The organism is Sphingobacterium sp. UBA6317 (assembly GCF_002440385.1).
In the GTDB taxonomy this organism is placed as follows: Bacteria; Bacteroidota; Bacteroidia; order Sphingobacteriales; family Sphingobacteriaceae; genus Sphingobacterium; species Sphingobacterium multivorum.
This window is the reverse complement of the sequence record NZ_DJTD01000010.1, coordinates 1-82,917: the sequence shown is the minus strand read 5'-3', so window position 1 is coordinate 82,917 and position 82,917 is coordinate 1. Positions and strand designations below refer to the sequence as shown.

67 protein-coding genes and 3 pseudogenes are annotated in these 82,917 nt (G+C 42.2%); 27 read left to right on the top strand and 43 right to left on the bottom strand.

The window, feature by feature from the left end; all coding sequences use genetic code 11:
* Positions 1-104: 104 nt before the first annotated feature.
* On the bottom strand, positions 105-2,417 hold the full coding sequence (locus tag B3E92_RS02540; RefSeq protein ID WP_286895224.1) for a glycoside hydrolase family 3 protein: 2,313 nt from the start codon (positions 2,415-2,417) through the stop codon (positions 105-107).
* Between the two features lie 309 nt (positions 2,418-2,726).
* On the opposite strand from B3E92_RS02540, the gene B3E92_RS02535 reads away from it, so the two are divergent.
* The gene (locus tag B3E92_RS02535) at positions 2,727-3,476 is read left to right on the top strand and encodes an NUDIX hydrolase (protein ID WP_112374665.1); all 750 of its coding nucleotides are present in this window, start codon (positions 2,727-2,729) and stop codon (positions 3,474-3,476) included.
* A gap of 141 nt (positions 3,477-3,617) precedes the next feature.
* Here B3E92_RS02535 and B3E92_RS02530 read toward each other — a convergent pair whose 3' ends face one another.
* The 5 genes from B3E92_RS02530 to B3E92_RS02510 form a co-directional block, all read right to left on the bottom strand.
* On the bottom strand, positions 3,618-3,983 hold the full coding sequence (locus tag B3E92_RS02530) for a response regulator (protein WP_070566459.1): 366 nt from the start codon (positions 3,981-3,983) through the stop codon (positions 3,618-3,620).
* Positions 3,984-4,053: 70 nt separating this feature from the next.
* Positions 4,054-4,884 carry a CheR family methyltransferase gene (locus B3E92_RS02525; RefSeq protein WP_112374664.1) on the bottom strand — a complete coding sequence of 277 codons (831 nt, stop codon included), beginning with the start codon at positions 4,882-4,884 and terminating at the stop codon, positions 4,054-4,056.
* Positions 4,885-5,256: a response regulator gene (locus tag B3E92_RS02520; RefSeq protein ID WP_112374663.1), complete on the bottom strand. Its 372-nt coding sequence runs from the start codon at positions 5,254-5,256 to the stop codon at positions 4,885-4,887.
* Between the two features lie 13 nt (positions 5,257-5,269).
* On the bottom strand, positions 5,270-8,872 hold the full coding sequence (locus tag B3E92_RS02515) for a response regulator (protein ID WP_286895222.1): 3,603 nt from the start codon (positions 8,870-8,872) through the stop codon (positions 5,270-5,272).
* A 7-nt stretch (positions 8,873-8,879) separates the two neighbouring features.
* The gene (locus B3E92_RS02510; RefSeq protein WP_286895221.1) at positions 8,880-10,346 is read right to left on the bottom strand and encodes a response regulator; all 1,467 of its coding nucleotides are present in this window, start codon (positions 10,344-10,346) and stop codon (positions 8,880-8,882) included.
* Positions 10,347-10,490: 144 nt separating this feature from the next.
* Here B3E92_RS02510 and B3E92_RS02505 point away from each other — a divergent pair, with 144 nt between their 5' ends.
* Genes B3E92_RS02505 through pdeM form a run of 4 tightly spaced genes read left to right on the top strand, consistent with a single transcriptional unit; the run spans position 10,491 to position 16,216 of the window.
* Entirely contained in the window at positions 10,491-11,492 is a 1,002-nt protein-coding gene (locus B3E92_RS02505) for a ligase-associated DNA damage response exonuclease (protein ID WP_286895219.1), read from the top strand.
* Positions 11,493-11,495: 3 nt separating this feature from the next.
* On the top strand, positions 11,496-13,076 hold the full coding sequence (locus tag B3E92_RS02500) for an ATP-dependent DNA ligase (RefSeq protein ID WP_286895217.1): 1,581 nt from the start codon (positions 11,496-11,498) through the stop codon (positions 13,074-13,076).
* 18 nt (positions 13,077-13,094) lie between these two features.
* A complete protein-coding gene (locus B3E92_RS02495; RefSeq protein ID WP_286895215.1) occupies positions 13,095-15,557 on the top strand; it encodes a ligase-associated DNA damage response DEXH box helicase in 2,463 nt (820 codons plus the stop codon).
* Positions 15,554-16,216, top strand: coding sequence for a ligase-associated DNA damage response endonuclease PdeM (pdeM, locus tag B3E92_RS02490; protein WP_286882909.1), 663 nt, complete (start codon positions 15,554-15,556; stop codon positions 16,214-16,216). Before B3E92_RS02495 ends, pdeM begins: the two co-directional genes overlap by 4 nt.
* Before the next feature lie 18 nt (positions 16,217-16,234).
* Here pdeM and B3E92_RS02485 read toward each other — a convergent pair whose 3' ends face one another.
* A complete protein-coding gene (locus B3E92_RS02485) occupies positions 16,235-16,597 on the bottom strand; it encodes a helix-turn-helix transcriptional regulator (protein WP_070566473.1) in 363 nt (120 codons plus the stop codon).
* Positions 16,598-16,848: 251 nt separating this feature from the next.
* On the opposite strand from B3E92_RS02485, the gene B3E92_RS02480 reads away from it, so the two are divergent.
* A complete protein-coding gene (locus B3E92_RS02480) occupies positions 16,849-17,412 on the top strand; it encodes a biliverdin-producing heme oxygenase (protein WP_286769365.1) in 564 nt (187 codons plus the stop codon).
* Between the two features lie 335 nt (positions 17,413-17,747).
* On the opposite strand, the gene B3E92_RS02475 is transcribed toward B3E92_RS02480, so the two are convergent.
* Positions 17,748-17,876 (bottom strand): hypothetical protein, encoded by a 129-nt coding sequence (locus B3E92_RS02475; RefSeq protein WP_286895213.1) that lies wholly within the window; start codon positions 17,874-17,876, stop codon positions 17,748-17,750.
* Between the two features lie 285 nt (positions 17,877-18,161).
* Between B3E92_RS02475 and B3E92_RS02470 the strand changes: the two genes are divergently transcribed.
* From B3E92_RS02470 to B3E92_RS02460, 3 genes are all read left to right on the top strand, one after another.
* Positions 18,162-19,304, top strand: a complete 1,143-nt coding sequence (locus tag B3E92_RS02470) for a DUF4932 domain-containing protein (RefSeq protein ID WP_286895211.1) — start codon at positions 18,162-18,164, stop codon at positions 19,302-19,304.
* Positions 19,305-19,448: 144 nt separating this feature from the next.
* Positions 19,449-20,507, top strand: coding sequence for a 3-oxoacyl-ACP synthase III family protein (locus B3E92_RS02465; RefSeq protein ID WP_286895209.1), 1,059 nt, complete (start codon positions 19,449-19,451; stop codon positions 20,505-20,507).
* A 354-nt stretch (positions 20,508-20,861) separates the two neighbouring features.
* A complete protein-coding gene (locus B3E92_RS02460) occupies positions 20,862-21,053 on the top strand; it encodes a cold-shock protein (RefSeq protein WP_286895207.1) in 192 nt (63 codons plus the stop codon).
* 139 nt (positions 21,054-21,192) lie between these two features.
* Here B3E92_RS02460 and B3E92_RS02455 read toward each other — a convergent pair whose 3' ends face one another.
* The 9 genes from B3E92_RS02455 to B3E92_RS02415 form a co-directional block, all read right to left on the bottom strand.
* The gene (locus tag B3E92_RS02455; RefSeq protein ID WP_286895206.1) at positions 21,193-21,786 is read right to left on the bottom strand and encodes a TlpA family protein disulfide reductase; all 594 of its coding nucleotides are present in this window, start codon (positions 21,784-21,786) and stop codon (positions 21,193-21,195) included.
* Positions 21,787-22,888: 1,102 nt separating this feature from the next.
* Complete coding sequence (locus B3E92_RS02450) at positions 22,889-24,316, bottom strand: phytoene desaturase family protein (protein WP_286895205.1); 1,428 nt, start codon at positions 24,314-24,316, stop codon at positions 22,889-22,891.
* Between the two features lie 21 nt (positions 24,317-24,337).
* The gene (locus B3E92_RS02445) at positions 24,338-24,499 is read right to left on the bottom strand and encodes a hypothetical protein (RefSeq protein ID WP_156167749.1); all 162 of its coding nucleotides are present in this window, start codon (positions 24,497-24,499) and stop codon (positions 24,338-24,340) included.
* A gap of 43 nt (positions 24,500-24,542) precedes the next feature.
* Positions 24,543-25,214, bottom strand: a complete 672-nt coding sequence (locus B3E92_RS02440) for a hypothetical protein (protein ID WP_286895203.1) — start codon at positions 25,212-25,214, stop codon at positions 24,543-24,545.
* A 32-nt stretch (positions 25,215-25,246) separates the two neighbouring features.
* The gene (locus B3E92_RS02435; RefSeq protein ID WP_286895202.1) at positions 25,247-26,698 is read right to left on the bottom strand and encodes an MBL fold metallo-hydrolase; all 1,452 of its coding nucleotides are present in this window, start codon (positions 26,696-26,698) and stop codon (positions 25,247-25,249) included.
* Between the two features lie 22 nt (positions 26,699-26,720).
* Positions 26,721-28,190 (bottom strand): hypothetical protein, encoded by a 1,470-nt coding sequence (locus tag B3E92_RS02430; RefSeq protein ID WP_112374640.1) that lies wholly within the window; start codon positions 28,188-28,190, stop codon positions 26,721-26,723.
* A 23-nt stretch (positions 28,191-28,213) separates the two neighbouring features.
* Positions 28,214-29,563, bottom strand: a complete 1,350-nt coding sequence (locus B3E92_RS02425) for a beta-carotene 15,15'-monooxygenase (RefSeq protein WP_286895200.1) — start codon at positions 29,561-29,563, stop codon at positions 28,214-28,216.
* A gap of 42 nt (positions 29,564-29,605) precedes the next feature.
* Positions 29,606-30,973 carry a RagB/SusD family nutrient uptake outer membrane protein gene (locus B3E92_RS02420; protein WP_286895198.1) on the bottom strand — a complete coding sequence of 456 codons (1,368 nt, stop codon included), beginning with the start codon at positions 30,971-30,973 and terminating at the stop codon, positions 29,606-29,608.
* 25 nt (positions 30,974-30,998) lie between these two features.
* A complete protein-coding gene (locus tag B3E92_RS02415; RefSeq protein WP_286895197.1) occupies positions 30,999-34,052 on the bottom strand; it encodes a SusC/RagA family TonB-linked outer membrane protein in 3,054 nt (1,017 codons plus the stop codon).
* A gap of 671 nt (positions 34,053-34,723) precedes the next feature.
* Here B3E92_RS02415 and B3E92_RS02410 point away from each other — a divergent pair.
* Positions 34,724-35,191 (top strand): DUF6265 family protein, encoded by a 468-nt coding sequence (locus B3E92_RS02410; RefSeq protein WP_172462377.1) that lies wholly within the window; start codon positions 34,724-34,726, stop codon positions 35,189-35,191.
* A gap of 42 nt (positions 35,192-35,233) precedes the next feature.
* On the opposite strand, the gene B3E92_RS02405 is transcribed toward B3E92_RS02410, so the two are convergent.
* The 3 genes from B3E92_RS02405 to B3E92_RS02395 are packed head-to-tail and all read right to left on the bottom strand — an operon-like array spanning position 35,234 to position 36,569.
* Positions 35,234-35,611 (bottom strand): methyltransferase domain-containing protein, encoded by a 378-nt coding sequence (locus B3E92_RS02405; RefSeq protein ID WP_286895194.1) that lies wholly within the window; start codon positions 35,609-35,611, stop codon positions 35,234-35,236.
* 58 nt (positions 35,612-35,669) lie between these two features.
* A complete protein-coding gene (locus B3E92_RS02400) occupies positions 35,670-36,143 on the bottom strand; it encodes a DinB family protein (RefSeq protein ID WP_286895192.1) in 474 nt (157 codons plus the stop codon).
* A 15-nt stretch (positions 36,144-36,158) separates the two neighbouring features.
* A complete protein-coding gene (locus B3E92_RS02395) occupies positions 36,159-36,569 on the bottom strand; it encodes a winged helix-turn-helix transcriptional regulator (protein ID WP_112374635.1) in 411 nt (136 codons plus the stop codon).
* A 106-nt stretch (positions 36,570-36,675) separates the two neighbouring features.
* On the opposite strand from B3E92_RS02395, the gene B3E92_RS02390 reads away from it, so the two are divergent.
* Both B3E92_RS02390 and B3E92_RS02385 read left to right on the top strand, forming a co-directional pair.
* Positions 36,676-37,467: an alpha/beta hydrolase gene (locus B3E92_RS02390; protein ID WP_286895190.1), complete on the top strand. Its 792-nt coding sequence runs from the start codon at positions 36,676-36,678 to the stop codon at positions 37,465-37,467.
* Between the two features lie 128 nt (positions 37,468-37,595).
* Entirely contained in the window at positions 37,596-37,892 is a 297-nt protein-coding gene (locus B3E92_RS02385; RefSeq protein WP_286831594.1) for a hypothetical protein, read from the top strand.
* 62 nt (positions 37,893-37,954) lie between these two features.
* On the opposite strand, the gene B3E92_RS02380 is transcribed toward B3E92_RS02385, so the two are convergent.
* The gene (locus B3E92_RS02380; RefSeq protein ID WP_286895188.1) at positions 37,955-38,446 is read right to left on the bottom strand and encodes a TlpA family protein disulfide reductase; all 492 of its coding nucleotides are present in this window, start codon (positions 38,444-38,446) and stop codon (positions 37,955-37,957) included.
* A 58-nt stretch (positions 38,447-38,504) separates the two neighbouring features.
* Between B3E92_RS02380 and B3E92_RS02375 the strand changes: the two genes are divergently transcribed.
* Positions 38,505-38,702 carry a hypothetical protein gene (locus B3E92_RS02375; RefSeq protein ID WP_286895186.1) on the top strand — a complete coding sequence of 66 codons (198 nt, stop codon included), beginning with the start codon at positions 38,505-38,507 and terminating at the stop codon, positions 38,700-38,702.
* Positions 38,703-38,801: 99 nt separating this feature from the next.
* Here B3E92_RS02375 and B3E92_RS02370 read toward each other — a convergent pair whose 3' ends face one another.
* From B3E92_RS02370 to B3E92_RS02355, 4 genes and pseudogenes are all read right to left on the bottom strand, one after another.
* Positions 38,802-39,158: a response regulator gene (locus tag B3E92_RS02370; protein ID WP_286895184.1), complete on the bottom strand. Its 357-nt coding sequence runs from the start codon at positions 39,156-39,158 to the stop codon at positions 38,802-38,804.
* A 194-nt stretch (positions 39,159-39,352) separates the two neighbouring features.
* The gene (locus B3E92_RS02365; protein ID WP_286895183.1) at positions 39,353-41,554 is read right to left on the bottom strand and encodes an ATP-binding protein; all 2,202 of its coding nucleotides are present in this window, start codon (positions 41,552-41,554) and stop codon (positions 39,353-39,355) included.
* 395 nt (positions 41,555-41,949) lie between these two features.
* Positions 41,950-43,954, bottom strand: a pseudogene (locus tag B3E92_RS02360) (BCCT family transporter).
* Positions 43,955-44,011: 57 nt separating this feature from the next.
* Positions 44,012-44,860, bottom strand: a complete 849-nt coding sequence (locus tag B3E92_RS02355) for a mechanosensitive ion channel family protein (RefSeq protein WP_286895182.1) — start codon at positions 44,858-44,860, stop codon at positions 44,012-44,014.
* A gap of 391 nt (positions 44,861-45,251) precedes the next feature.
* Between B3E92_RS02355 and B3E92_RS02350 the strand changes: the two genes are divergently transcribed.
* Both B3E92_RS02350 and nhaA read left to right on the top strand, forming a co-directional pair.
* Positions 45,252-46,709 (top strand): alanine/glycine:cation symporter family protein, encoded by a 1,458-nt coding sequence (locus B3E92_RS02350; protein WP_286895180.1) that lies wholly within the window; start codon positions 45,252-45,254, stop codon positions 46,707-46,709.
* Positions 46,693-47,868 (top strand): Na+/H+ antiporter NhaA, encoded by a 1,176-nt coding sequence (gene nhaA, locus B3E92_RS02345; protein WP_286895178.1) that lies wholly within the window; start codon positions 46,693-46,695, stop codon positions 47,866-47,868. Before B3E92_RS02350 ends, nhaA begins: the two co-directional genes overlap by 17 nt.
* Before the next feature lie 457 nt (positions 47,869-48,325).
* Here nhaA and B3E92_RS02340 read toward each other — a convergent pair whose 3' ends face one another.
* The 3 genes from B3E92_RS02340 to B3E92_RS02330 all read right to left on the bottom strand — a co-directional run bounded on the left by B3E92_RS02340 (position 48,326) and on the right by B3E92_RS02330 (position 51,454).
* Complete coding sequence (locus tag B3E92_RS02340; RefSeq protein ID WP_286895176.1) at positions 48,326-49,519, bottom strand: DUF1501 domain-containing protein; 1,194 nt, start codon at positions 49,517-49,519, stop codon at positions 48,326-48,328.
* Between the two features lie 16 nt (positions 49,520-49,535).
* Positions 49,536-50,885 (bottom strand): DUF1800 domain-containing protein, encoded by a 1,350-nt coding sequence (locus B3E92_RS02335; protein WP_286895174.1) that lies wholly within the window; start codon positions 50,883-50,885, stop codon positions 49,536-49,538.
* 212 nt (positions 50,886-51,097) lie between these two features.
* Complete coding sequence (locus B3E92_RS02330) at positions 51,098-51,454, bottom strand: response regulator (protein ID WP_070566557.1); 357 nt, start codon at positions 51,452-51,454, stop codon at positions 51,098-51,100.
* A gap of 274 nt (positions 51,455-51,728) precedes the next feature.
* Between B3E92_RS02330 and B3E92_RS02325 the strand changes: the two genes are divergently transcribed.
* From B3E92_RS02325 to B3E92_RS02295, 7 genes are all read left to right on the top strand, one after another.
* Entirely contained in the window at positions 51,729-52,823 is a 1,095-nt protein-coding gene (locus B3E92_RS02325) for a S41 family peptidase (protein WP_286895172.1), read from the top strand.
* A 200-nt stretch (positions 52,824-53,023) separates the two neighbouring features.
* Positions 53,024-53,272 carry a hypothetical protein gene (locus B3E92_RS02320; RefSeq protein WP_286895171.1) on the top strand — a complete coding sequence of 83 codons (249 nt, stop codon included), beginning with the start codon at positions 53,024-53,026 and terminating at the stop codon, positions 53,270-53,272.
* Between the two features lie 603 nt (positions 53,273-53,875).
* On the top strand, positions 53,876-54,490 hold the full coding sequence (locus B3E92_RS02315; RefSeq protein WP_286895169.1) for a sigma-70 family RNA polymerase sigma factor: 615 nt from the start codon (positions 53,876-53,878) through the stop codon (positions 54,488-54,490).
* Positions 54,491-54,553: 63 nt separating this feature from the next.
* Entirely contained in the window at positions 54,554-55,639 is a 1,086-nt protein-coding gene (locus tag B3E92_RS02310) for a FecR family protein (RefSeq protein WP_286895167.1), read from the top strand.
* Positions 55,640-55,775: 136 nt separating this feature from the next.
* Complete coding sequence (locus tag B3E92_RS02305; protein WP_286895165.1) at positions 55,776-59,144, top strand: TonB-dependent receptor; 3,369 nt, start codon at positions 55,776-55,778, stop codon at positions 59,142-59,144.
* Positions 59,145-59,158: 14 nt separating this feature from the next.
* On the top strand, positions 59,159-60,700 hold the full coding sequence (locus B3E92_RS02300; RefSeq protein WP_286895163.1) for a RagB/SusD family nutrient uptake outer membrane protein: 1,542 nt from the start codon (positions 59,159-59,161) through the stop codon (positions 60,698-60,700).
* A 68-nt stretch (positions 60,701-60,768) separates the two neighbouring features.
* A complete protein-coding gene (locus B3E92_RS02295; protein WP_286895162.1) occupies positions 60,769-63,177 on the top strand; it encodes a glycoside hydrolase family 95 protein in 2,409 nt (802 codons plus the stop codon).
* Between the two features lie 140 nt (positions 63,178-63,317).
* Here the strand turns inward: B3E92_RS02295 and B3E92_RS02290 are convergent, their stop codons facing one another.
* Positions 63,318-64,115, bottom strand: coding sequence for a beta-L-arabinofuranosidase domain-containing protein (locus B3E92_RS02290; protein WP_286895161.1), 798 nt, complete (start codon positions 64,113-64,115; stop codon positions 63,318-63,320).
* Positions 64,116-64,281: 166 nt separating this feature from the next.
* Positions 64,282-64,692, bottom strand: a complete 411-nt coding sequence (locus B3E92_RS02285) for a LamG-like jellyroll fold domain-containing protein (RefSeq protein WP_286895160.1) — start codon at positions 64,690-64,692, stop codon at positions 64,282-64,284.
* 242 nt (positions 64,693-64,934) lie between these two features.
* On the opposite strand from B3E92_RS02285, the gene B3E92_RS02280 reads away from it, so the two are divergent.
* A complete protein-coding gene (locus tag B3E92_RS02280) occupies positions 64,935-65,432 on the top strand; it encodes an alpha-L-rhamnosidase C-terminal domain-containing protein (protein WP_286895159.1) in 498 nt (165 codons plus the stop codon).
* A 78-nt stretch (positions 65,433-65,510) separates the two neighbouring features.
* Here the strand turns inward: B3E92_RS02280 and B3E92_RS02275 are convergent, their stop codons facing one another.
* A complete protein-coding gene (locus B3E92_RS02275; RefSeq protein WP_286895226.1) occupies positions 65,511-65,831 on the bottom strand; it encodes a LytR/AlgR family response regulator transcription factor in 321 nt (106 codons plus the stop codon).
* Positions 65,829-66,197 (bottom strand): annotated as a pseudogene (locus tag B3E92_RS24260) (histidine kinase); the annotation flags it as partial. The pseudogene B3E92_RS24260 and the gene B3E92_RS02275, both read right to left, overlap by 3 nt.
* Before the next feature lie 626 nt (positions 66,198-66,823).
* On the opposite strand from B3E92_RS24260, the pseudogene B3E92_RS02265 reads away from it, so the two are divergent.
* The 3 genes and pseudogenes from B3E92_RS02265 to B3E92_RS02255 all read left to right on the top strand — a co-directional run.
* Positions 66,824-67,246: pseudogene (locus B3E92_RS02265) on the top strand (alcohol dehydrogenase catalytic domain-containing protein); the annotation flags it as partial.
* 30 nt (positions 67,247-67,276) lie between these two features.
* Positions 67,277-67,981, top strand: coding sequence for a zinc-binding dehydrogenase (locus B3E92_RS02260; protein ID WP_286895228.1), 705 nt, complete (start codon positions 67,277-67,279; stop codon positions 67,979-67,981).
* An 11-nt stretch (positions 67,982-67,992) separates the two neighbouring features.
* Positions 67,993-68,517: a hypothetical protein gene (locus B3E92_RS02255; RefSeq protein ID WP_286895157.1), complete on the top strand. Its 525-nt coding sequence runs from the start codon at positions 67,993-67,995 to the stop codon at positions 68,515-68,517.
* A 215-nt stretch (positions 68,518-68,732) separates the two neighbouring features.
* On the opposite strand, the gene B3E92_RS02250 is transcribed toward B3E92_RS02255, so the two are convergent.
* The 7 genes from B3E92_RS02250 to B3E92_RS02220 form a co-directional block, all read right to left on the bottom strand.
* On the bottom strand, positions 68,733-68,993 hold the full coding sequence (locus B3E92_RS02250; protein WP_286895156.1) for a helix-turn-helix domain-containing protein: 261 nt from the start codon (positions 68,991-68,993) through the stop codon (positions 68,733-68,735).
* Between the two features lie 868 nt (positions 68,994-69,861).
* The gene (locus B3E92_RS02245; protein ID WP_286895154.1) at positions 69,862-70,947 is read right to left on the bottom strand and encodes a DUF4274 domain-containing protein; all 1,086 of its coding nucleotides are present in this window, start codon (positions 70,945-70,947) and stop codon (positions 69,862-69,864) included.
* Positions 70,948-71,180: 233 nt separating this feature from the next.
* Positions 71,181-71,510 carry a DUF4844 domain-containing protein gene (locus tag B3E92_RS02240; protein WP_286895153.1) on the bottom strand — a complete coding sequence of 110 codons (330 nt, stop codon included), beginning with the start codon at positions 71,508-71,510 and terminating at the stop codon, positions 71,181-71,183.
* Between the two features lie 192 nt (positions 71,511-71,702).
* Complete coding sequence (locus B3E92_RS02235) at positions 71,703-72,209, bottom strand: hypothetical protein (protein ID WP_286895151.1); 507 nt, start codon at positions 72,207-72,209, stop codon at positions 71,703-71,705.
* 121 nt (positions 72,210-72,330) lie between these two features.
* Positions 72,331-72,708, bottom strand: a complete 378-nt coding sequence (locus B3E92_RS02230; RefSeq protein WP_286895150.1) for a hypothetical protein — start codon at positions 72,706-72,708, stop codon at positions 72,331-72,333.
* A 599-nt stretch (positions 72,709-73,307) separates the two neighbouring features.
* Positions 73,308-74,150: a hypothetical protein gene (locus tag B3E92_RS02225; RefSeq protein ID WP_286895148.1), complete on the bottom strand. Its 843-nt coding sequence runs from the start codon at positions 74,148-74,150 to the stop codon at positions 73,308-73,310.
* 5 nt (positions 74,151-74,155) lie between these two features.
* Complete coding sequence (locus B3E92_RS02220; RefSeq protein ID WP_286895146.1) at positions 74,156-76,156, bottom strand: hypothetical protein; 2,001 nt, start codon at positions 76,154-76,156, stop codon at positions 74,156-74,158.
* Between the two features lie 432 nt (positions 76,157-76,588).
* Between B3E92_RS02220 and B3E92_RS02215 the strand changes: the two genes are divergently transcribed.
* The gene (locus B3E92_RS02215) at positions 76,589-76,765 is read left to right on the top strand and encodes a hypothetical protein (protein WP_286895145.1); all 177 of its coding nucleotides are present in this window, start codon (positions 76,589-76,591) and stop codon (positions 76,763-76,765) included.
* A 282-nt stretch (positions 76,766-77,047) separates the two neighbouring features.
* Here the strand turns inward: B3E92_RS02215 and B3E92_RS02210 are convergent, their stop codons facing one another.
* From B3E92_RS02210 to B3E92_RS02195, 4 genes are all read right to left on the bottom strand, one after another.
* Positions 77,048-80,278 (bottom strand): sugar-binding domain-containing protein, encoded by a 3,231-nt coding sequence (locus B3E92_RS02210; RefSeq protein WP_286895144.1) that lies wholly within the window; start codon positions 80,276-80,278, stop codon positions 77,048-77,050.
* Positions 80,279-80,641: 363 nt separating this feature from the next.
* A complete protein-coding gene (locus B3E92_RS02205; RefSeq protein WP_286895143.1) occupies positions 80,642-81,013 on the bottom strand; it encodes a hypothetical protein in 372 nt (123 codons plus the stop codon).
* 395 nt (positions 81,014-81,408) lie between these two features.
* Entirely contained in the window at positions 81,409-82,200 is a 792-nt protein-coding gene (locus tag B3E92_RS02200) for a hypothetical protein (RefSeq protein WP_286895142.1), read from the bottom strand.
* 65 nt (positions 82,201-82,265) lie between these two features.
* Positions 82,266-82,847 (bottom strand): hypothetical protein, encoded by a 582-nt coding sequence (locus B3E92_RS02195; protein WP_286895141.1) that lies wholly within the window; start codon positions 82,845-82,847, stop codon positions 82,266-82,268.
* Positions 82,848-82,917: the final 70 nt, after the last annotated feature.

Below are 82,917 nucleotides of genomic sequence, written 5' to 3'. Positions count from 1 at the left end.
CTGTAGTTCATAGGCCGGATACTTTTATACATCAATCTCAAAATATCCACGATACATACGCAAGCTTGAACCTATCTCCCCTTCTCATTTTTAAATTGCCCCTATTATTTCCTCACAAACGCTCCTACGCGTTTATCTTTAATGACTCCCGACCAGTTTAAACCATAACCAAAATCGTAGGCGTGTCCTGCTTGATCAACATAGACTTCCATGTCAAAAGGCACGTCCTCAGCTTGTTTCTCAACTGTAGCCATGTTTGCGGGCATTTGAACAGGCAATAGACCGGAAGGTTCGTACTTTCCAAACATAACATCCAATACAGCCTGTGTTGATACACCAAAATTTAGAATAATACCTGATACCTCCTTTTCAAACTCGGCAAATACCATGGGCTTGTTTGCTGTCACAGACACCAAAATAGGTTTCCCCTTCATCATATCCTTCGTATCCAATATCGTTTGAAGATCCATCACATTCGCAGCAGTCACCATTTTATTCTTATAAGACCTATTCTTAATCGATGGATCGATTATAGGATCACCTGCGGCAATACTCTCCGCTCGTGCATCTGAGGCTGTATAAGTGCCATACTGCAAGGAAATCGGAACATAGCCATTTCCACCATTCTTGCGATCTCTTTCGCTATATCCACCTTCGGAACTGATCGGGCTCTGTACAAACACGACTGCAAGGTCAGCTTCACTAGGGTTATCGGTTAAATCTGCATATTTCCGCAAGAGATCAATATTGACAGGGTATTCCAATCGTGCCGGTGTATAGTTTCCCCACCAATCTTTCATTGCTGCACTATACATCTTCGGAACATAAACTTTCTTCCGTCCACGAATAGGCAATTGCTGATCACTATTCTTTAGTAAAACAACTGACTTCACCTGTGCCTCGTAGCCCTCCTTCATATAGAGCGGATTTCCAACGGTAGCTTGGCTCTGCTTGACATCCAAATAGGGATTTTCAAATAGTCCTACTCGGAAAATATTCAACAGAAGCCTTCTGGCAGAAGCCTCGAACCGTTGCCGCATAAATTTCTGTCCGTGCTCTTTCACGCCCAATTCATAAGCGGCCAATACAGGAGCCTTATCGTTATTGCCTCCAAATTGATCTATGCCTGCCATTAATGCCTTATAATGGCGCTCTGCCACCGACAACTGTTCTACCCCCCAGGGTTTGCCTGCAAATCCATCAGGCTTAGGTGCTTCATCCCCCGTAATCAACCAGTCCGAACAGATCACACCATCGTAACCGTAAGTACCACGCAGCAAGTCTGTAAGCAAATATTTGCTATAACCATTTCCCACATTTTCACCATTTTTCTTATCCTGACCAAAAGAAATCGTATAATAAGGCATAACTGCGGCTGCCTTGCTCGTCTTTCCAGTCAATTGGAAAGCTCCATTGACAAATGGCATAATATGTTGCTTCAGGTTATCCCCAGGATATACCGCAAATTTTCCAATAGCCCAATGGCCGTCCCGACCACCTTCCTCTGGCCCCCCACTGGGCCAATGTTTCACCATAGCGTTGACACTCTTATAGCCCCAGCCTAAGGCAATTTCGTCTTTTCCACTCGATGTCTGAAAACCATCGATATAAGCTCTAGCCATCGCTGTTGTCAACTCGGGACTCTCTCCAAAAGTCATACCGATACGATACCAACGCGGTTCAGTACCCAAATCTATCTGTGGTGATAATGCCGTCGTGATGCCCAAGGATCGATATTCCGAAGCCGCTACTTGCCCAAAACGTTTGACGATAGCTGGATCGAATGTCGCCGCCATCGCAAGCCCATCCGGCCACATTGAAATTTGCCCCCCTGCCCCAGCGTTGAACTCTGCACTGACAACAGCATTATGACGTGGGTCGGAACTATTATTCGCCGGAATCCCCCATCCCAAGCCTTCCACAAAACCTTGCAACTCATTATTCCAGCGGGCAGCGGTCTCCGGATCTTTTACTGCTGTCAACAGGACATGCCTCAGCCCATCTTTCTCCAGAAACTCACGCTGCTGATCGGTCAGAGCCCAAGGTGAAACTAGACCTTCCTGATAGTTTTTTCCTTGATAAGTGCCTCCCATAAATCCAAAGGCCGGTGCCGGTAAAGCTTGATGCCTGCTATACAACATAAGCCCAGCAATCTGATCAACAGACAATTTTGAGGCGAGATCCTTGGCTCGCTCCTCTGCTGTCAAACGCCAGTCTTCATAACGGTCTAATTTTCCATTTCGATTGAGATCCTTAAATTTATTTCCAGCAATATTTAGGATCTTCACGCCCGAAGTTGTTGAATACCCCAAAACAGGGCCATACTGATTCTCAATCTTTTGATAAACTTGGCCTTGTGCTGAAAAAGTTAAAAATAGACTGAAAGATGAAGCGAATAGTAGGTTTCTTACATTCATAAAATCTGTTCGTTTAATACATGAGTTCGTAGTCAAACATTCGCCTGAAGGCTAATAAAACATTTGGCTTAACACTTTATAATCAGTTATTTACATTGCTTCATAATGAAGCAATACAAGTGTACAATCTTTTTGTTCAATTACAAAATAAAATCAACAAAATAACACAAACAACTAATTACCAGTAAATTGATTTATCAAAAAAGCACCTTATGTAATTTTTGCATAAGGAATTGTTCGAGTTTTATCCGGCAACTTACCTCCCATTGCGATATTTTTTTGTAATATTAACCCCAAGACAGCAGTTATATGGATTTCAGAACACAGCTAATTAACGCATCAGCAGAGAGCTATGAAAAATTTCTACCTCACATTTCTGTGGATACCGTCGTCTTTGGCTTCGACCAAGGTTCCTTGAGAATCCTTTTGCTAAAAATGAATTATAATAAAGAATGGTTTCTGCCTGGTGGCTATGTAGGAAAAGAGGAAGATACGGACGAGGCGGTCAAACGCGTACTTTATGAACGCTCAGGTGTGAAGGATATATTCTTGGAAGAATTTGCGGTATTTGGATGCCCACAGCGCAGCCAGCAATCCTTTGCAGATTACCCAGACACATTGTGGAACAAACAGCGATTTATTTCAATTGGTTATTACGCGCTGGTAAACTACAAACACGTAATTCCTCAACCTGATTCCTTAAGTGAGACTTGTCAGTGGATCGACTTTAGGGACATCACTGAGCTCAATATCACCATGGATCATCGCAAAATCATCAACAAGGCTCTCCGGACTCTTCGCGAGCGGCTTTCTTATAAACCAATAGGATACAATTTGCTACCAGACAAGTTTACGCTGACCGACCTGCAAGGACTCTATGAAACAGTGCTTGGTAAGAAACTTAATCGTGGCAATTTTTATCGTAAAATGAAAAATATGGGTATCCTCCAAAAACTTGACGAACAGCGGAAAGGCGGAGCCCATAAAGCTCCTGATCTCTATAAATTCAACGTGGAGACCTATAACACTATTTTACAGGAAGGTCTAAATACCTGGTAGTCAGATCACCGATACATTTTTACCAAATACATAATAGATCAAAAGCTAATTGATGCTGGAATAGACCAGCATACTTCCATCGACTAAACTAACCTGCGAGAACCGGAGATTTGCAGCCTTTAAGTCTAACCTTAAATTGATCTATACAATATATTTATTGACAATATTTTCCAAATCTTCCAAATCAAAAGGTTTAGATAGAAAATCATCCGCTCCGGCACGATCTGCCAGGGATTGAATATCGTTATTTGCCGACACGTAAATTACGGGAATATGGCTAAAACGCTGATCTGATTTAAGCAATCTGGTTGCTTCAACCCCACCGATGTTTGGAATCCAGTTATCCATTAAAACAAGATCGGGCTCTGCAGATTCCACCTTTTGGATAATATCATGTGAAGTTTCCGAAACTTCAACGTGAAACCCCAAATCTGTCAAAACAACCGTTATAACCTCCAAAATAATGGTATCGTCCTCAAATATCAACACCGTTTTTGTTTTACTCATAGAAAATAGTTTATATATACCGTCATTGTTTTACATGAGGCACAAAAGATTCATGCCTGCCTGCAATCCCCTATAAGGTATAAAGTTTTTTCCAAATTTTTTGATCCCCTACAGCTGTAAAGTTATGCTGAATACCTGAAAATCGTATGGTTTCTTTACTACCTAATGCCAAATATCCTAAATTTTCTAGACTCGCGTCAAATAATTTAAAAACACGCTCCTGCAAATCTTTATTAAAATAGATCAAAACATTCCGACAAAGGATTAATTGAAAGCTATTAAATGATGTGTCTGATACCAGATTATGGGTAGATAAAATCATTTTTTGCTTAAGATCGGCATCGAATTTTGCCCATTCATAATTTGCTGTGTAATATTTCGAAAAGTCCTGTTTTCCTCCAGATTCTATATAATTTTCGGAAAAAGATTTTATCTGGCTCAATGGATATACACCATTTCGGGCAATATCGAGTACCCGAGGATTAATATCCGTTGCATAGATCAATGACTTGTGATACAGATTAGCCTCTTTTAGCAAAATGGACATCGAATAAGCTTCCTCTCCTGTGGAGCATCCTGCAATCCATACACGGATCAATGGATATGTCCCCAATTGAGGGAGAATTTCCTCCCGCAGTTGACGAAAGAATAAGGGATCTCGAAACATCTCGGTCAAGTTAACAGTAATCTCTTCAACAAAATGCTGCAAAAATGCCGGGTTGTCTTTTAATACAAAACGAAGTTCAGCAAAACTTGCCAAACGGTCATTCGTCATAAGCCGATTAATCCTCCGCTTCATCGATGCACGGCTATACTGCAAAAAATCATACCCGTAGTCGCGATAGATATCTTCAAGCAAAATATCTATTTCATGGTCTTTTATGATACTATAGCCCAACATTTAGATTAACCGTTCAATTTCACCTATCAATTTATCGACATCAATCGGTTTCGAGACATACGACTGGGCTCCAGCTTCCAAGCATTTCTCACGGTCTCCACTCATCGCTTGCGCTGTCACGGCAATAACTGGAATTTTGCCCAGCAAACTCGAATTGCGGATCAGCTGAATCGCCTCATAGCCATCGATTTCTGGCATCATCATATCCATCAATATCAGCGCTACACCTTTATTCGTCTCCAAGATCTCGATAGCCTCGCTCGCACTCGTGCTGCTCAATACTTGATATCCCTTCGCTTTCAACGTCAAACGCAATGCAAAAATATTGCGTTGATCGTCGTCCACAATTAATATTACCTTATTCTGATCCATATATCAGTTGTCCTCAATTTTCATATAACCACACACGCAATAAAGACAAGAGCTGATCGATATCTACCGGCTTCGAGATATAATCCGAAGCTCCTGCCTGAATACATTTTTCTCGGTCGCCGATCATCGACTTCGCCGTAACAGCGATGATTGGTAATCTTGCATAATCAACATGTTGCCTGATATTCCTAATAGTCTCATAGCCATCCATCTCTGGCATCATCATATCCATCAATACAATATCAATAGGTTCTCCTGATGTCAATACTTCCAACGCTTCTTTACCGTCCATTGCAGGAATTACTTTTACTTGAAATTTCTCCAATGCTTTGGTTATTGAAAAGATGTTCCTGACGTCATCGTCAGCAACAAGGACCTTCTTGCCCTTCAATACATCGGTCAAAGCTCCAAGCCCATTGTTCTTCCTTCTGGCGTCGTCTGAATTATTAACCTCAATCAAATGAAGAAACAAGCCGACCTCATCTAGAATCCGTTGATAAGAATGGGCCGTCTTTACAACAACGGAGTCTGCGTATTTCTTAATTTTCAACTCTTCAGCCTTAGACAGGTTCTTGCCTGTAAAGATAATGATCGGCAGGTTCTCTAATCCCTCATGTTGTTTGATTGCTTCTAACGTATGGTAGCCCATTTCATCAGGAACCCCCATGTCCAGAATCACACAGTCCACATCTGCCGTGCGTAAAGCAGTAATACTTTCCTCTACATTATCTTTTACTTCAAGTGATATATTAAAACTACTTAAGAAATAAGACAGTGCACTGGCATGCTTTGGATTTTCTTCAACAATAAGTACCTTCTTCGGTGAACGGCTTAAGGCAGATTCAATTTTTTGGAATACCGAAGTCATTTGCTCCAACGCAACAGGCTTATTAATAAAGTCGATTGCTCCTTTTAATAAACTTTCTTTCTTCACCTCAAGCGAAGACATGATATGAACCGGAATGTGCCGCGTAGCCTTATTGCCCTTCAATTGATCCATGACAGCCCATCCGTCCATGATTGGCAATTGAATATCGAGCAGAATAGCAGCTGGATGATACTTCTGTGCTGCAGGGAGTGCATGATCACCACGAACAACAACTACACCTTTATAGTTTTGTGTATGTGTATATTTCAAGAGTGCCTTGGCAAAATTAACATCATCCTCCACAATCAAAATCACCTTGTCTCCCTCTGCAACCGTATCTCGATCATCTGGAATCTCCTCGGGGATCCTAATTGTGACCGGATTATAGGTATCTTCTTTAACAATCTCAATCACCTCTTCTACTTCCGAAGATATCTCCTCAACCAATTGCTGCTCCTTGGTCAATATCTCTTTGACTTCAACTTTGGACTTCGGAATAATGAACAAAAAGGTACTACCTTTACCCACTTCGCTTTCCAATCTGATCTCTCCACCAAGCAAACGTGCAATCTCCCGGCTAATAGAAAGTCCTAGGCCAGTACCGCCAAACTTCCGCCTCGTCGAGCCATCAGCTTGTTGGAAGGCTTCAAAAATAATTTTCTGCTTTTCAAGTGGTATACCAATACCCGAATCGACAACAGCGAATACCAATCGATCGTGATCACTTGGATCTTCATAGATTTCCAGACGTACTTCGCCTTCTTTGGTAAATTTAATCGCATTTGAAATCAAATTACGGAGTACCTGATCGATGCGAAGCCGATCTCCCTCAAAGCGAGGTGCGATCTTAGCACTGACAGTCGTCTTAAAAGCCAACCCCTTCTCCTTTACAATGGGTAAAAACAGGCTATTCAAATCGGACAAAATATCATGCAGATCCAACGACGCATAATCTAAGGTCATTTTACCGGACTCAATTTTCGATAGGTCCAAAATCTCATCGATCAAGGTTAACAAACTCGTCCCTGAACTTTGAATGACTTTAGCTGATTCAATCTGATCTGAATTTAAGTTTTCCTCTACATTCTCCGATAGCAAACGCGATAGCAGTAATATCGAGTTGAGCGGTGTACGGAGTTCATGGGACATATTAGCCAAAAATTCGGATTTATATTTAGTACTCAACGCCAACTCTTCGGCTTTCTGTTGAATTTCCTGATTCCGTTCGGCAATCATTAAGTTCTTATCTTCAAGCAATCGCGAGCGTTCCTCTAATTCTTGATTGGATTGCATCAGTTCCTCATGTTGTACTTTAAGCTCTTCCTCTGAAGACTGCAAACGCAATGTTTGCGCCTCCAATTCAGTATTTAAACTTTCAAGCTCGGCATGTTGTGTTAATAGCTCTTCAGACTGTACCTGTGTTTCCTCCAGCAATGTCTGGATTTTTGCCCTTCCTTTTGCTGAAACTAGTGCAATCCCAATCTGTCGGGCACATTCAGTCAAAAATGTTTGTTCTACCGCAGTGAAACTATCCATCTGACCAACTTCCAATACGCCCAGGACTTGATCATCAACCAGCATCGGTAAGAAAATAATATGCTGCATATGGATCTTTCCATTGGCAAAACTAACCACGTAATCCCTTGCATTCAGATTATGAAGTGTCTTAGATTCCCGGTCAACAAATACCTGCCCAATATAGCCTTCTCCCGGCAAAAAATATCGCTGTGTCTGCATATCCAAACCATATGCTCCTGAAAGTTCCAACTTGTCATCGTTAAAAATATAGATCGCGCCACTGATAGCACCGGTATAATCCACAAGACTTTTGATGGAATCTGCAGCAATTGTTTGCTCACTCTTATTTCCCATCAATCCAGTGTAAAGTTTAGCATATCCAGCATGAAGCCAATCATTATCTGTTAGCTGTTCAAATGATTTTTTCAACGCCTTCGACATCCTATTGACGGCTTTCGCAATTTCACCGAGATCATCGTCTCCGACCTCCTCTGCCTTGACATCATAATCCCCCAATGCGATTCGATTGGTAATCTTCTGAACCAAATTTAAGCGCCTAGAAATACCTTCATCCTTCTCACGTAATGATTTCTCGAGTGCTGCACGCTTCAAGAAGTCGGCACGTAGCCTAAAATAAAAATAGCTGGTAATAATAAGAGAAAGTAAGGCACTGATAACAATAAACAAGGTTGTGATAAACGAAGAATTATCCAAATTAGCCGATTTCCTATCGATATTATCGTCCTCATACTGATTAATATCCTTGATAATTGCACGGCACTTATCCATAGCCATTTTACTCTCATCCAATTGTGCTAAGCCGAACACGCCGCCCCTTCTCTTCGTTGCAACTGATTCCTTTAAAATGTCGAGCCGCCATTTTGCTGCAATTACAAGACTGTCTACTCGAACCTTCTGCACCGGATCCTGCTTGGTGAGGGCTTCTATCTCCTGCAATTCTTTGGGCAAACTTTCCAAGGCATTATTAAAAGGCTCTAAATAGCTTTCTTTACCAGTCAGAAGAAAGCCCCGGTTTCCAGTTTCAGCACCTTGTAACGAAGCTAGTAAACTAGTTGAAGTGCTGATTATTTTTCTTGTTACAGCAAGTTCTTGGCGATGCCTATTTTGCTCCTGTATACCAATGTAGGATGCTGTAGAACTAATAAGCAGCACGACTAATGAAAAACCGATCCCCCACGTTAGATTATTGAGTGTCTTACTATTTGGCATTCTTAAATTAATTTAAGGGTAAGGTAAAATAGAAGGTTGCACCACGCTCGCCCGAACTCTCTACACCAATCGTTCCCTGATGGCTTCGTATAATTTCGGCGCAGATGTAAAGGCCTATCCCGAGCCCTTGAAAGTCAAATGATGTTTCTTCCACACGATAAAATTTCTCAAAAACATCAGCTTGCTTTTCCACGGGTATCCCGATGCCGAAGTCGATTACACTGATCTTCACAGCATCGTCGACAACCGTACAATCTACAATGACTTTTTCCGTGCCCGCCGCATATTTGTATGCATTCGTCAAGAAATTAACCAATACCTGCTCAAGACGGATCTCATCACCGTATATTTGTACCGCTGTGATATCACCGGTTCGAATAAGCTTCATGCTGCTTTGGTCATGCGTCTGAACAATGGAATCAACCGCACTTTTTACCATATGCTCAAGTGAGAATACTTTTTTATTGATAAGCAACTTCCCATTGTCAATTTTTGATAGATCCAAAAGATCCGATATAAGGCTGTTGAGTTTATCTATTTGTCCTTGCACCCGATGAACATACCTTGCTTCAGCACTTTCCTCTTCCAGTTTCAACTTGCGGTCAAGCAATTGCATATAGGCCTTTATACTTGTCAACGGTGTTTTCAACTCATGACTGGCAATACTCAGAAACTCATCTTTCTCTTTTTCCGCCCGCTTTTGTGCGTCAATATCGGTGAAAGTTCCTATCCAGTTGCTTTCACTATTTTGCAAGATTGGCCACACCCGCAACAATTGGTATGAATACTCTCCACAATGGGTCTTTTTCAAACGGACTTCCATCTCCAAAGGTTCACCTGACTGAAGGCTACCGTGAAGCGCGGCAGCGATAGGCCGGTCACCAGGGTAAGTCTGCGGAAAAATAGTGGCATCATCAGAAAATTCAAACCAACGGCCATTGACAAAATCAATATTACCGCTCTTGTCACAAGTAAATGCAATTTGAGGAAGCGACTCCAAAAGCGTATGTAAATAGTCCAACTTAGACCGAAGCTCCTGCTGCGCCTGCTTTCGTCGTTCCACTTCAAGCTCCAAGGTCTGCTGAACATCTTTCAATGCCTGCGTCTGCTCATAAAGGCGATAAAACGTCTTGACTTTCAGCATTAGAATATCCGGATCAACAGGTTTGGTGACATAATCCAAACCACCGGAATCATAGCCTTTCGTAATAAATTTTTTATCTGTATTGACCGCAGACAAAAATATGATCGGTGTTTCCTTTGTCTTACTAAAACCGGCGATATTCTCGGCGACTTCAAAGCCGTCCATATCCGGCATTTGAACATCCAATATGATTAATGCATAATTATTTTTTAGGATCTTTTTTAAAGCTTCTTCCCCAGAATGAGCGGTATCAACTTCAAAATTCTTGGATTCCAGCAATTTTTGTAAAGAGTAAATATTATCCGGATTATCATCGACAATTAATATCATAGTGTATTAAAAATTAGCATCAAGGTTAACAAATCTAAAAAAATTAACTGAATACCCACAACATTAATACGCAAAGACAACAGTAAATTGAAAAGACAGCAAATAAGTAAAACTTTAGCCCACGAAACCCTGTTTTAATGAATAATGATAAGTTTTACATCAAAAGGTATTTACTGTGTTCCGGGCAAGTTTTATCTTGATCCATGGCAGCCAGTTGATTTGGCAGTCATCTCCCATGGTCACGCAGATCATGCCCATTGGGGAATGAAGAAATACTTATGCCACCATTTTACGGTCAATATCCTACGAAGTCGCATAGGTCCAGACATTCAGGTTCAAGGTCTTAGCTACAACGAAGCGGTATACATCAATGGAGTCAGGGTCTCCTTACATCCAGCTGGCCATATCATTGGCTCTGCACAGATACGCCTGGAACATAAAAGTAAAGTTGTGGTTTTTACGGGTGATTACAAGATTCAGGACGATGGTTTATCTACACCGTTCGAACCCATAAAGTGCCATGAACTTATTACAGAAAGTACATTCGGCCTCCCTATTTACCGTTGGGATTCCGTAGAAGCGCAAAATGAAAGCCTACAGACATGGATTAAAACCAATCAGAGCAACAACAAAACCTCTGTGTTTATCGGTTATTCCCTTGGAAAATCGCAGCGCATTCTCAACGCTGTTCATGAGATGGGTCCCGTATACGTTCATTACAGCATTGCCAAGCTGAACGAAGCCTATAGTCAGGCAGGTATAAAATTGCCAAATTACCGCATCGCCGATTTAAAATCGGAGCTCAAACAGCTTGACAATCAAATTGTGCTGCTACCGCCTGCTCTGCTAGACAGCCAGCTTCTACAGAAAATACCGCATGTTGCCCATGCGATCTGCTCCGGATGGATGCAAATCCGTGGGGCACGGCGATGGCGCAGCGCTGATGCCGGCTTTGCGATCAGCGATCATGCCGACTGGCAGGGCTTATTGCAGGCGGTACGTGGTAGCGCTGCCGAAAAAGTATATGTCACACACGGACAGACAGCAACATTTGCCAAATATCTGAATGAAATCGGTATTGAGGCCGAAGAAGTTAAAACGCAATACGGAGATGAAGAGGACCCTCAAAGCCAAACCACAGAATAGCCTATGAAAGAATTTGCTACATTGATCCATGCGCTTGACAGCAGCAATAAGACCAATTCGAAAAAAGAAGCTATTTTAACTTTTTTCAATCAGGCTTCCGAAAAAGACAAACTTTGGTTTCTTGCCCTGATGACCGGTAAAAGACCAAAACGAAGCATCGCGATCAAGGATCTTAAAACATGGGCCTTAGAAATCACCGGAATCCCTGAATGGTTATTTATAGAATCGTATGCTGCCGTAGGCGATCTGGCCGAGACCTTATCGTTGCTGCTCCCACCACCATCACAGCAGATCGAAAAAAGCCTGAGTGAATGGATGGACGAGATCATTGCCATCCGGGATGACAGTATAGCCCAAAAAAAGGCTTTTGTCCTTCATTCCTGGAATGCACTAAATACCGTAGAGCGTTTCATTTTCAATAAACTGCTCGGCGGCAGCTTTAGACTGGGAGTTTCCGATAAGGGATTAATCAATACAATCGCGCAGTATACCAACACTGAAGCAAGCGCTGTAGCGCATAGTATCATGGGCGAATGGAATCCGCATGCGGTAGAATTCGACAAACTCGTCAATGGCGCTTACAGCGATACCAACCGCTCCAAACCTTATCCATTCTGCCTTGCTTATCCTTTAGAAAAGGCCCCCGAAGACCTAGGCTCTCTCAACGAATGGCAGGCAGAATACAAATGGGACGGTATACGTGGCCAGCTCATCAAGCGCGAAGATGAAATACATATCTGGTCTCGCGGAGAGGAACTCGTGACAGCGCAGTTCCCTGAAATTACCGAGGCCCTCCATCAGTGGAAAGGAAATTTTGTGCTTGATGGCGAAATCCTAGCTGTCAGAGACGGCCGTATCCTCAACTTTTCCGAACTGCAAAAACGAATCAACCGAAAGAACATTCCAAAGTCACTGCGTGAAGAAGTACCTATTTCAGTCTACCTTTATGATATTGTCGAACTGGATGGCATCGATCTGCGCAATAAGCCTCTCACGTCCAGACGTACGTTGCTCGAACAGTGCTATGCTGCAAATCCTCTAGGTGCTTTAGAGCTGTCACCTTTGATACATGCAGCAGATTGGCCCGCGCTACAAGACATACAGGCAAATTCGCGCGAGGTCAACAGTGAAGGACTTATGCTCAAGAAAAAGGACTCCGCTTATCATGCCGGCCGCAAAAAAGGCGACTGGTGGAAATGGAAGGTAAACCCCATGAGTATAGACGCTGTCCTCATTTATGCACAGAAAGGAAGTGGCCGCAGAAGTGCCCATTATACCGATTATACTTTTGCCGTAAAGGATGATGATAAGCTTGTAACGATCGCAAAAGCCTATTCAGGTCTTACAGACAAGGAAATTCTAGAAGTTAGCCGCTTTGTGAAACAAAATTCTTTAGAGAAATTCGGCCCCGTAAGAACCGTTAAACCTGAACTAGTTTTTGAAATTGCCTTTGAAGGCATTGGATACAGCAAACGTCATAAATCGGGTGTCGCACTACGTTTTCCGAGGATATTACGCTGGCGAAAAGACAAGACCGCCGCAGAGATCGATAGTCTTGAAGATATTAAAAAGTTGATACAATAAGGCATAGTCCCATACACATTGAACGAAAAAATAGCATATAGTGACGGTTTTCGAATAATCAGTGATTATTTTAAGTCGCAGGGAAACGCCCCTTTTAGCTTCCAGACCAAGGCCTGGGAAAAATATGCGCAAGGATATAGCGGGCTGGTCATCGCGCCTACAGGGTTTGGGAAGACTTTCTCCCTTTTTATGGCCGTACTAATGGACTTCCTCAATCATCCGGAACACTATCAAAAGGGCCTAAAGCTCCTTTGGATTACACCCCTACGCTCTTTGGCCAAAGATCTGGCGCGGGCCATGCAAACAGCAATAGACGAAATTGGACTCGACTGGATCGTACAGGTGCGTAATGGTGACACCGATCCCAAGATCAAAGCGCAGCAAACCCGCTCCATGCCTGACGTTTTACTCGTTACTCCAGAAAGCCTGCACTTACTGCTTGCTCAAAAACAACGCGATAAATATTTTAAAAATCTCCGATGTGTGACGGTTGACGAGTGGCACGAGCTCATGGGCAACAAACGCGGCGTAATGGTCGAACTGGCACTTTCCTTTCTGAAAGCATATATAAAAAACCTACGCGTTTGGGGTATCACAGCCACCATCGGAAACCTTGAAGAAGCGATGGAAGTTTTGCTTCCACAAGCTGCAAAACGTATCCAGATTGTTGCCAAGGAGAAAAAGAAAATTGCCATCAAACCGATATTCCCCAGCACAGTGGAACTGCTTCCCTGGGCAGGGCATCTCGGCGGCAACCTCGTAGATCAGGTCGTCCCGATTATACTTGCCAGTAAAAGTACGATCCTCTTTACCAACACACGGAGCCAAAGTGAGATGTGGTACCAATTGCTGCTGCAGGCTCACCCCGATTTTGCTGGACAAATCGCCTTGCATCACAGCTCCATTGACGCCCATATCCGCGAATGGATCGAAGACAATCTCAGCAGCGGCAAACTTAAAGCGGTCGTGTCAACCTCCTCCTTGGACTTAGGGGTAGATTTCAAACCTGTAGATACAGTCATACAGGTTGGCTCCAGTAAAGGTGTAGCTCGATTTATGCAACGCGCTGGAAGAAGTGGACATAGTCCATTTGAAACGTCCACGATCTATTTCGTCCCCACACATTCCCTGGAGCTCATCGAGGTCGCCGCCTTGAAGGAGGCAGTAAAAACGCAGACGATCGAAAACCGGGATCCCATGGTTCAGACCTTCGATGTGCTCGTTCAATTCATGGTAACCATCGCCTTGGGCGGTGGATTTCGTTCGGAAGAACTGCATGCAATCGTCGCCAATACCCATGCCTTTCACTACATGGAAACGGAAGAATGGCAATGGTGTATGTATTTTATTACCGCGGGTGGAAAAATTGGAAAACGCTACGAAGAATTTCACAAGGTTATCCAAGATGAAGATGGCAAATGGATCATCAAAAACCGTCGTCTTGCACTGCTCCATAGACTCAATATAGGTGCCATTGTCGGTGATGCCATGATGCGCGTGAAGTTTCTCTCCGGTGGTTACATCGGCATGATCGAAGAATATTTTATTAGCAAACTAAAAAAAGGTGAACGCTTTATCCTTGCGGGGCGGATACTCGAAGTAGCGATGGTCAAGGAAATGACCGTATTCGTAAGAAATTCGTCGGGTAAAGCCATTACTCCAAGCTGGCTCGGTGGCAGACTTCCCTTATCGTCCAATTTGAGCCATTTCCTGAGAAAAAAATTGGCTGCAGCAGCCAGCGCTCCTTCCAGTGAAAAAGAGCTTCATTTCCTGGCGCCACTGATCAAAAAACAGGCTGAACTTTCAGCCGTGCCAAGTGAAGCGGAATTCCTCGTCGAACATATCAAAACCAGAGAAGGTCATCATCTATTTTTCTACCCCTTGGAAGGCCGATTGATCCATGAAGTCATGGCAGCGCTTGTCGCCTACCGCATCAGCAAGTTGTACCCGATCAGCTTTTCCATGGCCATGAACGACTATGGCTTCGAACTCTATTCCGATAAGGAAATTCAGCTCAGTCAAATGCAGCTCGAACAGGTATTGAGCCGCAGCAATTTGATGGAAGATGTGATCAGTAGTATTAACTCGGCAGAAATGGCCAGTCGCAAATTTAGGGATATCGCCGTCATCTCGGGACTGGTTGTGCAGAACTATCCGGGCACCCAGCAAAACAACAAATCATTACAGGCCTCGTCAGGGATTATTTTCCGCGTATTGATGGAACACGATCCCACTAATCTTTTGCTCAAACAGGCTTTTACCGAAGTGTTCAACCAGCAACTGGAAGAACATCGGTTAATAAATGCATTCGAAAGGATCAATCAGAGCAAAATACGTTATACCTTTGTCGAAGAGTATACGCCATTGAGCTTTCCGATAAAAGTGGATAGCCTCCGGCAATCCCTGTCGAGCGAAGCCTTGATTGAACGGATTCAACGCATGGAAAAGACCAATGCTCAAAAAAAGAAGCGCAGAAAATGAAAATCGGAGAACAAACAATTACATTCAATAAACAGGAATTAACCCTTAACACACAACGCTCTATATACTGGAAAGATCAAAAAACGTTAATCTTATCTGACCTACATCTGGGTAAAGCGGCACATTTCAGGAAGCATGGCATTGCTATCCCGATGGATACTGCCATAACGGACCTTACTCGATTAGAATCCCTAATAGCGTACTATCAAGCTAAGCAAGTCATCGTTGTCGGCGATCTCATTCATGCCGGCATCAATCAGGAAGTACTTTTACTGGAATCATTCAGACAACGCCACCCTGAGCTCCACCTTCATCTTGTCAAAGGCAATCACGACCGCCTATCGCAACAAATGGGCATTCGCTTCGGTATAGTGCATCACAAAGAAGCTTTCGAAATGCAACAAATCCAATTTAAGCACCATCCCGCTGATGCAGCAGATTCCTCTTCATTTCGGATTAGTGGACATATCCATCCGGGTATCAGCCTGGTTATTCCACCGAAACGGAAGGTTCGCTTACCCTGTTTTCTGGTATCTACTCATCAGATTATCCTTCCCGCTTTTAGTACTTTTACGGGATTGGACAGCAAAGACCTGTCTTCCCTATATCAAAGTTATGCTATTTCGGACGATCATATCTTCCCGATCACAAGAAACTAATCCAAGCAGCAGTTTATATTACATCTTGAGCTCCCCGGGAGAGATTCCGTAATATTTTTTAAAAGCACTGCTAAAATTATTCTGGTGACCATAGCCCGTCAACAAGGCCACCTCATAGACAGTCATTTTATCTTCGAGCAGATAACTTTTGGCTTTTTCCATCCGCACTCGTGTAAGGTAGTCGTGAATGGTCACTGAAAAATATTCCTTAAAGTCCTTACGCAATTTGCTTTCACTGGTTAGCACCTCCGCGGCCAGTTCTTTTTGCGTCGGCGGATTGGCAATACGCTGTTCAAGAATCTGCCGTGCCATCTCCAACCTTTGCACTCGAAAGCTCCCGCCATCCCGTAGATCCAAAGGAAGCCTGGCTTGCAGCAGCATTAAAAGATATTGTAGGAAACCTACGGATCAAAGCAATTTCATCCACGACTTATTTTCCGACGCCGGTAGACGAAAATTTGCTACTGAAAACAAACTTTAGGTTAAAGTGAGCAACTTATTGAAGCTGGATTTTGTTATACTCCTATTTAAATTTAAACCACTTTTCATAGATGATAAAGCAGAAAACAGCATACATTTGTAGGAATAAATACGAATCTTTGTATAGAATCGTTATAAATAAAAACAAGAACATGTTAAGTCAACATATCAAAGAGCAAACGCACGCAGCTCACCAAAACGTAGAAGGAACGATCGTGCGCCAATTGAAAAATATTCGTTCAGAAGCAGATTACGCAGAAGTATTGAAAGGCTTCTATGCTTATTTCCGTGCTGTAGAAGATCGCATCGCTCCTTTTGTAACCGCAGAAGTATTGCCAGATTTGGCCGAACGCCGTAATTCATCGTACATTAAAAGCGACATCGAAGCTTTGGGTGGTAACGTAGACAACCTTCCAGAAGCAAACGCTCCAGCGGTAGCCAATGTACAGGAAGCACTTGCATCATTATATGTTTTGGAAGGTTCAATCATGGGCGGCCCATATATCGTGCAGATGCTCAATAAATATGGCGTTACCAAAGGAACTTCTTTCTTCGAAGGTTATGGCGAAAATAGCCGTGACATGTGGGCTGGTTTTACAACAGTATTGAACAAATATTCCGAAGATCCGGCAACTTATGATCGAGCAGTAGAGATTGCAAACCAAACTTTTTATAACTTTGGCGAAGTATTCACTCCTATTGCCAGTGCGAACTAAAATTGGAGTGTTCGTGTTTAATCCCATAAATGGAGCAAAAAGACAATAAATCTAAATGGCTTAAGCGTGCCGGAATTGGAGCATTTCTCTTCTTTCTGGTTAAAGGACTTGTATGGCTCGCTGTATTCTTTTTCGCAGCGAAGTCCTGTAGCATATCTATTTAACACAAAAAAAGAAGCATTCCTCTATCGCACAAAAAATGCATCAGATGAGTGCATCTTTTTTAGCCCAGGCTAGCCTGTGTTTTTTTACCTCGAGCGCCAATGTCTTCATGTTGTGTTCGTATTGTGTTCGGACCACCTTCGGAGTTCAACAATCTCGTGATCATTATTGACTTAATTCCGACCAGGTAATTCCTGTTCAGGGTCTGGACAATATCTGTTCAGCACCTGTACAATATCTGTATCGCATCCGAATAAGGTACGAAGCAGGTACGAATCTGCCCCCCATACCGGCTTGTCCATCACCTTGTACTTTTGTAACCACTGTGTGATACAGCTCCAACCCCTTATGGCTGATAACCTGGCAAGTTATTTATTTGCTATTGATGATATAGAGCCTCTTCAATTACCCGAATTCATTCCTTATTGTACAAATTTTATTATAAAACAAGCAGAAATCTCCCTATAATTGCAGTCGGGAAAATTTCATCTCATAGTGAAATCCCCATTCAGACATGACAATTAACAGTAAAAACGTTACGTTATCACCAACATGTCCTATCAATAATTACATGAACTAACGATACGATGAAAAGAAAACTCCTTTTTATTCTAATATGCTTTGGCTTAATGGCCAGCCGAGCCATGTGTCAGGAAAAAGACGTCGATTTTAGCAAAGCCTATATTGCCCAAAACGATGGCAAGACAACTGTTGAGATCAATGAGGCGCAGGAACTCATCTATATTATCTTTGCAATAACTGACTTTGGTAAGGAAAACCCAAACATGACCAAGCAAAATACAGCGTATTTTGAGGAGGTCAAAGCACATTTTACCCCATTTTCCAATTTGCCTATCGTAAAGAAATTTGATCAGCAGCTGCGAGAGAATCTAACCAACTATTTCCTCTTAGCGGCCAATGTATATGGCTTTAAATTTAAAAACGATCAATTAGTACCTACCAACATCTATATTTTTCCAGCGAGAGGAGTGGGAAATTATCAGGTCAAATCAAATCCCATCCCCGGCTACAAAAACGATCTGGAAGAATTTGCCAAACAGAGTGGATACCGGGCATTCTACAAAGCGCATCAAACCTATTACGACAGCCTTCGTACAGCATATCAGGAGTATGCTTCCATTGCCGAGCAGAAAGAATGGTTAGAACATAAATTCGATTATACAATCAATAGCTACCGTGTATTGACCTCCCCCCTGATTGCCGGAATGAATGCGACCCACACCTTCAAGTACAAAGGTTTCAAAGAAATTCTGCTTTTTTTACCAACCCTTCGCGAAGATGAATCCTGGAGCCCCAAATTCAAAAAAGCCTTCAATACACGCATCATTTTCACAGAGATAGACCACAACTACGTAGGTCCATTGAGCGAAAAAAACAAAAAACAGATTGATGCAATTTTCAATAACAGGGAAGTATGGGTAGATTCAGCGAACAAAAGTACGGTTCATTATCCGACTCCGGTAAAAGTATTCGATGAATATTTAACCTGGGGACTTTTCATTTTATATTGTTACGACAAGTTTGGAGAAGATCACGATCTTTTTGGACAGATAGTTGAAAACGTCAATGATATGATGGTCAATAAGAAAGGTTTTCCCAAAGCAGATGAATTTAACGCCGAATTATTTCGCCTTTATAAGGACAACAACCCGAAAGATATTCAGGGCTTATACAAACCACTGCTGGACTGGTGCGAGAAAGAAAATTAACGCTATCCCGATAATATTTAGTAAATTAAAGCTGAGAAGGAAATAGGCCGCCAAAAATGTGAATGTATACGACCATAAGGATTCAGCATAGCATAAGGGGATGATCGTCGAAATATATTTAAACACAATACGTACGGAGAAACAATGATGAATATTAGAATTATCGGTTCTGGCAGTTATATTCCACCCCATAAAATAACCAATGCAGATTTTGCCGATCATCTTTTTTTGGATGAAAATGGGCAGCCATTTAAACAACCGGCTTCTGTCATAGAAAAATTTAAAGCAATCACCGGCATTGAGGAACGTCGCTACGCCGACGCTGACCAGGTGGCTTCAGACCTTGCTTTCCGAGCTGGTCAACTTGCCATTGAAAACGCAGACATTGATGCCGAAACCTTGGATTATATTATTGTTGCGCATAATTATGGCAATGTGCCATCCGGCAAAATCCAATCGGATACTGTACCAAGTTTAGCGAGCAGAGTGAAAAAAAAGTTAGGGATCAGTAATCCCAAATGTGTGGCTTATGATTTACTGTTTGGCTGTCCCGGCTGGAACGAAGGCGTATTGCATGCCAACGCTTTCATTAAATCGGGTATGGCAAAGCGCTGTATGGTCATTGGCGCAGAAACGCTTTCCCGTGTTATAGATCCTTTTGACCGGGATTCGATGATTTATGCGGATGGCGCCGGTGCTGTCGTCGTCGAAGGCAGCACCACAGAACAAGGGCTCCTATCGTATGAAAGCGCAACTTATGCGCTTGAGGAAGCTGAATATCTCAACTTTGGAAGCTCGTATCAACAAGAGCAGGATCCTGATATCCGCTATATCAAAATGAAAGGGCGTAAAATCTATGAATTTGCCCTCAGCAAAGTTCCCTTAGCCATGCAAGCCTGCCTCCAAAAAGCAGATCTCGATATCACAGCAATCAAAAAAATACTGATCCACCAAGCCAACGAGAAAATGGACGAAGCCATTCTCATGAGATTCTATGCCCTATACGATACAGTTCCACCACCCGACATTATGCCGATGACCATCCATATCTTAGGAAATAGTAGTGTGGCTACCATTCCTACGCTCTATGATCTTATTTCGCGTGGTCAGATAGACAACCAATCCTTGCACGAAGGCGATATTATTCTATTTGCATCTGTTGGTGCGGGCATGAATATCAATGCTTTTGTCTATCGCGTATAGCTTTGCCGGGGCGATAGACCCCGCTCGTATATCGCAAGTTTTAAGCGTGATAAGAATTTATTTTATATAAAAAAAATAAAACACTGTATATATCAATAATTTATACTTAAATTTGGATTATAATCGGCTCCGCCTTTGCTTATCTGAAATCGTCAAGTTTTATTTACTGCTCAGTTTTCGCATTTTCAGAAGCTTTTTTGTTAGCAAAACGGAGGTAAAGACCTTTTTGGACTTGAGTCAATCCAAGATCATTAAAATCAGATCCCATTTCTTGCAAAAAATCGATTAACTATTGTTCATATTCATTTATCACAATAGTGTAGTACAGATTACTTTAATATAATTTATAAAACAATGCAAGAAGGAACTATTAAATTCTTCAACCAAACAAAAGGTTTTGGTTTTATCACGCCTGCGGGTGGTGGAGACGACATTTTCGTACACGTATCTGGTTTAATCAGCGAAGTACGCGAAAATGACAGCGTAACATTTGATGTAGAAAATGGTAAAAAAGGCGTTAATGCAGTTAACGTACGTATCGCATAATTAAGTAAACACACAAGAAGATAAATTATTTATCTTCTTGCGAAGTGTAACGGGCAACCGTTACACTTTTTTTATTCATTTTTTACCCAAGTACCGACTAAAAATCGGAGAATTTATCGATCTGGGTTGCTGAAGACTTTTACAATCCAGCCAACATCACTTCTTCCTGCCGCAGAAAATAGGGACTGCTATCTTTGAATCTCCCACGCTTCCGCGAATACTTTCTGATGAGACTAGAAACGACATCATCGGTTAGCTCATGCCCCTCCAACGTAGGAAAACCCTCCCAACGCACAATTCCCTCAGGATCCACTAGAATGCAATGTGGTATTCCCTGAACTTCGAGCTGTTTCTTCAACTTCGCTTTCGTATCAATCGCTGAAAAATAATCAATTTTAATCTCCTTCGCCTTTTTAATGACCGCTGCTTTTTCATCCGAAAGGCCAATGATCACAAGTTTATCACCATACTTCTTATGCCACTCGTTGAGTTCGGGAATAACTTTCCTGCAGGGTCCACACCAGGTGGCCCAAAAATCAATGAGGATAAATTTACCCTTTGTATCCGGCACATCAGTCAGCCATTGTTCCACCTCCAGTTTTGGCGCTTGTTGATTCAAAATTGATTTTGCCCACAATTTCTTATTGTTGTTGCTTTCTTGCGCATGACCGATTACATGGATCAGACAGAGCGCAAATAGAAAGAAAGCTTTTGGAATAAAGTTCATGTTCATAAAACAGCTTGTTTAGTTCCCCTAATTTATGCATTTTTTTCCACAATCATTTGATCGTTTCATCCTACGCAACAATTTCCAAAAGATACATTAGTCGTCCTTATTAACCAAAACACCACCTATACCTTTAATCAATATAAAAACCACAATACGCTGTATATAAGCAATTAGAATATATACATAAAATAACACCACTGCAAATTATTTGCTGTACGGCTCATATTTTTTGTAATGGAACTATATGTATATCCCTATCAAATAATAACGTGACCTGGACATCCAACCACGAAAACAATACCCTAATCCACTTTATCAAAAGCTAAATTAAGGTGTTCAGTATACAAAAAACCAACAGGCCCCGTCCTTTTGCCTATCTGCCAAGATAAAGTACGAGTTCACTGCATTCTTTCCTTCGAAAATGTAGGGCAACCCTATTAAAGAAACACATCTTTCTGAAATCGAAGCAGTCCTGTAAAGCCAACAGCGAGTTGATTCACGCATCTGCCAAACTGACATAACACCAAAATAATATAAACATAATCCTATATCAATAAGCCACTTAAATAGTTTAATATAAACAGATAGTTACAAATTAATCTCTTTATAGCACATCAACTTCGCCCATTGAGTACCATCCGTCAGCGGTTCGCCCTGCGATGCACGATGAACTCTTCCCTGGCCTGTTTTAAAGTTTCCCTTTTTTGCATCATGCGCGCTAGGCATTTCATTGACTCAGTAGCCCAACTTATCCTGGGCAAAATGCTTTTCCTACATTTATGCCTGCCGTACGTACTACATTATTTCTCCATTTCTTATTAGCTATAAAAAAGCAACATCGAAGCGGGTATTGCCATCATAAGTATTGAAGTAGGACATTGAATGCTTATTATTTAAGAGGGGACATACAAAAGGCCAAGAAAGTATCTTGGCCTGATGCAACATATTATTTGGGGTGTTTTCTAGCCCTATACAGCAAAAATACTGCCGAAATTTAAACCGGCCCCTTATTTTATTTTTAGACTAGACATGATATGGTACTGTGATCTATAAAATAGCAATTTTGCTTCAATCTAATGACAGCAAAAGATTAAATCGGCGCCGTTTACAGTACTAAACCAAAATGTTCTTTGAGCGCCGTACGTGCGGCATGATAACCACACATGCCATGCACCCCACCTCCAGGAGGGGTCGACGATGAACAGAGATAAATCGAGTCGACCGAGGTACGGTACGGGTTTAGGGCCAATATAGGTCTACTGTACAGCTGTGAAATATCCATAATCCCACCATTGATATCACCACCGATGTAATTGGGATTGTACGACTCGAGTGCTGCAGGAGAAAAGGTATGCTTGGCCAGAATAGTATCTTTAAAGCCCGGTGCAAAGCGCTCGATCTGATTTTCGATCGCTTCGGTATAATCGACCCTACTTCCATTGGGGACATGACAGTATGCCCATCCCGTATGTTTTCCATCGGGAGCACGGCTGGAATCAAATGCACTCTGCTGTGCAAACAACACAAAAGGCTTGTCCACTTGCTTTCCAAGATGGCTTAGTCGCTCGTTCTCGGCAATTTCTGCATAGGTATTGCCCAAGTGCACGGTAGCAGCCTGCTGGCAGCGCCGGTCTTTAAAGGGCGTCTTTTCTGATAATGCCCAGTCAACTTTAAATACCCCCATTCCCTGCCGAAAGCCTTCAAGGCGCCTGCGGTAAGCGCTACCCAGTTCTATTCCTTTAAAGGCGAGCAACTGCCGCGGCGTGATATCGCAGAGCAGGACTTTATGGGAGGGCAGATCGCGAACGTCCTCTACCCAAAAGCCCGTTTGGATCTCCCCGCCCAAGGATTTATAGTAGCTTAATAAGGCATCGGCAATGGATTGCGAGCCTCCTACGGGGATCTGCCAGCCATATGTGTTACCTACTGCCGCGAGCACAATAGCAATAGCGGAAGTTGTCCAGTTACTTAGCGGCTGAATTCCATGGGCCGCCATTCCCGCCCATAGAGCCTTAGCCTGTGCACTGGCAAAACGCTTTGCCGTCCAACTTGCCGGCTGAAGCGCATCCAGACCAAAGGAAGCCAACCGTAACGGATGCTTCGGCAAGGATAGTGGCCCCATAATATCGGCAGCAAGGTCTTCCCAATGTGTCGCGACCTTTTCCACCAGCTTGCGATAGCTTTCGCCATCTGGCCCCAAGCCTTTTATGGTTTCGGCAAGACTATGGTAAAGAATTCCCGTTTCCCCATTGTCCAGTGGGTGTGCCGCCGCATACGTCGGCTTCACAAACGATAGCTCATATGCTTCCAAAGGCAAAGCCCTGAAAAATGGCGACGCCATGGCCATGGGATGGATTGCCGAACAAACATCATGTCGGAAGCCCGGAAGTGTAAGTTCCTTGGTCCGCATTCCCCCACCGACCGTATCAGCACCTTCAATCAGCAAGGTACTGAGCCCCTGCTGCTGAAAGGTAATGGCTGCCGCCAGTCCGTTCGGTCCCGAGCCAATAATAATAGCGTCAAATCTTCGCATGTGTTATCGTGTTACAGCCTATTAGTCGCAGCCCGTATTGGGCTGATCCTTTTTTGAACCTTTTGATGATGTGGAATCCGACTGTGCTTTGCCATTTTCCTTTTTCTTGCCCGCAGATCCGCAGGAGACTGTAAATGTCGTTAAAACAAATGCTAAAAGTCCAAGATTGATTATTTTTTTCATATGTTATCCATTTAATTTACGATGCTGTTGAAATACGCTGGTCTTAAATCGTATGTTCATCCAAAAAATATTCCCGATACCGTTGCTTTAACTCCTGTCGCTGTGTGCTATCGAGCTTGACCTTCGGATCGGTCTGCGATACGACCGTGGAAACAACCTTATGCACACCTTTGCCTTTTTCAATAAATAATACCGTTGGTGAAGAAATCCGTTTGATGGAATCAACGCTCACAGCCGTATAAGGATTGAGGATATCATGAAATTTGGCCAAGATAGCTTCGTAACCCGGGCTACCAGCCTTGGTTGTGATCACCTTACCTTCTTTATCCTTCTCTTTGAGATCCCGGATATCGTGGATATTGAGGTAATAGATGGCCGCCTTTTCCTCCTGGGCAAATTCCAGCAATGGCGTTATGGCATTGCGAAACCATGGACAACTGGGCCATCCAAACAGCACAATGCCGTTTTCCAGCTCCAGCACATCCTGTTCGGTCGCATAAACGATCCGCGGATTGTCGGGAATCTGTACCGGCACTTTATTCGTTTTATTCAGGCTTTCGAGCTCCTGCTTAAAGCGCACTCCTTCTTGCTTTTTAAACGAAACCTGACTATTTTTTACGGCTTCCTGGGTGTCCTGTCTGGATTGGCAGTTCGTCATATTGAGCAATACCGCTACCGCTAACAAAATACTAACCAATAGTTTTAAATCTTTCATATCATGTATGCATTTAAGTGTAATCCCTCGTGTTAATTCACCGATTGCTTGTAGGTTTTAATATGTTCTCCGATATCCCATACCTGCGCTTTTGGCACCGATTCATTGATCAGGCTACTTGCAATGGCCGAACGATAACCCGAAGCGCAGTGCACGACAATAGGTTTATCGACCGGTAGTTCAGCAATATGCTGCTTCAGTTCCGCCAGCGGAATGTTATGCGCCCCCTTGAATACTGGCCCGGCCTTAGCCTCCTCGGCCGTGCGTACGTCGACTATAAAATAGTGATCTTGCGCCCGGTCGAAAGCAGTCTGGTCAAAAGCTGTCGAAGGCTGCCCTGCGAAATCCCCATACAGCACGATCCCTTTTACAAACTGCTCATAGCCAATTTTGGCCAGTTTTTCAAGCTGCACCTGCCCCTGCTCTTTGGTATCCACAACGAGATAAAAACCGTCTTTCGGTTCAATAAAAGTCCCGACCCAAGATTCCGACTTGCTCCGTTCGGGGATATTGATGGCGTCTGGAAAATGCGACGCTCTAAATTTTGAAGCAGCGCGTGTGTCAAGGACAGTGCTCGATTCATAAGGCACCGCAGCTGCTGAAACCGATGAAATATCCGACAAAGAAGCCAATAATGGCTTTGCGCCCCGACGGTTCAACTCCACATTATAAGGAAAATAGATCGGTATCGGCGAACGGTCTGCTAAGATCTGCTTGACAAACGCTTCTTCGGATTGTTGCTGAAAGGCAAAATTATGAGACTTTTCCGCAGCGATGGTACTTTGCTTCGCGCCTTTTATGGCATTGCCACAGAGCGATCCGGCACCATGGGCTGGATACAGAAGCACCTGATCGCCTAAGTTGGCATAGACATCATGCACGGTATGATAGAGCTGCCGCGCCAATTTTTCGCGTACTGTCGCCTGCTCACCCGAATACTCGCGCAAATCGGGCCTTCCAACCCCGCCAATCAGCACCGCATCCCCCGAAAAGATGGCCACATCACGACCGTTTTCTTTTAGCAAGACGGAGATGCTGTCGGGCGAATGCCCCGCTGTATTGATGGCATGCAACACGATATGGTCCGAAATCTTCAATCTATCGCCATTGTCAAACGTATGATGCGGATACGTTGCACGGACAAGCTTGCTCACATAAATCGGAATTTTCTGCTCTTGATGGATCTCCAGATGTGAACTCACAAAATCAGCATGCGGATGGGTCTCTACAACGGCGATAATTTTGGCCCCCTGTTCCTTTGCATAAGCGTAATAAGGCCGCGGATCACGGGCAGGGTCCACAAGTACAATTTTCTTATCGGCCAAAATCGCATAGGAAAACTGTGCGAGGCCCTCATCTTCGAACTGTTTGATACTGTAGCCCGCCCCGGTGTGATCGGTATTTCCAAAACAGGATATGCCCTGGCCTGCCGAAGCAAGCGTGAAAAAGACAGCTGAACGGTGGATAAATGATCTTCTATTCATAACATGCTATTTTTTAAGGTGATTAATAGGTAAAGAGGGTGTTTTTCATATACCATTCTTTACCGGTGAGATAGGATTCTTTAACCCGGTCGAGCGTAATTTCAAGGTTATTACCGCTGGCATCCAGCCCCTTGAGTCTAATCTGCTCTGGCGTTGGTCGTTCGTAAGCCCATTTCAGGATACCTAAGCTATCGCCCTGTGCTTTTCCGTAAAGGGCCTTCAGCCCCACATCCAGTTTTTCATCGAGTTTTTTTCGTTGCTCCTTACTAAATTTCTGATTTTTGTCGATCAGGTACAGCGCATGTTCTGCCGAGTCTATTTCATAATACAGGTAATTCTTTCCTCCGGCCCGGCCCGTAAATTCATACGTTTTGAGCACATCATTCAAGGCTGGCGTACCATTACCAAGATCAATGGAATTGGCTTTGTTGACCTTGTAGACCAAGGTCGAATAGCGTTCAAAAAAGGCTTCATGCCAACGTACCGAATCTGCCGGTGAATAAGGTTGCGGCTTTCCATTGAGCAGAAAACCCGAAACTTCATAATGTCCTGCTGCTTTTGCCAGCCCTGGAAGCACCGGCTCCTTTAAACGCCCTTCATCATAGAATCGCTCATAGCGATAAAAGCCGTAAACGAATATAAACAGCACCACAATGACTGACTTAAGACCGAAATACAGGGGTTTATTCCACTGCTTGAGAAATTTGGGCACATAGTAATAGGTGCTCACCGGTTCGCGCAGGATAAAAAGCTTCCAGATCGCTGGCAGGTACTGCAGCAATAGAAAAAGGGAAAGCAAAACAAAATACGAACTGTAAACATGTACCGCGCCATCATAGGCGATATTGGCATGAGCAATGTTAAAGAGCACGCCCGCATTGATAATGGCCCCTATCACAACAGTAGGCCGGAAGAAGAGTAAACTTCCTGCTGCGATCTCCAAAAAGCCTAAGAAGATCTCATACTTATAGGATACACCGACGATTTGCCAGTACAACTTAAAGGGAGCATATTCGCCGATGTCGGTATTCAGATTGGCAAGTGATGGAAAGGGCATCTGCATCGGAAAGAACTTGATAAATCCGAAGGCAATAAGTCCCAAAGCAATGCGGTAACGCACCAATACGCGCAACCAATAATAAAGCGCATCGTAGCGCTGCACCTTGCTATTCCGGGCCAATATCGTCCAGATGGAAGCACCCAGCACGGCTATCAGGCCATTGAGCCACCAGGACGTATACGATGCGAACCCCCATTTGCCACTTTCGCTGTCTATTTCGATCCAACCTGTGCGCGAGCCACCGGCGATCGTTGCCATCCAATCGTATAGCGAATCGGGTTTAAATACTTTTTCGTACCAGTCCCCATCCAGGGGTACCACCATCAGGATAAAGAAAATAAACGTAAATCTAAATCCCACTTTCTCCCAGTACTTCCAGCCCTGCTCCTGCTGGATGGTTGGAGTGCTTTCCAAATATTGAATCGTTGCCATAAGCTTAGTCTAAATTTGAATCGTTAATAAATACGGATCGGCTTTCTACGCCCCTCCTGCAACAGGTATTTCTTGCTTATTTTCTCCAGGCGCACATGCAGGGAATCGCCGAGTTGGTTTACACCATCAAGCACAAGTGTGCGCTTATCCGGGCGATTGACCACAAAGGCAAAGGTGTGGCCTTTACTGACCTTTCCCGTCAGTTTGATCGCTGTCTCCGCCTTGTTTGCTCCTTTTTTGATCGCATAAGCAAAGAATTCGCGGCCACCATTGCCCAGATATTCGTAGTTACGCTCCCGGTTGAAGGCGATACGTGGTTTAAGGCTATCAACCCGGACGGAACGGTTTCCACGTATGCTGAGCGTGTTCCATTTTTCAAAAACCACGTCCTTCCACCGCAATGTATCGCTCAGCGAATACGGGATGGTATCGCCCTTCCACACGAAATCTTTCACATTGTACACCCCTGCTGCTCCTTCCAACCCTTTTTCATCGGGGAAGGGATAATCCGAATTCTTCCAGCTCAGGTAAGCCTGCACGCTAAATACAGCGATCAGCAGCAGGAATAAGACCTGCAGATAAGGGCGAATGCGCGCAATGCGGCGTCCATACTCAGGCCAAAACCCATCGGGGACAGTTGCTCCCTTTTTAATCAGGAGCTGATAAAAACGGGGCCAGTCGTACGAAAAGATCACGACCGCAAGCAGGAGTAAAAATGAACTATACACCTGTTCACCGATTTCGTACACATAGTTGACGATAACAACATTGAGCAATACAGCGATAAGCAGCCCCGACCCGATGATTGCTGTGCGCCGGTTCAATAAAAAGAGTCCACTCACAATTTCTAGCGCACCAATTACCGGTAGATAACCCGCGGTTGCAATGCCGTTGGTCAGGTAATAGAGCTTCCAGAGCAGAAAATCACCATATTCGGTATGCAGCTCGCTAATGGTTGGTTCGGGAAGTTGTATAGGGATGATTTTGACGAGACCGATAAAGATCATTGCTAAGGCTAAACGATAGCGTAGCAGCACGCGCAGCCAATAAAATACGCTATCATCATTGGCCTGAAAAGATTGCCTGATTTTACGGCCAAAGGCCCAAAATAACAACAACGCGAGCAGCAGCGCAATAGCCCAGTTGTAATATCCGCGCACATCCGTACCGACGTAAGGGCTCTCCGCAATAAAAGAAGTGCGGTAAGTGGCCAACGCAAACCAGTTCTCCAAGGAAAACAGATCCCCAAATGAACGGTCCTTAAAAAGATTTGGATCGTAAGGGATACTGAGTATCAAAAAGAAAATCAGGCCAATGTATACGATCGCTGAGCGATGGCGCTTAAAAAAATGAGAGTCTGTTAATATGGTCATTTCAATACGATTAAATGAAAAAAAACACCTGATTCATGCGGCTCAATCCAAACCAGGATTTTGCTGTAGATCCGGATCTATCGAAACCTGAGCGTACGGTATCGGCAGCAAAAGCCTATTCGCGGAAGAAATATTAAGCACCTGCTGTGCACGTCCCGTCCGCAAAAGATCATACCAGCGATGGTTCTCCAGGGCAAATTCCACGCGGTTTTCATCTTCCACAGCCTGCAGCAGTGCCGCAGCTCCGAGCCCTTGCAAGGGCTTAATATTCGCGCGCGAGCGTATGGCATTTAAGTCGGCCAATGCCGCTGTCAGATCGCCCGGGCCATTCCGCTGCGCCAACGCTTCGGCGCGGATCAGATAGAGCTCGGCCGTACGGATCAAAAAGGCGGGGTCAGTACGGTCTGTTCGGTAATAGAGATTGCCGATCAGGATATTTGGATCTGTGGATGAAGTGGTTTTGGACACGAGCGCAGCACGATCCCCTCCGATCGTAGGATCTACCAGTAGGTCGTAGATACCCTGCGAAGGTCTGATCCAGGCAGTCCCGCCATTATTGCCCGACAACCATTGACTGGTCTGCCCACTGGTATTGTTGATATCATAGACCAATTCGAAGACAGACTCTTTGGTGTTGGAGGTATTGTTGGCATAAAACGAGCGGTATGGATTGACCAAGCTATAATTGGCGTTGTCGTCAATAATATAGGATGCATATTTTATGGCTTCGCTCCAGTTTTTCTGGTAGAGGTAAAATCTTGCCAGGAGCGCGCGGGCTGTTTTCTTGGTAGCGCGGATGCGATTGGTGTCATTAGGCAAGAGCTGTTCTGCTTTTTGCAGGTCCTGCAGCACCTGCGCATAGGTGTCGGCCAGGGAGCTTCTTTTGACCTGCGGCAGACTGCTGGCCGAAGTTGTCGGCTGCAACACGATCTGTACACCACCCCAAGTTCTGGCCAGATCAAAATACGCCAGTGCGCGCACAAAATAGGCTTCCCCCACAAGCTGGTTGCGGTAGGCTTCGGTGAAACTCGTCGTCAGCGCGAGGTTGGGTACTTTGCTGATCACATGGTTGGTCCTGTTGATGGTGGCATAGATCTGATTCCAAGCCGTAGCCAACACAGCGAGGTCGGATTTGACCGTATGATTGGTCAGCGTCTGATGAACAGTTTGGCTACCACGATACACGATGTTGTCTGCCGAAAAGAATCCCAGCAGCTGAAAGCTATAGCCATAATAATCGTTGGACCGAAGTGCAGAGTAAATGCCTCGTACTGCTGTTGCGGCAGAACTCGCATCGACGATAGTCACTTCATCAGATACTGAACTCCTGGGCTCCACATCCAAAAAAGAACTGCAGCCACTGAGCTGAAGGACAAGAAGCGGATAAAGGAAATATATAATTTTTTTCATGAGCTTTACGGATTAAGGTTAACGTTTAAAGGGTTACATTGAGCCCAAGCTGAAACGTACGGGGCTGCGGTGGAGTTCCAAATGTGCCTATCCCCTGCGCATTTGGGTTGCTGGTGACATTCGATTCGGGATCGCCTGTATATTTGCTCCAGATAAAGAGGTTTGATCCTACAAAATAGATCCGCGCTGCAGACAGCTTCGCCCGCTCTACCAGCTCTTTCGGCAGTTTATATCCAAAAGAAAGCTGTCTGAGTTTCAAAAACGAGGCATCTTCGAGATAACGGCTATTGGCATCGATGGTATAGTTGAGCCCTTCCGATGTCAGTCGGGGCACATCGGTGATGTCCCCGGGCTGCTGCCACCTGTTCAGCACATTTTGAGACACACCACCACTGCTGGGATTACGCTCCCTGAAATAGCGGTTGAGGTTCACCGCGTAGTTGCCATATTGGAAACTAAAGTCTACGCCCAGATCGAAGTTTTTATAGGTAAAGGTATTACCTATACCTCCGTAAAACTTGGGATAGGCATTGCGAAACACCTTCCGCGCCGAAGTCGGCAAAGAACCATCGCTCAGCTGTCCGTCAAATACCACCTTTCCGGTCTGCGGATCGACATACAACTGTTCATACAGCCAGAATGAGTTGAGCGAATAACCTTCTTTCATAATCACCCAATCGCGGGTATACTGGGTGATTTGCGTGGGCAGTTTCTCAATTTTATTTTTATTGCCCGAGATGTTGAAGCTTGTATTCCAGGCAAAGTCTTTTGTTTTCACGTTGAGCGAGTTGATCAACACTTCATAGCCTTTGTTGCTGATTTCACCCACATTGGCCCAATACTTTGAAAAACCGGAACTGCCGACAATAGGTCGTTCGAGCAGCAGATCGGAGGTATATTTATGGTAAAGGTCTACGGTAATGGACAGGCGATTTTTAAAGAGCGCCACATCCAGTCCAAGATCGGCCTGTGCTGTTTTCTCCCAGCGCAGATTTTCGTTACCCAACTGGAAAGGACCTGTACTTGGCAACACCTTGCCGTAGCTGTCCGCATATTTTTCATTGCCCGACCAAAGACCTCTGGCGGCGAAATTGCTGATTCCGGCCTGATTGCCCGTCAATCCATAGGAAGCCCTTATTTTCAGGTCGTTTAACCAGGTTTGATCTGCCAGAAAGGCTTCTTGACTAATCCGCCAGCCCGCCGAAAAAGCGGGAAAATACCCCCATCGGTTGTTGGCACCAAACTTGGACGAGCCATCTGCCCGCAGGGTTGCCTCTGCAAAATAACGGTCGGCATAGCTATAGCCTACCCTTCCAAAATAGGAAGCAATGGTATATTTAGTCCAGTTGTCGGCGGCAATGATATTGGCTGCCGAGGAAATCTGTTTAAAGGAATCATTGGCAAAACCATTCCCCTCCAAATACTTGTAATCAAGTACATTGCTCTGCAAGGTATTTCCCAAAATAGCATTGAGGCTATGCTTGCCGAACGTATGCTGGTAGGTCAGGGTTTGCTCATTGATCCAGGTTGCATTTCGCGATATTCCCGACGTCGCCTGATTGTTATTTGCGATACCGATACTGGTTTTGCTGTTCCAGTATTGTGATTCGTCGTAGAGGTTATAGTCGGCACTAAAGCTGGATTTGAATTTCAGTCCCTTCAGCAGATCGATTTCCGCAAAGGCACTTCCTATATAGCGTAGGCTTGTGGTATTGACATCGTAGTTGTCTACCAGGGTATAGGTGTTATCGGTACCATTGATTGATCCATCGGTATTGAATATCGGCACATTCGTTGCCGAAGAAACGGCCGAATTAAACAGGCTTACCTGTGGGCCATCGCCTGTACGTGCCTGATTGCGGTAGGTTCTGGAAAAATTATTGGTCAGGCCGATCTTCACACGACTGCTGAGCTGATGGTCAAAATTAAACTTGAGATTAGTACGTGAGAAGTCGATCACCTTGATAAAAGCTTCCTGGCCCGTGTAGCCCGCACCAATATAAAAACGCGATTTGTCTCCGCCCCCTTGGATGCCGATGTTATAATCCTGCAGCTTCCCGTGGCGCAAGAGGAAACCAAGGCGATCGTAAGTAGGCTGATCTTCGGGATTTCCTTTCCCGCCTTCCGAAACAGGACGGTAAGGCCTGTTGGCGAAAGTCTGTTTCAATGCCGGATTGTCCAGTCCGGAGTTTATCCACCACTCGTTGGCGAGGGTTGCCGTTTCGGGACCTGTAGCCAGTTTGGGCAACAGGGATTTATTGGCTTCAGCCCAGCCCCCCTGCAGGTTGAGATCAATTTTGGTCCGGCCACCGTAGCTTCCCTTTTTGGTGGTAATGATAATCACACCATTGGCCCCCCGGGAACCATAGATTGCGGTAGCAGATGCATCTTTCAGCACTTCAATCGACTCGATATCTGCCGGGTTGATATCTGTGAGCGGCGAACTGGTCCGTCCACCGAGCCCGATATTCTGAAGCGAGGTATTGTTTAAGATTACCCCATCGATAATATATAAGGGATCGCTACTGGAGTTGATGGATGTTGTTCCGCGAACCCGCAGAAAGATACTTTCGCCAGGGACACCCGAGTTGGTGGAAACCTGCACTCCCGAGAGTTTACCCTGCAACTGGGCATCAAAACTGGCTACCGGAATTTTGTTGACTTCGGCAGCGTCGATCTTGGCAACTGCGCCCGTTAGGCTTCTTCGTTTTTGTACACCGTAGCCCACAACAACCACTTCATCCAGGTCGGAAACGCTCGGTTGAAGCAAGATCTGAATCTGCGCCTCCCGTGCGGTAATCTTTCGACCTTTATATCCCAAAAATGAAGTGGAGAATGTCAACGGAAGCCGTTGCCCCGTGACAAACTGAAATCTCCCCGACGCGTCGGTCTTTACTTGGTGCGTCACGCCTTCGAGCTTTATGGTAACGCCTTCAATAGGCCGATTGGTAATCGAATCCAATACAACACCTTTTAAGGTAGCGTTAATAAGGGGCTCAGCTTGCTGCGAAAATGCAGGCAATAGCAAACCATGTGACAAAAAAATTGTCACGGCGTACTTCCATACGCTATTTTTCATAGGTAAAATTTTAACAGTGAATATTTACAAGTGCCAACGCCAATTGATTACTTGTCAGAAAAGCTGCTTTTTATGGAAAGAAGTACTTCCCTTTAACCGCAGCTACACATTCGCTTATTGAAATCAGAACAAAAGGATGTACCATTGCGCAGACCTGCGCTCGGTTGGAAAGGATTTAGATAAAATTTGCCGTTCATAAATAATGAATTAAGTAAAACATTGTGATCATTACGTGCGGAAGATACGGCTTGTACGCAAGACAGGCTTATCTCCTAGGTTGATAAAACAAATATAGTAAACATAAAATAAATTCTATAATATTAGTAGACTTTATTTTCAATAATCTTTTTCCTGACCAAAAATAGAGTCAATCAATGTAGAAGAGCGGGCGGGAATATGTACATTTGAATACAGACAATTACCAGTCAGATCATGCACGCTACGCAGGGCAGCAATAGGAGTCGTTTTTTCTCATAATACAAGTGCCAAAAAGCCATTGGATAGCGCCAAAAAGAGACATAATGGACTAGGATGACCAAGCCGATACTTTTCAAACTCCGTTTTTTTTTATTAAATTTAATCGCATAGGGGCAACAGAGCCTCCTGTCAACATTTGGGCCCGTCTCAGCAGCGCCTATGTTGGCTGCTCAACCTTTAAAACAAAACAGAAGATGGCAAAATTAATCAAAGTTGGAGTTTCACTATTGATTCTACTCGTTTTGGTACGATGTTCAGGGCTTCAAAATGAGCCATCTGAAAATTTCGATTGGCTCGTGGGAAAATGGCAGCGTACCAACGAAACCAAGGATAAAAGGACCTTTGAATATTGGAAGAAAATCAAAGACGCTGAATATGTCGGTTTTGCTTTTACCCTACATAACCTGGATACCATACATCAGGAAAAAATGCAGTTATCAAAATCCGACGGTAGCTGGAATTTAAAGGTTAAAACACCCGATGAAAAAGATTTTATCACTTTTGAGATGACCATGATGAAGAACGGTCTGTTTGAATGTACGAATGACTCGCTCCCCTTTCCTAAAAAAATTACCTACTGGCGGGACGGTGAAAAGCTGAAAGCAAATGTGGCGGGCGACAGCCTCCAAATTCCCTTCACCTTTGCTAAGATTTCAAAATAAACATATTCCTGTCAAAAACACCTTTATACTTTGTCGATCTATTTAAGACCAAATTCCAAAATAAAATGCGTCATAGTCGGAAAAACAGATCTCGTCAATATTGCCATGAATAAAGGCTACATTGTGCACCTGATGTTTCTCGGCCAATCCATTGGAAAGCTCCACCAGTGATTCGCGCTGTTCCACACCATAAAACATTCCCTGGGTGCAAGAAGCGCCAACAAGGCAAAATTTCCCTGCTCCGGCACCAATATCCAGGACTTTGTCCATGGGAGATTCAACCAGGTACTCGGCAGCCATTTTTGCGACATGAACAGGTGTCCAGTGGCGTTCAGCCAATTGTTTTATTTTGGACGGGTATATATCATCAAATACACTGTCATCAACATCCATATTCGACCGAAGAGCTTTAAAAATCATTCGCTTTCACCTATTTAACCTTTCGTACTGCATATACAAACCATTGAAAATAAAACCCCTAGATCATTGTCGTTCCAACAACAAACTTTCTAATACTCATCATATAACCCAAATGCAGCCCTTCATGAAAATTATTCCATTCGAAGGCATCATATATGGAGGTTAAATGGAAGCCCGTTCCGGTTGTACGTTCCTGATAGTGGACAAACTTTTTGTTATTAAAATCACGTATGGTCGGCTCAATCTGCTCGAGGAGTAATCTTTTAAGCAGATCGGCTTCCTGTTGCGATACAGCCGCTGAAGGCCGTGTTCCGGACTGATAATTCACAAACACTTCCCCGGGGATATGTCCCGCTACCCCAGATCCGATATAAATTAATTTATGCTGTGTGGCAATGATGTGCCCGATATTCCAGATCAGGTTGTTGCTAAAGCCTTCGGGAATGCGGTTAAGCTGTTCCAAAGAATAATTGTCGAAGAACTTAAGGTAAGCCATGCGGCTTTTTTGCCAGGCGCGAAAGAGTGAATCCATAAGATTTAAATAGGGTTAAAAAACGCGATCCTGATCGCTTTCCGAATGCACTTGGCAATAGTTATTGCCTGTAGTTTTCCATTTTAGTCCCCAGTGATGCAGATTCAGGATAATCTTCAACAGTTCCTTACCCTTTTCTGTTGGGCTATAGCGTATCTGAGGCGGTACGGTGTTTTCAATTTCTTCGGTAACGACAAGCGATTCTTCTTTCAGCTCCTTTAAACGTTTGCTCAGTACCTGATCTGAAAGTGTCGGAAACATTTTTTTTAAGGTGCTGAATTGCGATACATCCGCTGCAATACAGTATAGAATCTGCATTTTCCAACGCAACGCTATTTGCGCCAGTACTTCGTTCACATCACATGCCTGTGCCAAAGTCTGTAGATTCTCCGTGTTGGTGGACTGTTTTTTTCGGGGTGTTGCCATTTTAAATATCGAGTTATAGCCACTCACTTCAGGATGAGTTATTGTGCGGACAAAAGCTTGCCTATACCTTTGTCAGGTATTAAAAACAGTATAAAATTATAAAAAAATGAAACAACTGCGAACTTTATTTCTGCTTGTCCTGCTAAGCTGCGGTATGTTAAGTGGATACGCTCAACACCAAGATCATCGGCCTACCTATGTGCTGGTTCACGGGGCCTGGCATGGCGGCTGGTGCTGGCAGGCCGTCGCACAGCAGCTCACCGATGCTCACTACAGGGTCTACGCCCCGACGCTGACGGGGCTTGGTGAACGTAAACACCTGATCGAGCCTTCGGTCGACATCAACACCCATATCCAGGACATTGTCAACCTGATCGAGATGGAAGATCTGCACGATGTGTATCTCGTTGGGCACAGCTATGCCGGTGCTGTGATTGCCGGAGTTGCCGATCGCATTCCCTCACGATTACACAAGTTGATTTTTCTCGACGCCATGATTATTGAAGATGGCCAGAGCCCCATTTCATTGCAACCCAAGGCAGTGCAAGAAATTCAGCTCAAAAACATTCAGCGGAAAGAGAATTTTGCGCCTTTTGACGTTGCACTATTTGGTGTTACAGCCCCCGGCATGGTTTCCTGGGTCAAGGAAAGGCTCAGCGCACAACCCTTTGGCACATTTGCACAGCGGCTGCACTTAAAAAACAAGTATGGCAATGGATTACCCTTGGTCTATATCGCATGCACCGACCCCCAGCTGCCCATTATGAAGGAGATGAGCGAAAAGGTACGCGCCGACCACAAGCTCAACTGGCACTATCGGGAGATCGCGACGGGCCACGATGCCATGCTCACAGCACCTACAAAATTGGCTGATATGCTGGTGACACTGGTGGACTAACGTTCGAATGCTCTGTTGGAAGACCTTATTGCGCTAGACCAAAAAGCTGATTTGATTTTTATTGAACTTTTTGAATGGAGCTTTGTTCAATTGGAAAGGAATTTTTTTCAATTGGTAAAGAAGAAAGTATGAAAGCACAAATCGGACTCGTTATCACGGCAGTCGCTGGAGCAGCACTACTGGTATACAAACGCTGGAAACAGCGTTCGGTACAAGAATCAACCGAAACAACAGATCGCAAGCAAACGGGTAATCTATCAAACCCACCTTCGTGGTACCGCCCGCTTAAAATGCCCGACATCGACAGCAGCGATATTGTGTCATTGCAATATGCTCCCGCAACGGTATCGCCCGAAAGAAATGATGCGGCGCAAGGGATCAACAAAAACATTTCGTATTACCACAAAGGTAATAGACACCAATAAGGTAGTTGTATAACTACCTTATTGCTATCTTATCCTCTTATTGCTATCCTATTATCGTATAGCTATCTATCCAGTTCTTTCAGGTATTCGATCATAGCATCGAGGCTCTGCAGCAACTTTTCACCTTCAAAGCCCACCTTTCGGAAACGGATGTTCCCTTTTTTATCCAAGATCAACGTTCTCGGAATGGAGGTTATTTCCAGTTTACTGCTCAGCTTTTTATCTTGGTTGTAATAAAATGGAAAGTCAAATTCGGGTTTGGCCTGCGCCCATTTGTAGGCGTCGTCCCAGCTATTTCCACTGCCCGAATTGAGCACAACGAATTTCACCTGCGGGTCATCCGCATATTTTTTGTACACCTGATGCAGATAAGGAAAAGAGGCTATGCAGGGTTTGCACCAGGTTGCCCAAAAATCAATGACAACGATCTTGCCCGCAAGTTCCGCCTTAAGCAAGGGCTTTTTGTCCATATCAACGATGCTGAGGTCTTCTGGAAAAGGTGTACTGCCGATGATCTTCTGAAACTCCGCTGTTATATACGAAATAAATAGCACCCACCTGACGAAGCAATTAATTTCCCATAAGCCAGACCTCTTGCTGCTGGACCTCTGGATGGCAATAATTTCTGGTGACCAGTTGATTAAAATTATCCGCAGCACACCCAAAATTAAAGAAACTCCTATCATTGTGCTATCAGCAAGCGTCGATGGACCTGAAATCGCAGGAAATTTAGGCGCAAATGGCTTTATCGCCAAAACTTTTGATTTAACAGATATCACAGATAAACTTAATAGCATACTGAACAACTAGCCGGCAAGTACATGCTGACGAAGTACACATAAAAGAACTTTTTCTTTAAAAAGTGCGTTTATGCAGCTGATGGGATCATCCTAAGACAAACGCTTACGCTTAGCCTAATTTATCAACGAGAAGTAAAAGATCGTCCAGTTCAAATGGTTTGGCCAAAAAGGCGTCAGCTCCGCTCTCAGAAGCAATCTGCTTCCCACGCGAGCTTGCAGACATCATGATCACTGGAATATTTCGATTTTTTTCCGAACTTCGGAGTTCACGAAGGATATCGTCACCTGACAGCCATGGCATTTCAATATCCAACAATATAATATCAGGCTCAATTTCTTCGACAGATGCAATAAGTTCTCTGCTTTTTGAAACTAAATAAACTTCTCTGAATTCATTCTTTAAAGCCAGCTCTAAAACGTTAAGGATGAAGGTTTCATCATCACAAACAACAATTTTCTTTATCATTTTTTGATTGTTTAAAAACACCGCAATGATTGAAAAATATGGTCTTGTGGGAGGAATTTAAAATATAGACCTTAGCTGGGCAGATAGTTGGTTACCAAACCGTTTATATAATCTTTCTTTGAGATTCCACAAGATAGACAATTTATTGGATAAAAACCACTATATCACCTTCTAAAAAATCTACCCTCCGTCGTTTAAGATACTAAATGCATACGATCTGCTTCAGGCACATCTTTGAAGACGACTGAAAATGTAGTACCGACATCTAATTCGCTTTCTACATGAATAGCTGCGTTGAGCTTACTCGCAATTTGTTTAACAATGGACAGGCCAACCCCCGAACCCTCAAAGCCTTCTGAATTGGCCATTCGGGCAAAGATTTCAAAAATTTTGTCGCCCTCCTTCAAATCAATTCCGATTCCATTATCCTTGATATCATACCGGACCGTATTTCCTTGCCGCATGCTCTTAACGGAAACTTGCGGGTTTTGCCTCTTGCTGCTGTATTTTATGGCATTGCCAACAAGATTCAGAAATAATTGATAGATCAGTGTTCTCTCTCCCAAAACAGGTAGTGTTTCGCCCATTATAAATTCTAAATGAGGAACCTTGTATTGCTGTTTGGAATTTTCCACGATATTGACAATCTTGGACTGTGGATTAATTGGTTCAAACACAAAGTCTACATGATTTACCTTTGACATTTGATAGACTTTATCCATCATATCCCGCATCAGCTGCGTCCCATCTAAGATATTTTTCATTGACTTTGCAAGCAGTTCCTCAGAGATGTCTTTTTTATGGAGCAACATTTGTGCAGTGAGCTGTATCGTCGTCAGCGGATTTTTAAGATCATGGGTCAATGTGTAGCCAAAAGTATCAAGCGCATTATTAGAGCGCACCAGTTTCTTGTTCAATTCATCAATCTCTCCACCACGTTGTGCCACTGCTTGCTGAATAATGTGTGTTATATCTTCAATAAAAGCGAGTTCAGAAGATTGCCATTTTTCGGCTTTTCCCTTCGTAATCTTTTTCCAGGCCTCGAAAGAAGAACGTGGCGAAGGAAAGGTGATCTTTCGATCTTCGTCAACCTGCATCACTTTTTCCGGCTTCCCTGCCCAGGTCTCTTCTATCAGACGTTCTTTTCTAAAGACATATAAGTACCAGTTATTTGCGGGCAGAATACTGATGCGCAATACACCAGGATACATCTCAACATCTTTGGAAGAGCCATCACACTTAAATCTATCTGTCGCAAAAAACTCTGCATTGGCTATTTGTTTATCAATTTCTCGGAACATTTTTTTATCAGGCACCTCACCCACCATCATGATTGCGCGATCACGTTTAATGATTAGCCCCTGCCCGTTCATTACCTCCATAATACGCACGGCATACTTTTCCAATACGTCATACAAGTCGCGCTTGACCAACAAATCACTTTTTAGATCATGCTTCAGCTGCGATAGATTTTTCTGAACTTTTACCTGTTTCTTCTGAAAATCTGCCAGATAATTGTTCACAGCGTATTGTGTAAGAAAGGTACATAGATGGCGCTGTGAAAGATCGACATGCATTGGCTCCCGGTTCTGACAGGCTACAAGCCCCCAAAGCTCATCGTCCACGATAATGCTAAAACTTGCACTCGCCTTTACGCCGGCATTTTTAAGGTATTGCAAATGCATGGGTGAAAGTGCCCGAAGACTGCAGCGTGTAAGATCGAGAGCATCGGCGCTCCGCCCCATTAGCGGAATCACTTCCTCATTGACATTCGCCGTATGGCGGGCATGAAAAATACGGTAAAGCTCGCGCGCCTGTGCCGGAATATCGAATTCCGGATAACGGTAATTCATCAACGATTCCAGATCCGCAGTCTTGCTCTCTGCAATAACTTGTCCACTATTATCTTCCAAAAAGCGATACACCATCACTCTATCATAGTGGATGATGTCCTTAATCAATTCAGTCAATGCCTGCCAGCAAGAATTGCCCCCGCTTCGGTCATCTAAATGCTTGGCATAATAATATAATTTGGTGGTTTTGACAGCAAGCGGATTGCAGGCCTCTATTTCAAGATAAATTTTGCCATCATACCTATAGAGACTTAAAAAATAATCGTTAGCATGGATAGCTACACGATCGGAATACCTGGCAAACATGCTGTCTGAAATAGCATGTTCTATGCTCTCTCCACGAAGTTCAAAAGATGGAACAATCCGATGAAGAACATCGTTCACTGTCATGCCGAGCATTTCGGAATATTCTTCACCTGCAATAGCTGCACAGTTTTCACTTACCGCAATACACTTATCGTCTTCAAAGATAAATAAATACCCAAAAGACTGTATATTTCCACACAGGTGAATTTTTTCCTCATGACAATTGATTTCACGCATAAAGTTACTGATCTATTAAATAAAAATATGGTAAAATCAACAGTACTATACTCCATCAATACTATCATATGTCACTAAATTAGTAAAATATTTTGACCTATCGAAATGTGCATCTTTCACTTTAAACCTGAAGAAAAACGAACTAAATAGCTACTGCCGGCCCGATTTTCGAGCTCACTCATAAAATCCTTCTCCAATAATGGATATCATAATGCGGAATAAGAACGGCATTCCCAACAGATAACAATTCTATACGATGCATCAACAAAAAGATGTGTGGTGTTAACAGGAAATCGAATTCGGCCAATGCTAAACTATTGTGTCGGTGGTAATCAGCTTTGATAGGTTAAGCACAAGCTATCCCGCATATTGAGCAATGCGAAGTATTCAGCTGATCACCTTAGATTTTTGTTGGCATTGCTACTGATAAACATTTCATTTTTCTCTTCCGAAATAATTTCGAGAAAGCGTTCATAATGTTTCAGTACATCACTGATTAACTCATTTCTTGTAAAGTACTCAACATCATAGCCCTCCCTTGCATCGCCAAAGTATGATTTTGGAAAAAAGGTCTTCTTGTCGTCCAGGTCAGGTAGATTCTCTTCTGCGACTACATAATCGGATACCACTTTAAACTGGTTCTTTACCCCGTATATAAAATTGTTAATCACGTCGTGGCGGATTTCAATCTGTATCCGACTGGAATTATCCAACTGCTGAATCTTTGCTTCAATACCATTATGCTTAAATTCGGACTGAAGCTCTTCAAAAGCCATCTTCACGGTACCTAGCATAAAATCATCGACAGATTGTCGGCTTTTGAATGAGACAATCTGCTGCAGGCGATCTTTCCAAAATTCGCCCGACCAGGGTACGGTACTCACTGAAAAATCACGTTCATAATAACTTCGGTCTATGGTCAATGCTTTAACCAAGCTGACACAAAAAAGCAGCATGATGATTGAAAATGGCAATGCTGTGATGAGCGTCATGGTTTGTAAAGCCTCCAGCCCACCGGCATTCAATAGCATGAGTGCCAAGATAGCCAACAGGGCGCCCCAGAATATCATTTGCCATTTTGGCGATTTTTCGGCATTCTTGCTTGCAATATTATTCATCACATAGATGCCCGAATCTGCGGAGGTCACAAAAAAGATAATGATGATCAGAATAACCAGGTAGCTGACCAATTCTGATAAAGGCAGGTATTCCAGGAAGCGGAACATCAAGGCGTCAGGATTATCAGCCAGGGCGCTCAATGCACCTTTAGCCAGATTGACGTCAAACCAGATGGCGCTATTACCGAAGACCGACATCCAAATAAAATTAAATAAGGTTGGGATTATAAGGACTGCAGCAATAAATTCTCGAATCGTCCGCCCCTTGGATATCTTCGCAATAAATAGCCCGACGTAAGGTGACCATGATATCCACCAGGCCCAGTAAAGTATTGTCCAATTATAAAACTAGGGCAATGTAGCTTCGTCATACACATGCGTATCAAAAGTCAAGCTAAAGAAATTGTTTACGTAATTGCCGATTCCCTCTGTAAAACTGCCTATCAGATAAACCGTAGGACCCAGAAACAGCACAAACAACAAGGACCACCACGGTGATAATGTTAATATTACTTAACAGCTTGACCCGTTTATCCATGCCCGAAGTAGCCGATAAGATAGCTAACAACGTCAATACCCCCAAAATAATGATCTGGTAAGTGAAACTATTCTCTGGCACCAATCCCAAGGTTTGCAAGCCTGCATTTACCTGCACCACACCAAAACCCAGTGTTGTGGTTATCCCGAAGAAGGTACTACAAAGCGCGAAGACGTCAATTGCATTGCCCCACTTTCCATTGATCTTATTTTTCAACAAGGGATAGAAGCAACTTCTAAGCGAAAGCGGAAGCCGATAGCGGTAAGCAAAATACGAGAGCGCCAGTCCGACAACACCATATATTGCCCAAGCATGGATACCCCAGTGGAAAAAGGTATATAACTGCGCATTTTTCGCTCGATTGATATAATGATTACCCGCAAAAGCTTCTGTCGAAAAATGCTGCATCGGCTCAACGACACTGAAATACATCAGACCAATTCCCATTCCCGCGGCAAACAACATGGAGATCCACGAAAAGAAAGAATACTCGGGCTTACTGTCGTTACTTCCAAGCTTGATGTTACCAAATTTACTAAACATGAGGTAAACGAGGAATATGACAAAAAGTGTAACAGCCCAGACGTACACCCAATTGAGATTGATAAATATAAATTGTTTGACAACACCTAAAATACTGACAGCCAAAGTCGGAAAAAATACCGACAACAGGCAAACCCCTATGATAAAGAGCAGGCTGGGAATAACGATTCCTTTATTAAATGTCGATTTTGACAAGATCACTTTACTAATTTTTGTTTACAATACGGTCTTCATCTTAAGACCAGTTCTTATTTAATATTATGAATTGCTGCGAATATGTATATCGCGTTGTGGAAATGGAATTTCAATACCGGCTTGATCTAGCGCCTCTTTACAGTTGATGATCAATTGCTCCTGCATGGTCCAGAAGTTTTCATTTGAAGTCGTCGCACGCACCGACAAATTGATCGCACTATCCCCCAGTTCAGTAACAACCACCTGCGGTGCTGGTTCCTTGAACGCATATTCATTACTTCGAACCACATTCAGAAGAATTTCTTTCGCCTGTTTTAAGTCAGCGTTGTAGGCGACACCGATATCAAACCAAGTACGACGGGTGCCCAACTGGGTATAATTGGTAATACTGCTATTCGACAAGACACCGTTGGGAACAACGACTTGCTGATTTTGCGGCGTATTTAATTTGGTATTGAAAATATCGATTTCGGTGACTGTACCCGATACATTTGAACTGGACGTAATATAATCCCCTACCCGGAAAGGTTTCAATAACAAGATCAGTATTCCACCCGCAAAATTGGATAAAGAACCCTGCAGGGCCAAACCTATCGCCAAACCTGCCGCACCAATAATAGCGACAAATGCGGAAGTCTGCACGCCGAGCTGTGTCACGACAACAATAAACAAGAGTATATTTAAGATCCAGCTAATTAGGTTACTTAAAAAGCGCTGCAAGGAGATATCCATTTGCCGACGCTCGAACGCCTTATCGATCATCCGCTTAACCAGTCGAATGATCCATGATCCAATTAAATATATCAGTAAAGCTGAGATTACGGCAGTAATAATACGTGGCGCCCAGGCGATTGCAGAGGATATAAAATTATTCCAATGCGCCTGTACGTCATCCATTTCAAAATTGTTCATAGTGCTTATATTTTATTAAAAATGTAAAGAAGAGGGTATAATATAGTGAAATATTGATATAACCGCAAAAAGACATCTCTATTAATTATATTTTATTAATAATATTTTCAACAAGTAAACCGGCCCAATTGTTTCCCAAAAAACTAATTTCGGAATGCACGTGGCTGCGGAATATGGTCTCGCAGTCGGCTATCTCAGAGAGTATTGAAATTATCCGTAGGTAAATGAAGAAAAATTCCAAAGAAAAAACGTGTTGTATGACTAGAAAAGGGCGTCTATAGATTGTCGTTATAAAAGCCTAAAAATAGATAAACAAAATCTATCCAATAATTCAGGAAGCCCTGACTGGTTTTCCCTACTTTTAGGCGGCCTATGAATTCAATGATACAATATGGACGTAATAATCAATAAAATTTATGATATCATCTGGAGTGATGCTCTGGTGTACCTTTGCCTGCTAACGGGGATATATTTTACCGTACGCTTCCGCTGCCCTCAGCTGATGCAAATACGGGAAATGATCCGTCTGCTTTTTAATGGCGACAGTTCCGACAAAGGCATTTCCTCCTTTCAGGCCTTTTCGCTTGCTATTTCAGGCCGGGTAGGTACCGGTAATATTGCTGGTGTTGCCACAGCAATCGCCATGGGCGGGCCGGGCGCTATTTTTTGGATGTGGGTAATTGCGTTTTTAGGCAGCGCCTCGGCTATTGTCGAAGCTACCCTAGGTCAGATGTATAAAGAGGTCAATGATGGCGAATACCGCGGCGGACCTGCATTCTATATCCTAAAAGGATTGCGATCCAATACTTTTGCCTGGACCTTTGCGATTGTGACGATCATCAGTACCGGATTTTTATTGCCCGGGGTGCAGAGCAACAGTATCAGCGCAGCAGTCGAGTCCGCTTTCCTTGTGTCGCCGAGTATCACCGGATTGGCTATTGCCGGACTATTGGCGATTATTATCATCGGTGGAGTAAAGCGGATCAGCACCGTTGCCGAATACGTTGTACCGTTTATGGCGGGCGCCTATATTCTTATGGCTCTAGTTATTATTGCCCTCAATTTTACGGAGATCCCCGGCGTTATCGCCCTGATAGTAAAATCTGCCTTGAACATGGAAGCTACCTTTGGCGCAATTGCCGGCATGGCAATTTCATGGGGTGTTAAACGGGGTATCTATAGCAACGAGGCCGGACAGGGCACAGCACCACATGCGGCGGCAGCAGCCGAGGTATCCCATCCGATCAAGCAAGGCCTGGTACAGGGGTTTTCTGTTTACGTCGACACCATGTTTGTGTGCACCGCAACAGCTTTGATGATTCTCTTTACAGGGCAATATAATGTTGAAAATCCAGCCGGAGGATTTCTCGTCCAACATCTTCCGGCGACGGAAATGGGACCCGCCTTTACCCAACAGGCCGTTTCACATCATTTCCCCAGCATTGGAAATGCTTTCGTCGCGTTGGCGCTGGCCTTTTTTGCGTTCACGACCATTATGGCTTATTACTATATCGCCGAAACCAACATCAGCTTTGTTAGCCGAAAAAAACAACATAAAACCGTGCTTATCTGGATTCTGCGACTGCTTATATTAGTATCCACCTATGTCGGATGTATCAGTACAGCCAAATCTGCCTGGACCCTGGGGGACATTGGTGTCGGGCTTATGGCTTGGCTCAACCTGATTGCAATACTCCTGCTTCACAAAAAAGTTGTCGCTATTTATGCAGACTATCGCGAGCAGCAGAAGTCCAAGAAAGACCCTGTATTCGACAATTCCAAATTTCAGTTTCCGAACATGGACCTATGGTCCAAAAACAACATGCAACACCATGAGCCAATTGATTAATCTTACCGTATTTAAAAATTTTTTCAAGTCAAGTAACGCTGGTGGCATTTTATTATTTATCTGCGTCATTTTATCCCTCATCGTCGCCAATACTGCTGCTGGTCCTGGGCTGCAGTCATTTTTAGATACACCTATTGGTTTCGATACTGACACCGTACATTTAAAATATAGCATACTGCTATGGATCAATGATGGATTAATGGCTATCTTTTTTCTGCTCGTGGGACTGGAGATCAAGCGCGAGATCGTGGAAGGGGAACTCTCCTCGCCCAAACAGGCATCCCTCCCAATCCTCTGCGCTATTGGCGGAGCCATTGTTCCGGCGCTCATCTTTTTAAGCTTCAATTCAGGGCAGGCGACAGCAGGTGGCTGGGGTATACCCATGGCGACAGATATCGCCTTTGCATTAGCCGTAATCGGTATGCTAGGTAACCGGATTCCAGCAAGTTTAAAGGTATTTTTGGCCGCTTTGGCTATCGTGGACGATCTGATCGCCATTTTGGTGATTGCTTTTTTCTATTCTTCAGGTATTGAAACCACCTACTTACTGTATGCAGGTATCGGTATGGTTATTCTGTTTGTCATGAACCGCATGAATATACAAAACCCCTATCTGTATCTGATACCAGGTGTATTTATCTGGTATTTTATTCATCATTCGGGTATACATGCAACTATTGCTGGTGTGATGGTAGCTATGACTATTCCGACCAATGATACAGATGTTGAGTCGCCCTTAGAACGTCTGGAGCATGCGCTTGTCAAGCCTGTTAATTTTTTTATTATACCCTTATTTGCATTTGCCAATACCAATATCAGCATGGAAAGTGAAATGCTTACAGGATTGGTCGCGCCGATGGGGCTAGGTATTAGCCTTGGCTTATTACTGGGCAAGCCGTTGGGTATCTTAATAATGACTTTTGTCTGCTCTAAACTGGGGATTAGCAGTCTACCGGAAGGAAGCTCATTCAAACATATCCTGGGTGTGGGTTTATTGGCTGGAATTGGCTTTACCATGTCTATATTTATTTCCATCCTGTCCTTCAGCGACGCGCTGCATATCAATGAAGCGAAGTTATCGATTCTGCTGACCTCACTGCTGGCGGGAATTTTAGGTTATATGGTATTGTCGGTGTTCGGCAAAAAAAGTCGTGTATAAACTTTTAGCAACTTAACAATAGATTTTTATCGGTAACTGTATCGTATTGTCTGCTTCAGGTAAAAAAAGTACCATCATCCTAAAACGCTCTATCGATCTTTATGGAATTTCATAACTAGATATATCTTACCAATAACGAAGCAAAGAATCCCAATTTTTAAATTGATTAAAACCGATCTGGATCTTTACATCGTATATTAAAAAACAAGAATGGACAAACGCTATGAAACAGGTATTTTTATTATTATTACTAGGATTAGGCTTATTTATGCTCAGCAAATTTGGTTTTTCGCAGAAAACTGATGATTCCAAAATAATTAAAAAACAAGCTATGAGCCCTCCTGGTGAGAAAGATCAGGTTATTTATTTTTCTTAGCAAAAACTGATGCAAGTCTGCATCAGTTTTTTTGTGCGCTGCTACCCCACGAACAGACTGTATTCATACAGCTGTGCTTTTTTAAATAAAATCATAAATCCCATTTTTCCATCCCAATATTTTGGCGGAATCCGCATGTAGCCAGTTTTTCAGCACTGTTGCATATACTTTTCGAAAATCTTCCGTATACTGGAGATCCCCCTCATTGAGCTGAGTCAGGTCAGGCAAGGCATTGAGCAGCCCCTGTCTTTTTAAGCCTCCGGATAGAAAGAAAAGCTGGTTGGCCGTACCATGGTCTGTGCCATTGCTGGCATTCTGGGCCACCCTACGCCCAAACTCCGAAAAGGTCATGAGCATGACATGCTGAAAAAGGCCATTTTTCTTGAGGTCGTCCACAAAAGCTTCCACGGCATCATTGATGGTGTGGAATAGGCTCTCCTGCCGCTGCTGCTGATTGATATGCGTATCAAAACTACCGACCTGCAGATAATATACCTGTGTATTGATATCTGATTTAATTAAGGAAGATACCGTCTTCAGATCCTTTCCAAGCACCGAATCAGGGTACGCTGCCGCGGTCTTACTGGCTTTACTCTGTTCAAAAATATAATCGGCATTGTTGATCGTATCACCCAGGGTCTGATACAGATAGGCTACTGTTTCCTCTTCATGCTGATGCTGATGCTCCTGATAGAGTGTATTAAAGTACTCTTCACGGCTGGTCTGATAAAGCTTTTTGGGGTCTTTAAACGCAAACGCTTTTTTCTTTTTTCCCTTGAGAGCAAGACTTAGCATATCATTCACTTCGAGCGCCTGCGTCGGATGATCGCAGTCGTAACAGGCTTGATCCAGGTAGCGGCCTATCCAGCCACTCTCCAGATACTCATCGCTACGGCTCGCACTATGCCATATATCCATGCTGCGGAAATGCGATTTATTGGGATCGGGATAACCGACATTGTTGAGTACAGCCAGTTCGCCACGATCATAAAGCGTCTTGAAAAAAGATAAAGCCGGATGAATGCCCGCTTCATCCGTAAGGGCCAGCGCATTATTGACCGCAATCGTCTGCCGTTCCCGAAAATAAATATCATTGCGTATCGGCACAATAGTATTCAGCCCATCATTGCCGCCACTAAGCTGCAAGATGACCAACACCCTATTTCCCCTTTCCAGTGCTTCGGGCGAGGACATGGCTTTTAAGAAATTGGGCAGCAGCAGCGATGCTGTTGCGAGTGTACCTGCTTTGAGAAATTGGCGTCTTTTGATGAACATGGTTTCCTATTTACGATTAACAAAGTTGATATTCGGGGATGCTCATGACTTCAATAATAGTTCTACGCCGGCTTCCACCAGCGTAGCTATCGCGCAGTTTCTTACCAAACGAAGGCTGCTGCGACAGCAAGAGCTCAAAGGGATCCCGGTCGGCAAATACAGCCTCGACCCCAGCCCAGTCAATGGATATTTTGGGATTTTTGTAGGCCTTAGCCAGCGCCCGCGACTGTTTTAAACCCATGTCGAGGTCGTCGTCATTCTGCGCATCAAGGTCCAGCGGGCGCAGGCCGGTCCATATCTGTGGAATCTGCATCCGTAGTAATAAGGTCGAGCTGTCGATCCAGGCTTTTCCCGACGGCCATCCCGCCACATTCGGCGGATACAGGAGCATCTGCCCCAGCAACTTTTGATAAACAATCAGGTTTTCAGGATTCGCTATTTCCATGGGTAACATGCGCATGATACCGGCCATGAGTTCTACCGGTGACTTTATCTTATTACCGACATTCTTGGAGTCGTAAAACCAGCCTGCTGTAAACATGCGGTCGAGCAATTGCTTGATATTGTATCCAGAATCGTAGAAATCTCTACTCAACGAAACAACGGTGTCCTGATCCACTTGTTCGTTGACTAGAAAACGGTAGAGTTTTGCTGTGATAAAACGGGCCGTAGCGGGTTGATCCAGTATAATATCCAAAAAGGCATTACCGTCAAAATTCCCGGTTTTCCCCAGAAATGTTTTGCGGCCCGAGTCATGAAACTTTTTACGCTCCAGGAATTGGCCATCCTTATCATACGACCAGCCCGTAAATGCGCGTGCAGCTTCCCTTACATCCGACTCGGTATAGTTACCAGGCCCCATGGTGAAGAGTTCCATCACTTCTCGGGCAAAGTTTTCATTGGGGTGATCTTTTTTATTCTGCTGGTTGTTGAGGAAATTGAGCATCGCCGGAGCTTTGGAAACGGCAAACAGCAGATCCCGAAAATTTCCGAGCGCATTTTTCCTGATTTCGTTGAGGATATGAGCGCTAAAATTGGAGTTGATAACCCGGCTAGCAAAATGGCCGTGCCAAAAAAAGGCCATTTTCTCCCTGAGCTGATCTTCGCTATGCACCATTTCATTCAGAAAGTTGAGGTTGATTTCAATATTACGCTTTCGGTTGAGCTGCTGAACCTGCTTTTTTTCTGCGGCATTCAACTTGGAAAGTGCAGTATAGTCGAAATCGGTCTGCTCCGTATTGAAACTGATCGGATGAAATTCACGTTGCTGGGCATATTGCTTCCAGAGGACTGCAGTAGACTGCTGGTCAAAAATGGGAATCTGCTGTAGGCTCATCCCAAATCCAGCGCGATTTGCCAGGTGCATATTTTTTTTAAAGTCGGACACCATCCTGTTTTCTTATATACCTAAATAACGAATTATTTAGCTATGTTAGCTTACAGGATGGTTCGATTTAACAAAGATTAACCTAAATTAACAAAGTGACAACCAGCCCGAAACTGCGACTTTAAGCTGGCCGCAATATGTTCTGCCCGCTTTTTTCATGAGAAACCGATACATTTTTAAGTTTGGTCCCCTTACATCACTTTCTCTACTAAATCATAGAGATCATCAAGTTCAAATGGCTTTGCCAGAAAAGCATCTGCTCCGCATTCGTCGGCTACTCTTGGCGCTCTAGCACTAGCAGACATCATGATAATGGGCATGTGGCTATATTTTTGCCCTGTTTTTAGCTCGCGCACAAGTTCATCACCGGTCAACCAGGGCATCATGAGGTCGATAATCAACAAGTCAGGTTGCACAATTTCAATAAGGGCGATCAGTTCTGTGCTTTTTGATGTGCTAATCACTTCAACGCTGTCACTTTCTAAGGCAATGGCTAATACATCTAAAATAAGAAGTTCATCATCGCAAATGACTATTTTCTTTTTCATTTTTTTCGAATCTTTAATACGTTTATAGTTTCCTGAGATATGCCTTCGTGGTTATACAATAACCGCGTAAACCTTAATATAGCAGACTTTGCATCTTGTAAACTGTACACTATAGACAGTCGAGGTTCCACTATAGTTTTAATAAAGACGAATCAAAATCAGCAATGGGATTTATCCATATTACAGCATTTTTTCTTCGTTGTATAAGCGTGTTTTTTTCATTTTTAGTCTATATTTGTGCGATCGACAATTATTAACATTTCTGATTATACACATGAACACACGCGTCCTATTTTTATGGCTATTGCTAAGTTTACCTATCTTAAATTTCGCCCAAAACTGTAATTGTGAATCCAATTTTTTGTGGGTAAAAAAAACGTTTGAAGAGAATGATGCCGGCTTTCAATACATCATCAGCAAGAAAGGCCGGGATGCTTATGAATTGCACAATGCGCTATATCTCAAAAAAGTAAAACAATTGCCCAATAATCAGGAATGTGCTACATTGCTCAATCAATGGATACGTTTCTTTCGTAATGGACATATCGGTGTAAATTATATTGGAAAAACAAAGAAAGCCGAAAAGGTTACCGAACAAAATAAGCCTCCTATTGAAAAGGACCTAAATCCATTAAACGCCACAAAGCCATTTTTCGAAAAATTAAATGAAAACACGGTTTACCTCCGTATTCCTGATTTTGAAATATCCGAAAAGAAGGCGATTGACAGCATTATATTGGCCAACCGAGCAACCATCTTATCGACCGAAAACTTTATTATTGACGTCAGAAATAATCCAGGTGGAAGTGATGCGAGTTATAGTAGTCTTATCCCCTTCTTATACACACAGCCGATTAGAACCGTAGGTGCATTATTTTATTCGACTGATTTAAATAATCAACGCATGTTGGAGCTGAGTCAAAACCCCGATTTTGACGAGGAGTCTAAAAAGACGTTCAAAAACTACTACGAAAAATTGCAGGCCAATAAAGGTGAGTATGTTGATTTATTCAATAAAAAAGTAAACATAACCAAGCTGGATACCATTCAGCCCTACCCCAAAAACATAGGAATCGTTATCAATGAAAATAACGGGAGCACGACAGAGCAATTTCTATTGACTGCCATGCAAAGTAAAAAGGTAAAATTGTACGGTCGAACAACCAAAGGGATGCTTGATATTTCTAATGTAAATATCGTCACATCTCCTTGTGGCGATATTGAACTGTATTATGGATTATCTAAAAGTTACCGTATTCCGGACTTCCCTGTAGACGATATCGGATTACAACCAGACGTCTTTATTGATAAAACCATTGATCCTAAGAATTGGCTAAATTTTGTGCGCGACCACCTCAATGGAGAATAGAATTAAGATAAAAAGTTTAGTTACATATATTTTTTTTTGCGAGCTGCTTTACGACGGGTATTCCGGCCCCTGAACTTTTAAATTTTAGCGCCGGATCCATAAAAGAGGGTACATTTCCGTAAAATTGTCCGGACGTCGAACAGGTCATCAACTCAACTTGGCACATCCTGTTTCATATTTTTTTTGTATATTATCTCACTATGAAAATAGTAGACATCACAAAAGACACTTTAATCAGTGCTCAGAAAGAAGGATTTACCGTATTAATCACCAAATTTAATTCCGATCCGTTAAACCCAACCTGGATTGTCGACAAGGTTGAAAAAGACAAAATAGAAGCTAGCAAAAAGACACTGAGCGAAAGCTACCAGCTATGCTATTCCCTTAAAGAAGCTATTCTAACGGTTGATAACCGCCCCTTTATTGGAAAATTACAGTTAAGCCATTAATAGCGTTTGGTTAATGTGTAATCTGCAGCATGTATTGTTTCATAAAGTCGTTGAATTAACATATAACAAAGCAGGATTACCGTAGAAAACGCGTAAGAAATATTAAATCTCATATTTTTTTTAACCCAGCGGACCAAACTATCCTTAAGTTTGGTCCGCTTGCTATTTCTGCTTTTCCAACTCATTCAATCAGGTAGTGACCTGAACCAATCGAAGGGCTTGCAGCTATTGATCCCGACATTCTTATTGAGGATGACCATATCAAAGGGAATAAAAAAGTATCCGAAGTAATTAAAGAGATCAAAACTGATCTAAATACATAAGAGCTTCCGTCCGTTCTAACATCGACAGACGGCAATATTGCAAAAACCGCCGCCGAATGTAAAGCCGACGATTTTATTGAAAAGCCATTTGATTTAGATCATATGGTCGATGTGGTTAAAAGAAACAGCGATTAAAATATAACTCTTCCTCAACGTAGGGATATAGATCTTCAAGTCAAAAGCCTTTGCTAGCAAAGCATCTGCTCTGCAGCACCTCAAGTGATTGGTAATCGCCCCTGTATGTGCACATGCGGAATTAGAACTAAAAACCAGAATGAACATGAGGCATGTACGCGATCTAAAAGATATTTACTATCTTGCACTCTACAACACAGCAATAACCATGTTTCTTAAATTACCAACAGAAGAGCAGAAAAGGAAAATAGCGATCGATAGGGAAGAACTAGTTTTTAAATCTTTTTTCATAGCCAATTTAGCGGCATTGGAAAATTATGCTTTAAATTTTGTAAAAGATCAACATCTTGCAGAAGATATTGCCTCAGAGGTGATGTGGAAGATGTGGCATCTCGGTTCTGATCTGCTATGTATTGCCTGTGTGAAATCGTATCTGCTACGCGCCGTAAAAAATAAATGTCTCAACTATTTACGTGTCAGGCAGATGGTACTCGTAGGGCACGACGAGCTTGCAGACTATGCGAATGCCGATTGCCCCAGTCCCGAAGAGGATTATATTTCGACCGAAAAGATAGGGCAAATCAAAAAAGCTATTGATGCACTGCCCCCAAAAACTCAGCTAGCATTTAAACTCGTTAAAGACGAGAACCACAGCTATAAAGAGGCGGCCAATATCATGGGAATTTCTACCAAAACCATAGACCGCCATATCCAGATTGCACTTGAAAAATTATGGAATTCAATAAAAATTAAAAAATAAAATCAGTTGTATTGGGGGATTTGCGTTTTATAGGTGTCTTTAATGATTCAGGCTCTATATATAATGCAGGACGAAGACGAACTATTTTACTTAGAATTATTAAAAAAGCATCTAAACGGTACGCTTACAGCCGAGGAGCGTGAAGTGCTACGGACTTTAGAAAAAGATGATTCCAATAAAGTCTTTTTTTCCAAATACATGCAAGTTCATCAAATGAATGAAAACGCTAAATTAAGAGCTGAAATCATTTATGAGAAAACAAAACCGAACGATTTAAATCAAATAATTTCACCAGCGAAACCTCGTATTTTATCCCCAAAAACACGGAGACATTATAGGTATATTGTAGCTGCGGCTTGCCTTATTTTCTTTTTGAGTAGTATCTTTTTTATCCATAAACGTTATAGAGATGCCGAAGAAAATGCAGAATGGGAACAAATCGTGACCAATAAGGGAGAACGTAAGTTTTTCCATATGAATGACGGTACAGAAATCTGGCTGAATAGTGAGAGTGTTTTGCGTGTAAAAAAAGGATATGGTGTAAAGCACCGTATACTCGATCTGAAAGGAGAAGCCTACTTTTCTGTAGCAAAAAATAAAAAACTGCCCCTGCATGTACATGCATTAGGCAATGAGATAGAAGTATTGGGTACTGTATTTAATGTAAAGGCTTATCCCGAAGAAAGAAAGATGGAAACTTCGCTGATTGAAGGGAGTGTAAAGCTGCATGTTAATGGTGCGCAAGGCAAAAAAGATTATGAGCTGAATCCCGGCGACAAAGTAGAAATAACCAATAAAAAAATAGTTGAACAATACACGAATGCTTCACTGAAGAAAAATACGGAGTCGGCTCAGATTGTTATTGAAGACGTTGATTACAAAAAGATTTCGGTAGACAATAAAGAAGTCCTGGAACTCATGTGGACCAAAAACAAACTTGTTTTCAATAACGATGCACTGGAGACTGTCGTGAAAAAGATGGAACGCTGGTACAATAGAACAATCGTCATTCAAAGCGATAGCATAAAGGCAGAATCATTTTCCGGGGTGTTTAAAGAGCGAAATTGCGAACAGGTACTGGATCTTTTAAAGCAAACTGGTGGAAAATTTGACTATAAAGTAGAAAACGGAATTATATACCTAAAATAATTAGACATGAAATAATGAAACTCACTTAAATGAAGGGTATACCAAGAAGATATACCCTCACAACGTTTTTAACCATGAGCACCGTGCCCTAGGAAAGTAGGATGCTCAAAATGATCAATTTAAAACTTTTAAAAGTATGAAAAAAAAACCACATGCTCAAATTCATGTGCCAATCTCCTATTATCTAAAATGGCTGTTCATGATTAAGTTTACCGCATTTCTTCTGATGGCTTTTTCCTGTAACTTATTTGCAAGCGAATCCAAAGCACAGGGAACAATTTCAGTTCGCTATCACGAGATATCATTAAAAAATCTACTCCTGTCGATTGAAGAACAAACTGATATTTCCTTTATTTACAACGATAATCTCATCCGTAATATCCGGATTAAGGATGTTGATGTTTATAATACACCATGGAACAAGGTCCTACTCCCGATATTGGATGGCGAAGGGCTTACTGTTGATCTAATCAAAGACAACCGTGTTCTACTTCGAAAGAAAGCCTTCCAACAAGAGCTTGTTGCTTCGGGCACCGTAACCGACGAGCAAGGAAAACCGTTGGCTTCGGTTTCCGTCAAACAAAAAGGGACATCAAGGGCGACGCTTTCGAACAGTGATGGACAGTTCTCTCTGGAGGTAGACCAAAAGGATGCTGTTCTCCAATTCAGCTATGTAGGTTACCTAACAAAAGAACAGGCCTTTCAACGTGGAACTATCAAGATTGTGCTGATGCAGGATTTAACACAGCTCGAAGAAGTTGTTGTTGTTGGCTATGGGACACAGAAAAAGGTCAATCTAACAGGTGCGGTATCTTCCATTTCCGGGGACGAAATGGTAAAAAGACCGGTGACAAACCCGAGCACAATGCTGCAGGGCCAGATGCCCGGCGTACGTATCGTGCAGGGTCTTGGACAGCCCGGAAGTGAAGGAGTGCAAATACGGGTACGCGGACAAGGTACATATAGCGCCGCCGGATCGGATCCCTTGGTTTTGATCGATGGAGTGCCGGGTTCTCTAGCTGCTTTAAATGCAAATGATATTGAAAGTGTATCTGTATTGAAGGATGCCGCATCGGCATCTATCTATGGGGCAAGAGCAGCCAATGGTGTGGTGCTGGTGACTACAAAATCCGGTAAAGAAGGCGGGTTTAAGATCAATTATAATGCAAATATGGGCTTCCATTCGCCTACAAAAATGCTCAAGCTGGTAACCAACTCCGCAGAATATATGGAACTGTTCAATGAAGCAAAAGCGAACTCGGGCATTGCTACAGGGCTATATACCGACGAAATGATCAATACATACCGCAACGCTTCGGACCGAACAAAATACCCCAATTTTGACTGGTTGGACTATATGTTTAATACAGCGACGGTACAAAACCACAGCCTGTCGTTAAATGGTGGAAATAAAGGGACAACCTATAACATTACAGCGGGCTATATCGATCAGCCAGGTACAATGAAAGGATTTGATTTTGAAAAATACAATTTCAGAACAAATATTAAATCGCGTTTAAAAGATTGGGTGACCATAGGCGTTAACCTTGCTATGGAAAAAGGAAACCAAAAAAATCCAAGGCAAAGTCAAGACGATGCGTTTTTGTCGACGCTCGCACAGGCGCCTACCTATGCCCCATTTTTGTCTGATGGACGATATGTAAGCTCCGCCTATGATTTCGAAAGTTACAACAAGAATATGGCCGCAATTGTCGGTAACGATGTTTTACGTAAAACGACAAATTACGATATTTCTTCACAGCTGTGGACAGATATCCGGCTTACTAAGGGACTTCAATGGTATTCAAAGGTTGCTGTAAATCTGGGTGATGTTTCCTTTAAGGACTGGCGACCAACGGTAAATCTGTACAACTTTCATACGGGAGACTTTACACGTACATTGGATGTCGGTGGCGAAGGCCTGATCGCAAATAATAGCAGAAATTATTATGTAAACTTATTTTCTTATTTAAAATATGATTTTCAGGTTGCGGAGAAACATAATTTCGGCGTTCAGGCGGGTTACAGCCAGGAGTATAATAATTACCAATATTTACAGGGTTACCGTCAAAAATATATTACAAACAACCTGCCTGAGTTAAATGCCGGCACAGCAGCCATACAAACCAATGAAGGAAATACCACAGAATGGGCACTGCAATCATTATTTGGAAGATTAAACTATAACTTTTCTGAAAAATATCTTCTTGAGGCCAACATTCGGTACGATGGTACATCACGAATCGCCAGTGATAGCCGCTGGGGCTTCTTCCCTTCATTCTCAGCTGGATGGCGAATATCTGAAGAGGAATTTATTAAAAAAGCAGCTTTCAGTTGGTTGACTGATTTAAAATTGAGGGGGTCGCACGGTCTTTTAGGCAATCAGAATATCGGTGGCGACTTCCCTTACCCTTATCAGGATCTTTTGAGTTTCACAGGAGATTATGCCTATGACAATGCTGTATTAAGTCCTGGCGTAGCGCAAACTGCTCTTGCCAACTCGTCACTAAAATGGGAGTCCACTGCCGTGACCGACATCGGTGTAGACATCCGTTTGTTCAACAAACTCAACATCACCTATGACTGGTACAGAAAGCACACGTCAGATATCCTCCGTCAGGCTCAAGTGACCGGAGCTTTAGGTTTATCCGCCCCTTTCATCAACAGTGGCGACATGTTAAATACGGGCAACGAGTTGTCCATTCAGTATAACGACAGGGTCAATGCGGGTTCATTTACCGGGTTAACTTTTGGTGGTGGCTTTTATGTAGATATGTTTAAAAATAAACTGATCAAATTTGGTACACGAGAAATCGATGGTTACTTGCTCCGTGAGAATAATCTTCCCTATAATTCGTTTTACATGCTGGATGTAATCGGTATTTTACAAACAGAAGAAGAGATCGCCAATTCTCCGAAACAGTTTTCAGGCGAGTTCCGTCCTGGCGACTTCAAATACCGGGATGTCAATGGGGATAATGTCATTGACAACGATGACCGCACCGTTATTCCTGGCCGATTTCCGAAATTTGAATATGCTTTTAATGGAAATGTATCATGGAAAGGGGTTGACGTTTCGTTCTTGCTGCAGGGCGTAGAAGGCCGTAAAATCTTTACCGATGGATGGGGACTTGAACCTTTTATACAGGGTACTCCACCGACAGTAGACTTTGTCAATAATCGCTGGACCGGCGCCGGCAGCACAAATGAAAACCCACGCTTGTATTTTGGATGGGACGGAACCAATCCCAATAGAAGACCCAGCACTTGGTTTCTGCAGGATGCCTCGTTCTTACGTCTAAAGAATCTGACCGTCGGCTACACCCTTCCGCAGCAGCTAACTTCCCGGGCCCATATCAATCGTGTAAGATTCTATTTTGCGGGCGATAATCTTTTTACGGTTACAAAGTTTAAAGGTCTCGATCCAGAGCGTTCCGGGGATGGCCGTTTTGCACAATATCCACAAAACAAAATTATTTCGTTCGGACTAAATGTTGAATTTTAAAAAAAGGGACAACAATGAAAAAAATTATATATGCATTATTAATCACCCTGAGCTGTATAGCCTGCAATGATCTTGATCTAAACCCTAATGACAGGCCTTCTTCGGGTACGTTTTGGCAGACACAACAGGATTTTGACCTGGCACTTACAGCAAGCTACGGCAGCATGCGCCGCAGTGGCTATTCCACTGCTATGCCCTGTTGGGATAATTTGACCGACAATTCTTACGGCCAACACGCGGAGGGTCAATATGGAATGACGACCAATATGGTTCAGGGAACCTTAGATGCCACTTCCACAGGCTTTGTTTCAGATACCTATCTGGGCGCCTTAGAGGATGTCGCTCGCGTAAACATTTTTCTAGGTAAACTTAAAGAGTTTACAGGGCTCGATCAAGCGACTAAAAACCAATATGAAGCCGAAGCCCGCATGATACGTGCCTTTTACTATAGCTTCCTCTACCGAAGTTATGGCGAGGTGCCCATCGTCGGAGAATCGTTAACGCTCGAAACGCAATTTCAGGAGAAAAAGCCTGCAGAAGAAGTCTATCAATTTATGATGGACGATATGACTTTCGCTATTTCTAATTTGCCGGACAACACCTACAAAGGTGCAAAAGGTAGATGGACCAAAAATGCGGCAAAAGCCTACAAAGCGCGGATGATTTTATATACGGCATATACAGAAGCCGGCCAGATGATACCAGCGAAAATGACAGAAGCGAAGACATTGCTCAGCGAAATCTCAGGCTATTCCTTATCAAATGACTTCGCTGACAATTTTAACGATGCCGCTCAGGAAACATCGCCGGAGATCATGATGTCGGTTAAATTTTTGGCTCCTAACGCGTCGTCATCGGCAGATATGTGGTATGGAGATTGGCTTGTTGTAAGTCCGCTCATCAATTTTATCGAAGAATTTGAAATGCTTGACGGTAGCCCCGGATTACCTGTGCCCAAAAAAGGAAGCAGCAAGTTTACGATCAATTCGGATATTTTTACAAATTCCTCTTTGGCCGACCGTGATCCACGTTTGGCAAAAACAGTCTTTATTGACAAATATGTTATTAATGGAGCGGCCTATACCCCTGGTAATGCAAGACCAACCGGAGCAGGACTCAGCAAGTTTTTATCCCAGAATCAAATTGCGCCATTTGGTTACAGCACGTTGAGTCAGCAAGATTGGGTTATTATGCGTTACGCAGATGTTCTGCTGATGCTCGCCGAAGCGGAAAACGAATTAAACGGGCCAACACAGACCGTCTATAATGCGGTAGATGCCGTACGTAATCGTGCTGGCATGCCCAAGTTACCACAGGGACTATCCAAAGAAACGATGCAGCAAAAAATACGACATGAACGACGCGTAGAACTCGCTTTTGAAGGCCAGCATTATTTTGATCTTAAGCGCTGGAAAACTTCCAAATCGGTCTTAAATGCTGTTCAAGATGCGCCTGTTGTTTATAAATTTGAAGATAAACATTACTTATGGCCCTTACCTCAATCGGAGATTGACAAAAATAAAGGCATATTAATACAAAATCCCAATTACAAATAATAGAAAAAAGGAAGTCCAAATACTTTTTGGACTTCCTTTTTTCTATCTGATATATTAAACATACCACTATGAAGATAAGTCTGTTCACTATTTTTTTAACAATTTATATACTTCCTGCTTTTTCGCAGCAGGCCAGTCCGTTGGCTTTACGTTATCATGAGGCTGCAGCAGCATGGGAGGAAACCCTGCCTTTGGGCAACGGCCGCATCGGCATGATGCCAGATGGTGGAATTGATACCGAACATATCGTATTGAACGATATCAGTATGTGGTCGGGCAGTGTAGATCCGACAGCAGTTAACCCCGCGGCACTGCCTTATCTGAAAGAAATCAGGCAGCTGCTTTTTGCCGGAAAAAATATGGAAGCCCAGAAAATTATGTATGCACACTTTCGGAGCGGCGGCAAAGGGTCAAATCATGGAGAATCGAAAGATGCACCCTACGGTTGTTTCCAAATGCTGGGCGACTTGCACCTTCGCTTCACTTACCCAACTGCGGAGAAAACTGTTGGTTATGAGCGTATCCTTTCCTTAAACGACGCTATTGCTTCGACTAAATTTACCAAAGGAGGTATCACCTACCAGCGTGAATATTTTGCTTCGCATGCCAATGACATACTCGCCACCCGTATCGTCGCCGATAAAAAGAAATCCATTTCACTGGATATCGAGCTAAGCAGACCGGAGCGGGCAAAAGTATGGGTAGAAAATAATACGATCTTTATGGCGGGCCAGCTCAACGATGGGCACAACGGCCAGGACGGCGTGAAATATTTAACGAAGTTACAAGTACTTCATACAGGTGGCAAATTGATCGCTGGCGATCATTCACTCACTGTAAAAGAGTCTGATGAAGTCGTTATATTAATTTCCACTTCAACGAATATGCTCGACACATATTATGAGAAAACAGTAGACGATCTATTAGCAAAGGCAAAGAAAAATTCATTTAATAAGTTAAAACAGCAGCACACCGCCTCCTATCAAACCAAATTTAACCGTGTTGAATTAAATTTGGGTGTGCAAGATCAAGTTGCCACTACCCCATCACGGCTTGCCCATTTTCAGTCCGGCAAAGATCAGGCGCTGGCGGCACTATATTTCCAGTTTGGCCGCTATCTGATGATCAGCGGCACCAATGAAAAATCACTGCCACTCAACTTACAGGGGCTATGGGCTAATCAGGTGCAGACCCCATGGAATGGAGACTACCACTTGAATATTAATCTGCAGATGAATTATTGGCCGGCAGAGGTATGCAATCTTTCGGAACTTCACAAGCCACTGATCGATTTCACAAAATCTTTAGTACCATCGGGAGAAATTTCTGCCCAGAAATTCTACGGAGCTGAGGGCTGGGTAAGCCACATGATGAGCAATCCATGGAAATATACGGCTCCAGGAGAGGAGGCTTCCTGGGGATCAACAAATACGGGTGGCGCCTGGTTATGTGAACACCTCTGGGAGCATTATAAGTTCACGCAGGATAAAAACTACCTGCAAACGATTTATCCTATTCTCTGCGGGGCAGCAGACTTTTTCCTGAGCAGTATGATTGCCGAGCCAAAACATGGCTGGCTGGTCACTGCCCCATCGAGTTCTCCGGAAAATTCCTTTTATCTACCGGGTAGCAAAGAGCGCGTGTATGTGTGTATGGGCCCGACAATGGATGTCCAGATTATTACCGAATTATTTACCAATATCCTTGCTGCAGCTGATGTTTTGGGTGTAACTGATAAACATACCCACAAAATTAAGGCTGTGTTACCGAAACTTCCACCTATGCAGATCAGTCCGAAGGGCTATTTGCAGGAATGGCTTGAGGACTATGAAGAGGTTGAACCCAACCATCGCCATGTATCTCACCTATATGGGCTGTATCCTTCCAACCAGATTTCCCCTGACCTTACCCCACAACTTGCGGCCGCTGCACGAGAAACGTTAAATCGCCGCGGAGATGAAGGTACAGGATGGTCGAGAGCATGGAAAGTTAATTTTTGGGCCAGGCTTCAAGACGGCAACCGTGCTTATACACTTTTAAAAAACCTGCTGCAACCCACTTCCGGCAGTGAGATCAACATGACCAGCGGCGGCGGTACCTATCCAAATTTATTCTGTGCCCACCCTCCCTTCCAAATTGATGGAAATTTTGGAGGTACTTCGGGTATTGCTGAAATGCTGATTCAGAGTCAAAACGGATATGTCGAGCTACTCCCGGCACTTCCCGATGTCTGGGCTGAGGGCAATTTTAAAGGCCTGCGGGTACGTGGAGGAGCAGAAGTGAGTGCCAATTGGAAAAATAAAAAAATCACCTCAATAGCATTAAAAGCATCTGCAGACACGCGTCTTAAACTTAAGGTTCCGGGATATGTCGCCGCAATCAAACAGGGGACGAAAACATTGGCAATCGCGAATGGGTTTATGGAGATTCCCTTAAAAAATAACGAGATTGTTGAGCTGAACATGATTTCTAGATAATTTTCTACGACCTAGATCTAAGGGTAGTCAAGTTATGCAAAGGCTTGCTATGCTAACAACGTTCAGTAGTGAAAGGAAAATCCAGGACGTAAGAACATAAGAGAAAGCTCAAAAGGAAGGCTAACCTTTTGAGCTTTCTTTTATTTCAGTGTGACATCCAAATAGACAGAATGTCGGCCATAGGTTTCATAAAAAGGTTTGAAAACCACATCATCTATTTTAAATTCAAGTGTTGACGGATTACCTTTGATCTTACTGCCTATATCTTTTGCTTCTAACGTGATCTTTCGCCGTTGTTTTCTGGCTTCTGGCTCTTGCGCCGCCAATAAGATCGGCCCATAGAAAAGACTTGCTATATTCGGCTGATCCATTACCGGATCTAAATGAAATTGAAATGGCATCTTTAATTCGATCGTATCACCATCATTCCACGCTCGGCTTATCTTTAGATAAGTTCCCGGTGTGGCCTGGATGGATTCGTTCCTGCCGTTGATCGTGACGAAAAAACCTTTGGTAGCCCATCCCGGCACGCGGATATTCAGATCGAATGTTCCGCTATCTTTCATAATAAGTCGCGTTACATCTGCTTTTGGAAAATTGGTCCGTTGCTCTATAGTCACGTTTTTTTCTTTCCAATAAAGTGTTGACGGAACAAATAGATTCACATACAAAGCGCTGTTATCGCTGCTTTTAAAGTAAATAGAGTTCTGCAATTTGGTACAGCTCTCGAGAGCGGAACCGTTACAGCAGGTCAAACCAGTCATATCGGCATTACTAAATTGCTTCAAGCTTCCAGGTCTTAAGGAGATATGATACGTATTGGCTGGACTATCCTTGGCTACTGAGGCCAAGATATGGTTATAAAGGCCGCGCTCGTAGTAATCCATAAACTCTCCACGCTGATCGAACAAGAAAAGATCAGCGGTCAATTTTAACATATTATATGTTGCAAATGTCTCATTTTGACCGCCTGCAGAAATCCATTTTCATACAAAGTTGCCGACTGACTGATAAAGCATTCTGCATTGGCCGGGTTGCGGGCTCCGGCTACTCCGCCAATACTGTACATATAATCATTAACAGTTTTATCCCAAAAATTCTCCGCTATTTTATAATAGGCAGATTGGATGTCAAGGCAACCCTATAAATTCTAAAATCGTGCAGCAGCGCTTTAATATTTGGCTGTCCGGGCAGTATAGATTTTCCGATTTGGCTTTCTATAACTCCCGAAGCCTGTCCGCGGAGCATAGCACCTATTTCCTGTAGGATTCCTGCTAGCTTATCTACCCGTTTTCCATTAAGATACAGGATGAGTGACCTGAAAGACAGATCCATGACTACTGAAATATGAACCCACTTTCCCGTATCAATGCGTCGAACAGCTGTACTTTTGATACTCCGGTTATTTAGTCTTAAAACAGCCTGATAGCCGCTCTGGTCTTCCTTTCCTCCTGGACTAACAAATAGATGGCTGTCATCATCCCTTCCAATTCTAAAAAATGTCTGCCCCTCCATTTTCGAACGAAGATAAAACTAGCCTGTCAGACTAATAGATTCTAAGTCCGTAAAAATACCTTTTGGAAGTGTGATAAACTCATCTGTACCCCCAGAGAGCGACAAAACTTTGCCAAATTGCGCATAAAGGTAATGCGGACGATCGGGTTCAGGCCATGGCAGTAATAGCCAACATTGCTGATAGCAGCAAATACGGATCAATTTTGAAATGTTTCAAATCGCAGTATTATGCCAGCCCTTACATGGAGAAGTATATCATGGAGGCACTTTTTAAAATGGAGCAAGGAAATTATGCGCTGGCAAGGACAAAAGATCGCTTTAGCGAAATGGTGAATGATCCAGAACGAACAACACTGTATGAACGCTGGGGTATCGGAGAACGCGGGTTTGGCGGCGGCACCACAAACCACGCTTGGAGGGGCGGCGCACAGATTGTACTGACAGAATGCGTTTTTGGGATTAAGCCTTTACTTCCCGGATATACTGAGTTTGCTGTTCAGCCTCAGCCAGCCAGTCTATCATCGGGCTATTTAAGCATACCGACTGTGAAGGGAAACATAACAACTTCTTTCAGAAATGACAAGAAAGGTTTTAGGCTAAAATTAAAAGTCCCGAACGGTTCCAAAGCGATTGTCAAGATTCCCAAAGGATCACCGATCATACTAAACAATAAGGCATTGATTGGAACAGAAGTTGCCGTAAATGATGCAGGTTATGCTACTTTTACACTAACTGCTTGAGATTACGATATAAGAAGAAAACTTCCCCTATAGTTGAATGAAGATTACACCTACATTACTTTAACAATTTAAGCATATTCATTTTATAAATTTTTCCAATTGGAACCTGATAATTGAGATAAAAATCATGTTGCCTTCCACACTGTTAATCTGCTTAGGGGCAACTGCAAATGATTTATGTACCTGTACAAAATCATTTTTAGGTAACTGCTCCAAAAAAGCAGAGAATTTTTCACGAATGGAAATAGGCCCGGTTAGGGTTATTATTTTGGTGTAGTTGCCCGTTGCTACAATGTATAAAATGTTTTCTGTTTCCAGTTGAATTTGCTTTTTATTGCTTTGAACAAAGATTCGATTTGGAACGTTGAAATCGACGTCTATAAGCTTATGATAACGCATTTTGTGGAGTTCGATATAGTTTTCCAAAAATTCAATTTCTTCCTGAATCTGTACGTTTTCCTTTTCGCCTTCGTAGATGCTGTAACGCATCATATCTTAAAGTTTTAATATCAATTCTTGCGCTTTTTGAGAATCCTTTACCACCAGGCCATACAAATTGTTGAGTGTATTGAAGAAGAAATGTGGACTTACCTGGCTTTTCAGCAGCATCAACTCCGCTTTCATTTTTTCGTTTTTTAATTTAATGATGGACACAATCTGTTTGATCAACCAATAAATTCCAAGAGAAATCACAGCCAAACAGAGCAAAGCATATTCGTCCTTTTGTTCATTCTTTTTAAGATCATAGTCACAAAAGTAAATCATTAAAATCTGTCGGTGAAAATAAGTTGACAAACAATCTGTAGCAGGTTTTGAACGGATGAAAATAAATGATAAAAGCACTCTAAGTACCCGATATCCATGTTTGTCCCACATATCGAACATTTCGTCAGAGAGGCTATCTGCTGTAAAGCTGAATTTTTATGAAGTGATAACGACTTTCCTAGCAGTTCGTCCCGTTTCTATTTGCAAATGTGCCTGAGCCATTTCATTAGATCGTGTAATACTTCTTCAAATAGCTTCATTCTTTAATCAAAACATTCATCAGCTTCTAATGATGGCATCAATGGTAATGAACTTCGGTTTGAACCCGGTTGTTCAATGCGTCGGAATTATCCGGATCTGTGTTGATCAACCAGGAAGACAAGAAAATGGTTGCTGATTGTATTATTTTCGTTTCCTATTGTTGTATCTACCAATCAAACGGCTTGTCGGAAAACTGACCAAGGTACCAAGCGCTTCTGTCAGTACAAAATAGCCCTAAATACGTGGCTTACCGTATAAGTCCGCTATCCGCAAAATAGGCAAACGAATGACGCATCACATCTCTTCCCTAAGTAAGTGTCTTCGAACGGGCGCTGGCTTTTTTGATAGATTAAAACTTAGGAATTATGCTTGCAATGAATTACAGGGGCCCCTATCGCGTACGTGCTGATAAAAATGCCCCATTGCCAGAAATCCTCCATCCACAGGATGCGATTGTCCAGGTACTGCGTTCCTGTATCTGCGGATCGGACTTACATCTCTACCACGGACTGGTACCCGACACGCGGGTAGGCTCTACTTTCGGGCACGAGTTTATCGGGGAAGTGGTCGAGGTTGGCGCAGCAATAGAAAATTTAAAAGTTGGCGACCGGGTGATGGTCCCTTTTAACATTGCCTGCGGGAAATGTGCTTTTTGCCGGCAGGAACTGTATGGCAACTGCCATGAGTCGAACCCCGAAGCCACCGCCGTGGGTGGCATCTTTGGCTATTCGCATACCGCAGGGGGCTATGCCGGCGGGCAGGCCGAATATGTGCGAGTGCCCTATGCCGATGTGGGCCCTGTGGTGATCCCCGACTGGATGGACCCCGACGACGCGGTCTTGTTGACCGATGTGGTGCCGACAGGCTATCAGGCGGCTGAAATGGCTGGCATACAGCCTGGTGATACCGTGGTTGTATTTGGCGCTGGACCAATCGGTATTATGGCTGCCAAATGCTCCTGGCTGTTTGGTGCCGCGCGCGTTATTATTATCGATCAGGTTGATTATCGGCTTGAATTTGCCGAACGCTACGCGCAGTGTGAGGCCGTCAATTTCCGGTCTATAGGCGATCCTGTTGTTTTTGTCAAGACAATTACCGATTCGCTGGGGGCCGATGTGTGTATTGATGCCGTAGGTTGTGAAGCTGCCGGCAATGCGATGAATACGCTTTTAGGAAGATATATGATGCTTCAAGGCGGATCTACTACGGCACTCCATTGGGCGATTAACAGTGTAAAAAAGGGCGGCATCGTGTCGATCGTGGGTGTTTATGGTCCGACTAACAGTCTGGTCCCGATAGGCAATGTGCTCAATAAAGGCATTACGATACGCGCCAATCAGGCCTCGGTGAAGCGGCTTTTGCCCAAACTGATCCAACATGTACAAGACGGCATTATCAATCCCAAGGAGCTGATTACACACCGCGTTCCCTTAGAGGAAATAGGCGATGCTTATCATCTTTTCTCTTCCAAATTGGACAACTGCATCAAGACCGTATTAATCCCACCATTGGCTTCAACTTAAGATATTTTATTATGATAACAGATCAAACGACACCCGAAGAATTTATCAACGATAGAGAAGGAAATTATAGCCACATCAAGGGCTGGGGGATCGATTTTGACCCTAGGAATGATCCGACCTTCCCCATTAAAAAACGAAATAACGAAGAACAGCAAGGATACGCCTGGCAGCGGCCTCCGCTACAAGAAGAGACGGTTGAAATACTCAAGTCTGTTGAACGGCCCAATCTGACAGCCGTGTATGGTACGAGTAGTCCACCAAGCGGGCTGAGCGGCGCAATTAGGCGCATCGCTTTCAAATACAGCGAATCAAGCTACGGACGCTGGCTTCCACTGGTCCTGGCAGACCGTGTCAATATGCTGGAAGGCGTTGCACAGGATATCGCAAAAGGCCATCTCCCTAATATCGCCAAAGAACTCGGACTAGGCGCTGAATGGAAATTTAATAAAAAGGCCTTTATCAGCAAATCTATTGTGGCCGGTCTTGCGATTGGGTTGGTGGCCTATCAGTTTTGCTCGAAAAGAAAAATGAAGTGATCCATCCTATCCCAATGATCGATCCTTTCCAAGAGCTGTTGGCGCTGAAACGCTGTCGCATGTCGCCTGCGCGCGACGAATACCTGCGCTCGATTAATTTCAGCACAGTGGGCATCCAAGGAAAATTAAACGGCCTAGATGTAGTAACTGGACACAACAATGGAGTCACAGGAAAATCGCGTATTTTCCTGTGACTTATAATAGCTTAGCACTTATCAGTTCAACTGGGACTTTCTAAATTCCAAGGGTTTCATCCCCGTTTGTTTTTTAAAAAGTCGGGTAAAATAGGATGGGTTTTCAAAGTCAAGTTCATACGCAATTTCAGCAACACCCTTCTCTCCTAAGCGCAATAAATTTTTGGCTTCTGAAATCATAAAAATATGGATCAGCTCCATGGCCGTTTTACCCGTTTCCTGTTTGAGCAAATCACTGAGGTAGCGTGGCGAAACAAAGAGCTGGTCGGCCAAGAAGGCCACATTGGGCAGGCCGTTTTTTGCCAGCTGACCCTGATTAACTTTCTTTTCATATAATATCAGTACCTATCTTAATAGCCTATAAAGGTTATCTTTTCTAATTGTAATTAAACAAATTTATCCGATCTCCTTAGTAATTGCCAAAAAATATTATAAATTAAAAATAAATCATTGCAAAAACGTTTTGCCTAAGATTCATTTACTATCATGTTCTTAGTAACAAGTAATTTATCTTGAATAATTTGCGCCTTTTTAATCTATTTTTGATATAAAATTTATAAAAAATAAAACTTGCGGCAAAAGCTATCCTGGCTCAGCAGGACTTTTCCTCTTTTTAATTTGACGGACTCTCTATCCAGCCTATGAGCAATGGCAAATATCTTCTTATCTTAATCTTAAAAGCTGAAGATCAAATTAATAGGATTTTGGATATACTAAGGTCTGCTACGTTTTAGCGAGATGAAAAATTAAGTGGTTTTTTATCCAATACTTAGAATATTACCCTCGCTGTGTCTTGTACCAATCGATATGCAACCCAAGATTAAAAAAATCAAATGCATTTACTGGCTTTCCATCCTTTCGCCGAAATTCTATCCAGCTTTGATCGGGGCCACGTTTGATAGTAATATGATGTGTTATCCGAATTCCTATACCCGAAGAACCATACTTTAGAGCCTCAATGATCATCAATATAATAAAGTTTTGTAGTTGGCATTTCATCCTGCCAAATTCTAAAAAATATTGATTCCATGATAAAGGGAAACCGTAATTACTTTTATTAACCTTAACTTAGATCCTATATAACTGGGCGTTCTTAGAGCCGTACATTTCAGTCCAGAATTTTCCAGATTGAAAAGGGATTTCACCGCTGTCAATCCAAGGAACAATTGTTGATCAAATTTTTAATCACTTCATTATCCAGATTTTCTATCTGATCTGAAACAACTGAAAGCGAAAATACGATACCCCCTTTTTCCAATAAGATCAGTTTCAGAAATTTTAAATTTTCTTGATTACTAATCTTAACCTGCATGCCTCTACTGACTGCAAACCATGTGTCATTATGCTTAATACGGGCTATCTTACCAAAGTTTTCTTCAACGCCAACTATATCAACAAAAGCCTGTAGATAGAAAAACTCATTGCGCATCATTGTCGAAACATTGGTGAGTGCATTTTCCAGCTGTAAAGCTTTGCTGTTAAAAAGAAAAAGAACCAGGAGTAGTTCATCATTTTCAATGACCAGATCCGGCCGTATAATGACCTTTTTCAGTTGCTTTTCACTTACACCAAAACTTTCTTTTAGACCTGCAGGAAATGTATAACAATCTATAAAATTCTTAACCGTACTTTCCTCTACTATCTTAAAATTTCCTTCAGGTACCTTAAAAGTAATGTTACATCCGCCAGTTTTCACGTTTAGCCCTGTGGGTACAATAGCAGTTTTTACTGTGCCATCATAGAACTTCAGATTTCTGCGGTGAAAATTATCCGCAAATGATGTCTCGAGTTTTTTCCCCCTGGGGTTGCCAAAGAGAACAGCATCCTCCCGAATGTATTTCTTTAGCTCTTCTGCATCAAAAGATAATGCAGCAGGGTCACTGGCAGGATCATAATAGAATTTTTCATGGGTGTAGAATCCATTATCTAAATGGGTAATAATAGCCTTGATCAGCCGGAAATCACCTGATCTCTCACCATCTTTTAAATAACCTTCAACATCAGCTCTATGGAAGATCATCTTAACCGTCGAAATATCACAGTAAGGATGGCTTACAATAGCAAGTAGCAGGTCATTTCCGTCATCGTAATTGTGATTTTTTGCAATAAAATCCAGTTCGATAGGTTCCGTGATTGCTGCTAGCACTTCCCTATCCAATTCATTTCCTTTAAAACTGTATTCAAAAAATGTTTTGCTTAGAAAAACTGCTCTTTTTTCTGATATCTTGTATTTCATAAATGAAAATCCTATTAAAGTTTGGAATATAGGCTGTTTACTTTCAAAGTCCGTAATTTTAAAACAGTTGCAACGTTATTACCACTGAATCCAAATAAATTATCCGGTTAATGCCCCCCAAAGACTCACTACTCCAAATTATAAAGAAATTAATGATGCATATTCTATTCGTATGTGATCCGGGGTGACTGGCTCCTATAAAAAGTCCCTAAGCATAATGGTTTGGCGAAAAATTAAAAACCATAAAGCCAATTATTGAGTACACCATCTGAGCTTTCCAGTTCTATGGCATCCATGATTTTTTCGTAAAAACCGCAGATATATTCTCTGTTCTCTGTATCCAGGTTATAATCATTGAACCTGTTCAGATCGTTTTTCATCAGATCCCTATACTGCTCATCACTAAAATTACTGTTTACCCCTTTGGTAAACCGCTCAATGCTTTCATCAAGAAGCTGGGACAGAACTTTTTCATTTTCCTTATCGGCCAGACCTGGATAAAAATCTTCCTGGACAAATTTTGGTGCAGCTTTTAATGCTTCGAGATGTTGTATTTTTTCCATTGTATTTACGTCTTTATTCTTACAGGAGTAAAAAGTAAGCATAATCAGGGAATATATAAAGATCTTTGAGATGATATTTTTAAGAAATAATTGCATATGCTGAGGTTTAATTTTCCACTTGATTGTCATAAAGGATGATAAGAAAATAACGTTTAGCTTTCTCCTTTTTAGGTGGCATGGCATAAGATATTGTTAGTTTCGCTTTTTTTGTTCACTGCCTATCAGTATTTCCGTGAACTCAAATTGCGTTTCAAAATTTTCATTCTGAACACTTGAATTTTTTACACGGTATCCAAATTTTTCAAAAACAAGCAGTAACCTGCTGTATTCATTGATCATTTCATCAGGATTACCAAATTTAAAGCCTTCATGGATAGAAAAAACATCCTTCTTCATCTCTTCAGTGGTCTGACTGATAGTTATTACTCCCTTTTTAAACGTTGACTGGATAAAGTGGTGTTTATTGAACCTGGCAATAAATATATGGGTGTCATTACTCTCCGTCTTACCTTCCTTAGTCCACCGAAGTCCTCTATTGGCGCCCCACTCAAACTTTAGCGGGGAATTAGCGACCATTAATTTCGGGGCTAGATCCAGATTTAGATCAAGAAATAATTTTGATAGATCTTCTCTCATAGTAGATTGGGCTGGTAAGCTCAGGCTTAAAAAGACAAATAAGAGAATCAGATTTTTTTTCATACGGGTGGTTATCAGGTTTAGCTATTTTTAAAGAGGAAACAAAAATAGGACAATTCTAAATTCTTTAAAATATTTAGACATCAGGTTTTTTACGGAAAATATATCTTTTTAGCTTCTAAACTTACAGTACGGTATCTCTAATTTCGTTGGCATAAATATGATTTATGGCTCTTGTCTGTCCATTTTGGAAAAGAAATTTTTTAATCCCCTCTAAATCCGATAATGGAGTTACTTCTAGAAAATCACGCAATTGCTTATCAAGGAAGAAAATGTGTAAAAGGTCACCTTTTGAATCTTCCCTCCATAAATCCCATCCTGATATTATTAATCTTCTAGACTCCTGAGTTTCGTCAATACCTACAGGCTTCGTTAAGAGATTTTTCTTAAGTGCAAAATACATTTGTTCGTCTGTGAAATCGGGTGTGAAATTCTTTTGCCTACCATATAGGTCTTTCCAGAAGTATTTCAACGGCTTACTATAATAAACTTTTTTAGCCATATTAATTCAAAACTTTCCTGTGGGTGTTAAAAGCGTTTATAATGAATACTTTAAGGCAATATAGAAAATTATTACATAATTATGAAGTCTGTTCGCAAATGAGCTTTGTATTAATCTTCTCTATTTATGCTTGGATTTTGACTCTCAAACTTTACTCGGATGAATACCATTTTGTTCAGCATAAATATTAACCAATCCTTCATCGTCATTATAATATTTCATAGTAGTTATTACACTTTTATGTCCCATTAAAACCTTAGTTGTAGCTAAAGTTGTTTTTTTGTTGAGAGGTTAGTTTGAATTCGACAAAAAAAGCCCCCCCTTGTTAACCGTCAAGGGAGGCAATGTTGGCTAGATGTCCGCTTTGGCTAAATGTTAACCGGCTTTGGGCTTCGATCTAAATCAAAGGCCGTAAGATTAGTTAATATAACAGTTGTTCATTTCTTCTAAAATGTTGTTCAAAAGTTCACTGCTATTCATAATTATCTCTCCGGAACAGAATTTGTGGCATTCGGAACAAAAAGCAGTTACTCCCAGAGCAAGGGCCCTAAATCTATTAGCGTCCGTCCCTGAGTTCTTATACTTAATTTAACATAACTTTATTTGTCTGCGGACCTATCTAAATTGATAGCATCTAGCCAATTGTCAAAATTATCATCTTCTCCCAATTCTCCTGCTTTAGGTTGCTTTTTTGACAAAGTGGCGAATATTAATGGTTGCTCAAACTTTATAGTATATTCTCCATCTACGTCCCTGTCAATCTTGACAGTTAACTGAGCATCATTAAAAATTTTTGATACGACCTCATTATCAGTACCGCCAACTTTCGCATCTAATTTAGTTTTTAAAGCTGCTGTCTTATTTATTTTTACTGTTACCCCTTTGATTATACAATCCGCCACAATAATAACTAGCCGACCATTATTATACGCTTTAAATATTTCAGTAGACTTGTCTAGACTATTTATATAATTCATAACAGGCTGTCTACGCAAAGTTCTCATTACCGCGCCCTCGATCTCGACATTAATGCCTATTTCTTTTTCCGAGTTAGCACTTGCCGAAATCCCTAAAACTTGGTATAATTTGGGAAGAATAACTTCTGCCCCCCAATTATTCTTCACGGTCTGTTCGAGCATTATTGGGCCACCATTTCCTATCGCTACAAATCCCTTCATCCCTATCCAGTCTTCTTTATCGCCTTCAACGCCCTCAATACAGTACAGCATGTCGCATAACATCTCAGTAGGGCTCACTTTTTTATTATACATCGTTAGTACGCCAAAATTATCAACTGGATAGCTGAAGGTCTTAAATTGAGCTAAATCAGAACCTATAGCCTTTTTCACTGCATCTTGGAATAATTTATTATAGTTCTGCGCGCCTAGATAAGTGGGTAAACCCAGTATAATTGCAATAAGGATTAATTTGATGTTTTTCATAGTTTTTATTTATTAAAGTTGGTTACATGTTTATATTTAGCCTTTATTTGATCTATAGAAGTAAATCTTTCCTCAAAACCATCTTTGATAATGGTAATATCGATATCGCTGGACAAATTGTGCTGCCAACGCGATGCTAACTCTGAAAAAAAGTATGTCTTATCGCTAATAAATGCGATACCCGATACATCATCATTTTTCATTCCTCTTTTAAAATTATAACCAAATACTTTGGATCCTTTTTTGATAAAGCATGGGGATATCCTGCCATCTAAATCTTCACAAAAGCCATTTTTAAAATTGATCAATTTCTCCAAATTTATCCGACCTCCTGAACCAAATTTCGACACGAGGTTTGAATCAAGATCACAGGATAGCAACAACCGAATTTTAGCTTCTTCTGCGTCTGGAACAAAATTCTTCGCTCTCCAATAGGCCTTGGCAATCAGCATAGTTGCTCCAATATCGGGAACAGCAAAACTTGCTCCGATAAACGGCCTGGAGCAATATTTTGAGAATTCCCATCCGCCCCCCTTTCCGATGGTAGTAACACCACTCGCATTTTCGGAATACATGCCATTGAAAGAACCACTTTTAATCTGTGAACTAACAGTAATACAACCGTATCCCTTAGTTTTATATAATGCTGTCAAAGGTTGGGCTGTAGGACTCGATGAATCCAGTTCATCTAGTGATTCTATTCGTCTATTTGTTTCGTTTAGACAAGCTGTAATAAAAGTCGTCGGGCTTAAAACAGGATTAGGAAATACTGGTTTACTGGTCGAAATATAAAAAGATGTCGAAATAATGTCGGGTTTATTATTATAGCTATCACTGAGATAAGCTTGAAGGATCTCACTGGGTATACACTTAGCGCAAATCTCATCTACATGATTAGCGTTTGATTTCAAACCATCTATTAGAAACTGACCAAAGACTCGATCTAGATCTAAATCTAATTGGCTATAATAGTTTGTTAGAAAGTCTAAGGCTTTCTGTGGATCATGCCGATAATCAATTGAAATAATCTTTAATTTTAAATAACTCAGATCAATCCCTAATTCCTGAAACTTTTGCTTTACGACAGAGACAACTTTTTGGCCGTGCGAACAATCTCCTTCCGTAAAAAAATCAAGCACATAATATTCTCCAAAATTGTCCTTGTTGAGTATTGATAGTTTAGACTTTAACGTATCTGAATAATTATAAATGGATGATATGCTAACGCTGTTTATTGTATCCAATGAAAGTGTATCAGCCGGAAATTCTACAGCGACATAGCGATCTGATTTATTTAGAATCCGAATAGCATTTTTATTCGCTTTTTCTAAACCACCCCCAAAAACTTTACTTTTTAATTCATCAAGTTCTTCCGGAGATAGATCAAGTTTCAAAAGGCTAGTTTGTTCAGGCAAAATGATAGCACTAGAATCTTGAGCAATTGAGTCCTGCTGAACAAATGATATCGGTAAGGCAACAACCCTTCCAGATACCGTGTCAATACTCTGAAAATAGGACACACTTGAATTTTTCTTCGGTATTCTAAAAGTTGAAGGTGTCAAAATCTTATTACCTTTAACAATCGATTTGGTCGCTAAAGGACCATTCAATTTTACTATTGCATTTTTTATTTCCGAAAAACCGGATGAATTTGTTCTAGCGTTTAAATTAGAATAGGAAGCAATGAATTTATCAAGGCCTTTTTCTTTACTAACGATAGTATCTATGAGATTATTAGCCAGAGATTTCTTTGTTTGAAAAGATAAAAGGCGATTTTTCTCTTCATTGGATAAAGCATTTAAGTCTATGAAAACGAAAGAGGACGAATTTTCTCTCGAAGGTGATTTCTGAATGTCCTGTCCATGATTAAACAAAGGGACTAAAAGAAAAATTAGCCATAATATCTTCTGTAAATTAAGAAACTGAATATTCGGAATATTTATCCCTCTCGTCACACACAATTCGGTTTCGAATCGATCAAATGACATTTTAAATGGATTTTTCATAAATCATAGTTGTCAAATATTTTCGCAATAGATTATTGCCTTTTGGATCACAAAGGACTATAAAACTTCATGGCGTAGAAACTTGCTTGAACTGTTTGAAACTTGCGGCAAACTAATAATATAATGGCTGTTTAAATCCTCAACAAATAAACGATAGTATTGTTTTCAAGATTTAAAAAAAAAGCCCTTCTCACCATGCTTAGTTTTTTAAATAACAATTATTAAGGAAAACAAAGTCGTCAAGTGTATTTGTTCATTTGATTGTTTATTCAAGATTAGCCTAGTTGATTGCTATTATTAATTTTCATTCCGAAACAACATTTGTGGCATTCACTTCAAATAACATTTATGAAAAATTTGAGCGAAAATTTCAAACACTTCAGGAGTAAGGAAAATCCTGAAGATCTATTTTGATGATTTTATGAGGATACAATGGAAACTGACTACTATACCTATTATAATAAAATGCCTAAAGATCAAATCCGAGATAATATAAAATCACAAGAACAGGTAATCTATCAGGACAGCTTCGAAAACTTTTATCATCTTATTTTGGAAGGAAAAATTGAATTGCTAACCAGCCGCCTCAAAAAGATTTATATGGGATAGCACACAATTAAGATCGGACCGCCTCTTTTGCTATCACAGGCAAAAAGATAAAAAACCTGGGCAATACGGCTGTTTTTTTTAACAGTAACCGAAATACCTCGTGGATCTTAGCCAAAATCTTAGGCTTAAAAAATATCCCTAAATCATGGAATGGCATCGCCCCTACTGAAATTTCCAAATAAAGAATTGCGCGAACAAATTGTTGTCGTACACATTTTTAATATTTCTACCCTTGCTATGAACGGTAGAAATATTAAATTTTTGTCAGATCTATCTATTTTCTTACTCTACTTCCTCGGTCAAGGCTATCTTCGAAATCATTATATTGGGTCCTTTTGAAGTATTCACTTTTAACTTTAATACCCCATCATTGGAATCTTCGCGCATCACATGCAATTTGATCCACTGCCCTTCTTTGTCGTGTCGGCCCAGGGTATACGGCCGTCCTTCAAATTCAATATCTGCCTGACGTCCCAAATTATTCCAGTCGTGAAAAAAGACATAAAAAGTACCGATCATGCCTTGTGGCACATGCATGGTCACTTCCATTTGTTTGCCCTGCCAGGCTGAAGAAACCTCGTCTTTCCAGACTCCCTCTGCTTTTATGCTATAAGTCGTCGATTTACTGGCTTCACTCAAATCCATGACAGGGGACCAATCGACATTTCGGTCGATAGCTTGTGATTTTTTGCCGGCTTCGACATACAGCAGTGAATTTTTAAAGGCTTTTGGTGCAACACTTTTTAAAGGCTCCACGAAGACAAACATTTTACGCAGTGAATCCAAATTCGGTTCATAATCTGGTGCAAAGTCATCCGAAACCATATACTTTTCAAGACTTGCCTTCAACTGCTGGCTTACAGGATTTTTCTTATCTTGTATATTAAAACCAGTTACCAATAATTTGCCTTTTCCAACCTTTAATTCAAAAATAGAAGCCAGCTTGTTGTTGCGATGAAAATCGTCTATAGGCTGTGCTATAGGCCTATATATCGCCGGAAAATTATTGATATAAAAACCTTTTGCACCTTTGTAGATGGCTTGCCATTGCCAGTTGCTGTGTGCATCTGTTGGAAATTCCTTAAATGCCGGATGTTTGTCGCGCAGTAATAAGCCTATCGTATTGATTCCCTGCCCCGGAAAAAAAGTAAGTGACCAATATAAGGGGTAGAAGCTGATCATATCTGCCGTTTTCACATTGCCCAGATCAGAAGCATCCAACAGCACCTTCCCGCCCGCATGTAAAACTTGTTCTGCCTTAGCGTCAAACCGCTCCGTTATGTAGACCTCTTTTTCATGAACATTGACCGGTGGATATACCCAGATCTCCCAGCGATTTTTGATGGGTCGATCTTTCAATCCAACCTCTACAGTGAGCTTTGTAGCTCTTTTGACCTTGGAAAAATCACTGCTAAAGGATTCTATAATTTCTGAGCTCCCAGCCTGAAAAGTTTGGTTCGTAAAATCACCAGCGGATAACACATTTGCCGTCTCATCATAAATCTTCCAGTACACCTGATCTTGGAAATCAGCCTTACCGTAATGGGCAACCTGCACTTTGGCCTGGAAAGGCTCGTCTGTTTTCCATACAAATTTTGGTAGGCGCAACAGCATTACTGTGGTATCATGATGCATCTTGAATTTTTCGGGAGTAGTAATCCCTTTGTTATCATAAAAAGCATCGAGCCAACCTATGAGCGCCTCTCCTTGCCCTTGATAGTCCTGCATGCTTAGCAATTGTATGCCTGCTGCTGAGGGTGTTCGAAGAAAGGACTCTATCTCATTTTTATACATCAGCTGGTTGAGCGCGCCAGAAGCCTGCACAAAAGCTTCATTTTGTGATTCGAGGTTGTTTTTTCTGGCCTGTTCCCGAAAGAGTTCAAGGTTTCTGGCTTTCAGTACGCCAGTGTATTTTTTTATTTCATCCCATCTTGGATATACGGGCCATTGCCCGATTTCATGTGCGATAACTGGGATATTTGATTGACTATACACTTTTTCAAAATCCCAATCCGTTGTCGCACCACGCATTCCTCTGGTTCCTCCTAATTTGTCAATATAATGTGTTGCGATAAACTGATCTAACGCTGTTATCTTCCGCGCTGAAGAAACAGCATATAATCTTCTTGAATCTTTTGCTTTATAGGGTTTCAGCCAGGATTCCATGACATCAAAATCTGAATTACCCAATTCATTACCGATAGCCATTGTTGTAAAAGAAGCATGGTTTCCATAACTGGCCAACATGGTAGCAATCTCTTTTTGTGCAAAGGAATCTGCAGAAGCATTATAGCCCAGACCTTTCGGCCTGCCCTTTGTGTTCATCTCTTCGCGCCCCGGATTGTCAACAGCCATCCACCAATCTAGCCAGATGACTTCCGGCTGTAGATAAAGTCCTATTCGATCTGCAGCAACAAATGCCGCTTCTGGTGGACACCAGGAATGAAAACGCACATGGTTCAATCCATAAGCTTTATAGATACGGAAAATACGTTCCCATTCTTCGACATTCATCGCCGGATAACCGGTTAATGGAAAATGGACGCAATCTAAATTTCCCCGCAGAAAAACGGGGCGTTTGTTTACTAAAATCTTCGATTTGGAAGCGCTGATTTCACGAAAACCTATTTCCATTTCCCTCACTTCCAATTCGCGATCCTTATCATCCAGTAACCTCAGCGTTAATGTATAAAGATTCGGATTGATATCGTCCCACAATTGAACTAAATCAGGTACATTTTCAGTGATATCAATAGGCAGTTTAGCTGATAATAACGTAAACTTCCGTTTTCCATGAAATAGCTCATTCCCACTCTTACGTTCCCGTAAGGAATAGGTTAGCGTTACAGAGCTTTTCTTTCCACTATTATTCTGTAAAGTATCCTTGAGCTGAAAAGCCTTGGGTGCAATTGATGTGAAAACTTGCGGGTTAAAAAAATGGATTGGATTCTTTGCTATTAATTCAATTTTGCCGACTATACCATTCCAGATGCTCTGTGTGTACTCTGTATATGCGTGACCTTTATCGCCGATATTATAGATCATGTCATTGTTGATACGGATTGTCAGCCTATGTTTGCCCGGGCTAAGTGTTCCGAGTGAATACAGATGTGGCGAGTTTAATGCATCCTGAGGAGCAAACTGTCTTCCATCAACGAAAAGCATAGATTGCCACATCACCCGTTCCAGGTTCAAAAATATCTGTTTGCCCTTCCAGTCTGTCGGAACCGTAATTTCCCGCTGATACCAAGCGGGGCCATAGTATTTATATGCTCGGGTTAGAATACCAAAGTCAGATCCATTTGTCTTTGTCCCGTATCTTGCTTCATCTGTCGTCCCCGGTAATTGAATCGTTTTGGCAAGATCACGGTCAAACCACTTTTCTTCCAGTCCCCGGTTTTTCTCGTCCAGACTGAAGCGCCAGGTTCCGTCCAACATCTGTTTGTTCTGTGCAAAAGAGTAAGATGAGATAATCCAAAAGAAAACTCCGATAGAAAAGGATAACAGCCTCATAAATAATGTAACATTAAAATAATTCTTCAAAGAAACTCGTATTCATGTTATCTAAGATGTAGAAAAATAGTAAAAACATGTAAAATATGCTTTTTCTAATTTTTTATCTAAAAAAAGAATACATCGACAAATGCCGCTGTATTTACATAAAACACTATATTAAACTAAATTTGTCTTTTTTCACATCTGATAGTATTGATTCATTTATAAATTTGAAGCTCCCGCGACTATTTCACAACTGCTCATCTTTAAATAGCTTATTAAATAGATAAGACCGCATCAAAATCTTATGAAACTATAAGACTATTTCAATTGCCTTTCCTTGCATTTTGGTCTTTTTGATGATTTTACCATTTTCGGCCTTCACAATAAGAAACTCTTGCCGCCCTTGGCATCCGTAGCCGCATCTGTAAGCTTGTTTTCTGTCCCATCGGCAAGTATTATAAATGTAATAGAGACCCCATTTAAGGTGACCTTGAATTTCTTATCTGAATAGATCTTGAATGACCCACTTGTTGTTGAGCCTGTAAGCTCATAGGCAACACCGCTGGCTGAAGAGTTTGCGACAAGATCCTCGTCGTCTGCTCCAGTATCCTGGCACCCGTCAACCGTACGATTTTTTGATGTCGAACTAATTTTTATCGCTGTACCGGTTTCAATAACCTCCCCTGACTCCGATTCTGTTTCTTCATCTTTTGAACATGAGGCTATGGAGGCTCCCACCATCAGGGTCATTCCATAAAATATTACTTACCTTAACATAAGTTTACTTTTTTTATTATTTCAAAGCTAACAACAACTTGTGTTAATGAATATTAAGCAACAGCCCAGCGCTTGGGAACTCACACCAGCGGAGTTATCAAAAATATGAGGCACCAACAACAAATAAACCCCTTAGTACTGTAAATTAGAAAAGTCCAATCTCAGCTGTCGCAAAATGGGGTACTTACAACATAGCCCAATCATCAGATCAGGCTGTATAGATTACAAATGGATAAAATTGATATAACGGCATTTAATCTTAACTAAATATTGAAATCAATTTTTCCTTGATATCGATAGAAAAATATAAGTGGTTTCTTTTATAGCTGTTATTACATTTAAAGTTAGGCATAACGTTGCATTTCGGCTTATTTTTTCGTTAATAAAAGAGCTAAATCCTGTTTTGCAAGCAAATGTCCTTTATTGATAATGTTACTCTTGAGATACAGAAAACACTGATTGCTATGATCGAGTTTGCCAATAATTACCTTAATAGATTTTATATCCAGTTCTCCCATTTCTGCAGAAACTACTTTATTTGGATCTGAAATTAATTGTCCGTCTTTCTTAACTTCTTCGAGTTGCCAGGAGTAACCTACCCAAGGCCCTGCAACCAATGTTGTCTGTTTAACATTCATAGTGATATGCTCTTTGTATTCCAAGTCCAGACTATCAACCCTGAGTCTCTGGTCTTTTAAATCGACGACTAGATATTTTAAATAATCGCCGAAGTCTTTCGGTTCAAAATATAAACTATTTTCCTTACGCACGATCTTGAGCTCAATTACCCCTATTTTGTCTAATTTGACAGATTGGGAGAACTTCATAAAAACAGCATACTCCTCTTCGCTAATACCTAGATTCTTGTGATACGGTATCGGCTCTCCTGGTTTTAATTTCTCCATTGTTTTAAAAAACCAATCTTCATTGGCTTTCATCGCTTGTTTCATTTTCTCGGCAATTGCGAACTGCGCTGCATTGGGACGGGGAACTCCCAATACCGCTGCGGTATAGTTGCCCTCAGGGAGTTGTCGCTCAACGAACTGAATTGCAAGTGCATTGCTTTTCACTCCTGACTGATTTTGCGCAAAAACATGGAGAGAAAACAGGAATGCAACTAGCACCGCATACAGACGAAGATATCGGTATAGAAATGTCATGTTAAAGCTGTTTGATTGCTGAAATTAAGGTTTTATTCTGACATTCCTACATCTTCCGCACCAAATTAAAATGGTGCTACTTTTTCTTTTGGAATCTGGCCATTTTTATACTCCTTGATTTGACTGAAGTAAAAACTAACACCAACACCGTCTATATAACTGAGCTTAGAAAAGTTCTCATCGATTTCCTGTTCGCTGTACCAGCCTATTCTTTTCTCTCCCCGAACTAGTTTTTTAACATCTTCATCTATTTTTTGAAGTTGTTCTACTGTCATAAATTTAAGTGGATTTACAGCTACAAATCCAAAGTATACCTCGATCACTTTCAAACTAGTTGGATCGAAAAACATGGAGACATAGATCTGCGCATCTTTATCTATATCTGTTAATTTACTGCCATCAACATTTCTCAATACAATATCTCGAACAGTATCAAAATAACTTGTCTTTAACATCGACGGATGAGGTTTAACTGCTTGGTCTACATTATAATATTTATTGTTTTTATCACCGACTAAAGTATAACTCTTACCATCTATGAAAGTATGTTCCAATTTCTCTTTATAATAGAACGTTTTGATCTCAAAACATTGATTAAGTGTGAAAAGATTAGCAGCGGTTAACGCTATTTTAATAAAAGTCATCATAAATTAATAAACCAAATATCTCCAACTATTCTTTTCTCATTCAATAAGTATGTATCCGGCCTATGAACTA

Coding starts and splice junctions, on each gene's coding strand:
- B3E92_RS02540 (WP_286895224.1), bottom strand. CDS start 2,417: ATGAATGTAAGAAACCTACTATTCGCTTCATCTTTCAGTCTATTTTTA.
- B3E92_RS02535 (WP_112374665.1), top strand. CDS start 2,727: ATGGATTTCAGAACACAGCTAATTAACGCATCAGCAGAGAGCTATGAA.
- B3E92_RS02530 (WP_070566459.1), bottom strand. CDS start 3,983: ATGAGTAAAACAAAAACGGTGTTGATATTTGAGGACGATACCATTATT.
- B3E92_RS02525 (WP_112374664.1), bottom strand. CDS start 4,884: ATGTTGGGCTATAGTATCATAAAAGACCATGAAATAGATATTTTGCTT.
- B3E92_RS02520 (WP_112374663.1), bottom strand. CDS start 5,256: ATGGATCAGAATAAGGTAATATTAATTGTGGACGACGATCAACGCAAT.
- B3E92_RS02515 (WP_286895222.1), bottom strand. CDS start 8,872: ATGCCAAATAGTAAGACACTCAATAATCTAACGTGGGGGATCGGTTTT.
- B3E92_RS02510 (WP_286895221.1), bottom strand. CDS start 10,346: ATGATATTAATTGTCGATGATAATCCGGATAATATTTACTCTTTACAA.
- B3E92_RS02505 (WP_286895219.1), top strand. CDS start 10,491: ATGATAAGTTTTACATCAAAAGGTATTTACTGTGTTCCGGGCAAGTTT.
- B3E92_RS02500 (WP_286895217.1), top strand. CDS start 11,496: ATGAAAGAATTTGCTACATTGATCCATGCGCTTGACAGCAGCAATAAG.
- pdeM (WP_286882909.1), top strand. CDS start 15,554: ATGAAAATCGGAGAACAAACAATTACATTCAATAAACAGGAATTAACC.
- B3E92_RS02485 (WP_070566473.1), bottom strand. CDS start 16,597: ATGCTGCTGCAAGCCAGGCTTCCTTTGGATCTACGGGATGGCGGGAGC.
- B3E92_RS02480 (WP_286769365.1), top strand. CDS start 16,849: ATGTTAAGTCAACATATCAAAGAGCAAACGCACGCAGCTCACCAAAAC.
- B3E92_RS02475 (WP_286895213.1), bottom strand. CDS start 17,876: ATGGACAAGCCGGTATGGGGGGCAGATTCGTACCTGCTTCGTACCTTA.
- B3E92_RS02470 (WP_286895211.1), top strand. CDS start 18,162: ATGAAAAGAAAACTCCTTTTTATTCTAATATGCTTTGGCTTAATGGCC.
- B3E92_RS02465 (WP_286895209.1), top strand. CDS start 19,449: ATGATGAATATTAGAATTATCGGTTCTGGCAGTTATATTCCACCCCAT.
- B3E92_RS02460 (WP_286895207.1), top strand. CDS start 20,862: ATGCAAGAAGGAACTATTAAATTCTTCAACCAAACAAAAGGTTTTGGT.
- B3E92_RS02455 (WP_286895206.1), bottom strand. CDS start 21,786: ATGAACATGAACTTTATTCCAAAAGCTTTCTTTCTATTTGCGCTCTGT.
- B3E92_RS02450 (WP_286895205.1), bottom strand. CDS start 24,316: ATGCGAAGATTTGACGCTATTATTATTGGCTCGGGACCGAACGGACTG.
- B3E92_RS02445 (WP_156167749.1), bottom strand. CDS start 24,499: ATGAAAAAAATAATCAATCTTGGACTTTTAGCATTTGTTTTAACGACA.
- B3E92_RS02440 (WP_286895203.1), bottom strand. CDS start 25,214: ATGAAAGATTTAAAACTATTGGTTAGTATTTTGTTAGCGGTAGCGGTA.
- B3E92_RS02435 (WP_286895202.1), bottom strand. CDS start 26,698: ATGAATAGAAGATCATTTATCCACCGTTCAGCTGTCTTTTTCACGCTT.
- B3E92_RS02430 (WP_112374640.1), bottom strand. CDS start 28,190: ATGGCAACGATTCAATATTTGGAAAGCACTCCAACCATCCAGCAGGAG.
- B3E92_RS02425 (WP_286895200.1), bottom strand. CDS start 29,563: ATGACCATATTAACAGACTCTCATTTTTTTAAGCGCCATCGCTCAGCG.
- B3E92_RS02420 (WP_286895198.1), bottom strand. CDS start 30,973: ATGAAAAAAATTATATATTTCCTTTATCCGCTTCTTGTCCTTCAGCTC.
- B3E92_RS02415 (WP_286895197.1), bottom strand. CDS start 34,052: ATGAAAAATAGCGTATGGAAGTACGCCGTGACAATTTTTTTGTCACAT.
- B3E92_RS02410 (WP_172462377.1), top strand. CDS start 34,724: ATGGCAAAATTAATCAAAGTTGGAGTTTCACTATTGATTCTACTCGTT.
- B3E92_RS02405 (WP_286895194.1), bottom strand. CDS start 35,611: ATGATTTTTAAAGCTCTTCGGTCGAATATGGATGTTGATGACAGTGTA.
- B3E92_RS02400 (WP_286895192.1), bottom strand. CDS start 36,143: ATGGATTCACTCTTTCGCGCCTGGCAAAAAAGCCGCATGGCTTACCTT.
- B3E92_RS02395 (WP_112374635.1), bottom strand. CDS start 36,569: ATGGCAACACCCCGAAAAAAACAGTCCACCAACACGGAGAATCTACAG.
- B3E92_RS02390 (WP_286895190.1), top strand. CDS start 36,676: ATGAAACAACTGCGAACTTTATTTCTGCTTGTCCTGCTAAGCTGCGGT.
- B3E92_RS02385 (WP_286831594.1), top strand. CDS start 37,596: ATGAAAGCACAAATCGGACTCGTTATCACGGCAGTCGCTGGAGCAGCA.
- B3E92_RS02375 (WP_286895186.1), top strand. CDS start 38,505: ATGGCAATAATTTCTGGTGACCAGTTGATTAAAATTATCCGCAGCACA.
- B3E92_RS02370 (WP_286895184.1), bottom strand. CDS start 39,158: ATGATAAAGAAAATTGTTGTTTGTGATGATGAAACCTTCATCCTTAAC.
- B3E92_RS02365 (WP_286895183.1), bottom strand. CDS start 41,554: ATGCGTGAAATCAATTGTCATGAGGAAAAAATTCACCTGTGTGGAAAT.
- B3E92_RS02355 (WP_286895182.1), bottom strand. CDS start 44,860: ATGAACAATTTTGAAATGGATGACGTACAGGCGCATTGGAATAATTTT.
- B3E92_RS02350 (WP_286895180.1), top strand. CDS start 45,252: ATGGACGTAATAATCAATAAAATTTATGATATCATCTGGAGTGATGCT.
- nhaA (WP_286895178.1), top strand. CDS start 46,693: ATGAGCCAATTGATTAATCTTACCGTATTTAAAAATTTTTTCAAGTCA.
- B3E92_RS02340 (WP_286895176.1), bottom strand. CDS start 49,519: ATGTTCATCAAAAGACGCCAATTTCTCAAAGCAGGTACACTCGCAACA.
- B3E92_RS02335 (WP_286895174.1), bottom strand. CDS start 50,885: ATGCACCTGGCAAATCGCGCTGGATTTGGGATGAGCCTACAGCAGATT.
- B3E92_RS02330 (WP_070566557.1), bottom strand. CDS start 51,454: ATGAAAAAGAAAATAGTCATTTGCGATGATGAACTTCTTATTTTAGAT.
- B3E92_RS02325 (WP_286895172.1), top strand. CDS start 51,729: ATGAACACACGCGTCCTATTTTTATGGCTATTGCTAAGTTTACCTATC.
- B3E92_RS02320 (WP_286895171.1), top strand. CDS start 53,024: ATGAAAATAGTAGACATCACAAAAGACACTTTAATCAGTGCTCAGAAA.
- B3E92_RS02315 (WP_286895169.1), top strand. CDS start 53,876: ATGAGGCATGTACGCGATCTAAAAGATATTTACTATCTTGCACTCTAC.
- B3E92_RS02310 (WP_286895167.1), top strand. CDS start 54,554: ATGCAGGACGAAGACGAACTATTTTACTTAGAATTATTAAAAAAGCAT.
- B3E92_RS02305 (WP_286895165.1), top strand. CDS start 55,776: ATGAAAAAAAAACCACATGCTCAAATTCATGTGCCAATCTCCTATTAT.
- B3E92_RS02300 (WP_286895163.1), top strand. CDS start 59,159: ATGAAAAAAATTATATATGCATTATTAATCACCCTGAGCTGTATAGCC.
- B3E92_RS02295 (WP_286895162.1), top strand. CDS start 60,769: ATGAAGATAAGTCTGTTCACTATTTTTTTAACAATTTATATACTTCCT.
- B3E92_RS02290 (WP_286895161.1), bottom strand. CDS start 64,115: ATGTTAAAATTGACCGCTGATCTTTTCTTGTTCGATCAGCGTGGAGAG.
- B3E92_RS02285 (WP_286895160.1), bottom strand. CDS start 64,692: ATGGAGGGGCAGACATTTTTTAGAATTGGAAGGGATGATGACAGCCAT.
- B3E92_RS02280 (WP_286895159.1), top strand. CDS start 64,935: ATGGAGAAGTATATCATGGAGGCACTTTTTAAAATGGAGCAAGGAAAT.
- B3E92_RS02275 (WP_286895226.1), bottom strand. CDS start 65,831: ATGCGTTATCATAAGCTTATAGACGTCGATTTCAACGTTCCAAATCGA.
- B3E92_RS02260 (WP_286895228.1), top strand. CDS start 67,277: ATGGACCCCGACGACGCGGTCTTGTTGACCGATGTGGTGCCGACAGGC.
- B3E92_RS02255 (WP_286895157.1), top strand. CDS start 67,993: ATGATAACAGATCAAACGACACCCGAAGAATTTATCAACGATAGAGAA.
- B3E92_RS02245 (WP_286895154.1), bottom strand. CDS start 70,947: ATGAAATACAAGATATCAGAAAAAAGAGCAGTTTTTCTAAGCAAAACA.
- B3E92_RS02240 (WP_286895153.1), bottom strand. CDS start 71,510: ATGGAAAAAATACAACATCTCGAAGCATTAAAAGCTGCACCAAAATTT.
- B3E92_RS02235 (WP_286895151.1), bottom strand. CDS start 72,209: ATGAAAAAAAATCTGATTCTCTTATTTGTCTTTTTAAGCCTGAGCTTA.
- B3E92_RS02230 (WP_286895150.1), bottom strand. CDS start 72,708: ATGGCTAAAAAAGTTTATTATAGTAAGCCGTTGAAATACTTCTGGAAA.
- B3E92_RS02225 (WP_286895148.1), bottom strand. CDS start 74,150: ATGAAAAACATCAAATTAATCCTTATTGCAATTATACTGGGTTTACCC.
- B3E92_RS02220 (WP_286895146.1), bottom strand. CDS start 76,156: ATGAAAAATCCATTTAAAATGTCATTTGATCGATTCGAAACCGAATTG.
- B3E92_RS02215 (WP_286895145.1), top strand. CDS start 76,589: ATGGAAACTGACTACTATACCTATTATAATAAAATGCCTAAAGATCAA.
- B3E92_RS02210 (WP_286895144.1), bottom strand. CDS start 80,278: ATGAGGCTGTTATCCTTTTCTATCGGAGTTTTCTTTTGGATTATCTCA.
- B3E92_RS02205 (WP_286895143.1), bottom strand. CDS start 81,013: ATGACCCTGATGGTGGGAGCCTCCATAGCCTCATGTTCAAAAGATGAA.
- B3E92_RS02200 (WP_286895142.1), bottom strand. CDS start 82,200: ATGACATTTCTATACCGATATCTTCGTCTGTATGCGGTGCTAGTTGCA.
- B3E92_RS02195 (WP_286895141.1), bottom strand. CDS start 82,847: ATGATGACTTTTATTAAAATAGCGTTAACCGCTGCTAATCTTTTCACA.